Genomic DNA, 113898 nt, shown 5'->3' with positions numbered 1-113898 from the left:
TACTGTTCAGCCAGGTAGCGAGCGCGGGCGATAAAGTCGTTCAGCCCATATTGGTTGATGAACTGCAACGCGCCGCCGCTCCAGGCCGCAAAGCCAATGCCGAAAATAGATCCCACGTTCGCGTCCGCCGTAGACATCAACACCCCCTCTTCCAAACAGCGCACCGTCTCGATCGCCTGGATAAACAGCAGGCGGTCGCGTACATCCTGCGGCGAGATGCGCTGATCAGGTCGCTCAAAGCGGCTTTTCAACTCCGGCCACAGGTACTTTTGCCCGCCGCTGGGGTACTCATAGAAACCGCCTCCCGCCGCCTTGCCCGCGCGCTTGTATTCGTTGACCAACAGATCGATCACCGCTGTCGCCGGGTGCGTAGGCAGCGCCTTGCCTTCCGCCTGCAGATCCTTGGCCGTCTGCTGTCGGATATGGCTCATCAGGCTGAGGGACACTTCGTCAGACACCGCCAGCGGGCCCACCGGCATGCCGGCCTTGCGGGCTTCGGTCTCGATCATCGGCGCGGCCACGCCTTCGCCGAGCATGGCGATGCCTTCGTTGGTGAAGGTGCCGAACACGCGTGATGTGAAGAAGCCACGACTGTCGTTGACCACGATCGGGGTTTTCTTGATTTGCAGGACAAAATCGAAACCACGGGCCAGGGTCTCGTCACTGGTGCGCGCGCCCTTGATGATTTCCACCAGCGGCATCTTGTCCACCGGGCTGAAAAAGTGCAGGCCGATGAACTTGGCTTGATCCGGCACTGCCGTGGCCAGGCCGCTGATGGGCAAGGTGGAGGTATTGGAGGCGATCACAGCGTCGGCGCCGACCACCCTTTGCGCAGCGGCCGAGACCTTGGCCTTGAGTTCGCGGTCTTCGAACACCGCCTCGATGATCAGGTCGCAGCCTGCCAGATCAGCATCGGATGCCGTAGGACGAATCCGCGCCAAGACGGTTTCCTGCTGCTCGGCGGTCAATTGCCCACGGCTGACCTTCTTGTCCAGCAGCACCGCCGAATGCGCCTTGCCCTTCTCGGCGGCCGCCAGGTTGATGTCCTTGAGCACCACCTCGATACCGGCGCTGGCGCTGACATAGGCAATGCCCGCCCCCATCATCCCGGCGCCCAGCACACCGACTTTGCGCGTGACATACGGTGTAAACCCTTGCGGCCGCGAACTGCCGGCGTTGATCTCGTTGAGCTGGAACCAGAAGGTGCCGATCATGTTTTTTGCGACCTGCCCCGTCACCAGCTCGGTGAAGTAACGGGTTTCGATCAGGTGCGCGGTGTCGAAGTCCACCTGGGCGCCTTCGACGGCCGCACAGAGAATTTTCTCCGGCGCGGGGAAACAGCCGTTAGTTTTACTGCGCAAAATCGACGGCGCAATGGCCAGCATCTGCGCCACTTTTGGGTTCGATGGTGTACCGCCCGGAATCTGGTAGGCCTTGTTGTCCCACGGTTGCCTGGCGTCCGGATTGGCCAGGATCCAGGCTCGGGATTTGGCCAGCAACTCATCGCGATCCGCCGCCAGCTCGTTGATCAAGCCGGCTTGCAGCGCCTGTTGCGGCCGCACTTTCTTGCCTTCGAGCAAATACGGCAAGGCCTTTTCCAGCCCGAGCATGCGCACCATGCGCACCACCCCGCCGCCGCCCGGCAGCAGGCCCAGGGTGACTTCCGGCAAGCCCAACTGCACCGACTTGTCGTCCAGCGCAACGCGGTAATGGCACGCCAGGCAAATCTCCCAGCCGCCCCCCAGCGCCGCGCCATTGATCGCGGCCACCACGGGCTTGCCGAGGGTTTCCAGACGCCGCAGTTGCGCTTTCAACACCCGTACACCGTCGTAGAAATCCTTGGCGTGGGCCTTGTCGACCTTGATCAGTTCATTGAGGTCGCCACCCGCGAAAAACGTCTTCTTCGCCGAGGTAATGACGACGCCGGCGATGCTATCCCTTTCCGCCTCCAGGCGCTCCACCGTAGCCGCCATGGCCTCGCGGTACACTGCGTTCATGGTGTTGGCGCTCTGGCCGGGCATGTCGAGGGTCAGCACCACGATGCCGTCCTGGCCTTTTTCGTAACGAATGGCTTGGGTCATGACAAGTTCCTTGGGCTCAGAGGCGTTCGATAATGGTGGCGATGCCCATGCCACCGCCGACACACAGGGTGGCCAGGCCATAGCGCTGCTGGCGTACTTCGAGTTCGTCGAGCAGGGTGCCGAGGATCGCGCAGCCGGTCGCGCCCAACGGGTGCCCCATGGCAATCGAGCCGCCGTTGACGTTCACGCGTGCGGCGTCGATGCCCATGTCCTTGATGAACTTGAGCACCACCGAGGCAAACGCTTCGTTGACCTCGAACAGGTCGATGTCTTCAACGCGCAGTCCGGCCTTGGCCAGGGCCTTGCGCGTGGCGGGCGCGGGGCCGGTGAGCATGATGGTCGGGTCGGTGCTGGTGACCGCTGTGGCGACGATACGCGCCCGGGGTTGCAGGCCCAGCTCGCGCCCCTTGGCCTCGGAGCCGATCAACATCAGCGCGGCGCCATCGACGATGCCGGAACTGTTGCCGGGGGTGTGTACGTGATGGATGCGCTCTACGTGGCTGTAGACACGCAACGCGGTGGCATCGAAGCCCATCTGCCCGATCATTTCGAAACTCGGCTTGAGCTTGCCGAGGCCTTCAAGGGTGGAGTCGCCGCGAATGAATTCGTCATGGTCCAGCAGCACGATGCCATTCTGGTCCTGCACCGCGATCAGCGACTTGTTGAAGGAACCGTCTGCACACGCCCTCGCCGCTTTCTGCTGGGAATGCAGGGCAAAGGCGTCGACGTCCTCGCGGGTGAAACCTTCCAGGGTGGCGATCAGGTCCGCGCCAATACCCTGTGGAGTGAAGTGACTGTGCATATTGGTCTGCGGATCGAGCACCCAGGCGCCACCGTCACTGCCCATGGGCACGCGGGACATGGACTCGACGCCGCCGACCACCACCAGATCCTCGAAGCCGGAGCGGACTTTCATCGCCCCCAGGTTGACCGCTTCCAGGCCCGACGCGCAGAAGCGGTTGACCTGGACCCCGGCGACGCTGATGTCCCAGTCCGCCACCAGCGCGGCGGTCTTGGCGATGTCGGCGCCCTGGTCGCCTACCGGGGTCACGCAGCCGAGCACGATGTCGTCCACCTGGTGGGTGTCCAAGTCACTGCGCAGGGCCAGCGCCGTGAGCAGGCCGGCTACCAGGTTCACCGGCTTGACGCTGTGCAGGGCACCGTCCGCCTTGCCTTTGCCACGGGGGGTGCGTATCGCATCAAAGATCAACGCTTGGGTCATGACGTCCTCGAACCAGTGTGCATGTGTGCCTCTACCTTAGGCCCGATTGACACGGTTTCAATGACGGATGCGCTCATTGCTTTTGACCCCCTCGCTCGGACGAACGGTAGGCACCTAAGGTAATCACCTGATTAATCGTTTTAGCTGTCTAGCCAAGGCATTGGCGCCAAGATGGCGATATGCCTCATGCCTTTTTAAGCTGAAATTCTGATTAGCTGATATGAAATGAGTCTAAGCCGCGAAGAACGAGGGCTCTAAGGTTGAATCAGTAAGAAGTTGCTGCCGGGTTTTGCTGGAGCAACTGTAAGAAAAGCGACACGTCATCTCGCCATACTGAAATAAGACCGGCACGCATTTGACGCTCAGGAATAACAACAAAAGGCAGTCAGCCATGTTCAAACATTCGAAAGTACGTCAGGCGGGACTCATTCTTTTCGCCACCACACTGATTCTGATCTTGCCCAATTTGACCAAGGTTATTGGGTGACACCTCCACACCCACATTCCGTGCACTCACAGCACCGGGTTTGCAGCTTTTGGCAGCGCCTGCCAGGACATTGCGCATAGCGGTCCGGCAGGGGCTGTCTTTTTGCGTGCAGATTTGCGGTATCGTGAGCAGCATCGCCACTCGACACCGGGCCCTTTCTTGAAAGCCATCCTTGCCCTCCTCGCCTTGCTCATCAGCCTCCCCACTGCGGCGGCCCAATTGACCATCGAACTCAACCACTCCCGCAAGACCTGGCAGACCGCCGACTTGCTCAAGCACCCGCAAGCGCAGACGGTGCAGATCGACGATGACGTCTCCTACAAGCGCAGCATGAGTTATCGCGCAGTGCCGCTGGCCGTGCTCCTACCGGGTTTGAAACCCGAGAGCCATCTGCAAGCGGTTGCCCTGGATGGATTCGCCGCCGAACTCACCGCCGCGCCGTTGCTGGAACAACAGGGTGCACGTGCTTGGCTGGCGGTGGAGGATCCTGCTCAACCCTGGCCGGCACTGGCGCAGGGCAAACCCAGTGCCGGGCCGTTCTACCTGGTGTGGACCGACCCGCAAGCCGGGGCTATCAGCCCTGAGCAGTGGCCGTTCCAGATCTCCGGGATCAAGCAGTTGAACACGGTAGCGGAGCGCTTTCCGGCGTTGTTGCCGGATCCGAAGCTGGCGGCCAACGACCCGATCAACCAGGGTTTTGCCCTGTTCCAGAAAAACTGCCTGGCCTGCCACCGCATCAATGGCGCCGGAGACGCCCAGGTGGGACCGGACCTGAATATCCCCTACAACCCCACCGAGTATTTTGGCGGTGATTTCCTCAAGCGCTATATCCGCGACCCGCAGAGTTTGCGGCGTTGGCCACAGGCGAAGATGCCGGCGTTCGCGGCCAGCGTGTTGCCGGACGGTGAGCTGGATCTGTTGGTGGGGTATTTGAAGCATATGGCCGGGCGTAAACAGCAACCTTAAACATCCGGTGGTGAACGCGTTGTGGTGAGCGGGCTTGCTGTGGTGAGCGGGCTTGCCCCGCGTTGGGCTGCGCAGCAGCCCTGATCAAGCAGAATGCGGTGTGTCAGGAGTTTCTTCGGTTCCTGGTTTTGGGGCTGCTGCGCAGCCCAACGCGGGGCAAGCCCGCTCACCACAGCAAATCTGCTCACCACAACAAATCTGCTCACCACAACAAGTCCGCCAGCCACAACACCCCGCTCGCCGCAACCGAATCATTGCTGCTGGACGGAAATCACCGGCGTCGGCGCCACGAACACCTTCGCATGCATCTGCTCGTGCCCCCCGCCCCGGCGCATGCCGCGCACCGGGCAAGCGTCTAGGTAATCCAGCCCCACCGCCAGCTTCAAGTGCCGCTCCGGGCGGGCCAACTGGTTGGTCACGTCAAAGCTGTACCAGGCGTCATCCAGCCAGGCTTCGGCCCAGGCGTGGCTGGCCAGGTGCGTGCTGTCCTCGGTGTACAAATACCCCGACACATACCGCGCAGGAATGCCCAGGCTACGCGCACAGGCCAGGAACGCGTGGGTGTGGTCCTGGCACACGCCCGCACGGCCGGCGAAGGCCTGGGCGGCGCAGGTGTCGACCTCGGTCGCGCCGGGCGTGTAGACCATCGCCTGGTTAAGTGCCTGCATCAGGTCGATCAATGCCGTACGGTCGCGCCGTTGATGGCAGTGCTGTTCGGCAAAACCACGCAGGGCTTCATCGGGTTCGGTCAGGCGCGTGCAGCGCAGGAACGGGAACGCCGATTGGCTCTCATGCTCGGCCTCGCGCAACTCGTCGATGTCCACCTGGCCACGCGCGCCAATGATGATGGCGTCGTGGGGCTCGTCCAGGGTCAACACATGCAGGATGTTGCCGAACGGGTCCACCTGGGCACGCACCGGGCGTGGCAGGTCAAGTTGCCAACTGAGTACATGCTGGCGCTCGCTGTCATGGGGCGTGAGGCGCAAGTATTGGATGCTGGCGCGCACCTGGTCTTCATAGTGGTAGGTGGTTTCGTGGCTGATGGAGAGTCTCATGCCGCCTCCAGGTAGGAACTGTAGATGGCGTCGCCCAACTGGCGGACCAAAGGAATAAAGTCGGTCAGCCAGGCGTGCAGGCCTTCCTCAAGGATTTCATCGATGGCGGTAAAGCGCAGGCGCGCATCCATCTCGGCGGCCAGGCGCTGGGCCGGGCGGCCGTTGATGCCAGGCAGGCTGGCGAGTATCTGGTCGATCTCTTCACTGCAGGCCCGCAGTGAGCGTGGCACATCGGCGCGCAACAGCAGCAACTCGGCGACTTGCCGTGCGCCGGGCGCATCGCGATAGATCTCGGTGTAGGCCTCGAACGACGACAAGGCACGCAGCAAGGCGCTCCATTGATAGTAGGCGTGGGCCGTGCCATCGGTGACAGCCTCGGCGCGGTCACCGGCCATCTCATAGCGGGCGTCCAGCAGGCGCAGCGTGTTGTCGGCCCGTTCGATAAAAGTGCCCAGGCGGATAAATCGGAAAGCATCGTTGCGCATGATGGTGCCGTAAGTGGCACCCCGGAACAGATGGGAGCGCTCCTTGACCCACTCACAGAACCGGCTCATGCCATAACGGCTGAGGCCCTGCTGGGCGATATCGCGAATATCCAGCCAGGTGGCGTTGATGTTTTCCCACATATCCGCGGTAATTCGCCCACGCACCGCATGGGCGCTGGCCCGCGCGGCGCCGAGACAACTGTAGATGCTGGCCGGGTTGGCCGCGTCCAGCGCAAAAAAGTGCAACAGGCGTTCGGCGTGCAGTTCGCCGTGACGTTCGTGGTAATCGTCCAGGGTGCCGGTAATCAATAGCGGCATGGCCAGTTCATGCAGGCCGTCGCCGCGCCCATCCTGGGGCATCAGTGACAGCGAATAGCTGACGTCGAGCATGCGTGCGAGGTTTTCCGCACGCTCCAGGTAGCGCGACATCCAGTACAGATCCGAGGCAGTTCTACTCAACATGGCATCAGTCCTCGACCACCCAAGTGTCTTTGGTGCCGCCGCCCTGGGACGAGTTCACCACCAGCGAACCTTCGCGCAAGGCCACGCGGGTCAGGCCGCCGGGCACTACACGGGTCTCCTTGCCGGACAACACAAACGGGCGCAGGTCGATATGGCGCGGCGCAATGCCGTTTTCGACAAAGGTCGGGCAGGTGGATAAACACAGGGTCGGCTGGGCGATATAGGCGTGGGGCTTGGCCTTGATCCGCGCTCGGAAGGCTTCGATTTCCGCTGCCGTGGACGCCGGGCCTACCAACATGCCGTAGCCGCCGGAGCCCTGGGTTTCCTTCACCACCAGGTCGGGCAGGTTGGCGAGTACGTGGGATAGCTCGTCCGGTTTACGACACTGGAAGGTCGGAACATTCTTCAGGATCGGTTCTTCATCCAGGTAAAAACGGATCATCTCGGTGACGAAGGGGTACACCGACTTGTCATCCGCCACGCCGGTGCCGATGGCATTGGCCAGCACCACATTGCCGCAGCGATAAGCCGCGAGCAGGCCGGGCACGCCGAGCATGGAGTCCGGGTTGAAGGCCAGGGGATCGAGAAACGCATCGTCGAGACGACGGTAGATCACGTCCACGGCCTTGGGCCCATCGGTGGTGCGCATGAAAACGCGGTCATCGCGTACGAACAGGTCGGCGCCTTCCACCAGTTCCACGCCCATCTCGCGGGCGAGAAAGGCATGCTCGAAGAACGCGCTGTTAAAGCGGCCCGGCGTCAATACCACCACGCTGGGGTTATCCAGGGGGCTTGAGCTTTTCAGCGTGTCGAGCAGCAGGTTGGGATAGTGATCGATGGGCGCGATGCGCTGGGCAGCGAACAGTTCGGGGAACAGGCGCATCATCATCTTGCGGTCTTCGAGCATATAGCTGACGCCGCTGGGCGTACGCAGGTTGTCTTCGAGCACGTAGTACGTGCCGTCGCCATCGCGTACGAGGTCGACGCCGGAGATGTGGGAATACAGGTCACGGTGCAGGTCCAGGCCCTGCATCGCCAGTTGGTATTGCTCGTTGGCCAGCACCTGTTCGGCCGGAATGATCCCTGCCTTGATGATGCGCTGCTCGTGATACAGGTCGGCGAGAAACATGTTCAGCGCCTTGACCCGCTGGATACAGCCACGCTCGACAACCCGCCATTCGCTGGCGGGAATACTGCGCGGGATGGTATCGAAGGGAATCAGGCGCTCGGTGCCCTGCTCATCCCCGTAGAGGGTGAAGGTGATCCCGGCGCGGTGAAACAGCAAATCGGCTTCGCGCCGGCGTTGAGCCAGCAATTCAGGCGGGGTTTCGGCCAGCCAGCGGGCGAACTCGCGGTAATGCGGTCGGACCAGGCCTGCCCCATCGTACATTTCATCGTAATAAGTGCGGATCATGCCGAACTCCTTGTCACCCGGGCGCAAGAACCATCGCAAGGCCCGTGCCAGCGGCATAAACACTTAAAAATCAGTGAGTTGAATTAACCACGCAATCTGCTCGCACCGTCCTGGTGCGCAGAATGCCCAGTGCACTGCCCCACGCTTCATCGCAATGCGGGCTTTGACTATCAACAGCATAGTCAGAGTTGATTTCACTGCCCGGCGCAGGCTACGGATAATCGGCCCCATCTGCTGAACTGCCTTCAGCGCTCCGCTCTTCCCTTTAGGCCACCCGTATGGGTGGCCTTTTTTTTGGTGCGTAAAAATAGCGCGCAAGTTCCGAGTTATTTTCCCACCGCACAAACAAAATCGGCCGACCCAAAGGCCAGCCGATACGCTGTGTTGCTCATAAACTGCCGCTACATGGGTAACCCACGCACCTCCTGCTTCACGCCCCATCCTTCGATGATCCCGCCCAGCGGCTCGACCACCGCCCCGAAGTCTTGCTCGAAATCTCCTATGCCGTCGTAGGTCGCAAACATGACTTTGCTCAGTTCCAGGTACCAGGCGCCATCGTCGCGCGCACTCACCTGGGCATTCAGGGATTCCCCGCGAAACTCACCGGCAGCCCTGCGCGCCCGTTCCTCATCCGGGAAAATGGCGTAGAACTCGATGGGGTGAAAACGCGAGAAGTCGAAGCCGCCTTCTTTCATGCGGCGCAGAACATTGGTGCTGATGTCTTCTTGATAGGCTGTGCTCATGAAAAGTGCTCCTCAAATTGATGGATAGACTTTCCGTGCTTCCCGAAGCCCACGCCGCAATGGCGTGGGGACTACGGCAACAACATCACCGCTGGAAAACAAGCATGTAGCTGACAAGACCAGAACTAGCGATTCATTCGCTGATCTCGTTTGCAGAGTAGCGCGAAGCTATCACCTCCACCAGAGGCGCTTGGATGGACTACAGGAAATGTTCAGGCGGCGGGAGAGATGTCGAGGATCTGGATACTGTTCTGGTCTTTGAGGATCTTGACCGTCGGCTCGGGCTTGCGGCCCTCCAGGTCATTGAGGTCCAGTTCGGCGGCGACGGGCACCAGCTTGTTGCGAATCATGTGCGCAGCGTCTTCGAGGCTGGGCTTGTGTTCGCAGGTGAACTGCTCCACGGTCTGCACGCCGTGATCATCAACGAAGGTAATTTGCCACGTTTGCATCGGTGCCTCCTCGATAAAACCCATGTGTGGGCTTACACATATCTGGACCTTGAGCGCTGGACAAACGTTCCACTCAAGGCCGGAGGCACCGGATCAGCTGCAGTTATTTTTCCGCGTGTTGCTTCAAGGCTTTCAAGGTGTTGAACGGAGCGTCCACCACGAACTTGTTGGCCAGCCACGAGGGCACGCTGCCGCCTGGCTCGGTATGCACCTGGTAGGTGACTTCGGTCAGGTTGTCGCCTTTGGGGACCAGTTTCCAGAAGCCTTCAACCTGGGCTACGCGTACGAAGCCTTTTTCTTCCGGCTGATAAGTAGGAACCTCCAGCAAGGTCCGAGTGACACTGCCATCGGCACCCTTGGCAGTGGTGATTTTCAGGATCGAATCACGATTACTGACGGGGAACGGCGCATTGAACTGGGTGTAGGTATAGCTGACGTCACCCTCATGTTTCAGCAGCTTCTGCAATTTGCACTCATGAATCCACTTGCACGCACCGACTACGTCTTCCTGCAACGCGACGATCTTCGCCACCGGTGCCTTGATCGTGGTCACCCCGCGATACGCCTTGTACTTGGAGCCGGCAATTTCGCTCAGGGACACCTTGATACCGTCTTCGTCCTTGGCGACTTGCCAATCCTCAGCCTGGGCAGTGGCAGCAAACAACACCGTAAAACCGCACAACACAGCCATTCGTTTCAGCGAACCCATTGTTGTATTCCTTATTGTTGAAGTTCCGATAGTAAAGCCCATCAAGCCGCCGTCATCTGCTCCCACCAGCCGATCAAGCGGATCGCATCGGCCTGGTCGGTGCCGCAGACCTCGAGATCCGCCTTGAAATCACTGCACACCGCCGGTCGCTCCGGCTGGCCGAACAGCAGGCATAGCTGTTCGACCGATAGGTGCAGGCAGCGTTCGCCCGCCGGTTTGCCCTGTGGCATGCCCGGTAATGGCGAACTGATGGAGGGGGCGATGCAGCAAGCGCCACAGCCTTCACGGCAATTCATGACCAGCAGGTCCTCGACGACTCAATGTGGATGGCCGGGCTAGAGTACGCCCTAAAACAGCCGTTTTAAAATGGGTTAACAGGGGTTTTTCGCAGAAAACAAAAGTGACTGACCAGTCTGCGACAGATGGTCGAGGGCACGCGTCACGTTTGCGGGAAAAGTTTACTGCTTGAACTCGAACTCCACCGCGGCGCCTTCGACTTCGCGCCGTTCTTCGTTGCGCAATTGCAGCTTCATTTCATTGCTGAGCAGGCGGCCGTTGATCTGGAAGGCGCTGTTGTCGGTGGGTTTCTCACCGAACATCGGCGGCAGCAAGGGCACACTTTTGGGTTTGGGCATGGTACCGATAGGCTGCAAGTGCCTGACCATGTCCGACGGCAGGGACAGGTCCAACTGTGCCGGTGGCAATTGTGTCTGCGTCACTTCGCGGGATGCCTTGGACTTGCTGGCTGCACGTTTTTTGGCGGCAGCGGTGGGTTTCTTCACCGCTGGGGCTTTTTTAACGGGAGCCGTTTTTTTCGCGGAGGGCTTGGTTTCACTCACAGGAGCTGCCGCCAGCACTGTGCCGACGTTGCACAGGCTTAACAGGCCAATTACCAGAACAGCGCGAAAAATACAGGTCATATCGCCTACAGCATTAACGGCAGAGGGCCATATGCTCGCTTGTTGTGCGCGGCATGACAAGCACAGTGATTAGTGTGCTAGAGGATTTGTCCCCTTTCTGAGCGTCATAATCCTGCTGCTGTTTCCTGGCATAACTGGCTCGCCAGCATCCCCAACGTCATCAGCGCCCGCTCTGCCTCGCGGTTCCACGGGGTACCGCAGTTCAGGCGAATACAGTGGTTGAACTGCTCCGTATTACTGAAGATCAGCCCCGGCGCAATACTGATGCCCTGTTGCAGTGCGCGCACGTGCAGTTCCTGGGTATTGACCCTTCCAGGCAAACTGACCCACAGGATGAAGCCGCCCGTCGGACGGGTCATCTGGGTGCCTTCCGGGAAATACTGCTGCACCGCCAGTTGAAAGGCGCTGAGGTTCTTGCGGTATTCCTGGCGAATGTAGCGCAGGTGGCGGTCGTAGCCGCCATTCTCTAGGTAAGCGGCAACGCCCATCTGCGTGACACTGCACGCGGAGTGGGTGCTGAACATCTGCAGGCGCTGGATCTCCTGCTGGTATTTGCCGGCGATCATCCAGCCAATGCGCACACCGGGGGACAGCGTCTTGGAAAAGCTGGAGCAATAGATGACCCGATCCAGGCGGTCATAGGCTTTCAGCGCCTTGGTGCGGCCCAGTTCGAACATCAGCTCGCCGTAGATATCGTCCTCGACAATCTGGATGTCGAAGTCCGAGGCCAGGCGCAGTAACTGTTTCTGCCGTTCCTCAGGCATGGTGCCGCCCAGCGGGTTGCTCAGGCGCGTGGTCAGCACCAGGGCCTTGATCGACCATTGGTTGGCCGCCAGTTGCAGGGCTTCCAGGCTCATGCCGGTGGACGGGTCGCTGGGAATCTCGATGACCTTGAGGCCCAACAGATCGGCGAGTTGCAGCAACCCGTAATAGGTTGGCGACTCAGCGGCAATCAGGTCGCCAGGCCGCGTCAGCACCCGCAACGACATCTGCAACGCATCGACACAACCGTGGGTGATCACAACTTCGGACGGGTCCACCACCACGCCCGCATCGCGCATGCGGATCGCCACCTGGCGGCGCAGCGGTTCGAAACCGGGGCTGAACATGTAGCTGAACGCACGCGGGCTCTGGAAGCGTGTGACCTTGGCCAGTTGCTGGTGCAGGGCGCGTACCGGCAAGTAGTCCACGCTCGGCACTGCGGCGCCCAACGGGAACACACCTTCGCGGCGCGATTCGCCCAAGACTTGTTGAATGATACTGCTGCGGGTGACCAACCCGGGGCGCTCGACCCGTGCAATGTCCGGCGTCGGCGCCGTGAGTGCTGGCGTCTGGTGCACGTAATAGCCGGACTGTGGCCGCGCCCGGATCAGCCCCTGGTCTTCCAGGTTGGCGTAGGCCTGCAACACCGTGGCGTGGCTGACGTTCAGCTGTGAGCTCATCTTGCGCACCGAAGGCACGCGCTCGCCCGGTTGATAGACACCGCGACGGATATCCTCAGCCAGTTGCTGGGCGATACGTTGGTAAAGCAACAGATTGGTCATGACGCAGCACTCGATTTCACGGGTATTTTATTTTTGTGTGAAACATACCGGCACAGTTTAGAAGTGTACGGGGACAGTTGCCACAATAGTCGAGCGCGCGTTGGAGTGACAGTAAAACTGTGAGGGTGCACACCAAAAAATGTGGGAGGGGGCTTGCCCCCGATGACGGTGGGTCAGCGACAGATTTGCTGACTGATGCACCGCTATCGGGGGCAAGCCCCCTCCCGCATTCAGAGCTGCTCCAGGCTTCTACCGGGCAGCGCCCAGTTGACCTTTCTCGTCAGAGAAGACGATCTCCACCCGGCGGTTCTGCGCCCTGCCCCGCTCGGAGGCATTGGCCTCCACCGGATACTGGTCGCCATACCCTTCCACCTGGATGCGTTTTTCGTCGATTCCCAGGTCGACCAGCACATCAGCCACCGACTGCGCGCGGTCGCGGGACAGTTTGAGATTTTCCTGCTCGCCACCGGTGTTATCGGCGTAGCCCTCGATACGCACCACACGCTTGGGGTTCAGTTGCAAGAACTGCACAATCTTGAGCACTGTGCGGTTGGCCGAGTTCTTCAGCTCGGCGTCACCGGTGTCGAACAGCACATCGCCCAGGGTCATCACCAGGCCACGATCGGTCTGGGTGGTGGTCAGGCTGGCGATCTGTTCTTCAAGCCATTTACCCTGCTGCTGCACGCTGCTCAGCTTGCTTTCACGCAAGGCCAGTTGCAGGCGCTGGCGTTCCAGTTCGAGCTTGGCACCGCGCTCCTGGTTGAGCGCCTGTTCGGTGTGTTCACGGGCAATAGCGCTGTAGCGTTGGCTCAAGTAGGCGTAATGCACCACGTCGGCACCGCTGCCCCAGTAGCTGGACAGGCGATCGGCACGGGCCAGGGACTCACCGGCGCGGATCACGTCCTTGGGCGCAAAGCGCAACACATTGGCGTCTTCCTTGACCTTCTGGAAGTCATTCCCAGCCTGTTGCAGGGCCTGTTCGCTGTCGGGATGGCTGGCACAACCGCCCAATACAGCCGTGCCCAACAGCAGCGCACAACTCAAACCACGGATCATCGGACTCATTGGGCTTCCCCCAACTGCAGTTGCTTGCGCAGGCGAGTGATGCGGGTGTTGAGCACGTTCAACTGCTCCTGGCTCTTGCGGGTCAACACTTTGGCTTCTGCCAGACGCGCGTCCAACTCGGCTTGCTCAAAGCGCATGCGTGCATTTTTGTAGGACTGGTCAGCCATGCTCGACTTGGCCCGGGCGAATTTCTCTTCGGCCAGTTTCAGTTCGGGCGATTCATCGGGGTTGGCGCCAACGGCGCTGGCTTGCTCAAGGGCTTGCTGGGTGAGGCGAATTTGTTCATTCGGCGCAGGATCAGCTGCACATCCCGCCAGAGCGACAACGGCGAGGGCCGCGAAAAGAGGTCGAAGAGTCACTGAAAATCCCTACTTTGTTGGGGTGCCGACGGGTTGTTGCAATTGCGCTTTCCAACGTTCCAGATTGCGCTGCAACGCGGCTTCCGTCACACCAGACCCGGGCAATTCTGTCATCTTTTTGGCGAGCTGTCCGCGCAACCACGGATCGTTGCAGGCCGAGTTGTGGGAAATCGCCAGGTACAGGCCCGGCTGATCGACGGGCACCTCGCGGGCGATCAGGTCGTTGCTCATGCCCAAGGTCTGTGCCATTGCCATGCCGGAATAACGCCCGGCGAGGACATAGTCGACCTCTCCCAGCAGCAGTTTCTGGAACGCCGGCGTCAGGGACGGCAGGCGTTGCAGGCTCAATTGCTGGCCGGCGAACGTTTCGAAGGCGGCACTCAAGCGCGCACGTTCCGACACCGCGCCTTTGTGCCCGTGCAGGTCGGCCGCCGTGGTGTAGGCCAGCGCTGAATCCTTGCGCGTCCACACTAGGTAGTCGAGCTGCACCAGGGCCGGGTGGATGTAGTCGAGGGTTTCCAGCTCGCCCAGGTTCAGCGGCGCATCGGCAAGGATATCCATGCGCCCGCTGCGCACCTCATCCAGGGCCAGCGAACGTTTGCCGCCGTAGAGCAGGTCGATTTTCAACCCGAGGTCCTTGCCCACTTGTTGCAGCACGTCGGCGGTGGCGCCGATGAGGTGCGTGGGGTCTTGCGGGTCACGCCAGAGCAGGGGCGGCGCGTCCGGACTGCCGGTGATCACCAGGCGGTCGCATTTGCCGGCGGCCAGCGTCAGGCTCGGCAGCAGAGTGAGGCCCAGCAGTACGGCCCAGGGACGCAGTTCCATGGCAAGTGTCTCCAGCAAGTCAAAAAAAAGCCCGGTCACATGGACCGGGCTCTTTATAAGTGAAGCGACTGGATTAGACCAGCTTCTCCAACTCAGGGACAGCTTCGAACAAGTCCGCCACCAGGCCGTAATCAGCCACCTGGAAGATCGGTGCTTCTTCGTCCTTGTTGATCGCAACGATCACCTTGGAGTCTTTCATACCGGCCAAGTGCTGAATCGCGCCGGAGATACCGACGGCGATGTACAGCTGTGGCGCAACGATCTTGCCGGTCTGGCCGACCTGCATGTCGTTGGGTACGAAACCTGCGTCGACGGCCGCGCGGGAGGCGCCGACCGCAGCGCCCAGCTTGTCGGCCAGGGCATACAGGTGCTTGAAGTTGTCACCGTTCTGCATGCCACGGCCGCCGGAAACGACGATCTTGGCAGCGGTCAGCTCAGGACGGTCCGACTTGGCCAGCTCTTCGCCAACAAAGCTGGAAGTGCCAGCGTCGTGGGCAGCGGCGACGGCTTCAACGGCAGCCGCCCCCCCTTCAGCGGCAACCGGGTCGAAACCGGTGGCGCGTACGGTGATGACTTTGACCGAAGCGTTGGACTGTACGGTAGCGATAGCGTTGCCGGCATAGATCGGGCGCTTGAAGGTGTCGGCGCTTTCGACCGAGATGATCTCGGAGATCTGGTCAACGTCCAGCTGCGCGGCAACGCGTGGCAGGATGTTTTTGCCGTTGGAAGTAGCGGCAGCCAGGATGTGGCTGTAGCCAGCGCCAAGCTCTGCAACCAGCGGCGCAACGTTTTCCGGCAGTTGGTGAGCGTACGCGGCGTTGTCGGCCAGCAGTACTTTACTCACACCCACGATTTTCGCAGCGGCTTCAGCCACGGCGTCAGCGCCCTGGCCAGCAACCAATACGTGGATATCACCACCGATTTTCGCAGCGGCAGCCACGGTGTTCAGGGTGGCCGGGGCCAGCACCTTGTTGTCGTGTTCAGCGATTACCAAGATAGTCATGATTAGATTACCTTCGCTTCGTTTTTCAGTTTCTCTACCAGTTCAGCTACCGACTTGACCTTGATGCCCGCGCTGCGTGCAGCCGGTGCTTCAACTTTCACGGTCTTGTTGGTAGAGGCGGTGGAAACGCCCAAAGCTTCCGGAGTCAACGACTCAAGCGGCTTCTTCTTGGCTTTCATGATGTTTGGCAGGGACGCGTAGCGCGGCTCGTTCAAACGCAGGTCGGTGGTGACGATGGCCGGCAGTTTCAAAGAAACGGTCTGCGCGCCGCCGTCGATTTCACGGGTGACAGCAACGCTGTCGCCGCTCACTTCGACCTTGGAGGCGAAGGTGCCCTGGCCGTAACCGGTCAGCGCAGCCAGCATCTGGCCAGTCTGGTTGTTGTCGCTGTCGATGGCCTGTTTGCCGAGGATCACCAGCTGAGGCTGTTCCTTGTCGACAACGGCTTTGAGCAGCTTGGCAACGGCCAGGGAGGTCAGCTCTTCAGCGGACTCGACCAGGATGGCGCGGTCGGCGCCCAGTGCCAGCGCGGTACGCAGCTGCTCTTGAGCAGTGGTCGGGCCGATGGAAACCACGACGATTTCAGTCGCCACGCCTTTCTCTTTCAGGCGTACGGCTTCTTCCACGGCGATTTCGCAGAAAGGGTTCATCGACATCTTGACGTTAGCGAGGTCGACGCCGGAATTGTCCGCCTTGACGCGAACTTTCACGTTGTAATCGACAACGCGTTTGACAGCTACAAGAACCTTCATGGATTCCTCGTTACTCTCCGGTGAAAAGAAAGTCGCCTAGGCGAACCTGGCGGTTGATGCTCATCGGCACACAAGGGCACCTCCAAAAACGCAGGCGGCGACCTTGCTCACGGGAAATGATGACCGTTCGTCAGGGGTGACTGAGAGGTCATTCTTTATCGCAGCGTGTAAACTGCGCGCCAGTGTTTGGGCACGCGTCACCTGTCTTGCTTTTGGACGTGCTCTTGAAACCTGCTGTCTGCCTACGGTAAGCGCAAAACCGACCGTATATTGACCGGAACGCCTATTCTGGTCAATACGGCAAAATAGCCAGTCATAAGCCGCACCACTTTGATTTATCTAGCCTGCGAGCAATTCAAACAAACGTTTGTATTGGACGCTGCCAGTGGTGTAGATATAATGCGCCACCTAGAGAGAAAGGTGGGTCTTGCCGTTGCCGCAAGACAACACCGAACCTCCACCCATTAGAAAAAAAAGCCTGTTGAGCCTTGAGTAGGAGATAGCCTGTGGAACGCGAATACATGGAATTCGACGTGGTCATCGTCGGCGCTGGCCCGGCGGGACTGTCTGCCGCCTGCCGACTGAAGCAGAAGGCCGCCGAAGCCGGTAAGGAAATCAGCGTCTGCGTGGTCGAGAAAGGCTCCGAAGTCGGCGCGCATATCCTCTCCGGTGCCGTGTTCGAACCACGCGCCCTGAACGAACTGTTCCCGGACTGGAAAGAACTCGGTGCCCCGCTCAATACCCCAGTGGTGCGCGACGACATCTATGTACTGCGCAGCCCCGAAGCCTCCACCAAGGTGCCTGACTTTTTTGTGCCCAAGACCATGCACAATGAAGGCAACTACATCATCTCCCTGGGCAACCTGTGCCGCTGGCTGGCCCAGCAGGCCGAGAACCTCGGTGTGGAAGTCTACCCAGGCTTCGCCGCCCAGGAAGCGCTGTTCGACGAAAACGGCGTGGTGCGCGGGATCATCACCGGTGACCTCGGCGTCGACCGCGAAGGCAACCCTAAAGAAGGCGTCTACACCCCCGGCATGGAACTGCGTGGCAAATACACGCTGTTCGCCGAAGGTTGCCGTGGCCATATCGGCAAGCAGCTGATCCAGCGCTTCAACCTGGACAGCGACGCCGACGCCCAGCACTACGGCATCGGCCTGAAGGAAATCTGGGAAATCGACCCGGCCAAACATCAGCCTGGCCTGGTGGTGCACACCGCCGGTTGGCCGCTGGACATCATGAGCAACGAGAACACTGGTGGCTCGTTCCTCTATCACCTGGAAAACAACCAGGTCGTTGTGGGCCTGATCGTCGACCTGTCCTACAGCAACACTTTCCTGTCGCCGTTCGATGAGTTCCAGCGCCTCAAGCACCACCCGGTGCTGGCCCAGTACCTGGAAGGCGGCAAGCGCATCAGCTACGGCGCCCGTGCCATCTGCAAAGGCGGCCTGAACTCGCTGCCGAAGATGGTCTTCAAGGGTGGCGCGCTGATCGGGTGCGACCTCGGCACCCTGAACTTCGCCAAGATCAAGGGCAGCCACACCGCGATGAAGTCCGGCATGCTCGCCGCCGACGCCGTGGCCGACCGCCTGTTCGCTGACTCCGAAGGCGGTGACGAACTGACCGCTTACGTCGACAGCTTCAAGTCCAGCTGGCTCTACGAAGAACTGTTCGCCAGCCGTAACTTCGGCCCGGCGATGCACAAGTTCGGCCCGATCATCGGTGCCGGCTTCAACTGGTTCGACCAGAACATCCTGGGCGGCAAGATGCCGTTCACCCTGCACGACACCAAGCCGGACTACGCCTGCCTCAAGCTGGCCAAGGACAGCAAGAAGATCGACTACCCGAAACCCGACGGCAAGCTGAGCTTCGACAAGCTGAGCTCGGTATTCATCTCCGGCACCAACCATGAAGAAGAACAGCCGTGCCACTTGAAGCTGAAAGACGCGAGCATCCCGATCGGCACCAACCTGCCGCTCTACGATGAACCGGCGCAGCGCTACTGCCCGGCCGGCGTGTATGAAGTGATCACCCAGGAAGACGGCGAAAAGCGCTTCCAGATCAACGCCCAGAACTGCGTGCACTGCAAGACCTGTGACATCAAGGACCCTTCGCAGAACATCACCTGGGTTACGCCGGAAGGCGCGGGTGGGCCGACTTACCCGAATATGTAAGCTCGCGACTCGAACAAAAAGGCTCCCAAATGGGAGCCTTTTTTATGCTGCGCGCTCTTCGCCGGGATTGCGCAGGAAGTAGCGCTTGTACTCGCGACTGAACTGCGACGTACTCTGGTACCCCACGCTGTGCGCCGCCTGCGCCACACCCATACCGTCCACCAGCAGCAACTGTTGGGCCTTGAGCAGACGCAGACGCTTGAGGTACTGCACCGGCGACAACAACGTGCAGCGCTTGAAGTGCTCATGAAAGGTCGACGCACTCATGTGCGCATACCCGGCCAGCGTCTCGATATTCAGCGGCTCGGCGTAGTGGCCATGCAGGTGATTCAATGACGTGGCGATCCGCGAAAACTGCCCCTGCTGTTCCACCAGTGCTCGCAACACATCGGCCTGCGGGCCCCGCAGAGCGGTGAACAACACTTCCCGGACCCGCGCCGCGCCCATGATCCGGCTTTCCAGCGGATCGTGCAGGCATTGCAACAGCCGCTCGACAGCACCGCGCATTGCGTCATCGAGCATCACCGAACTCATCGACTCCAGCGTCTGCGCCGTGGGTGGCGGCCCGGCCTGAATGCCCATGGACATGACCAATTCGCCCAGGACCACGCGGTCAATGCCCACCGTGACACCGTACAACGGCGCATCAGCGCCCATGGCAAAGGTCTCGCACTCGAACGGCACCGGCATGGCCTGGATCAGGTAATGCCCGGCGCCATACTCCAACGTGCGCGGCCCCAGGTAGGCGACTTTGCTGCCTTGGGCCACGAACATCAGGCTTGGCTCATAGATCTGCGGCCCGCGTGCCACGTCACAACTGGCGCGCAGCACTTGCACACCGGGCAGGTGGGTCGGGGAAAAACCGTCGCAGGGCGTAAGCCCCTCAATCAAGGCAACCAAGGTGGCATTGGCATCGAGATGGCGGGTCAACAACATGGCAAAAAACTTCGCGAATAAGGGATGAGAACATCATCGCAGGTCTGGCGGCCAATGGATCCAAACCAGGGGCACTCCCGGACGAATAGGCATGAGACTCGGAGCAATCGCCATGGCCGCATCAGGACCCGGCGCGGAGAATGCGCCGCCTCACCTGTCATTGCTTTTGCGAGGTTTCCCCATGTACACCGCCATCGGTTATGCCGCCCAGTCGGCCACCACTCCCCTCGCCCCCATGTCTTTCCAGCGCCGCAGCCCGCGCGCCGATGACGTGGCCATCGAGATCCTCTACTGCGGCGTCTGCCACTCCGACATCCACCAGGCGCGCAACGAATGGGGCATCGCCGTGTACCCGCTGATGCCGGGCCACGAGATTGTCGGCAAGGTCACCGCCGTTGGCGCCAACGTCACCGCGCACAAAATTGGCGACCTGGTCGGCGTGGGCTGCATGGTCGATTCGTGCCGTCACTGCGACGCCTGCAAGTCAGACCTTGAGCAATACTGCCTCGAAGGCCCGACCATGACCTACGCCACCCCGGACCGTGTAGACGGCAGCAACACCATGGGCGGTTACTCCGACAGCATCGTGGTCAGCGAGCACTTCGTGGTGAAGATCCCGGCCAAGCTCGATCTGGCCAGCGCGGCGCCGATCCTGTGCGCCGGCATTACCACCTACTCGCCGCTCAAGCACTACGGCGTGAAGGCCGGCGATAAAGTCGGCGTGCTGGGCATGGGTGGCCTGGGCCATATGGGCATCAAGTTCGCCAAGGCCATGGGCGCGGAAGTGACGCTGTTCACCCGCTCGGCGAGCAAGGCCGAGGAAGGTCGTCGCCAGGGTGCCGACCATGTAATCGTGTCCACCGATGCCGAGCAGATGAAAGCCGCCGCCGGCCGTTTCGACTTCCTGCTGGACACCATCCCGGTGCAGCACGACCTGAACCCCTACCTCGACGTGCTGCGCTTTGACGGCGTGCATATCCTGGTCGGCCTGATCGAGCCGGTCGACCCGCCCGTCAACGCCGCCAAGCTGGTGCTGGGCCGCAAAGTGCTGGCCGGTTCCTTGATCGGCGGCATTGCCGAAACCCAGGAAGTCCTGGATTTCTGCGCCGAGCACAACATCACCTGCGACATCGAAATGCTCGACATCCGCCATATCAACGAAGCCTACAGCCGCATGATCGCCGGCGATGTGAAGTACCGTTTTGTCATCGACATGACGACCTTGAAGGCCTGATCAGGCCTTCGCGCCCAACTCCGCCGACAGCCGGGCTGCGACCTGTTTGACCACGGGAATCAGCTCGGCCATTTTCTCCAAGGGCATGTAGGGCACGGTACTGGCGATGCTGATGCCGGCGACGATGCGCCGGCTGGCATCGCGCACCGGGGCCGCCACGCAACGGATCGACGGTTCGTTGTCTTCCAGGTCGAACGCATACCCGCCCACCACGTATTCACGCATGCGCTGCTCGAACTGCGCCCAGGACTGTTCCGGGTGCTGCGGCCACTGCAGGCTTTTCCCGCCCACCGGCAGGCTGACGTCGTACAGACGCTGCCACTCTTCCACCGTGTCATCCAGCAGCAATGCCTTGCCAATTCCGGTGCGCGCCAGCGGTATGCGGTGGCCGACTCGCGAGCGCATTTCCGGGCCATTGCGGCCGGGGTTCTTGTGCAGGTAAAGCACGTCGTCGTATTCGCGAATGGCCAGGTGGATGGTGTCACCGGTCAGCGCCGACAGCTCATCCAGATACGGGATGGCCAGGGTCACCAGCGGCAGCTCTTCCCGCGCCTGAAACCCCAGCTCGATCAACTTCGGCCCCAGCAGGTAACCGACTTGCGGCACCACGCGCAGGTAACGCTCGTCCACCAGGCAACTGGCCAGGCGGTGGGTGGTGCTGCGGGTGGTGCCGATGCGCTTGGCGATCTCTTTCAGATCCCGCGCACCCGCCGCCACGGCCTGCACCACGCCCAGGCCACGCAGCAGGGTCTGGGTGCCGGTGGGGGCGGTGTCTTTGACGGGGGTGTGGGCGTTTTCCTGCATATCAGGCCTATGTGGTGGTACGAAAACGAGCGGCATTATGGCAAAAGCTGAACCTCAATACAGCGCAGATCCAAATGTGGGAGGGGGCTTGCCCCCGATAGCGGTGTGTCAGTGAATGCATGTTTTTCTGACGTGCCGCCATCGGGGGCAAGCCCCCTCCCACATTTGAATCTTCATAGGGCTCGGGATCAGCGCTGTTTCATGCGGTCAATGATGACCGCCAGCAACAGGATCGAGCCACGGATGACGTACTGGTAGAAGGTGTCGATGTTCTTCAGGTTCATCGCATTCTCGATGATCGCCAAAATCAACACCCCGGCAATCACATGCCGGATCATGCCAATGCCGCCACTCAACGACACTCCGCCCAGCACGCACGCCGAGATCACGGTCAGCTCGAAGCCCTGCCCAATCATCGGCTGGCCCGAGGTCATGCGCGAAGCGAGGATCACCCCGGCCAACGCACCAATCAGACCGTGTACGGCAAAGATGATGATCTTGGTGCGATCGACGTTCACCCCGGCCAGCAACGCCGCTTCCTGGTTGCCACCGATGGCCATGGTGTTGCGCCCGTAGGTGGTGTAGTTGAGCAGCCAGCCGAAAAATACAAAGCACAGCACGGTGATGATGATCGGTACCGGCACGCCCATCAGTTGGCCGTTGCCGAATACGAAGAACCCTTCGTCCATCACGCCGACGGCCTTGCCGTTGGAGAAAATGTAAGCCAGGCCGCGCACGATCTGCATGGTCGCCAACGTCGCGATCAAGGCGTTGATACGCAGCTTGGCGATGACAATACCGTTGATCAGCCCCACCACCAGGCCCATCGCCAACGCCGCCGACACACCGAGCACCACGCTCTCGGTATCACGGATCACGATACCTGCGACCACCCCGGCACACGCAATCACCGAGCCCACCGACAAGTCGAAATGCCCGGATGCCAGGCAGAACAACATGGTGCACGCGGCGATGCCCACGGTGGAGATCGCCAGGCCCAGCCCGCGCATGTTCAGCGGTGAAAGGAAGTTGTCGATAAACAACGCGCTGAGCACAAAGATGCTCAACGCGGCGAGCAGCATCACCCAGTCATCGAGGAATTTGCGCTGGTTGAAACCCGGCCAGAAGCCCTTTGCAGTTTTTACCTCAGACATCATTCACCTCGAATTCTTCAAGCCCGCGAACGCGGGAGAGCCAGTTGCAACAGCCGTGCTTCATCCGCCTGGTCACGGGCGAGTTCGCCGGTCAGGGCGCCTTCGCTCATCACCAGGATGCGGTCGGAAATCCCCATCACTTCCATCAGGTCGCTGGACACCACAATCACCGCAATACCGCTGGCCGCCAGGTTATGGATGATCTGGTAGATCTCCGACTTGGCACCAATATCGATGCCACGCGTTGGCTCATCCAGCAGCAGTACTTTCATCGGCATCGACAACCAGCGGCCGAGAATGGCCTTCTGCTGGTTGCCGCCGGACAGGTACATGATTTTCTGTTCGGCGTTCGGCGTCTTGACCTTCATGCTTTTGATTTGCCGGTCTGCGTTGGCCTTTTCCCAGCCATCACGCAGCAGCCAGCCAAATGCAGAGTGGGCGCCACGCGCGCTGATATTGATATTTTCGGCTACGCTGGACAGCGGAATGATGCCTTCCTTCTTGCGGTCTTCCGGGCACAGCAGTACGCCGGCGGCGATGGCATCGCGCGGTGAACGCAGTTGCAGGGCCTGACCGCACAGTTCCAGGCTGCCGGCAGTGCTGCGGGTCAAACCACTCAGCAGCCGAAACAGCTCCGTGCGCCCTGCCCCGACCAAGCCGAACAGGCCGAGAATCTCGCCCTTGTGTACCTGAAGGCTGACCGGCTCACGCAAGCCCGGGCCAAGCAAGCCCTCGACCTTCAGCGCTACATCGCCCTGTTCACGTGGGCGGTAGTCGTAGATGTCCTGGATATCGCGGCCGACCATGCACGTTACCAACTGGTCGTGGGTCAGGGTGCTCATGTCGTCGAAGGTGCGCACGTAACGGCCGTCCTTGAACACCGTTACCGCGTTGCAGATGCGGAACACTTCCTCCATGCGATGGGACACGTAGAGCACCACTTTGCCTTCATCGCGCAGCCGCGTGATGATCGCCATCAAGCGATCGATCTCCCGCGCCGACAGGCTGCTGGTGGGCTCGTCGAAGGCAATCACATGGGCGCCACGGGACAGCGCCTTGGCGATTTCCACCAGTTGGCGTTGACCAAGGGAAAGTCGACCGAGCTTCTCATCCGGATCGATTTCATCCGCCAGGCCCTTGAGGCAGGCCAACGCCTGCTTACGCAACTGACTGCGGTTGACCACCCCGAAGCGCGTCGGCAAGTGCCCAAGGAACAGGTTCTCGGCCACGGTCATTTCCGGCACCAAATGCAGCTCCTGGTGGATCACCGCCACGCCGTTGGCAATGCTGTCGGCGGCAGACTTGAAGTCCATGGTCTGCGCGCCGATCTGCAACGTGCCACTGCTGGGCAGGTAGGCGCCGCCAAGGATTTTCAGCAGCGTCGACTTGCCCGCGCCGTTCTCGCCCATCAACGCATGCACCTCACGCGGCCGCGCTTCAAAGCTGATCTGCGCCAGGGCTTTCACACCGGGAAACTCCTTGCCGATGCCGTTGAAGCGCAAGGCCGCGCCGGTCATTTCCACAACCCGATCTTGGTCAGCTCTGCCTGGAAGTTGGCGCGGGTGATCAGGGTCACTTCGTCCATCGCCGTGTATTTCGCAGGTTCCTTGCCGGTGGTGACCCACTCATACATCGCCAACGCGGTGTTGTAACCCTCGATATGCGGGCTGGGCAGCATCGAGCCGAAGAAACCGCTTTCAGCCTTTTTCAACTCGCCGATGGCGTCGGTGCCATTGATGCCGATGCCGATCACATTGGCAGCCTTGAAGCCGGCGCTTTCGGTGGCGCGTACGCCGCCGAGCACGGTGTTGTCATTCATGCCGCCGATGATCAGGTTTTTCGCGCCGCTGGGCAGCTTGACCAGCGCCGAGTTGGTGGCGTCCATGCTGCCGGGTACGTCAAGGGTCTTGAGCGCGGCGGTCAGGATATGGTCTTTGGGCAGGCCGGCGTCTTCCAGGGACTTGATCGAACCGTCGGTGCGCTTCTTGCCGGTGTCGAGTTCGTTATAGGTGTTGATCACGGCGTAGGTGTCCTTCCAGTCCCAGCCGCGTTTTTTCGCTTCGGTTGCCATTGCGGCGCCCTGCTTCTGGCCCACTTCAAAGGCAGCCATGCCCAGGTACGGCACGTCTTCCATGAAGTTGCCCTTCGCATCCACGAAGCGATCATCCACTGCCATGACTTTCAGGCCATTGACCTTGGCCTTGGCGACGATGGCCGGGCCGAGGGACACGTCCGGCGGGCAGATCACAAAGCCCTTGGCGCCGTTGGCAGCCAGGCTGTCGATGGCCGAGAGGGTTTTTTCACCGTCGGGCACGGCGATCTTGATCACGGTAAAGCCGTGTTCCTTGCCGGCTTTCTCGGCGAAGGCCCATTCGGTCTGGAACCAGGGTTCTTCGGCCTGTTTGACCAGAAAGCCGATCTTCACTTCTTCGGCGAGTGCCACGCTGCTGAACGCCATTGCAAGTGCCAGGGTGCCTAAAGTCTTCTTGAACATGAACCACCTCTTTCTTGTTATTGGAAAACGCTTCAGTCGTGGTACATCACAGACCGCCCGCCATCGATCATCAGGCAGGTTGCATTGATAAACGGCGCCTCGTCGGTCGCCAGGAACAACGCGGTCATCGCCACTTCGATCGGCTGGCCGATGCGCTTGGGCGGGTGCAGGTCGAACGCACGCTGGCGTTCGGCGTGGGGGTCGGGGAAACCGTTCCAGTAGTCGACGTTGAGCTGGGTTTCTATGTAGCCCGGCGCGATGGCATTCACGCGGATGCCCTTGGGCGCGTATTCGATGCCGAGGGCGCGGGTCAGGCCAAGCAGGCCATGCTTGGCCACGGGATAGGGGAAGCAGCCAGGAATGATGTGGCTGGAATGGGTGGAAGCAATGTTGATGATATTGCCGATGCCCTGCTCGATCATGTGCGGCAGCACCGTGCGGCAGCCGTACCAGGCACCGTCGAGGTCGATGGCGAAGCAGCGGCGCCAGTCTTCGTCGGTCATCTCCAGCGGGTCGCGAAACACATTGACCCCGGCGCAATTGACCAGTACATCCACACGACCGAAACGCTCGATGGCCACATTGACCAGTGCCTGCCATTGTTCCTTGGACGTGATATCGACGGGTTGCGCGTAGATCTCGGCGCCGCGTTCGCGCCAGCGGGCCGCGACCTGCTCGACCTTTTCACCCTGGATATCAGCGATGACCAGCTTCGCCTGCTGCGCCTGGAAACACGCGACGATCGCCTCGCCAATGCCCTGGGCGGCACCGGTGATGATCACCACTTTGCCTTTGAGCCGCTCGCCGTAGGTGGGTTCGGGCACGGCGGGGAGTGACAACGGTTGTGCCTGCATCGCTTCACCTGTTTTATTTTTGGTAGTGAGTGCTGATGCAGCCGACTATAAACCCATCTTTTGAAACATCTCAATATATAAATTTGCATCCCATATATTGAGAAAAGAGCAAAAAAATTGTGGGAGGGGGCAAGCCCCCTCCCACATTTTGATCTACGGTCTTTAGCCTAGGGCGAAGTCACGCAGCGCATCACCTTCCATGCGATAGCGCACCCACTCCTCCTGCGGCTGGGCACCGATGGATTTGTAGAACGCAATCGCCGGTTCGTTCCAGTCCAGCACGCTCCACTCGAAGCGCCCGCAGCCGTTGTCGAACGCGATCTTCGCCAGGTGGCGCAAGAGCTTCTTGCCCGCGCCGCCGCCGCGTTGCTCCGGGTTGATGTACAGGTCTTCCAGGTACAGGCAGTTGCTGCCCAGCCAAGTGGAATAACTGAAGAAGAACACCGCAAAACCAATCGGCAGGCCATCGCGCAAACAGATCAGGCCATGGGCGGTCGCCCCTTCGCTGAACAGGCTACGCTCGATGTCCACCACACTGGCGATCACTTCATGCCGGGCCTTCTCGTACTCGGCCAACTCAGTGATGAAAGTCAGGATCTGCGCAGCATCGCTGGGCACGGCGGGGCGAATCTCGATGGTCATGGGCGAGCCTTGGCAATTTCAAAGCACACATACTAAGGCGCTTTCGTGACGAGTTGCAGCGCAATTCGTGGTCACTGGCACACAAAATCTTACAGGTGACGCAAGACCGTTCGTCGCCACCCAGGCACGAACATCAAACGAGAGCTGACCAACAGTAGGTAAGGACATTCATCATATGGAGACACCCTCATGAAGCATTCCAAGTTTGCTGCCCTCGCCCTGGCTGGCCTGTTGTCTTCGGTTTCGCTGAGCGGTTTTGCGGCCACCTCCTCCACCGGCCCGACCAATCCGGACGCCACCACCGAGTCCCAGAAATCCATGGGCACCGGCCTGGACACCAATGGCGGCGCAGTCATTGACAATACCAATGCCGCTGACCCGCACACCCAGGGCCATGACACCCAACGCCAGGCACCAGCTGCCGTCGGCAACGGCAAAATGGGCCCATCGGTCAATGAACCCAAGATCAACAAGGGCGATGACTCGAACCTGCCCGGCGCGCCAAAACAGCCTGCGCCTTGATCCACCCAACGCAAGACGAACACCCGATCATTTCCCAGTGAAGAGGTACGCATGAACGTCGACAAAGACCTTGAGAAAGAAGTCTTGACCCGCCTGCTGCACGCTCATCCCCAGGGGCTGGGCAAGGAGGTGTTGGATAACTACCGCGGAGAAAAAGTCGTCGCCAGTGCGTTGGCGTTTCTGCAGGATCGCGGCCTGATCAAGGATGGGCATGTGACCACCGACGCCGCCGGTGAATATGCGTTGAACCTGCCGATCAAACTGACGGCGTCGGGTGTGGATGAGGCGCGTAAGTTGGAGTCTGAAACCAGCCAGTAGCCTCAAATGTGGGAGGGGGCTTTCCCGCTCCCACATTTTTTGACACGGCCTATTCCCGGAGAAAGGCGTCGACTTCTGCGCTGCCAGGCGATGTAGCCGGCCCCCAGCGAGTGACCGCCAGCGCCGCTGCCGCGTTCGCCCGGCGTGCAGCCTGGGCAGGTGCCAGGCCATCGGCCAACCCTGCGATAAACACCCCGGCATGGGCATCCCCAGCGCCATTGCTGTCCACCGCCGTCACCTTCAACCCCGGCACATGCTCGGCCTGGCCATTGCGGCTCACCCAGCATCCATTCGGCCCATCCCGCACCACCAGCAAGGCATCGCCGGGCAGATGACGATTCAAGTCGACCAGCGCCTCTGCAACCGTTTCCGCCCCGGTAAACGCCAGTGCTTCAGGGCCATTACTGGTCCAGATATCGATACGCGGCAACAGCGCCACCATCAGCGCCGAATCCGGTGCCTTCACCAACGGACCCGGGTCGAACACCACCTTGATAGCGCGAGGCAGCGCCAGCAACCAGTCGAGCAGAGCCTGCGCCTTGCCTTCCAGCAACAGGCTGTAGCCACTCACATACACGTAATCGTCCGGCTGCGGGACCACGCGCGCCAGGTCCTCGGCGCTCAACTCGCCTTCAGCACCGATATGGGAAATGAAGGTGCGTTCGGTGGTGGCCTCGGTCAGCGACACACACAAACCGGTATCTTTATCCGTGCTGGCCGCTTGGGCAATCTCGACACCTTCCGCCTGCATCGCCGCGCGTGCCAGGTCGCCGAAACGCCCGTTGCCGTGACGGCCCAGGTAGACCACCGCCAGCCCATTGCGCCGTGCGGCCGCCATCACATTGAAGCCACCGCCGGCTTCGAAACTGGCCGATTGCGCCAGCACGTCGCCACCGGTTGCGGGCAAGGTATCGAGGGCCATGACCAGGTCGACGATGACCTGGCCGCTGTGCAGCAATCTAGACATTAGGGCTCTCTACTAAAGCCGGGCGACGATCAGCCGCACCGCCCAGTACTGCATAAATCCCGCCGGCCACCAGAAAGGTGACGATCCAGCCCAGGCCGTTGTGGCCCAGCCAGGAGTCGGACAAAGGCCCGGCGAACCAGATGTTCTCGGCGGTGGTGCCGATGGTGGTGAAGCTGAAACCCAGCACGATCGCCACGGCCCAGGCACCGAAGGCACGCCACTCCACACCGCCGCGATACCAGTAGGCGCTGCTTGGGCTCACGTCCAGCAGGTCCTTGGCGCTGTAGTAGTGACGGTGGATCAGGTCGACCACGAAGATGCCGACCCATGCCGTGATCGGCACCGCCAGCAAAGAAATGAACGTGATGAACGGGCCGTAGAAACTGTCGGCGATCAGCATGAAGTAAATCGAACCGGCGAAGATCGCCACGATATCGACGATCACCGCATGCACGCGCTTGACCTTCAAACCGAGGGTCAGGGTGGTGAGGCCCGCCGAGTACACCGACAGGTTGTTGGACAGCAGTAACCCGCCGAACGCGGTGATCAGGTACGGCACGGCCATCCAGGTCGGCAACATATCGCGGATCGCGATGATCGGGTCGGTCGCCGACGCCAGGTCATTGTTGCCCACCGACAGCAGGCCGCCGAGGGTGATCAACAGCACCAGCGGAATGCCCGCACCGAACGCCGCCGACGCCACCAGGCGCACGGCCTTGACGCTGCGGTGCTGGTAGCGCGACATATCCGCGCCGGCGTTGGCCCAGCCGATACCGGTGCCGGCCGCCATGGTGCCGACGCCGATGATCATCGCGCTCAGCGGTGCCGGGGTGGCGTTGAACACCGCGCTCCAATCGATGGTGGCGCAGAGGAAACCGCCGACCAGGATGTTCAACGCGCCGAACACATAGGTGGCCCACTTCTGGATCACCAGCAAGGTGGCGTGGCCCAGGCCGGACACCGACAAGGTCAACAGCACGAAGATGGCGATGAAGACCAGGGTGAGCACCGGCGCGCTTTTGGCTTCGACCGGCGAACCGAACAGGATCGAGCACAACGACAGCAGCACAAAGGCGGCGGTAGTGGTGTTGACGGTTTCCCAGCCCAGGCGCGACATCAGCGACACCAGGGTCGGCCCGATATTGCCGCGCACGCCGAAGATGGCGCGGGACAGGGTCAGGCTGGGCGCACGGCCACGACGGCCGGCGATAGAAATGATGCCCACCACCGCAAAGGAGCCGGCGGCGCCGAGGATCGCAACGATGATGGCCTGCCAGATCGCCAGGCCGCGAAACGCGACCAGGGTGGCGCCGAGCGGCAAGCCGAGGATGCTGATATTGGCCGCGAACCACACCCAGAACAGTTGCAGCGGGTGGCCATTGCACTCGCCTTCAGGGACCGGTTCGATGCCGCGTGTTTCCAATTGCCCGGCGCTTTGGCCGGAAGATGTGCTGCTCATGAGAGGGTGCTCCAAGTGCCTGTATTGTTGTGGTTGTGGCAGGTATACAAAGCGAATCTTCCGGTCATCCTGACTCAGCGCATTTTCAACAATTCTTCAACCAGCGCCTGCAAATCCAGGCCATTGACCTGCTTGACCTGTTCGATCATCGCCTCGGGCCAGCACTGCATGCCCAGGCACGCGCCGAGCATGGCGCCGAGAATCGCCGCGATGGTGTCAGTGTCACCGCCAAGACTGGCCGCCAGGCACAGCGCCTCGAAAGCACTCATCTCGCCCACCGCCACTTGCTGGGCCAGGGCGAACGACACCACCACCGACTCCTGGGACGCGACGGAGGTGCCGATCAATTCGTACAGCAGGTCGGCGAACAGGGCCTTGTCGCCGCTGCCGACGCTCAAGGTCCGCGCCCAGCTGATGCGCGTGGACATCCGCCCACCCGCGATCCAGTGACCATGGCCTTCGGCCTGCTGGGCAACCTGGGTGCCGATGTTCAACGCTTCGCCCAGGTCCACACCGTTGATTCCGGCTGATACCACCGCCGCCACCGCCGCCGCGCTGGAAATACCCAGGGTGGTGTTATGGGTGACCTGGCAGGCCTGGATTACCGCCTGGATAAACTGCGCCGGGTCGCTGACATCGGCGGCAATCCCCACTGGCGTGATGCGCATCGCGGCGCCGTTGGTGGTGCCGTAACGTCCGGATTCTTCCGGGGTGTGGCCGGCGAGGATCATGTCGATCGCACGCTTGGTGGAGGGGCCGAGCAAATCCTGGGAACCCTTGGCGCGCATCACCGCTTCCCAGTCGATCAGGCGCTGGGCAAGCACAGTGGGTTCGATCTTGCCTCGGCCTTGCACGAGTAACTCACCCACCAGGATGGCCTGTTCGGTGTCATCGGTGATGGAGCCGGCGGGCATGTTAGGTGCGATGGGCTGGTCGGCGTCGGCGTGTTCCAGGCCGGTGATGGCACCGAAACGCGCGCGCACCTGTTCGCGGCTCAGGGACTGGGTCGGCATGCCCAGGGCATCGCCCAAGGCCAAGCCGTAGAAGGCGCCGAGGGCGCGATTGAGCGGGGTCATTTCGAGTTTCCAAATTGCAGGTGCAGGCGAAAGTGCAGAGGATCGAGCAAGCTTTCGACGTACTCCATGAAACGCTCGCGACGGTCGTAGGTGGTGCGCGAGGCCTTGAGGAACACCGTGCCGGCTGGGCGGCCAAGCAACTCGGCATCTTCATCGCTGAGGGGCTCTGCACCGATCCATTGGTCGCCTTCGGCGCCGACATAACCGTAGGCAGCCAGGGTAATGGTCAGGGAATCATCGATCAGGCCGACTCTCGGCAGGCCCTCCAGGCCTCCGGAAGCGGGCATCAGCGAGCGTTCCAGGGACACGGCAGTGCCGTCAGTGGTGCGACGGCGACGGTCGAGGGCAATGAATTGGTCGCTGCCAAAACGGCTGAACAGGTCCGGGCGGGTCACCGCTTCCAGGCGCAGGATATCGGTGTTGACCTTCGCACCGGTGTCCGCCAGGGCTTGGGCCCAGCCACTGCGCTGGTCGAGCACCATGCCGTCAAAAGTGACGATGGAGCCGACGCCGCTCTGGGTCGCAATGTAGTTACGCCGCTTGAGTTCAGCCAGGGCCTCACGCAGGGTGCCGCGGCTGACCGCGAACTCTTCGGCTAACTGATGCTCGCCCGGCAGCAGGAAACCGTCGGCCATCACCCCACCCTCGATACGGCGGATGAGCTCGTCGACGACGCGTTTTTTCTTATCAAATCGAACATGTCTAATCATGTACAAATTGATAACGCAAAGCGCCCATGTGCAGCAAGCGAATTATTTCAGGGAGATGATAAAACCGGCCTCAGGGCTCCAGGCCAATAGGGAAAAACTCCCCTGCGCTCCAGACGCCCAGCCAGTTCTGACCGTTGATCGGACGGCTCACTGCCAACTCCACCAATTGGTAGAACGCATTGCGGTGCACCAGGGCTTCGAGGTTGCTGCGCACTCGCAGATAGGGAGCAGGCTCCTGGGTCACAGGATCGATCACCACCCGCAGCGGGTGTTCGAGGCCGGCTTCAACCTGGTCATCGACGTTGGTGGTGAAGCGCAGCACCTGGCTTTCGCCCTGCCCTTCGACTTCCAGGGTAATGGCGACAAACGGAGCATCATCGACGGTGATGCCGACTTTTTCCACGGGGGTAATCAGAAAGTAATCATCGCCATCGCGACGGATGATGTTGGAGAAAAGCTTGACCATCGGCTTGCGTCCGATCGGCGTGCCTTGATAGAACCAGGTGCCATCACGGGCGATGCGCATGTCGATATGGCCGCAGAAGTCCGGGTTCCACAGGTGCACCGGGGCCGGACCCTTGCCCTTGGGCAACTGGGCCAACAGGTCGTTGGCCTTGGCGGAATCGGTCATGGGGTTCTCCTGGGTCTTATGGATTGCTCATCCCCAACAGGCCGCGGGCGTACTGCGCCAGGGGGCGGGCAATCAGGTCTTCTGGCTTGTTGTCGTGAAACGTCAGTAAACCGCCACGACTGCGTATACGTGCAGTATCAATCAAATACTGGGTGCTGGTCTCGATCAACATGATCTGGATGACGCCGCTGTCCAGGCCTACGCGGTCGAGGGCTTCCTGGTCGGCCCATTCATCCGCGTTGCCGATGCGGTCATCCGCCTTGGCGAAACGGCAGTACAGCAGGTAGTGAGCCCCCGCCGCGCGGGCTTCGGCCATGGCCTGCTCCAGGCCTTCAGGCTGACGGGCGCGGCGCACCATGGGGAAGTACTCGACAAAGCCATTGAAGGCTTCTTCGGCCACCACGTTCGGCCGCGGGTAGGCACTGCCCGGCGGCACAAAGGCGCCCTGGGCGATAAAGACAAAGGAGTCCGGCTGTATGCGTACCGAGGCGGTACGGCGGGTATCGCTGTGGTCGAGCAAACCGGCGTCGCTCATCTGATAGCGGGTGCCTTCGGCCATATCGCTGACGGTCATGCAGCCACTCAGCGTCAACGACGCCAGCAACAAAACCAGACTACGCATCCTAATCCTCCAGAAGCCGGTGACGGAAAACCGGCGAATGGGCGTGTGATGCAGGTTCTGCGCCAGCTTGGAACACTAGCCGCCGATGATCTTCATGATGGTTGCACCGCCCGAGAAGGCCACTTCCTGTTTGTCGCCCAGGGCTTTCATCAACAGGCCTTGCAACGCCGGCAGCGCTTGATGGCGCGGCTTGTCCAGCAGGTCGCCGACGTAGTGGCGGTTACTCGACGACAGGCAGCCATGCAGCCAGCCAGTGGACGACAAGCGCAACCGTGAACAGGTACGGCAGAACGGCACGCTCTCGTTGGCGATCACACCAAAGAAGCCCTTGCCCGGCACTTCGTAGCGCACGGCCGTGGCGTCCACGGGGGCGTTGGCTTGCAGGTATTCATACTGTTCGCCGATCAGGCCCAGCAGTTGTTGCAGGCTGACAAACTGCTGCAGGAACGCGTTGGAGTCCTTGGCTAAATGGCCCATGCGCATCAACTCGATAAAGCGCAATTCGTAGCCACGCTCCAGGCAGTAGTCGAGCAGCGGCATGACCTGGTCGAGGTTCTGGCCGCGTAACGGCACCATATTGACCTTGATCTTGATCCCGGCAGCGCGGGCCTGGTCCATGCCGTCGAGCACAGTGGCCAAGTCGCCACCACGGGCAATGCTGCGGAAGGCATCTGCGTCCAGGGTATCGAGGGACACGTTGATGCGCTTGATCCCGGCCTCCACCAGCAACGGCAGCTTGCGCGCCAGCAGTTGGCCGTTAGTGGTCAGGCTGATATCGCTGAGCCCCATTCCCCCCACGGCGCCCATGAAGGCTTCCAGCTTGGGGCTGACCAGCGGCTCACCGCCGGTGATGCGCAGGCGGTCGATGCCCGCCGCTTCGATCAGGTATTCCACACCACGGGCCATAGCCTCGGCCGAGAGTTCGTCCTGGGCAGCCACCAGCCGCTTGCCGTTGGGCACGCAGTAGGTACACGCGTAATTGCAGGCTGAGGTCAGGCTGATCCGCAAATTGCGAAAACGCCTGCCTTGACGATCAACGATCATGGATCACTCCGGCAGAGGATGAATCGGGCGCGCTAAAAGCTGACTGATAAATCAGCTTTTAGCAAGAGTCCTTGCCTGAGTATATTCCTGGGGTACTGCGCGTGGCAGCAAATCATTACGTGGCAGGCGTTTGGGCCGGCGCCGCTTCAATCGCCGGCGGCTCACTGCTGTGCTTGCGCTTGTTGCCCATGCGCACGCCGATATCCATCAAAAACTGGAAGAAACCTTCCTGATCTTCCAGCACATTGCTCCAGAACGGCGAGTGGTACAGCGCCACGGCACCGTGGACCAAGGCCCAGGCGGCACAGTAGTGGAAATACGGCGGCACATCTTCAAGCTTCCCTTCACTGATGCGGCCCTTGATCAGCAGGGTCAGGCGTTCGAAGTTCGAGGCGCGGATCTTGTGCAGCTCCTCGACCATCTCCGGCACCTGATGGCCCTTGACCACCTTCTCTTCCAGCCGGTCGAACAGGCGATAGCGCTGCGGGTCACGCATGCGGAACTCGAAGTAGGCGCGGGACAGGGCTTCCTTGTCCTTATCGACATCGGCCGAATGCAGCAGCTCGTTCAAGTCGCGCTCATAGTCGAGCATCAGGCGCAGGTAGATCTCGGCCTTGGACTTGAAGTGCTTGTAGATCGTGCCTTTGCCGATACCCACGGCATCCGCAATCATCTCGACGGTGACGCTGTCTTCACCTTGTTCGAGGAACAGCTTGAGTGCGGTGTCGAGAATTTCCTGCTCACGGCGGCGAAACTCACGGACCTTACGGGGTTCTTTGTGCATGAGGAAGAGGTCTGCAAAGGTCGGATTAGGGAGGGTTGCGCAGGGCCACGGATACGTGGCGATACGATTTACCCGCTGCGAGGGATTATCCCGACTGAACGGTCGTTGGGCAATGTCTATGTGAACCCGGAATGCACTTTACTTTCAGCACGCCAACGTTTTCATTGATATCAGTCAGAAATAATACGCAACAACTGCACCCGTGCACCGGCCTGATGAGAACTCAAGCGAAGCGCGCGTATTCCAAATCTGTTTAAAAAACGATCAGCCGCGACTGGACTGAATCGGATACTGATCAATACTTCAACTGTCGGCGTGACATCTCCCCCAAGTGAAGCGCCGACCTGGGTACCAACGGACCGCGTACCCTTGTTTTACTCCTAATGGTCTTAACCCGGATTCACCCCCCAGAACCCGGGTTTTTTTTGCCTGCGATTTGACCTCCGCGTTAAGAAGCCACGTGGGCCAGCGGGAACAGGCGCTTGAAGTTTTCGGTGGTCTGCTCGGCAAAACGCTCGTAGGACTCACCGCGCAGCATCGCCAGGTAATCCGCCACGTCGCGCACATACTCCGGCAGGTTCGGCTTGCCGCGATGGGGGATAGGCGCCAGGTACGGCGAATCGGTTTCCACCAGCAGGCGGTCGGCGGGCACCTGGCGTGCGACATCACGCAAGGCATCGGCGTTGCGGAAGGTGACGATACCCGACAGCGAAATATAGAACCCCAGGTCCAGCGCCGCCTTGGCCATGTCCCAGTCTTCGGTGAAGCAATGCAACACGCCGGCCTGGGGCAACGCCGCTTCGCGCAGCAGGACCAGGGTGTCGGCACGGGCGCCACGGGTGTGGACGATCACCGGTTTACCGGTCTGCCGGGCGGCTTGCAGGTGCAGGCGGAACGAAACCTGCTGCAACTCGGCGGCTTCGGGTTCGTAGTGGTAATCCAGGCCGGTTTCGCCGATGGCCACCACGCGCGGGTGATTGAGTTCACCCAGCAGCCAGTCGAGGGCCGGGGCTTCACCGGGCTTGAGGTCGAGCGGGTGGATACCCACCGAGCAATCCACATCGGCATAACGCTCGGCCAGGGCTTTGACGTCTGCCGCATTCTCCGCGCTGACGCCGATGCACAGGAAGTGCCCTACCCCACGCTGGCGTGCGGCGTCGAGGGCAGCGTCAAGGGAACCACCGTGCTGGGCCAGGTCGAGACGATCAAGGTGGCAGTGGGAATCTACAATCATAGGCATCTACAACTTCAGTCACGAAAAGTGTCTGGCCGACGATACACCCGCCGGCCACGGAAATTAACGACGGCCGAGCAAACCGACCCACTGCACCAGCAACGCTTCCAGCAGCAGCACGCGGTTGAGGTTGGCCTTGCCTAACACCTTCTGGCGCTGGGCAAGGATCCAGTCCTGGAGGGTCAGCACCTTGTCCTGGGCACTTTTCTGCGCCAGGTATTGCACCACCTTACGCATATCCGGCAGGCCCAGGCCGTTTTCATCCTGGGTCAGCTGGTAGCGCAGGATCAGGCTCGACCAATCGCAGAACCAGTCGAACAGCAACAGCAAAGGAATGTCCTTCCAGGCGCTTTCTGCCAGCTGGGTGGCGGACACTTCCTGCTTGATCAGTTTCTTGACCCCCTCCACCACCAGCGCGCGTTGTTCACGCACGCCCTGGGCCTGCAGCTTCACCGCGGCCAACGGCGAACCAGCGGCCAGGGTCAGCAGCTCGACCCGTTCCTCCTGGGAGCACTCCGGCAACGCCTGCGCCAGCCACGCAAGGCTCATGGCCTCGCTTGGCAGCGGACAGGCCTGCTGTACGCAGCGGCTGCGGATGGTCGGCAGTAAACGGCTGGACTGGTGACTCACCAGCAACAACACCGTATCGCCGGACGGTTCCTCCAGGCTTTTGAGCAAGGCGTTGGCAGCATTGATGTTCATCGCCTCCACCGGCTCGATCAGCACCACCTTGCGCCCGCCCATCTGTGCGGTCTGCACCACGAAGCTGACCAGGTCGCGCACCTGGTCGACCTTGATTGCCTTGTCGGCCTCTTCGGGTTCGAGCAGGTAGTTATCCGGATGGCTACCGGCCTTGAGCAGCAGGCAGGATTTACACTCGCCGCAGGCTTCCAGGTTGACCGGACGCTGGCACAGCAGGCTGGCCATCAGGCGCTCGGCCAACGCTCGCTTGCCGATCCCCACCGGCCCATGCAACAGGTAGGCGTGGGCGTGCTGGGCACGGCCGGCCAGTTGTTGCCACAGGCTGTCCTGCCACGGGTAGGCTTCAGCCACGGGCGCGCTCCAGCAGTTTCGGTAGCAGCGCGTCGATGGCCTGCTGCACCTGCGCCAGCGGCTGGGCTGCATCCAGCAGGGAGTACCGCGCGGGCTCCGCCTTGGCAAGTGTGAGGAATGCACTGCGTACCGCGTTGAAGAACCCATCGCCTTCCAGCTCGAAGCGGTCCAGGCGGCCACGGGCGCTGGCACGGGCCATGCCGACTTCCACCGGCAGATCGAACAGCAGGGTCAGGTCAGGGCGCAAGTCGCCTTGGACAAAGGTTTCCAGGGTGGCGATGCGCTCCACGGACAAGCCCCGACCGCCGCCCTGGTAGGCATAGGTGGAATCGGTGAACCGATCGCAGATCACCACGGCACCACGGGCCAGGGCTGGACGGATCACCTCGGCAATGTGCTGGGCACGGGCGGCGAACACCAGCAGCAGCTCGGTGTCCGGGTTCATCTGCTCGTCACCCGGCGCCAGCAGCACTTCGCGGATACGCTCGGCCAGCGGCGTGCCACCGGGCTCGCGGGTCAACACCACCTCGATGCCTTCGCTGCGCAAGCGCTCGGCCAGATAATCGCGGTTGGTGCTTTTGCCGGCGCCTTCGGGGCCTTCCAGGGTAATAAACAAGCCAGTCACAGGCAGTCCTTAGTCAGAATTATTGCGGGCTTTGCGGCGCGGGTTCAGCTGGCGTATCAGCAGGCACATCCGCCGGTGGTGTTGCGTCTTCGGCAGGCTTCACCACCGGCGCCGGGCTGGAGCGGTAATCGGCGCGCCGCTTGAGTTGGAACTCACGCACGGCGGCATTATGCGCATCCAGGTTATCGGAGAAAATGTGGCTGCCGTCGCCACGGGCGACGAAATACAGGCTGCTGCCCGGCACCGGGTTCAGCGCGGCATGGATCGCCTCGCGGCCGACCATGGCGATGGGCGTCGGCGGCAGGCCGGCTACCATGTAGGTGTTGTAGGGATTGGCTTCCTTGAGGTGCGCACGGGTCAACTTGCCGTTGTAGCGCTCGCCCAGGCCGTAGATCACCGTCGGGTCGGTCTGCAACAACATGCCGATCTTCAGGCGACGTACAAATACCCCGGCAATCTGCCCGCGCTCTTCAGGCACGCCCGTCTCTTTCTCCACCAGGGAGGCCATGATCAGCGCTTGGTAAGGGTCGGTGTACGGCGCATCGGCGGCGCGCTTGCTCCACTCCTGGGCGAGCACGTCGTCCAGGCGGTTGTAGGCTTTCTTCAGGAATTCGACGTCGGTCATACCGCGCACGAAACGGTAGGTATCGGGGAAGAACCGCCCTTCTGGAAACACGCCAGGGTGACCGAGCTTCTCCATGACTTCGCTGTCACTCAGGCCCGAGAGGGTCTGCACGATCTTTTCATGCTTGGCCAGCGCCGAGCGTACCTGGCGGAAGTTCCAGCCCTCAACCAGAGTCAGGCTGTATTGCACCACTTCGCCACGCTGCCACAGGCCGATCAGGCCCTGCGCCGTCATGCCGGGCGTCATGCGGTATTCGCCGCTGTGCAATGGCTGGCCGTCCAGGTTGAAGCGCCAGTACAGGCGCAACCAGAAGGCACCGTCCAGCACGCCGTCGGCTTCCAAGCGATTGAAGGTGCCAGTGGGGGTCGCCCCAGCCGGTACGTCGAGCAATTGCTCCTGGGTCAGGTTCAAGGGCTGCTTCAGGGCAGCGTCGTATTTCCAGGCGCCATAGCCCAACAGCAAAGCCGCCGAGAACAGACCGACCAGCAGCAGTACAACCAGTTTTCGTATCAACTCAGATTTCCAATAGCGCGCGAACAATGCCCTGCAGTTTACGGGTGAGCGGGCCAACCGACCAGCTCATCGCAGCGCACTCGCGCACCGGCCAAATGCCATAAACGCTGTTACACACGAAGACTTCGTCGGCTTGCTGCAACTGCTCAATACTGATGTCGGCCACGGCCACCGGGACGCCCAGGGTCTGTGCCTGGGCCAGAATCTCGGCACGCATCACCCCGGCCACGCCGCAACGCGTCAGATCAGCGGTTAGTAACAAGCCATTGCGCACCAGGAACAGGTTGCTGAATACGCCTTCGATCACGCGACCGGACACATCCAGCATCAACCCTTCAGCGTGCTCGGCGTCCTGCCATTCGGCACGGGCGATCACCTGTTCCAGGCGATTGAGGTGCTTGAGACCGGCCAGCAACGGCTGTTCGGCCAAGCGGGTGGCACAGGGAAACAGGCGGATGCCATCGGTTCCATGAGCGCTGGGATAAGTAGCAGGCGGGCTGCCCTGCAAGATACGGCGCACCGGTGCGCCAGGGTTGATGCCATAACCGCGCAGGCTGTCGCCACGGGTCAGGATCAATTTGAGGACACCCTCGCCAAGGGCGGTGGCGTAGGCCTGCACTTCGCTGCGGATCAACACCGGATCCGCAACCAAGGCGAGGCGCCTGCAACCCTCGTCGAGGCGTTGCAGGTGACGGTCGAGCAGCACCGGCTGCCCGGCCTTTACAGCGATGGTCTCGAACAACCCATCGCCATACGCCAGGCCGCGATCTTTCAGGGGCACGCTGTCCGCTGGCTGACCGTCGACCCAGCTGTGCATCACTCGGCGAACCGGCGGAACACCAGGGAACCGTTGGTGCCGCCAAAACCGAACGAATTGGAGATCACCACGTCGATCGGCATCGGCTGCGCTTCGTGTGGCACGAAGTTCAGGTCGCAGCCTTCGTCAGGCTCATCCAGGTTGATGGTCGGAGGTGCGACCTGATCCTTGATGGCCATCACACTGAAGATCGCCTCGACCGCGCCCGCCGCACCCAACAGGTGACCGGTCATGGACTTGGTAGAGCTGACCGCCAGCTTGTAGGCGTGCTCACCGAATACCGACTTGATGGCCTCGGCTTCCGCCAGATCGCCCGTCGGAGTCGAAGTACCATGGGCGTTGATGTACTGCACCTGGTCCGCATTGACCTTCGCATCGCGCAGGGCGTTGGTGATGCAACGCGCAGCACCGGCACCGTCGGACGGCGGTGAGGTCATGTGGTAGGCGTCACCGCTCATGCCAAAGCCAATCAGCTCGGCGTAGATAGTGGCACCACGCGCCTTGGCGTGTTCCAACTCTTCCAGCACCAGGGCGCCGGCACCGTCGGAGAGTACAAAGCCATCACGGCCTTTGTCCCACGGACGGCTGGCGCGGGTCGGCTCGTCGTTACGCGTCGACAGCGCACGGGACGCGCCGAAGCCGCCCATGCCGAGGCCGCACGCCGCCATCTCGGCGCCGCCGGCGATCATCACGTCGGCTTCGTCATAGGCGATATTGCGCGCCGCCATGCCAATGCAATGCGTGCCGGTGGTGCACGCCGTGGCGATGGCGTAGTTAGGTCCCTGTGCGCCCAGATGGATGGACAGGAAACCGGAAATCATATTGATGATCGAGCCGGGGACGAAGAACGGTGAAATTCGACGGGGGCCGGAATCGTGCAACGTGCGGCTGGTTTCTTCGATATTGGTCAAACCGCCAATACCCGAGCCCATGGCCACGCCGATACGATCACGGTTGGCGTCGGTGACTTCCAGGCCGGCATTGCGTACCGCCTGAAAACCGGCTGCCAGGCCGTATTGAATGAACAGGTCGAGTTTGCGGGATTCCTTGACCGAGAGATATTCCTCGACATTGAAACCCTTTACCGAGCCGCCAAAACGGGTGGAATAGGCAGAAAGGTCCGTGTGTTCGATCAGACCAATACCACTGCGGCCAGCCAGAATGCCCTGCCAACTGCTTGGCACATCCGTGCCCAGTGGCGACAACATACCCATACCGGTGACTACGACGCGTCTACGCGACACAGCACTCTCCTTTTTCTAATGACGACACTTTTGCTTCAGCGCGTACTTTTCATCAGGGCTAAAGAAAAAACCGCACGCCGTTACAGCAGTGCGGTTTTTCCCTGACAGCAAGCGACGACTACAAACTATTACGCCTGGTGGCTAGTAACGTAGTCGATAGCAGCTTGAACAGTAGTGATTTTTTCAGCTTCTTCGTCCGGGATTTCGGTCTCGAATTCCTCTTCCAGAGCCATCACCAGCTCAACGGTGTCAAGGGAATCGGCACCCAGGTCTTCTACGAAGGAAGCAGTGTTGACCACTTCTTCTTCTTTAACGCCCAGTTGCTCGGCGACGATTTTCTTGACGCGCTCTTCGATGGTGCTCATACCTTGTTTAACTCCTAATGGACAAATTCAGGCAGCTGGCCAGTGGGTAAGTGTATAGAAAGCCTTTTCAGCTTTTCAACTGAAAGCTTCACCCTGTACCCGGTCGGCCACCTGCCTATAAATTAAGTTGCAGCTTTATAACGGATTTTAGACAGCTCGTATGACATATTTTTGAAGCGATCCGTCACAATTTAACTCATGTACATCCCGCCGTTCACCGGGATTGTAGCCCCAGTCACGTATGCCGCACCGTCGGATGCCAGGAAAGTGACCACATTCGCGATCTCTTGAGCCTGACCCAGACGGCCCAGCGGAATCTGCGTCAGCAACGCTTCACGCTGTGCTTCCGGCAGTTCGCGGGTCATATCGGTGTCGATGAACCCAGGGGCCACCGAGTTGACCGTAATCGACCGCGAGCCGACTTCACGAGCCAATGCACGGCTGAAACCTTCCAGACCGGCCTTGGCGGCTGCGTAGTTTACTTGGCCTGCGTTGCCCATGGCACCCACTACGGAGCCAATATTGATAATTCGGCCCCAACGCGCCTTGGTCATGCCGCGCAAAACGCCCTTGGACAGGCGAAACAGACTGTTCAAGTTGGTGTCGACCACGTCGTACCACTCGTCGTCTTTCATGCGCATCATCAGGTTGTCACGGGTGATGCCGGCGTTATTCACCAGAATCGCCGGCGCGCCGAACTGTGCGGTGATCTCGGCCAGTACGGCAGCCACGGACTCATCGCTGGTCACGTTCAGCTCAAGGCCGGTGCCTTGCACGCCGTTTTCCTTCAGGGTCGCGGCGATACGCTCGGCGCCCGAGGCGGAAGTGGCGGTGCCGATCACAACGGCGCCCTGACGGCCCAGCTCCAGGGCGATCGCCTGGCCAATGCCACGGCTTGCGCCGGTGACCAGTGCAACTTTACCTTGCAGACTCATGCAGGCTTCTCCTACGTTCAGGGATTCAGGCCAGTGCCGCGCGAGCGGCAGCAAAGGCGTCAGGGGTATTGAGGTTGGCAGTCGACACGCCGTCGGCGCAGCGCTTGTTCAGGCCGGCCAGGACTTTGCCCGGACCACACTCAACCAGCTCAGTCGCACCATTGGCGGCCAGGGTCTGGACCGATTCAACCCAGCGTACCGGCTTGTAGAGCTGCTCCAGCAGGTCGCGCTTGAGGGTATCGAGGTCAGCAGCCACGGCGGCGCTGACGTTCTGCACCAGCGGGATCTGCGGCGCCTGCCAGTTGATGGCGGCGATGGACTCGGCAAAACGCTCGGCAGCCGGGCGCATCAGCTCGCAGTGCGACGGTACGCTCACCGGCAACGGCAACGCGCGCTTGGCACCACGGGCCTTGCAGCCTTCGATGGCACGCTCAACGGCAGCCTTGGCACCGGCAATCACCACCTGGCCAGGGGAGTTGAAGTTTACCGCGCTGACCACTTCGCCCTGGGCCGCTTCGGCACAGGCCTCGATCACCACAGCGTCGTCCAGGCCCAGGATTGCTGCCATGCCGCCCTGCCCGGCCGGAACGGCTTCTTGCATCAATTGGCCGCGACGCTCCACCAGCTTAACCGCCTCACCCAAGGTCAGGCTACCCGCTGCAACCAGGGCGCTGTATTCGCCCAGGCTGTGGCCGGCGACGAATGCAGGGCGTGCGCCGCCTTCCGCCAGCCACAAGCGCCACAGGGCGATCGAAGCGGTCAGGATGGCCGGCTGGGTTTTATCGGTTTGATTGAGTTGCTCTTCCGGCCCTTGTTGGGTCAGTGCCCACAGGTCGTAACCCAGGGCGTCGGAAGCTTCCTTGAAGGTGTCCAGGATCAGCGGGTATTGCGCGCCCAGCTCGGCCAACATGCCGAGGGACTGCGAACCCTGCCCTGGAAAGACGAATGCGAGGGATGTAGACATGTAACAAGCCCCTAATGATCTGGTCGTCAAAAAAGCGCACTCCTAAAGTGGGAGCGCACGAAACTGACAGATTGGATGGTCAATTGAACTGGCCGGTCACATTTAAGCACTCCCGGGCCGATTCGCCTAAGGCAACAGGTCCTCGAGACGGCCATGCAAGCGTTGCGGCAGGTTTTCCTGAATCTCGATCACAGCCCGCGCGATCGCACTTTGAAACCCCTCGACACCGGCCGAGCCGTGGCTTTTTACCACGATGCCCTGCAACCCCAGAAAACTCGCGCCATTATGCCGTGCCGGGGCCAGGTCCGCCTGCAGGCGGCGCATCAGCGGCAGCGCCAGGGCACCAACCAGGCGCGACGCCAAGCTCTGCTTGAACAGCGCTTCGATACGCGTGGCGATCATGGTCGCCAGGCCTTCGCTGGATTTGAGCAGGATATTGCCGACAAACCCGTCACACACCACCACGTCCGCTTCGCCACGGTACAAGCCGTCACCTTCGACAAACCCGACGTAATTCAACCCCCGCGCGCCTTGCAGCAACGTGGCGGCCAGCTTGACCTGCTGGTTGCCCTTGATGTCTTCGGTGCCGATATTCAGCAAGGCCACCCGTGGCCGGGCCACGCCCAGCGCTTCGGCGGCCACCGAGCCCATCACGGCAAACTGGAGCAGATGCTCGGCGCTGCAATCGACGTTTGCGCCCAGGTCCAGCAACTGGCAATAGCCTTTCTGCGTCGGAATCGCCGCCACCATCGCGGGCCGGTCAATGCCGGGCAGCGTCTTGAGCACAAACCGCGACAACGCCATCAGGGCCCCGGTATTGCCGGCGCTGACACAGGCTTGCACCTTGCCATCACGCAGCAGCTCCAGGGCCACCCGCATCGAAGAGTCAGGCTTGCCACGCAGGGCGGCCGCCGGCTTTTCATCCATGGTGATGGTTTCGCTGGCTGGCGTAATCGTCAGGCGCGCGCGATCCACCGCCGGATGGCTGGCAATCAGTTCTTCAAGTAAGGAGGGTTGACCGACAAGGGTCAGGTGCAGCGAGGGTGTTGCAGACAGGCTGGCAATGCAGGCCTGAACAATGCTGCGGGGACCGAAGTCCCCGCCCATTGCGTCTATCGCGATGACTAGAGCAGACAAGTGATTACTCGTCAGCGCCCTTGTCGATCACTTTACGGCCACGGTATACGCCTTCTGGCGATACGTGGTGACGCAGGTGAACTTCACCGGTGGTCTTTTCCACGGACAGGGTGCTAGCCTCGAGAGCGTCGTGCGAACGGCGCATGTCACGGGCGGAGCGGGATTTTTTGTTCTGCTGAACAGCCATAATTGATTAACTCCTAAACGTTTGGGTCACGCTTTAACTGCGCCAATACACTGAACGGGTTGGACCGCGTTACCTCGTCCTCGCTCGGTTCGGGCTCGTCATCGAGGCCCGCCGGCTGCTGGCATTCTTCCGGATGATGAGCAGGCACAATGGGCAAGGCGAGCAGAAGCTCCTCCTCGATCAGTGCATGCAGATCCAAAGGATCTTCGCCCAGTTCCAGCACGTCATAACCTTTCGGCAACGACTGGGTATTCGCACCCTCCTTCACCACAGCATAACTGCACTCGCTGTGGATCGGCAGGGTGACCAGCTCAAGACAACGCTGGCAAACCATTTTGACCTCGGTGTCGATAAAACTGTGGATTACCACAGATTTACGTTCATCTCGTTCAAAAACGAATTTGGCCTGCACCGTACCGACAGTGTCGGAAAGCGGGTCGCAGAGTCTCTCCAAATCGGCCAGCAGCAACTCACCTTGAAGGGAAGTGCCACGATCAGCCAATTTGCGCGGGTCAACGTGAGGTGGAATCGGGTCATTCAACATAGGCGCAGCATTATAGGGATGCACCCAGCCATGTCAAAGGAAATTCAGCCCTGTGCGTCAGCCGGTCGCCCCGCTAGAATCCGCTGCCGACCTGAGGAGACGCCCATGCTGCCCTTATTACTCGCATCCAGCTCGGTGTATCGCCGGGAATTGCTGAGCCGCCTGCACCTGCCGTTCATCTGCAGCTCGCCGGATATCGATGAAAGCCACCGCGCAAATGAGTCCGCCATCGAACTGGTCAAGCGCCTGGCCGAACAGAAAGCCCGCGCCCTTGCCGCCAGCCATCCGGGGTATTTGATTATCGGCTCCGACCAGGTTGCAGCGCTCGACGGACGGATCATCGGCAAGCCGCACACCTTCGAGAACGCCCGCGAGCAACTGCTGGCCGCCAGCGGCAAGCGCGTCAGTTTTCTCACTGGGCTGGCGCTGCTGAACAGCGAGACAGGCAGCTGCCAGGTCGACTGCGTGCCTTTTACCGTGCACATGCGTGAGTTGGATGCCGAGTGCATCGAGCGTTACCTGCGAATTGAGCAACCGTATGACTGCGCGGGCAGCTTCAAGGCCGAGGGGTTGGGCGTGAGCCTGTTCCAAAATACCGAAGGGCCGGACGCCACCAGCCTCATCGGCCTTCCCCTCATTCGCCTGGTGGATATGCTGCTGGCCGAAGGCGTGCAAATTCCCTGAGAACACCACAAGCAAATGTGGGAGGGGGCTTGCCCCCGATAGCAGAGGATCAGCCAACTAACCCGCAGCTGACCCACCGCAATCGGGGGCGAGCCCCCTCCCACATTTTGATCTATATGTAGCCTGGGGCTCAGCGCAGGCTTGGGCCTTGGAAGCCCATGTAAAAGGCCAGCTTCTCCGCCACGCTGGCACCGAGCCGCTTGGAGAAACGATCAAACGGCGATTCCTCAACCGTGAAATCCACCAGTTCCTTCTCGCCAATCACATCCCGCGCTACCGAACTGGCACTGCCCAGGCCGTCGATCAAGCCCAGCGGCAAGGCCTGCTCGCCTGACCAGACCAGGCCGGAGAACAGTTCCGGATGGTCCTTGTCCTTCAGACGATCCCCACGCCCCAGCTTCACGCTGGCGATGAACTGGCGATGAGTGGTGTCGAGCACGCCCTGCCAGAACTGGGTTTCATCGGCTTTTTGCGGCTGGAACGGATCAAGGAACGACTTGTGTTCACCTGAGGTATAAGTGCGACGCTCTACCCCCAGCTTCTCCATGGTGCCGACGAAACCATAACCGGCCGCCGTCACACCAATGGAGCCCACCAGGCTGGCCTTGTCGGCGTAGATCTGATCAGCAGCACTGGCAATGTAATACGCACCGGAAGCGCCCAGGTCGGAAATCACTGCATACAGCTTGGTATCCGGGTGCAGGCCACGCAGGCGGCGGATCTCGTCATACACATAACCCGACTGCACCGGGCTGCCACCCGGGCTGTTGATGCGCAGGATCACACCTTTGACCTTAGGGTCTTCGAACGCGGCACGCAGGCTGCTGACGATGTTGTCGGCGCTGGCTGACTCCTTGTCGGCGATCACCCCGCGCACTTCGATCAGTGCGGTGTAGTTGGCGCCACGGGTTGCGCTTTTCTCCATATCCATCAGCGGACTGAACAGCGCCAGCATGCCGATGAGCCAGACAAACGTCAGCAGTTTGAAGAAAATCCCCCAACGCCGCGCGCGACGCTGCTCTTGGACGCTGGCCAGGAGAGTCTTCTCCAGCAGCTTCCAGCTTTTGTCATCACTGCTTTCAGCCTTTTCGGGCGCTTTCCACTCGTCACTCATGCCATCAACCCCAGCAAAGACTTATTGGGCCTGGTTGAGCCAGGCCTGCAATTCGGAAAAATGATCGATCGTCAGTCGCGGTTCATATTGCTGCAACGCCTCGGCAGCCTGGGCGCCATAGCTGACCGCCACGCCGTCCATGCCCGCATTGCGCGCCATCATCAGGTCGAAGGAGGCATCGCCCACCATCAAGGCCTGGCGTGGCGACACGCCGCAATGAGCCAGGATCTGCTCCAGCATCAGAGGGTGAGGCTTGCTGGCAGTTTCATCGGCGGCGCGGGTGATATCGAAATAATCTTCCCAACCGTGGGCCTTGAGCACCCGATCCAGACCGCGACGGGCCTTGCCGGTGGCGACTGCCAGGTGATAACCCTGGGCACGGAATGCCGCCAGGGATTGCACCACACCGTCGAACAGCGGCGAGGGCGTAGCCTCCAGGGCGATGTAGTGATCGGCATAGTGTTCGCGAAACGCGACCAGTTCAGCGTCGCTGATCTCGGGATACAGGGTACGGATCGCTTCGGGAAGGCCCAGACCGATGATGCCCTTGACCGCCAGATCACTGCACAACGCGTAACCCGAACGGGTCGATGCAGCGTGCATCGACTCGACAATCCGGCCAATGGAGTCGGCCAGGGTGCCATCCCAATCGAATATCAGCAGTTTGTAGTCAAGGTGCGACACTCAAGCGCTCCACGGTCTTGGCCCACATCTCATCGACCGGCGCCTGCAGCTTCAATTCGCCACCATCGGGCAGCGGTACCGTAAGCATGTAGGCGTGCAGGAACAGGCGCTTGCCGCCCAGGTCGCGGATCTCCTTGGAGAAATCCTCGTCGCCGTACTTGGTGTCACCGGCAATGCAGTGGCCCGCATGCAGGGTGTGCACGCGAATCTGATGGGTGCGCCCGGTGACCGGCTTGGCCTCGACCATGGTGGCGAAGTCGCCGAAACGGCGCAGCACCTTGAACAGGGTCAGGGCTTCCTTGCCCTCCTCGTCCACTTCGACCATGCGCTCGCCGGAGCGCAGGTTGCTCTTCTGCAACGGCGCGCGGACGCTCTTGATCGAGCTGGCCCAGTTGCCGCGCACCAGCGCCATGTAGCGCTTGTCGACGCCATCGCCGCGCAGGGCGGTGTGCAGGTGGCGCAACATGCTGCGTTTCTTGGCGATCATCAGCAGGCCGGACGTGTCGCGGTCCAGGCGGTGGACCAGTTCCAGCTCCTTGGCATCCGGGCGCAACTGACGAAAGGCTTCGATCACACCGAAATTCAGGCCGCTGCCACCGTGAACCGCAATGCCGCAGGGCTTGTTGATCACGATCAGCTTGTTGTCTTCGAACACAATCGAGGCTTCCAGGCGCTGCAACAAGCCCTGGGCCAACGGCACAGGCTCGTCACGCTCAGGCACGCGCACCGGTGGCACGCGCACGATATCGCCCGCCTGCAACTTGTACTCGGGCTTGATCCGGCCCTTGTTCACCCGCACTTCACCTTTACGCAAGATGCGGTAAATCAAGGTCTTGGGCACGCCTTTGAGCCTGGCCAGGAGAAAATTGTCGATGCGTTGGCCGGCATATTCCGGCGAGACCTCGAGCAGCTGGACGCTGGGGGTCTGGGGGGCGGTAGTCGTCATGGCGGCGATGATAACAATTTTTTATGGAATTGAAGCACTTAATCATTGCTGCTATAGTCGCGAACGCCGCCAAAAGCGGCCTGGACAGAGGACATGCGGCAAACTGCCGGCCCTGACCATCGCAATTCATCAGGACGCGAGGCCGTCCTACGGGGCTTTCGCCACCCTGGAAGGCTCAAGATTGTAACAAGCGCAGGTGACATGAGGCCTGAAGCGAGTGCAGAAAGCAGAGTGAATACTCGCATTTTGCGCCGATATTTACGGCCAGTTCACAAAGTGCAGTCAGTCTTGAGCCAGACCACGGCGAATACTTCGGAAACAACGCCTGTTAAGAGCTGAGTGAGAGCGCAACCGCCCACACCTAGTCTTGTTTAGCCATGAGCGTGGACTCCCCATTGGAGAACACGGTAAATGCCAACCCGCTGCGGATTCTGCGCGCGGCAGCACCCGAATTATCAGGGATACGTGTAGGGTGGAGATGCACAACCGTCGGACCGTGTAGCACTAGGCTTATATTTAGACGCTTCATCTCGTCCACAGTCGCCGGTTGATTCCTCCTCCTGACCTTAGCTTTTGTTGAAGTGGTGCCTTTGTCACCACCGCTAACAAGCAGGACGCGTCCGTCGCGATACCGGCCCAATTGGCTCGTTATTGCTGGACACTGGAGTGGCCAACCACTCTTGACGCACCTGACACCGACCGTGAGAAGTCGTGTGTGCCGAACGCCGTTTCCGGCAGCCCGGAAACCGACGGTACAACATGAAAAGAATGCTGATTAACGCAACTCAACCCGAAGAGTTGCGTGTTGCACTGGTAGATGGCCAACGCCTCTACGACCTGGACATCGAATCCGGTGCACGCGAGCAAAAGAAGGCCAACATCTATAAAGGCCGTATTACTCGCATCGAACCAAGCCTTGAGGCTGCCTTTGTCGATTTCGGCTCCGAGCGCCACGGCTTCCTGCCCCTCAAAGAAATCTCCCGCGAATACTTCAAGAAAGCCCCCGAAGGCCGCGTGAACATCAAGGACGTCCTGAGCGAAGGCCAGGAAGTCATCGTCCAGGTCGAAAAAGAAGAACGTGGCAACAAGGGCGCCGCCCTGACCACCTTCATCAGCCTGGCTGGCCGTTACCTGGTCCTGATGCCGAACAACCCACGCGCCGGCGGTATTTCCCGTCGCATCGAAGGCGAAGAGCGCAACGAACTGCGTGAAGCGCTGAACGGCCTGATCGCACCGGCCGACATGGGCCTGATCGTGCGCACCGCCGGCCTGGGCCGCAGCAGCGAAGAAATGCAGTGGGACCTCGACTACCTGCTGCAACTGTGGACCGCCATCAAGGAAGCCTCCCTGGATCGTTCCGCGCCTTTCCTGATCTACCAGGAAAGCAACGTGATCATCCGCGCCATCCGCGATTACCTGCGCCAGGACATCGGCGAAGTGCTGATCGACAGCGTTGAAGCCCAGGACGAAGCCCTGACCTTCATCCGCCAGGTGATGCCGCAGTACGCCAGCAAGATCAAGCTGTACGAAGACAGCGTTCCGCTGTTCAACCGTTTCCAGATCGAAAGCCAGATCGAGACCGCCTTCCAGCGCGTGGTCGAACTGCCTTCCGGTGGCTCCATCGTGATCGACCCGACCGAAGCCCTGGTGTCCATCGACATCAACTCGGCGCGCGCGACCAAAGGCAGCGACATCGAAGAAACCGCCCTGCAGACCAACCTGGAAGCGGCTGAAGAAATCGCCCGCCAGCTGCGCCTGCGTGATATCGGCGGCCTGATCGTGATCGACTTCATCGACATGACCCCGGCCAAGAACCAGCGCGCCGTGGAAGAAAAAGTCCGTGAATGCCTGGAAGCTGACCGTGCCCGCGTACAGGTCGGCCGCATCTCGCGCTTCGGCCTGCTGGAAATGTCCCGTCAGCGCCTGCGTCCGTCCCTGGGCGAGAGCAGCGGCATCGTCTGCCCGCGTTGCAACGGCACCGGCATCATCCGTGACGTTGAATCGCTGTCCCTGGCGATCCTGCGCCTGATCGAAGAAGAAGCCCTGAAAGACCGCACCGCCGAAGTCCGCGCACAAGTGCCGATTCCGGTTGCAGCTTTCCTGCTCAACGAAAAACGCAACTCGATCACCAAGATCGAACTGCGCACCCGTGCCCGTATCGTCATCCTGCCGAACGACCACCTCGAAACGCCGCACTTCGAAGTGCAGCGCCTGCGTGATGACAGCCCGGAAGCCCACAGCGGCCAGTCCAGCTACGAAATCGCCGCAGCTGCCGCCGAAGTCGAAGAAGTGCAGCCAGCCGCCGCGACCCGTACCCTGGTCCGCCAGGAAGCCGCCGTGAAAACCGCTCCGGCCCGTGCCAACGCACCGGTTCCGGTTGAAGCCGCCGCTCCGGTTGCCGCCCCGGCCGTAATGCCTGAGCCAAGCCTGTTCAAAGGCCTGGTGAAGTCGCTGGTGAGCCTGTTCGCCACCAAGGAAGAACCTGCTGCACCGGTTGTGGTTGAGAAACCAGCGACCGAGCGCCCTGCACGCAACGAAGAGCGTCGTAACGGTCGCCAGCAGAGCCGTAACCGCAACGGCCGTCGTGACGAAGAGCGCAAGCCGCGCGAAGAACGTGCGCCGCGTGAAGAACGCGCCCCACGTGAAGAACGCTCCCCACGTGAAGAGCGTGCGCCCCGCGAAGCCCGCGAAGAAACCCCGACCGTAGAACGCGCACCGCGTGAAGAGCGCGCACCGCGTACTCCACGTGCCCCGCGTGAAGACCGCAAGCCACGTGGCGAGCGCGAAGAGCGTGTGCGCGAACTGCGCGAGCCGCTGGACGCTGCGCCAGCCGTTGCCGGTGCAGCTGTTGTTGCCGAAGAACGCCCGGCTCGCCAGCCGCGCGAAGAACGTGCGCCACGTGAAGAACGCCAGCCTCGCGCTCCGCGTGAAGAGCGTCAACCACGTGCCGAACAAACGGCTGCCGCCAGCGAAGAAGAAGTGTTGACCGGCGAAGAGCAACTGCAGGAAGACGGTCAGGAAGGCGCCGAAGGCGATCGTCCACGCCGCCGCTCCCGTGGCCAGCGTCGTCGCAGCAACCGTCGTGAGCGTCAACGCGATGCCAACGGCAACGTGATCGAAGGCTCGGAAGAGACCGGCGAAAACCCGGAAGCCGCTACCAGCGAACCGACTGGCGCCGAACTGGCTGCCGGCCTGGCCGTTACCGCTGCCGTTGCCAGCTCGGTCATCAGCGCTCCGGCTGAAGCCCAGGCTCACGAGCAGGCTGAGCGCGCTACCGCGACTGTTGAAGAAGCCGTCGTTGTAGAAGCACCTGCTGCCGAGACCCCGGTGGTTGAAGCGCCGGTCGTTGAAGCACCTGCTGCCGAAACCCCAGCCGTAGAAGCGCCTGTTGTTGAAGCGACTACCCCGATCGAAGCACCGGTTATTCCTGAAGTGGAAGTTGCTCCGGTTCAAGAAACCCTACCAGAAGTTGAAGCGGTGGCTGAGCAAGCACCGGTAGTCGAGCCTCAAGCAGTGGTTGATGCTGCTCCAGAAGTTCGTGAAGTTCGTGAAGAACAGACCGCCTTCCAATGGACTGCCGAGCCTGCCGCTCCGGTTGAAGCGCCAGCACCTGCCCCAGCGGTAGAAGAAGCGCCGGCACCGGTTGCCGAAGTTGTGGTTGCCGAGCCAGCCCCAGTGGTTGAGCCCGCTCCGGCCTTTGAACCTGCGCCGGTGGTAGAAGTGCCGGTGGTTGCCGAAGTGGCTGCACCCGTGGTTGAAGCCGCTCCGGTCAGCGCCCTGACCGAAAACGGCCGTGCGCCGAATGATCCACGTGAAGTGCGTCGTCGCCGCAAGGAAGCTGAAGCCGCTGCTGCTGCCGCAGCCGCAGCACAGGAAGCAGAGCACGAGAGCAAACCTCTCGTCTGATTCCCGCAGCAACTAAAAAGCCCCGCCTGAGTGATCAGGCGGGGCTTTTTTATGTTCGTTCGATTAGAGGTAATGCAACAACGCAGGCACGTCCACATCCCATAACGCGCCAGGGTCATCTACAGGCACCTCACGCACAGTCGCCTGGGCAAACAACGGCTTGGCTCCACGATCACCGGTCAAAGCCATCAACTCAGGCCCAAATGCCCGGCCAAACGCCACAGGATGCCCGTACTGCCCGTCCTGCACCGGCACACTGATGCCACCCTCCTCCAACCCCGCAATCACTCGCTCAATGCTCGATGACTGAATAAACGGCATATCTCCCAGCAGCACCAGCCAGCCATTCGCCGAAGCACTGGCTGCAACCGCAGCGGCAATACTGTCGCCCATGCCGGCCGAGCGCAGCAGCAACACCTTGCAACCGTAGATCTCTGCCAAGCGAATTACTTCGGGACGATCGGCTGAAGTCACCACCCAACGATCAGCCACGGCACTCGGCAGATTCTTCAGCACCTGCTCGATCACCGGCCGAACGACGCCATCCAGGCCCACACAATCAGCCAGCAACTTGTCCTGGTCAGCCCCTGCCTCGGCGCGGAAACGGCTGCCCTGCCCCGCCGCCAGCACAATCGCGGTGATGCTCACTCAACCACCACCGGCAACGGCTTCTTCTGCATCGGCGCCACACCATTCTTGATCGCAACAATTTCCGCCATCAACGACAACGCGATTTCCGCCGGTGTATGACTGCCGATATGCAAACCGATCGGCCCATGCAGACGCGCAATCGCTTCCGTCGACAAGCCCAGCGCCGCGAGGTTTTCCCGGCGTTTCTGGCTGTTGACCCGTGAACCGAGGGCACCAATGTAGAACGCCGAGGAATTCAGTGCCGTCAGCAGCGCCATGTCATCCAGGCGCGGATCATGGGTGAGGCAGACAATGGCCGTGCGCTCGTCGGTCTGGATATTCAACACTGCTTCATCAGGCATACCCGGCACAAAGCGCCCGTGCTGCTCTTCCCAGCCGTAGACGAACTCCTCACGCGGGTCGCAGATCAATACTTCGAAATCCAGCAGGCGCGCCATTTCCGCCACATACCGCGACAACTGCCCGGCGCCGATCAACAGCAGGCGCCAGCGTGGGCCATAGATGGCTCGCAGGCGTTCACCGTCGAAGGTGACGACATCGGTCTTGCTCGCGCCACTCAACGTCACCTTGCCAGTGGCCAGGTCCAACTCCCGGGCGACGATCTGATGAGCCTCGCACCGTGCCAGCAGCTCAGCCACCCATTCCCACTCGTCTACCCGCTCCTCGGTCAGGCGCAAGGTGCCGCCGCACGGCAGACCAAAACGCGCCGCTTCATCGCGGGTAACGCCGTAGGTCACCAACTGCACCGGCGGCCCGTCTTCAGGCAGCCGGCCATCGTGCAGGCGGGCAATCAAGTCATCTTCGATGCACCCGCCCGATACCGAGCCGATCACTACCCCATCGCCCCGCAATGCCAGCATGGCGCCCGGCGGGCGCGGCGCGCTGCCCCAGGTCTGGACCACGCTGTACAACACCACTCGCTGTCCGGCACGGCGCCATTCGAGCACGCTGCGCAGGACATTCAGATCCACACTGTCCACATAACCTCCTGCAAGCGTTAAAACCGAGTCATTCACTGTAAAACAAAAGTCGCCGAAGTGACGCGCCAGAAACGCAAACGCCCCGAACCAGTCGGGGCGTTTGTGCGTTGCTGTCGGCGTTAGTTCACGCCATCGGCGATTTACTTGACCACAGGTGCAGGGCCTTCGGCCACGCCCAGGTCATCCAGTTCACGGGTTTCCGAGATACCGGTGCCGCCGGACGCCAGCTCGCTTTGCAGCTTGTCGGTATCCAGCTCCTTGACCCATTTGGCCACGACGATGGTGGCAACGGCGTTACCTACGAGGTTGGTCAGCGCACGGGCTTCGGACATGAAGCGGTCGATACCCAGGATCAGCGCCAGGCCGGCAACCGGCAGGTGGCCTACGGCCGACAGGGTGGCCGCTAGTACGATGAAGCCCGAACCGGTCACGCCGGCAGCGCCTTTAGAGGACAGCAGCAGCACCAGCAGCAGGGTGATCTGGTGGGTGATGTCCATGTGGGTGTCGGTCGCCTGGGCGATGAACACGGCCGCCATGGTCAGGTAGATCGAAGTACCGTCGAGGTTGAACGAGTAGCCAGTTGGAATCACCAGGCCTACTACGGATTTCTTCGCGCCCAGACGCTCCATCTTGATCAGCATGCGTGGCAGTGCGGATTCGGAGGAGGAAGTACCCAGTACGATCAACAGCTCTTCACGGATGTAGCGGATCAGTTTGATCACGCTGAAACCGTGAGCGCGGCAGATACCGCCCAGCACTACCAGCACGAACAGGATGCAGGTGATGTAGAAGCAGATCATCAACTGGCCCAACTGCACCAGCGAACCCACACCGTAGGCACCGATGGTGAATGCCATGGCGCCCAGGGCACCGATTGGCGCGAGCTTCATGATCATGTTGATGATGTTGAACATCACGTGGGCGAAGCGATCGATGAAGTCCAGTACCGGCTTGCCGTAGGCACCCAGGCGGTGCAGGGCGAAACCGAAGATCACCGAGAACATCAGCACTTGCAGGATGTCGCCGTTGGCGAAGGCACCGACGATGGTGTTCGGAATAACGTTGAGGATAAAGCCGACGATGCTCTGGTCTTTACCGGCGGTCACGTAGGCCGCGACTTTGGAAGCATCCAGGGTCGCTACGTCGATGTGCATGCCGGCGCCCGGTTGCACGACGTTCACCACGATCAGGCCGATCAGCAGCGCGATGGTGGAAACGATCTCGAAGTACAGCAGCGCGTAGCCGCCGGTCTTGCCCACCGATTTCATGCTTTGCATGCCAGCGATGCCGCTGACAACGGTGCAGAAGATGATCGGGGCGATGACCATTTTGATCAGTTTGATGAACCCGTCACCCAGCGGCTTGAGGGCCACACCGGTCTGTGGGTAGAAGTGACCGAGCAAAATACCGATAACGATTGCAACGATCACCTGGAAGTACAGGGATTTGTAGATAGGCTGACGAGTCGTCATTGCAAAGTTCCTCAATCGTCCCGTGTGGCAAATATCCGCCATTGCCCACGACACTTGAATTGCGAACCCTCCTGCACTGGAGGGATTTGTTGTTTGCGAGGTCTGTAGGTCCAGCCTGCGCTGTAATCCTTATCGCAAGGGCCGTGCCACTTTGCTGAAAAACCCTGAAGGCCTTTAGACATCAGGGCTTGGGCTTATCCGCCCCCCTCCCAAGCCTCCCATCGAGTGGCGGATTTCCGCCCAGCGGCCCAATCCCGTCCTACAATTTGGCGGATATCCGCCTTGTGACCCTACCCGGGCATGACTACCATCCGCCTCTCCATGGACGAGGCCTTCGCATGCGTGAACGTACCATCGCCAGCCATTACGCTCGGGCAGCCCTCGGCGGCGCGCGCAGGGCGGGCTACGACTACTCGGGCCTGCTGTTGCAGGCAGGCATCACCCCGGAACTGTTGACCGAACCCCGCGCCCGCATCGCACCGGAACAATTTACCCGGCTGCTGCAAATGCTCTGGCTGGCGTTGGACGATGAATACCTGGGGTTTGCCGACGGCCCGAGCAAACGCGGCACCTTCGCCATGATGTGCCACGCACTCATCCACTGCCGCACCCTGGAAAAGGCTCTGGAACGCGGCTTATTGTTTTATAGCCTATTTGCGCAAGGCCCACGCTGGCAGCTGACACGTGAAGGCGACATGGCCCGCTTGAGCCTGGACGACTCGCAACTGTGGGACCCGGATCACTTCCTCAGCGAATGCCTGCTGGTGATCTGGCATCGACTCGGCAGTTGGCTGATCGGCCAACGCATCCGCCTGCACCAGGCCACCTTCAGCTACCCGATGCCGGCCCACGCCAGCGAATATGACCTATTGTTTCCCTGTGCCCAGGTATTCGGCGCACCGAACAGCAGCCTGGTGTTTCACAGCCGCTACCTGAGCCTGCCGCTGCTGCAGGACGAACGCACGCTCAAGCACTTCCTCGAGCGCTCCCCCGCCGACCTGTTGTCCCGCCCGGATGAAGGCGACAGCTTGAGCAGCCAGCTACGCCGCTTGCTCAGCCGCGACCAAACACCCTGGCCCGACCTGGAAGCCGTCGCCCAGCACCTGCACATCAGCCCGCAGACCCTGCGCAGGCATTTGCGCGAGGAAGGCACCAGCTTTCAGGCACTCAAGGATGAGCTGCGGCGGGACATCGCCATCTATCATTTGGGGCGCGCGGATTTGTCGTTGCAGGAGATTGCCGAGCAGTTGGGGTTTTCCGAACCGTCGGCGTTTCATCGGGCGTTCAAGAAGTGGACGGGGTTGACGCCGGGGGCTTACCGAGCAAAAGAGAGTTAGAGATGTAGCGCCTGGACTGACGCTATCGGGGGCAAGCCCCCTCCCACCTTTGAATGTGTTCAAACATCAAAATGTGGGAGGGGGCTTGCCCCCGATGAGGCCTGCACACCCCATAAAGATCACAAAGCCGGGAAGTGGATCCTGAAAGCGGCGCCACCCAATGGCGAATCGCCCAGGGTCAGCCGCGCACCGTAACTTTCGATGATGTCCTTGACCACCGCCAAGCCAATCCCCTGCCCCGGGTGCTGGCGATCCAGGCGCTCACCCCGTTGCAGAATTCGTGCACGCTGATCCGGCGGCACGCCAGGCCCGTCATCCTCAATACACAGCTCGGTGCCTTCCAGGCTTTCCACCAGGCTGATGCGCACCTCGCTCAAGCACAGGCGGTAGGCGTTTTCCAGCAGGTTGCCGAGCAACTCCAACAAGGCGCCCTTCTCGATTGGCACGTCACATTCTTCCGGCAGGTCAAAGGACACGCTGACGCGCTTGTCGCGGTAGACCTTGCCCAGCGTATCGCACAGGCTTTGCAGCACCGGCTCCAGGCGCACCTGGTGGCGCACCAGGCCGCTTTTGCGCAGGCTGGCGCGCTGCAACTGATAGCTGATCTGCTGACTCATGCGCTCGATCTGCGATTGCAGCACCCGGGCCTGCTCGCGATCTTCCGGACGCTGGGCCATTTCTTCGCTCACTCCCTGTAAAACGGCGAGCGGGGTTTTCAGGCTGTGGGCCAAATCGTCGAGGGAATCGCGGTAGCGCACGCGTTGCTCACGCTCGCTGTGCAGCAAGCGGTTGAGGGAGCCGGTCAGGCGCAGCAATTCGCGGGGGTGCTGTTCGGAGAGGCTCTCACGGGTGCCGCCTTCGATCTGGTCGAGTTCCTGGCTCAGCCGCCGCAGGGCTTGCAGGCCCCAGGTCAGGCCCAGCCACAGTAAGGTCAACAGCACCAGCAAGGCTGCGCCAAAGCCCAGGTAGAGATTTTCGCGCAGACCTTCCAGGGTCAACTGGTATTCGCGCACCGGTTGCAGGGCCACGATACTGAAGGCGGCGCTCTTGCCGCCCAGCAGCCTGACCTCGACGTCATACACGAAGAATTCCTGGCCGTTGGCCTCGCGAATCCGTGCAAACTCGTTACCGCGCCCGTCGTAGCGCGGTTTGTAGTTGATGTTTTCTTCCTTGGTCGCCCGCGAACGCCACACCAGGTGGCCTTCGCGGTCGTAGATGTAGCCGAGCAGGCGGCTGTCAGTGAGGTTGAAGCGTTCGTCGGGCAACTGCGCCGGCATCAGCAGACGGTTGTTTTCGACCCGCGCGGCAGAGATCAAGGTGGTGACGTCCGACGCCAGGCGCTGCTCGATGGAATCCTGCAACGCCAGGCTGAACGCCCCTTGCATGGCCGGCAACAGGCCGAGCATGAACAGCACGGCCAAGGTCGCGGCCGCCAGCATCAAGCGCACGCGTAGCGAGCGAATCAACGGCAGCGCTCATTGAACAGATAGCCCAGGCCACGCACGGTGTCGATCGGCTTGAACCCGGCCGGGCCTTCCAGCTTGCGACGCAGGCGGCCGACCAGCACCTCGATGACATTCGGATCACGCTCGTCGTCATCGGGGTAGAGCTGTTCCATCAAGCGGTCTTTGGCGACCACTTGTTGGTGATGGCGCATCAGGTATTCAAGGATCCGATATTCGTAGGCGGTCAACGCCAGCGGCTGCTCTTCGAGCGACGCCTGCTTGCGGTTGAGATCCAGCAGCAACGGCCCGGCAACGATGGTCGACTGGGTAAAGCCACTGGAGCGCCGCAGCAAGGCGTTCATCCGCGCCTCCAGCTCTTCGAACTGGAACGGTTTGACCACGTAGTCGTCGGCACCCGCAGCCAGGCCTTCGACCTTGTCCTGCCAGTTACCGCGGGCGGTGAGGATCAGGATGGGAAAGGTCTTGGCCTGAGTACGCAGTTGGCGGATCAGGTCCAGGCCGCCCATGCCGGGCAGGCCCAGGTCGATGATCGCCAGGTCATGGTTGAACTGGCCAGTCTGGTACAGCGCCTCTTCGGCATTGGCCACGGCCTCGACCACATGCCCGCTGTCGGTCAGGCGGGTAAACAGGTGATGGCGCAGCAGCGCCTCATCTTCCACCACCAGCAATTTCATAAGGCTCTCCAAGGCAATTCAACTGTCCGACAGAGGGATATCATAGCGGCCCTGCAGCTCTTGCGGGCGCAGTTTTATGCCATTGAACTGGCCGGTCAGGTGTTCATAACCGGCGCGATAGCCCGCCTGCGGGGTGACAAGCCCCAGGGACTGGCCCCAGGGCGTGGGTTGGCTGCCCACTTCTTCGAAGCTGACACGCTGGATCAAGGTGCTGGATTTCTTGGTTTTTTCACCGCCGAATGCGGCGAAGGCGCCGTCGGATGCCTGGACCCCAGCGGTGGCACTGAGCATGGTTAACGCCAACATCAGCTGTTTGATCGCAGTCATGGTGTTACCTCTATGCGTTTGGCTGTATGCCCCAGACTACGCAGGCGCCCCTGAACTCCCCCTGAACGGGCTCTGAACCCCGCCTGAACCACAGCGGGCTATCCTCGCGCCCCTCAACTCGGCAAAATACCGCCCATGAATCCGCTACCCGCTTGCTGCACCCCACTCGACGTCCATTGGCCGCTGCCCGAATCGTTGCCCGGCACGGTGTTTCTCAGCACGCGTTTTGACCCGGCCCTGCTCACGCCTGGCGACTTCCAGCGCTGTGCCGTGCCGCCACCGGCGAGCATCCAGCGCTCGGTGGCCAAGCGCCAGGCCGAGTTCCTCGCCGGTCGCTTGTGCGCCCGTGCCGCCCTGCAACAACTCGACCACCTCGACTGCATCCCCACGATCGGCGAAGACCGCGCACCGGTGTGGCCCTCGCACATCAGCGGCTCCATCACCCACAGCACCGGGCACGCCGCCGCGATTGTCGCGCACAAGGCGCAATGGCGCGGGCTGGGGATGGACCTGGAGAATGTGTTGAGCCTGGAGCGGGCGGAGCGGTTGGCCGGGGAAATCCTGACGGCTGATGAGCTGCAACGCATGGCCACCTTGCCAAGAGAGCAGATAGCGCAGTTGGTAACGCTGACGTTCTCCGCCAAGGAGAGCCTGTTCAAGGCGCTCTACCCCATTGTGCAGAAGCGTTTCTACTTTGAGCATGCCGAGTTGCTGGAATGGTCAGAGGCCGGGCATCTGCGGCTGCGACTGCTGACGGACCTGTCCGAAGAGTGGTGCCATGGCAAGGAATTGGTGGGGCAGTTTGCGGTGGGTGATGGGCAGCTGTTGAGTCTGGTCGCAGTCAGCGCCTGATCCATCAGGATTTATCCTGATCCCTGGGCCAACTCAAACTGAAACACGCGCCGCCCAAGTTATTGCTCTTGCTGATCAACGCCCGCCCACCGTGCCAATAGATAATCCGCCGCACAATCGACAACCCCAGGCCATGCCCGCCCGAGGCACGGGTGCGACTGTCGTCCAGGCGTAGAAAGGGCGTGAAGATGCGCTCCCAGGCGCTTTCCGGCACGCCGGGGCCGTCGTCTTCCACGTCGATGCGGCAGCGTACCTGGCCCACCTGATAACTGATCAACACCTGGCCCTGGGCGTGGCGCATGGCATTGCTCACCAGATTCTGCAACGCACGGTGCAGGTAGCGCGGCTCGGCATCGACCCAGGCGTCGTCCCAATGCGCCGAAGACAAGCAAATACCACGGGCTACATTTATTTGCGGACGCAGTGGCGATAATTCGCCGATCACCTGATCGAGCAACGCATCAAGGTCGACCCGTTGGAAATTCAGCTCTGGCGAGCCTTGTTCCAGGCGCGCATAAGTGAGCATTTCATCCACTAGGCCGTCGAGGTCCTGGATGTCACTGTCCATGCCCTCCAGGTATTTACGCCGCGCCTCGACGGTAGTCGCGTCGCCGACCATCTCCAGGCCAAAACGCAAGCGTGCCACCGGCGTGCGCAGCTCGTGGGACACCGCGCGCACCAGTTCGCGCTGGATCGCCAGCAGCTGTTGCAAATGCTCGGCCATGCCATTGAACGCCGCCGCCAGCCGCCCCACCGAATCGGCACCACGGGCCGGCACCCGGACTTCCAGGTTGCCCTTGGCGATCCGCGTGGCGGCGGCTTCCAGGCCGCGCAGCCGACGTTCAAGCTGGCGCACCAATAGATAGACGATCAGCCCGATCAGGGTCAGGCCGATCAAGGCGATCAGGATCAGCCATTGCGCCGGGTAAGGGTTCATCTGATACAACGGGCCGATCTCCAGCACCCACGGCGTACCGACCATGCCGGCAAACACGCGGATCGAATCGCCGCCCTTGCCCAGGGCCATCACCGTATCGCCTTCCGATACACGACGGCGCTGGTCTTCATCCATATCAGCCTGGTCGAGGGGCATCAGGTGCATGTCAAAGCCAAAGCCCTTGGCTTCCTTTATCTGCGCCAGGCGTTGCGGCTGTTCGGCCACCGGGAAGCGCACCAGCTCATCGGCCAGCAGGTAGATGGTCGCGCGTGCCAGTTGTTCGCTGATCTGCTGCACTTCACCGGTTAGAACAAGCGGCTCCTGCTCGCTGACCAAACGCAGTACCCGCGCGGCATGTGGCCCGGTCTGTTGCACCAGCACCTGGCCGCGTTGCAGGCGATTGCGCTGGCTCAAGTCCAGTTGTGCATCGGCCAGCGGGCGCAACTCCAGCGGGATCCCCAGCAACCGCTCCCACACCGCCAGGGCGCGCTGGCGCTCGATGGCACTCATGGGTTGCAGGTTGTCGCCCATCAAGGCGAAGGTGCCATGGGCCAGGCGCTCGCGGTACTGACCGCTGCGCACCTCGTTGAGCAGGTGCAGGGCGAGTACGCCGAGCAGCGCCACCAGGATCAGCGCCGCGCACATGCCGCCGTAGATGCGCAGGAAGATCGAGTTCACAGCGGCATGTCGGCGGCGGCTTCGGGGACGAACAGGTAGCCTTTGCTGCGGATAGTCTTGATCAGGCGCGGGTGGATCGGGTCGTCACCTATCTTGGGGCGGATGCGAGAAATACGCACGTCGATGGAGCGATCCTGGCCGTCGTAGCCGATGCCGCGCAGGGCAATGAAGATTTCTTCGCGGGACAGAATGCGCCCGGCATTCGCCACCAATAGCCACAGCAGGTCGAACTCGGCGCTGGTCAGTTCGATGCCGTCATTATTCAGCCAGGCTTCGCGCAGGGCATTGTCCACCACCAGGGGGCCGAATTGCAGGCGGCGCTGGTTCTCCGCGCTGGCGGTCTCGGCCGACTCACTGCGCCGCAGCAAGGCCTGGATGCGCGCCAGCAGCAGGCGCGGACGCACGGGCTTGCACACATAATCGTCGGCGCCCATGTCCAGGCCCAGCACCTGGTCCATGTCGTCGGTGCGCGCGGTGAGCATCAGGATCACGCCGTCATAGCGCTCGCGCACCTTGCGGCAGATGCTCAGGCCGTCTTCGCCGGGCAGCATCAGGTCGAGGATCACCAGGTCGGGCTGTTCGGCGATGATCCGCGCCGCTGCCAGGGCGCCATCGCCCTCCACCGAGACGCGCAGGCCGTTGCTCTCCAGGTACTCACGGGTCAACTCGGCCAATCGCTGGTCGTCTTCGACTATCAATACCTGCCAGGCTTCTTGCTCCACGGGTGACCTCAATGTCTGTCATAAAAGGCGGGCATGATGTGGGTCACTTCTTAGCCCGATGTGGGCGATTGTAGCCATGGGCCAGCCCTCAAACACAAGCCGGGAAATCCATTCGGTGATCGCGTTTTTTTGTGATAGGGTTCGCGCCCTTCGAAAATGGGCCGCTTGTTTTGAGCCCGTAACATTTAATGACAAACGGTGTAATCCAGCAGCAATGCGGCCTACACGGCTGTTCTACCTTTCTTACACATTTTACCCACAGCGTTATCCACAGGTTACTGCGTTGCTAACCCCTCAAAAACGCATTATCTTGTACCTCGGCACTACAGAAGACCCTACATGTGGGGTTTTCACAGAAATCGCCCAACCACACAAGTGGCTCGAAATTCAAGCGTTTTATTGCTAGCGCAGCATGGAACCAACCGATTTTCAGTAGACCAAACCGCTCACGCGGATGGCAGCTGTTTCCCATCCCCGATATGGAAAACGGTACGGGTGTTGCAGGAAGAGCCTGGCACTCGCAATCAAATATAGAACGTGGAGACAACCCCCCATGCAAACCGACACAACTCGCGAGAACCCGCAAGGCTCCGTGCCGCAGGCCGCCGATTCGAACCTGGATCTGTCCGCCACTGCACCCGGCCAATTGCGCGTGATCAAGCGTAACGGCACTGTCGTTCCTTACACCGATGACAAAATCACCGTCGCCATCACCAAAGCGTTTCTTGCAGTTGAAGGCGGCACCGCTGCTGCCTCGTCGCGCATCCACGACACCGTTGCCCGCCTGACCGAACAAGTCACCGCGACCTTCAAGCGTCGCATGCCATCGGGCGGCACCATCCACATCGAAGAAATCCAGGACCAGGTCGAACTGGCCCTGATGCGTGCCGGCGAGCAGAAAGTCGCCCGCGACTACGTGATCTACCGTGATTCGCGCGCCAAGGAACGTGCCGTACGCTCCCCGGCCGAAGAAGCCGCCGTGCAAGCGCATCCGTCGATTCGTATCACCCTGGCCGACGGCAGCTTTGCACCGCTGGACCTGGGCCGCCTGAACACCATCATCACCGAGGCCTGCGAAGGCCTGGAAGAAGTCGACGGTGACCTGATCCAGCGCGAAACCCTGAAGAACCTGTACGACGGCGTGGCCCTGACCGACGTCAACACCGCCCTGGTGATGACCGCCCGTACCCTGGTTGAACGCGAGCCGAACTACTCGTTCGTGACTGCGCGCCTGCTGATGGACACCCTGCGTGCCGAAGGCCTGGGCTTCCTGAAAGTCGCCGAGAGCGCCACTCATCATGAGATGGCCGACCTGTACGCCAAAGCCCTGCCGGCCTACATCGCCAAGGGTATCGAATTCGAATTGCTGAACCCGGTCCTGGCCACCTTCGACCTGGAAAAACTCGGCAAGGCGATCAACCACGAGCGTGACCAGCAGTTTACCTACCTGGGCCTGCAGACCCTGTACGACCGTTACTTCATCCACAAGGACGGCATCCGCTTCGAACTGCCGCAAGTATTCTTCATGCGCGTGGCCATGGGCCTGGCGATCGAAGAGAAGCACAAAGAAGACCGTGCCATCGAGTTCTACAACCTGCTGTCGTCCTTCGACTACATGTCGTCGACCCCGACCCTGTTCAACGCCGGCACCCTGCGTCCACAGCTGTCCAGCTGCTACCTGACCACCGTGCCGGATGACCTGTCGGGCATCTACCACGCGATCCACGACAACGCCATGCTGTCCAAATTCGCCGGTGGCCTGGGCAACGACTGGACCCCGGTGCGTGCGCTGGGTTCGTACATCAAGGGCACCAACGGCAAGTCCCAGGGCGTCGTGCCGTTCCTGAAAGTGGTGAACGACACCGCTGTAGCCGTAAACCAGGGTGGCAAGCGCAAAGGCGCGGTGTGCGCCTACCTGGAAACCTGGCACATGGACATTGAAGAGTTCATCGAGCTGCGCAAGAACACCGGTGATGACCGTCGTCGTACCCACGACATGAACACCGCCAACTGGATCCCTGACCTGTTCATGAAGCGTGTCTTCGATGACGGCAAGTGGACCCTGTTCTCGCCATCCGAAGTGCCGGACCTGCACGACCTGACCGGTAAAGCCTTCGAAGAGCGCTACGAGTACTACGAAGCCCTCACCGAGTACCCAGGCAAGGTCAAGCTGTTCAAGACCATCCAGGCCAAAGACCTGTGGCGCAAAATGCTGTCCATGCTGTTTGAAACCGGCCACCCATGGCTGACCTTCAAAGACCCGTGCAACCTGCGCAGCCCGCAGCAGCACGTGGGCGTGGTCCACAGCTCGAACCTGTGCACCGAGATCACCTTGAACACCAACAAGGACGAGATCGCCGTTTGCAACCTGGGCTCGATCAACCTGCCGAACCACATCGTCAACGGCAAGCTGGACACCGCCAAGCTGGAACGCACCGTCAACACCGCTGTTCGCATGCTCGATAACGTCATCGACATCAACTACTACTCGGTGCCACAGGCGCAGAACTCCAACTTCAAGCACCGTCCGGTTGGCCTGGGCATCATGGGCTTCCAGGATGCGCTGTACCTGCAGCACATTCCTTACGGTTCGGATGCAGCGGTCGAGTTCGCCGACAAGTCCATGGAAGCGGTCAGCTACTACGCGATCCAGGCTTCCTGCGACCTGGCCGACGAGCGCGGCGCCTACGAGACGTTCCAGGGTTCGCTGTGGTCCAAGGGCATCCTGCCGCTGGACTCGCAACAGATCCTGATCGAAGCCCGTGGCCAGAAGTACATCGACGTCGACCTGAACGAATCCCTGGACTGGGCGCCGGTACGTGCCCGTGTGCAGAAAGGCATTCGTAACTCCAACATCATGGCCATCGCACCGACCGCCACCATCGCCAACATCACCGGCGTATCGCAGTCGATCGAACCGACCTACCAGAACCTGTATGTGAAATCGAACCTGTCGGGCGAGTTCACCGTGATCAACCCGTACCTGGTTCGCGACCTCAAGGCTCGCGGCCTGTGGGACTCGGTCATGATCAACGACCTGAAGTACTACGACGGTTCCGTGCAACAGATCGAGCGCATCCCGCAGGAACTCAAAGAGCTCTACGCGACTGCCTTCGAAGTGGACACCAAGTGGATCGTTGACGCCGCCAGCCGTCGTCAGAAGTGGATCGACCAGGCGCAGTCCCTGAACCTGTACATCGCCGGCGCTTCGGGCAAGAAGCTGGACGTGACCTACCGCATGGCGTGGTACCGTGGCCTGAAAACCACTTACTACCTCCGTGCCCTGGCCGCGACCAGCACCGAGAAGTCAACCATCAACACCGGTAAGCTGAACGCGGTTTCCAGCGGCAACCATGGTGATGACTCGGTGCTTGCAGCCCCAGCCGGCCCGGCGCCAGTGCCAAAGGCCTGCGCGATTGACGAGCCGGATTGCGAAGCTTGCCAGTAAGCTGAGGCACTTTCAGGTTTAACTACCTGAAACAGCGAGCCCCCTGTAAGCCCAGGATTTCAACCGGGCTTACAGGGGGCTTTTGATTACAGGAGATCCCTCTTTTTACTTAGGCATACCCCCGCTTGAAGCTCCAGGCAATCAAATTGGGATCAGTGCGTGCATTGCCGAACTTCGTACCCCATCGATCCTCATTACCGCCCATTACCGCCACCGAATGTGTCGAATTATCCAAGGTGCCGGGCCGGCCCCTGGCCAACTCAGAAGGACTGACTCTCTCTACGAGATTTTTATACCCCAACCGATCGAAAGTCTCCTTAGCCCACTCCCCATTATTGATGCTATCAATGGCTTCGCTGAAGCTTCTCCCGGAAATACCGTCGTTACGCTGGTTCATTGCCTGAACGTTATTCACGGCCAACATGAGATTCATAAACCCAAGCAACTTGGGATCCTGTCCCTGTAGTTGAGCCTTTGCTGCTGTCTCACGGTACTGCGACTGCGTAACCCGGACATGATTGCCGTCTTTGAGCGTTACATCGTAATTACCTGCTGAGTCCCGCTTGACGTCCTTAAACACACCCGCTGGCCCATACTGCGCAATCATGGCCTTACAAGCCGAAATAGCGCCGCAATTACCTGCTTGTCCCTGATAAGCACCGGAAAAGAGATTTTTCGGCATTTCACCAGGTTTGTAGCTACCCGGCTCGAAATTGGTTTGATGGGTTCCCGCCGTGACCGGCAAGTTACCCACCGCCTCTCCTAACCCTAACCCCCCACGGTCAACGCCACCGCCTTCGTAGCGACCGCGTCCACCACCGCCACCACCCGAACCACCAACACCACCTCCTATCCCGCGGCTTGACTGCGATTCAACATCAGTCGACACGTCATCTGGAAACAGCTCAGGAAACAGTGCCTTCATAAACTCAAGCCAACTGTTAGGCGCGTCCTTTTTTAACTGCTCGATAATCTCCTTGAACTTGTCCTCCCCCAACTTCTTGCGCAAATCATTCAGCTTGTCACGCAAGTCTTGAACAGTCTGGTTCTTGGAGGTTTTCTGAGCGTCTTCCAGTTCCTTGAGTAGTTTTAAGACGGCATCCTTATCAGCAGCTGTGCTGTCTTTGGTTTCCTCAGTGCGCGGTACACCCGTCCCTCCTTGCCAATACACCAAGCCCCTATCGCCCGACGTCAATAAGTCCCACATAACCTTCGCCTCTAACAAAACTATTGGCTCAATGGGTGGAGCAAGAGGTGTAGGTAGTTCCAGCAAATCGTGTGATCTCTTGAGCGGGTAGCCCTGCCAAAAAATCAATGCAAAAAAAACCCCTCAGTCGAGGGGCTTCTTTCTTCAAGGGATCAGGCCAACAGCGTCACGTCATCTGAATGATGGTCTGCATGATGGTGCTCTGGGTGGAGATGGTCTTGGCGTTCGCCTGGTAGTTGCTCTGGGCCTTGATCAGGTCCACCAGCTCGTTGGTCAGGTTGACGTTGGAGTTCTCCAGGGAGTTGGCCACGATCGACCCCAGGGTACCGGCTTGCGGGGTGTCGTAACCCGGCTGGCCCGACGCGAAGGTTTCTTTCCAGGTTGTGCCACCGGCTGGCTGCAGGCCCTGCTCGTTGTTGAAGCTGGCCAGGGAGATCTGGCCGATGGCCTTGCTCTGCTGGTTGCTGAACGTGGCGAACAGTACGCCGCTACCGTCGATTTTCAGCCCGGTGATCTGGCCGGTGGCGTAGCCATCGGTGACCGGTGGGTTGCGGTAGGTGGCCGAGTTGTACTGGGTGATGTTGGCCATGTTGACGGCGATACCTGTTGGGTTCGCATCCGCACCGTTGGCCTTCCACACACCATTGGTCACGGTGCCAGGAACCCAACCGGTAATGGTCAGGGTCTTGTCGGAGACACCACCGGTGACCACACTGGTCAGCTTGCCGGCGCCGTCAAAGGTCAAGGTCGATGGCACAGGTGGGGTCGATGGGGTGCCGGTTGGCGCCGAACCATTAGGGTTGCGACCATCGATCAGGGTATAGGCATTCCACTTATTGCCGTCGGTTTTCACCAGGTACTGCACCATCGGGTGCGCGTTGCCCTGGGAGTCGTACAAGGTGGTGCTGTACTGGGTGGTAAAGGTGCTGGTGTCGTTCGGGTTGAACGGCTTGGCCACCTGGTCGATCACCGGCTCCGAGGAGTTCAGGTTACTGGTGGAATCCACTTTGGTGGAGGCCTTGGGCGGCAGGTTCGACAGGTTCAGTTGCAGGTCGGTCAGGCCGCCCTTGATGATCTTGCCATCGGCATCTGCCGCGTAGCCTTGCAGGCGCGAAGTGCCGGTGTTGTTGGTGATGTAGCCGTCTTTGTCGGCACGGAAGGCACCGCTGCGGGTGTACTCCAGCGAACCGTCACTGCCCTTCTGCACGAAGAAGCCGCCACCCTGGATCGCCATGTCCAGGATCCCGCCGCTGCCGTTGACGTCACCTTGGGTGAACTGCTGCGACACGGCCGCCAGGTTCACACCGTTGCCGATGCTGTTCTGGCCGGTGCCCAGCTTGGACGCGGCGTAGATGTCGGCGAATTCCGCACGGGACGACTTGAAGCCAGTGGTCGCGACGTTGGCGATGTTGTTGCCGGTCACGTCCAGTTGTTTGTTGGCCGCATAGAGGCCGCTAAGGCCGATGTTAAAAGACATGTTTCTCTCCCTCTGCCGTATTTAGCCGGCTCTATGTACCGATAGTCTGAATTTGCGACAGCTTGACGCTGCCCATGCCGCCCGCCAGGTTCAGCAGCATTTCGCCGCCGGTCTTGCTCAGGGTCACGCTCGTTACCGTCGCGGGCAGCGAAGTGGCCAGGGCAACGGAGTCGCCCTTGTCGTTCTTGGTGGTGGCGTTGAAGGTGTAGGTACCCGCCGGGGCAACCTCGCCCTTGTCGTTCTTGCCATCCCAGATGAAGTTCTGGGTGCCGGCGCTCTGGGCCCCCATGTCGATGGTGCGCACCACGTTGCCGTCTTTGTCGGTGATCTTGACGGAGACGTTGCCCACCGCCGAGGTCACCGCCACCGAACCGGTCATGCTCTTGCTCGTATCAACCATGGCCTTGTCGGTCTGGATGATGATCGAGCGCCCGACCAGCGACGAGGCCTGCAACGCCTGAGACGAACTGAAGTTGGTGGAGATCGCATTCACCGAGTCGTTCAGGGTGTTGATGCCTTCCAGGCTGCTGAACTGCGCCAGTTGCGCCACGAACGCGCCGTTGTCTTGCGGCGACAGCGGGTTCTGGTTTTTCAGCTGGGTCACCAGCAGTTGCAGGAACGCATCCTTGCCCAACGCCTGCTTGCCCGTCGCCTTATTGGCGGCGTCGCTGACGCTGCTGTTGTCCTGGGCGTTCTTGACCTTGGAGTTGAACAGGTCCTGGACCGGCGTGTTGTTTGACGTATCAACGATGGCCATTGTTTGGCGCCCCTTATCACTGACCCAGGGTCAGGACCTTCTGCATCATGGTTTTGGCGGTGTTCATCATTTCCGCGTTGGTCTGGAACGAGCGGCTGGCGGAAATCATGTCAGCCATTTCCTCGACCACATTGACGTTGGGGTAGTAGACATAACCCTTTTCGTTCGCAGCGGGATGGTTGGGTTCGTAGCGCGCTTCAAGGTTGCTCTGGTCTTCGACCACACCGAGTACCTGCACGCCGGAGCCGGCGGCCCCCTGGTCCTGGAACAGCGAATCGCTGCCGCCGTTCTGGCCTGCCTGGAACATGGTGGCGAACACCGGGTGACGGGCACGGTAGGTCTGGTCAATGCTCGAAGACACGGTCTCGGCGTTGGCGATGTTACTGGCGACGGTGTTCAAGCGCGTGGTCTGCGCGCTCATGCCACTGCCGGCAATATTGAAAACACTGGACAGGGACATGGCTTACTCTCCACGCAGGGCTGACATCAGCCCTTTGAATTTGCTGTTGAGCAGGGTAAAGCTGGCCTGGAAGTTCACCGAGTTCTCGGCGTAGGCCGATTGCTCCAGTTGGGCGTCGACGGTGTTCTGGTCGATCGACGGTTGCATCGGCGTGCGATACAGCAACGACTCGTCACCATTGCTCAGGCCTTGCGCTTCGATATGACGGCTGTTGGTCATGTTCAAGGCGAAGGTGCCGTTCTTGGTCTTGTCCTGCTGTGCGGCGAGCACGGCGGAGAAGTCCAGGTCCCGAGCCTTGTAGTTCGGGGTGTCGGCGTTGGCAATGTTGTTGGCCAGGACTTCGGCACGCTGGGCGCGGAAGCCCAGGGCTTGTTCGTGGATACCGAGCGCTTTATCGAAGCTGATGCTCATGGCGGAAACCTTCAAGGGCTGACCTGCTTTTCGTTAACAGGGTTATAGCAAGGTGCATGCCAATCTGGCGCAAGCCCGTATATCAAGGGTTTTGGTAAGGGGTTGCCGGCGGCAATGCCGGAAAAGCGGCAAGCGGTTTCCGCGTCGCGCCAGTAAAGCGGCAATGAGGGTTGCCGCTTTATTGCGGTTTGCCGCAAACCAAATGTGGGAGGGGGCTTGCTCCCGATGGCAGTGGTTCAGTTGATACATCGATCACTGACACACCGCCATCGGGAGCAAGCCCCCTCCCACATTTTTTACCGCACAGCCTTATTTAGCCTGGTAGATGATCCCCGGGCTGCACTGCACCATCTGGAAATGGTCCGGCAGACCGTTCAGCGCCTCAGAAGCGCCAAGGAACAGATAACCACCGCGCTTGAGCGTGCCGTGGATGCGCAACAGGATGTCTTTCTTCACTTCGGCCGAGAAGTAGATCAGCACGTTGCGGCAGAACACCATGTCGAACTTGCCCAGGCTGGCGTAGCTGTCGAGCAGGTTGAAGGAGCGGAATTCCACGCGGTTCTTGATCGGCGCCTTGACCGCCCAGCGTCCTGCCCCTTTCGGGTCGAAGTAACGCTGCAGGCGCTCCTGGGACAGACCACGCCCCAGGGCCAGGCTGTCGTACTCACCGGTCTTGCAGTTGGTGAGCATGGTGCCGGACAGATCGGTGGCCACAATTTGCGCCCCCGCCTTCAACTGGCCCATGTTGGTCCGCTCGAACTCATCGATGGACATCGAAATCGAGTACGGTTCCTGCCCCGAGGAGCAGGCCGCCGACCAGATGCGCAGGCGCTGGCCCGGGCTGGCCTTGATGGCCTCCGGCAGCACTTTGCTCTTGAGCACTTCAAACGGGTAGGTGTCGCGAAACCACAGGGTTTCGTTGGTGGTCATGGCATCGACCACCATTTCCTTGAGCCCGCTGCGCGGCTGGCCCTGGATGCGCTGCACCAACTCACCCAACGACTTGATGCCCTGCTGCTCCATCAGTTTGTTGAGACGGCTGGATACCAGGTACTGCTTGTTTTCACCGAGCAATATGCCACAGGCTTTTTCCAGGAAGACCCGGAACTGTTCAAAATCCAAATTACCTGTAGACACTGATACCGCCTCTAAAATCGTATGACCGCCAAGGGAAACACCTTAGCTGTGATCTGCCGCCTTGATCCGGTCGACAACCCGGGATGCCAGGTCATCAGGACGGAATTTGGCCAAAAAGTCATCGGCACCGACCTTCTTGACCATCGCCTGGTTGAATACACCCGACAACGAAGTATGCAGGATGATATGCAATTTTTGCATGCGTGGATCGTTGCGGATCTCGGCCGTGAGGGTATAGCCGTCCATTTCCGGCATCTCGATGTCGGAAATCATCATCAAGAATTCTTCTTCCGGCTTCTTGCCGTCATCCACCAGCTTGCGCAGGTAGTCCAGCGCCTGGCGCCCATCATTGAGGGCGACCACTTCAACGCCGACGGTTTGCAGGCAACGGGTCACCTGCTTGCGCGCCACGGACGAGTCGTCCACCGTGAGCACGCGCAGTGAGACTGCCTTGTGCGCGGTTTCGGCGTCCACCACACCCACCGAGATCGACTCGGAGGTAGGCGCCACTTCGGCGAGGATTTTCTCGACGTCGATGATTTCCACCAACTGGTTGTCGACCCGCGTCACCGCCGTGAGGTAATGATCGCGCCCCGTGCCCTTGGGCGGCGGATGGATCTCTTCCCAGTTCATGTTGACGATGCGCTCCACCGAACGCACCAGGAAACCCTGGGTCTTGGTGTTGTACTCGGTAATGATCACGAACGGGCTTTCGCGGTCCTGCAAACCGGCGGAACCGGTGGCCAGGGCCAGATCAAGAATCGGGATCGTCGCGCCACGGATGTTGGCAACGCCACACACTACCGGGCTGGACTTGGGCATGATCGTCAGCTTGGGGCATTGCAACACTTCCCGCACCTTGAACACGTTGATGCCATACAGCTGCTTGCCATCCAGGCGAAAAAGCAACAACTCCAGGCGATTCTGCCCCACCAGCTGTGTGCGCTGGTTTACTGAATCCATTACTCCTGCCATGCCTTGACTCCCACGCTAAAACCTTCGGCCATACCTATAAGGGCAGTGACGCGCACCCAACACTAAACGGCACGAGCTTTGCTATTTATTGGTCATGGATATTAAAACGACAGTTTCCCGACGCCTCCACCTGAAACGGTATTGCAGACTGCTGTGCGCACCGCTGGCACTGCTTGCCTTGGGCCTGGGCGCCACGGCCCGCGCAGATAACGTCACCTTGCCTGATCTACTTATCGGCGTCACCCAGGGCTTTCTTGAGTTCACTGTAGAAGATTATCTGGCGACCACCCAGACGCCGGGGCGTTATGAAATCCAGGTCAACCAGTTGGACCCGCGCCTGCGCATGCCCATGTGCGACAAGGAATTGACAGCCACCCTGGAAAGCCCCGCCCAACCCATCGGTCGCGTAACGGTGAGGGTGCGCTGCGACGGCGCCTCGCCCTGGACGGTGTTCGTGCCCGCCCAGGTCAAATTGTTCCGCGATGTAGTGGTGGTTGCCCGCCCACTTAAACGCACGGGCATTATCGGTTTTGAGGACGTGGTGCTGCGCGAACGCGACATCAGCATGATCAGCCAGGGCTACTTGACCTCCCTCGACCAGGCCGTCGGGCAGAAACTGACCCGACCAGTGGTCACCGATCAGGTCATCACCCTGGTGCACCTGGAGCAGGCCGAGGTGATTCGCAAAGGTGACCAGGTAGTGATTTCCGCCAGCAGTGGCGCGCTGCAGGTCAAAATGCCGGGGGAAGCCTTGTCCAACGGCGGCATGAGCGAACAGATCCGCGTGAAGAATCTCAACTCCAACCGTGTGATCAAGGCGCGAGTCACGGCCCCCGGCCAAGTGGAGGTGGCTTTATAGACCACTGGTATCAGACGCCAGCTTTTCCTACACTGTCGGTTGGATGCCGGCCGGTGCAGTTTATTGTCATTCGAGCCTAAAGTTTGTCCGGATATGGCCGAAAACATGGCAAGCGTCCAAATACCCAGAGGTTTTTTGATCATGGTCATCGATTTCAGCCGTTTAAATAGCACCCCGACAACGTCGGCTCCTACGCGCACTGTCGGCACCAAGGACAGCGTAGAAGCCAAGGCTCAGCCACTGCCCGCCAAGGCAGAACAGGCCAGCGCCAGCCAGAGCGGGGAATCCGTACACCTGAGCAATGAGGCTCAACAGTTGCAGAAGGTCACTGACTCGCTGCGCGATCAACCGGTGGTCAATAAAGCCCGTGTGGCCGAATTGAAACAGGCAATCGCCGATGGCAGCTATAAAGTCGACAGCAACCGTGTAGCCAGCAAGCTGCTTAATTTCGAAGCCGAGCGCTAGGCAAAGGCCTGCGCCGGGCTTTTGGACGCTTAAACCCCAAGGCCAGCCATGCATCACGACGAAACCCTGCTTCAACTGATCATTGATGATCTAGCACCGACGCAATTGCTGCTCGAGCTGCTCAGGGAAGAATCCCTGGCCCTTTACGGCCGGGACATGCCCCTGCTGGAAGAAATTCTGGCGCGCAAGCAATCGCTGATTGTCCTGCTGGAACAGCACGGCAAAAAACGCAGCGAGATCCTCGTCAGCCTGGGCCTGCCCGCCGACCATGATGGCCTCGCGCAGCTGGCCAGCCACTCCTCGGTCGGCGATCAACTACTGGCCCAGAGCAAAGAACTCAACCTATTGCTCACCCAGTGCCAGGAAGCCAACCAACTCAACGGTCAGTCGATCCAGCTTCAGCAAGCCACGACCGCCAACCAGTTGCGTATACTTCACGGCGGAGAGCCTCCAGCGCTTTACAACGCTCAGGGTTCCACCTCGCGCCTGGTCAAGCCAAGCACCCGCAGCCAAGCCTGACGCCGGTTTACAGCGCGGCCTATCCAAGGCGCGCCACATACTGGCAGAATGCCCGCTCTTGCGTGTAGTCGTATTTTGTCTGGAGATGGAAGAACCGTGTTCAACGCCCTTAATGCGGAAGATGCCCCGCAGCCACCCAAGGTCCTCACCACGCCTCTGGAAATCGCCAGTACCTTGCGCATGCTGCAAGATAGCCATGACCCGCTGATCATTACCTTCCACGAACGCAGCCAGCGCTTCCAGAGCTACCTGGTGGACGTCAGCCGGGACAACGGCACCCTGGCCCTGGATGAAATGATCCCCCGCGACGGTGAACGCTACCTCGAAAATGGCGAACCCTTCCGTATCGAAGGTTTCCACGACGGCGTACGCGTTGCCTGGGAAAGCAACGGCAACCTGAGCATCAGCGAGAAGGACGGCCACCGCATCTACACCGGCAGCCTGCCCGACGAAGTGGTCTACCACCAGCGTCGCAATGCCTTTCGCGCTGCCCTGAAGCTGGCGCAACTGGTGAACATCGAATTGGGTGGCGAGAAGCTCAAGGCCCCGATCAGCGGCAAGCTGCTGGATATTTCCGCCACAGGTTGCAAATTGCGCTTTGAGGGAGACATCTCCGAGCGTCTGCAGTTAGGCCAGGTCTACGACCGCTTTATCGCCGCCCTGCCCTTCGGCAGCATGACCACCTCGGTTGAACTGCGTTACCTGCACTTTGAAGAGAAGATCAACACCACGTTTGCCGGCGTGCGCTTCCACAACATGAGTGGTCTGGTGCAGCGTCAGGTCGAGCGCTTTGTCTACCAGTTACAACGCGAAGCACGACGTTTCGATAAAGACGACGATTTTTAAACTCAAAGATCGCGGCAAAAAAACGGGCAGACCCTGATGGGATCTGCCCGTTTTTGTATTCAGGGGCGCGCCCTGCTCAAGTCATGAGGATGCTCGTCCGGGCCCGGCGGCTCAGGCGGCCCCTCAAAGAGCGGCTCGTCGACCGATGTGACCGTTTCCGGATCGGGTTCCGGCGCGGCGGTTTGCATTTGCTCCTGCACCACCGCCTCGTCCACCCGTGGATCGAGGCAGGCTACCAACGGCGAGCTGGACATGCTGTCGGGCATTGCCACGTGGTGCAGCGGCGCGTCATCCACCTGATGCAGGTTGGTCACGGCTTTCGGCCGAATCCGCCACACCAGGATCAGCGCACACAGGCTGAAAAACGCATACAGCATGTGACTGCCAAACACCTTCATCACCACACCGGCCAGCAACGGCCCGATACTCGCACCGACACCGTAGGTCACCAGCAGCATGGCGGTGAGCGAGACACGGCGGTCGCCTTCCACATGATCATTGGAGAACGCCACCGCCAGCGGGTACAAACAGAACTGCACCAGAGAACACACGAAGCCCGCCACGAACAGTACTTCCAGCGGCACCTTGGTCAGTAATGCCAGCGGCAGCGCCGCCACTGCCAGGCACAGGGCAAAGCAACGAATCAGCAGCGCGCGATCATAGCGGTCCGACAACCAGCCCAACGGCCACTGCACCAGCAGGCCGGCAAAAATACAACTGCCCATGAACAGACCCACCTGTTCGGTAGACAGCCCTTGCTGGGAGGCATAGAGCGGCGCCAGGCCATAGAACGAGCCCACGATCACCCCTGCCCCCAGCACCGTACTCAACGACTGCGGGACGCGCTTGATAAAGAAGCGTGGCTCCATCGGCGCCGGATGCAAGGGCGCCGGGTGAATACGGCGAGTCATTGCCACCGGCACCAGGCACAGCGCAAAGCACAGTGCGACCAGCATCAGCAATTCGAGGCCGAGCTGAGGGTGCATGACCAGGATCAACTGGCCGAGCACCAGCCCCAGGTAGGACGCGATCATATAACCGCTGAACACCACGCCGCGCTGCTTGGCGTCGGCCTGTTCATTGAGCCAGCTCTCGATGACCATGTACTGGCACATCATCCCCAGGCCCACGATCATCCGCAGCACGATCCAGGCCGGCAGCCAGTCGATCAGACCATGCCCCAGCACCGCCGCGCCGACAATGCCAGCGCAGGTTGCATAAGCACGAATATGCCCGACCCGGGCGATCAGGCGGTGCCCGATCTTGCCGCCCAGCACCAGGCCAAAATAGTTGGCCGCCATCAGCGCACCGACCCACAGGCTGTCCACATGGTCGGCCGCCAGGCGCAAGGCCAGGTAGGTACTGAGCAGGCCGGAGCCAATCAGCATCATCAAGGAGGCGAAATAAAGGGCTCGAAAAGATTTCCAGATCTGGCGCATCGGCGTTCCGAGCGGCTCCTTGCAGTGAGAGACAGGCCTATCGGCATGATAGTCCGGGGTGACCGGGTCCGGACAGGCAACTTGCGCTGTTTCCGGGGATTATTTTGCTTAAAGGCTCAGACGCTGCCCGACCGCTTGTGAGGTACACCGATTGTGAAAAATGCACGCACACGTGCTGTGAACGCTGAACACCGGCAAGGTTCGACCCGTCTTTGAAAGGCGCCCACAAAAAAGCCCTGCCAGAACAGTCTGTGCAGGGCTTTGAATCTGGTGTCCCAGGGCCGGTTCGAACGGCCAACCTTCCCCTTAGGAGGGCTAATAACCACATCGCAGCCATAGGGTTTCTCCCTTGGTATCAGTTGGTTAGAGTCTGGTTGAGTCCCACAAAACGCTCCCGTATAGTGGTTTTTGCTGTCACGCTGCTGTCACGGATCAAATCAATGAAAAGTAAGATTACCCAAAGACTCATCAATAGCCTGGCAGCTCAGCCGAAGGCTTACCGCGTACATGACACGGTTCAGCCCGGTTTTTTTATCCGGGTGCTTACTAGCGGGCACAAGTCTTACATGGTCACCTGGGGACGCAATAAGAACGCCACCCTTGGTAGAGTTGGCGTTCTGACCCTAGACCAAGCACGAACTGAAGCTGCCCAATATCTTGCCGATGCTCACGCCCATGGTGAGCCCCTAGCTGTCACCCAAGGACGCAGGGGTGCTGGACTGCCATCCTTACGCGATTTTATAGACGACACCTACATGCCGTGGTTTAAAGCGCACTACAAGGGCCACGAAAAGACTCTACACACCCTGGACAACAACTTTGACGCGATCATGTCTCAACGCATCGACGCAATATCTGGCCGTGACCTGGAGCAAATCCGCACTGCCTGGATGCAAGCTGGTAACAAGCCATCGACGGTAAATCGAAAGATAGGCTCGATCAGCGGTGTCTTCAGTCGAGCTGTGGAGTGGGAGTATATCGGCACGCATCCACTGGCGAAGCTGAAGCAGCTCAAGGTCGACTCACTAGGCTCAGTCCGCTACCTAGACAGCGATGAGGCGAAACGCCTGCGCGAAGCATTGGACGCTCGACAGGAGGAGATGCGATCTGAACGTGAAAGCGCGAACCAGTGGCGGGCGGATCGTGGCAAGCAACCAATGCAAAGTCTGCTGCAGGTACCATTCACCGATCACCTCAAACCAATGGTACTGCTGTCACTGAACACAGGTATGAGGCGCGGAGAGCTATTTGATCTGAAATGGTCTGCAGTCAACTTCAGTACAAACACGATCACTGCCGCTGGCGATACAACCAAAACGAGCGACACACGGCACATCCCAATGAATAAGGAAACCGTGGGAGTTCTGGAGCATTGGAAAAAACAGGCTGGAAAATCTCGCTATGTATTTCCGAGCCAAGACGGCGGGCGTCTAGAGGACGTGAAAAGCTCCTGGCTCAGACTACTAGATCGGGCCAAGATCGAGAATTTTCGCTGGCACGATATGCGACATGATTTCGCCTCCCGCTTAGTTATGGCAGGCGTGCCCTTGAACACTGTAAGGGATCTACTAGGACACTCAGATATCAAGATGACGCTCAGATACGCGCATCTGGCACCAGGTACCAAGGCCGCAGCGGTTGAGCTTATCTAGTCACCATAGCCTTTCATTTTTTTATAATAGTCATAGGGCAAATCGACCAAGTCATTGACTCTCATGAATGCCGCGTAGTCCTCTATGTAACGCCATTCCTTTCTGACCAACGCCAGATCCACGAACCGCTTTTCAATCTCCCCACCCCATATGGTTGTGTAGCCGTTCAGGTCGCCGAAGAGATCGTATTCACCCTTGAAGTAATCTGAGCTGATCACTACCTGAGCCTGGCGAGCCAGTGTTTCGCCACAAAATTCAGCGCCGATGGTGCCCGCTCTCAGCTTGAAAAGTACCTCATCCTCATCCCATACCGCGTCAAAAACCTCCATAAAATTTATTTGGGAATTTGAGGGCATTAACCCTCCCCAGAATGGATTTTTTTCTACAAAAATCCCGTTCAACCCCTCCTCTACAAAATCCTCCAAAACCTTGACGATCTTCTCATCCAGCTTGCTGGCGGCGATGTCCAAAGCTGCCTTGAGCCTAGGCTCGATCCGCGCCGAAATCACAACCTTCTTAGACCTGTTTACCATTCGCCCCCCAAAAACTTACAAACAAAACAGCTTGCATAAAATGTTACTTACAAATAATCTGCTTACGTCCTAACCAGTATCGTACAGTCCCAACGGACACTCAAGGAGAAACAAATGACCCAAGCTGAAACCGTCAACTCACTGTCCGTAAGCGTTGAGGAAGCAGCACGCCTTACGAGCCATTCGAGGTCAGGTATTTACGAAGTGATTGCCTCGGGTGATCTCAAAGCTTTCAAGATTGGGCGCAGACGTCTGATCTTGATGACGGAGCTGAAAGCATGGATTGAGCGGGTAGCGAAGGCTGGCAGCAGATGATAGCGGCAACATCCTGGACGGATGTAAAGGAGAGGATTCAAGACACACTGCCAGCTGGCAAGAGCTGGACTGAAAGAAAAAGTGCCGAGTCAGTGTTTCGACCACTGACCCGACCCACCGCACAGAACTCTTAGGAAAAACCATGCGACCACTGAATTCTACTCTGCTGTTGAATGCCGATACCAGCCCTGTGCCGGTTGAGATGAAACAATCGTTTGCATATCGCCCCGTTGTGGCTCAGGGAGTATCGGCATGATCACCATTTGCCTTTTTGATCGTGCCGGCCAATCGTTGGGGCAGCTCACACTGTCGTCGACCACCTTCCTGATCGATCTCGAAGCTCTCCGCAGCATCGGTGCTTGGCGCGTGGGTGTGAACAAATGAATCGCCCGTACAGCCTGTCCGAAGATGAGTTTCACAAACTTGAGCGCGCGCAGGAGTCCATCACGTTGATGAGCATTTTGTTTGGTGAGGTGCAGCGATCCACTACCTACACACCCCAGATGATTGCCTCGTTTTTGGATGCACTTGGAGAAGATATTTCGGTGGTAATTCAGTCCATGATTTATGAGGTAAAGAATGACCGCTTCGAATCACGGGGAGCAAACCATGTCCAGTGATTTGGAAAGTGATCTGGTGAATCTCACCCGCTTGATCCGAGAGCTAGTTCAGCAGCTGCAACAGCCTGCAGTTACAACTGAAGATCAGCTGTGGACATCACAGGACATCGCCACTTACCTGAAGTTGTCCGCCTACACAGTTGAACGTCGTGTCGTAACTCAACCTAGCTTCCCCAAGAGTGTGCAGCCCTGCTCCACTGGAGTAAAAGCTGCCAAAAGGTGGTTTGCAGCGGAGGTAATCGCCTGGTTGCGACAACATCGCGCCAGACAGCCCGTAGCAAGGCGATCAAGAAAATAGAATGACGATTGGCTACTGCTGATCTGAGCCATTCAGTGCGGGCAGCAGGCGTGTAAGCCCTGTAACCCTCCCAGCTTTACCGGAACTAGCGATGAATAACTTTCAAAAACGCAGCGTTGCGTTGACGGGATCGGCTTGCCCGAAAAACGTCCGGAATGTACTCGAAGCACCGCCAACAAAAGTTTTGACGGTGATGGATGCCCCGTCATTGCCAGTGGACGCCACTCGATTCACGCACAAAGGCACGCATGGATTTGTGCGTGCAACGGTAGTTCGAGGGGATTGGTTTACTGCCAGAAAAGAAAATGAATGCCGACCACTCACGTCATTTTCCCGCATGTGCAATAGCTCAGCATCTCTCCTCCTGAAGGCATGAAATGACTCCCGTAGAGAACGTTTTGAATCGTCTGGACAAAGTTAAGAGCAATGGCAGTGATCGCTGGAAAGCCTGCTGCCCCGCACACGACGACAAGTCACCAAGTTTGAGTATCACCGAAACATCAGACGGTACCGTACTGCTTAAGTGCTGGGTTGGGTGCGATGCCTTGGAAATTACTCATGCCATCGGCTTGGAGCTACGAGACTTGTTCCCTGGAGAAAAGCGTGAACGAAGCGGGCCCAGCCCTGCCGCCGTGCGGCATGAACGGGCGATCTACCTGATTGGCAAAAATATGATTGACCAAGGAAACGATATGAATGCCGTTGACGTCGAGCGTTTTAATCTCGCCAAACAGCGCCTGGGGGTCGAATGACTACTCCAGATCGTTACGCCGATCAGTGGGCTACCACTGACAAAGTGGGAGACGCCGTCAAGAAACTCGGCGTCGACGCCGGGGCGCTGTATGAGCCAGGGATTCTGCCCCTCCTGCAAAAGATTCGTAAAAAGGAGCCATCGATCTTTGCCCGCCTCCGCGCCAAGGTGAAGGAAACCAAGCAGGTCAGCATGGCAGAGTTCGACCGCCTGACAGCGGTAGCCGAGGATGAAGAAGACGCGGCACAAAATGACATTTTCGGCGAAGTCGAACCCTGGCCAAACCCAGTCAGTGGCGAAGAGCTTCTCGATGACATTGCGAACACAATGAAAAGGTATGTCGCGGCAGACAAGGAAACTATCCGTGCGGCTGCTCTTTGGGTGACCTTCACTTGGCTGATCGACGTGGTGCAAGTAGCTCCGATTGCCAACATCACGGCACCAGAGAAACGCTGCGGGAAATCCATCCTGTTAACAGTCCTCGGGAGGCTCGCTTATCGTCCGTTGCAAGTCGCGAACATCGCTCCAGCGGCGTTGTATCGGGCAATTGAGTTGTGGGCTCCAACCTTGCTCATCGACGAAGTCGACGCCTTCTTGGCGGCGCACGATGACGCTAGGGGCATCCTCAACGCCGGGTTCACTCGAGACAGCGCGTCGGTCATTCGATGCGTAGGTGACGACCACATGCCGACCCGTTTTAACGTGTGGGGTGCTAAAGCGTTGTGCGGCATCGGCAAAATCGCTGACACCTTGGCCGACCGTAGCATTCCATTGCGCCTGCGCCGGCGGGTTGCTGGCGAGACAGTGGAGCGTCTACGCCATTCAGACCCAACCATCTGGATGAAACTCCAAGCGAAGCTGGCCCGTTTCACCGCCGATAGCGCCTCAGTTATCGACGAGGCCCGTCCAGATCCTATCCAAGGTCTTAACGACCGTGCGAACGACTGCTGGGAGCCATTGCTGGCTATTGCCGATGTCGCCGGTGGTCACTGGCCCAAGTTCGCACGACATGCAGCGACTGTTCTACATGGCCTGGAAGGTGATACCCCAAGCATTGGTATCGAATTGCTCCAGGACGTGAAAGCCATGTTCGATGACAAACGCGCCAGCAAAATTTTCAGTTCAGAACTACTAGAGACATTGATTTCTGATGAAGAAGCACCTTGGGCAACATGGAACCGTGGCAAGCCGATTTCGGCACGTCAGCTGTCGGCAAAACTGGCGGAGTTCGAAATCAAATCCAAGGACGTCCGGATGGGGGATGTCGTAAAAAAAGGATATGAGAAAGGGTTCTTCAAAGAGGCATGGACTCGCTACCTTCCCGCCGAACCTCCCTTTGTATCCGCTACAACGCTACAACCCACAGGCAACGGGGCATACAGCGATTTCTCATCCGCAACAAAAGAAGTGAATGTTGCGGATAGAAAAACGCTACAGCCCGGTGACGGCATGAGTTGTAGCGTTGTAGCGGATAACACGCTCCCCCTTGGCGGGGACAGAGGAGACAAGGGCAAAACAAAAACCTGTTTGCATGTGGCGAGGCCGTAATGAGTTCCAACCAGAGCTACCTGCAAGAACAATACTTTATCGCCTGGTTAGCCAATGACGCCAGGCCTCTGGAAGACACGCATTTTGGTTTAGATGCGTTAGTTTTATGCGCGGCGGTATGCCCGTCACTCTGATGAGAGATTCGGACAACATCGAATCACTTCAAACTCTCTAAATGTTCAAACATTTGAAGTTGCTGAGCATTAGAAAGCCCACGAAATCGTTCAAAAAGAGACTCATCAATTTTCTTTGCGGACGGCTTAAGAGTATGCGAAAAACTTAGTTCCATGACGAAAGAATGACCACACCTGGCATTCAAACACAAACAATAAAGCTTCTTGGTACCAGGGGACGTTTCGTCGACTTCTGATATCAATGCCTTCCCATGACAACAATTACAATTAACCCTCATCAAACTCACTCACTTAACCAGACGGAAAGTTGCACCATGTAATAAAAATGCGCACACACAAAATAACACATCACTCACTTCAATCCGAGCATAAGCGAAGCTACTAGCTCGACAATTCATTCACAACAATAGGAAATACTCATGAGCAACAAAAAAGGCAACATCAAGTACACAATTTTGAAACAGGCACTCACCAAAGTCTACAAAGTGCCTAACGGTGCTAGTTCTTTTGCTATCGAGCCCAGCACCGCGCAGTCGCTTAATGAAAAAATCACCGCAAAATCTGACTTTCTTGAACGTATCAACATTGTTCCCGTGAGTGAAATTAAAGGCGAAAAAATCATGCTCGGGGTAACTGGCCCTGTAACCGGTCGAACCAACATCAAAACTACAGATCGCGAGCCGAGAGATTTTTCCAGCCTAGACAACAACACTTACGAACTGTCACCTACCGAATCGGATGTGGACCTACCATTCACCAAGCTTGATACTTGGGCAAAGTTCCCGGACTTCCACAAGCGTTACTCCGACGCAGTGCAGAAGCAGATAGCCTTAGATCGCATGATGGTTGGGTTTCGTGGCACTCATAGCGCTGCACAGACTGACATTGAAGCGTTCCCCATGCTCGAAGATGTCAACAAAGGCTGGCTGCAACAGGCCCGTGAACAGGTGCCAGGCCAAGTGCTCAGCCAGGGCCTGGAGGCTGGCAAGATTCGCCTCGGTGAAGGCGGTGACTATGCCAACCTGGACGCGCTCGTGTATGGCGTAACGCGAACGATTGAAGACAACTTTCGCGATGGCGGCGACTTGATCGCGATCATCGGCTCTGACCTGCTGGCTCACGACAAAGCACTGTTGTACACCAAGCAGGCGGGCACGCCCACTGAGAAAGAACGCATTGAAAGCGTACAGGTCGTGAGCACCTACGGCGGAGTACCAAGCTTCAGCGTGCCGTTCTTCCCGGTTAACGCCGTACTGGTCACCAGCTGGGACAACTTGTCGATCTATTTCCAAGACTCTAGCTGGCGAGTGCTCATGCTGGAAAACCCGAAGCGTAACCGTGTCGAAGATTACAACAGCCGGAACGAAGGTTATGTAGTAGAGCAATTTGAAAAGCTCGCCATGGCTGAAAACGTAGAGCTGGTGTGATAAACCCAGCACCAAAGAGCAAGCAACACAACTTAACTAACAAAGGAACATTGAAATGCAACTTTCCACAATTGATCGAGACAACCTGAACCCTGCACTACAGGAACGTCTTGCTTGTTTCGAGATCAACCGAGACGCGTATATTACTCTGCAAAACCAGTACACAGAAGTTTTACAAGAAAACCAACGACTCACACAGAAAGCTGCCGAACTTGAAGGCCAGGCCAACCGCACCGACGCCTCCTGGAATGCTCAGGGCAAGTCAGGCACCATCGACCAGGTTAAAATCAACGAAGAAATTGAACGTAGTGCTCAACTCAGGAAGGACGCCCAGGCATTACGCCTAACCGCCGAAGCACGAACCGGAATCGAAAATAACTTGGTTATCCAAGTAGCAGAAGCACGCTTGAAGCTGGTGGGCGTCCCGGATTCGATCAACAAAGATCTTCAACAGATTCTTTTGGATAAAGCGTTAAAGCAGGAAGGCACATTCGATATTCTGTTGGAGTTGTTTGCCTTATCCAGGGCTGTATTCCTCAAAAGTCTTGATGAGCATGAGGTTATGCTCTCTCGCTGCAACACCACGCAAGAACGACAAGCGAAAATCCACGAACTCACCTGGATTACTCTCGGCAAAAAACTTGAAAAGCTATTTGATGGGGCCGAGAAAGAAACACTGGCACCAACATTGGCAACTATGCCTCCTGCCGTACAGAAAGAAGCAGTAGTAAATACTACCGCCGCCCTTCTGAAACTTAAGCGGACAAAGGTCGCGTCCTGAGATTCAACAGCCAGTCGGTCTAGGAGTCTCGCAAAGGCTCTGATCGTAGGGAGCAAAACGTGAGTAAGCTGGATCGTTTCATGCGGGAAAAGGACGTGCTCGATGCCACCTCCCTTTCCCGAACCACCCTCTGGCGAGTTATAAAAAGCGGACAGTTCTCAAGACCTGTCCGTATCTCACCAGGTCGCGTTGGATGGCGTGAGTCAGCAATCATTGCTTGGCAGGAAAATCCTGGCAAGTGGTGCTCCACAGATACCCTGTGACTCATCCTTTCAGATAACTTCGCCCCAGCCGCAGCGCCACGCTGCCTGGGGCGCTTCACATACGAGGTATACGCTATGAGTTCCCACGTGGACAATGTCTTGGTATTTGCAGACCTCCAACGTATTACCGGCTACCAGCGCCGCTATGATGTCGAGAAGACACTTGCCGAACAGGGCATCCGATTCTTCCGAGGTCGCTGTGGGCCATGGACAACGATTGATCTCATTAACTACGCTGGCGGCATCACAGCGACCGACAGCGAACGCTACAACGCCGATATTTTATGAGGCATCAAGGGAAACCATCCTATGCGAATTACGCAGCCCTCCCCCCGATCAGGGAAAAGCGTGCGGTCGGTCAGACCGTAACACGACCCTCAAAAGTTCTCCGGTACCGCCTCCCGATGTGCGTTTGGAAGGGACGAATGGCCTTCTCCGTATCACCGATAATATGCACCATCGATTGAGCTGCCACCTTGGCATTGAGCTCCACCACGGTGTCTTCATCAACCCAATTCTTGCCCGATGTGAACCGTTCGGAATCGCAAATTATGTAGGCGATTCGCGGAGAGATCGGATAGTAAAAATCAGCGTGTTCAGGTGCGACGAACTCTGTCTCTGAGACACACGGGTGCACGTTGACGACAGGATGGTCTGACGTAATGAAAGGCACATTGGTGTCGTTTACCAATAACGCGTGCCTATCATTCTGGCGGCTCGCATACAGGTTGAATCCGATACTCATCCCAAACATGTAGCTTAGAAACCACCAGGCGTGCGCCATCGCGTCGGCCACTTCAATCTCTAGAGCGTTGCGTCGGGGTTGAGCCTGGATCACGCCATCTCGGAAAGGCTTCGTGCGGGAGATCTGGTGTCCAAAGAACATCATGAACTCAATCATGTGCTGGTCATCTTGCAGTACATCAAGTTGCTCATCAGCAAGCGCGGACAACACAGTGAACGCCCCTTTTTCGTGGGATGCGTGAAGATTCTCCAGCAGGTTGCATTTCATGGCATGAAGATGCAGCTCGGCTTCTTGATTCTGCACACCAGACTCACGATAGATGGCCTCAGCGTGCTGCATCCTCAGAAAGTCATTGAGGTATGACAAATGCTGCTGATGAAGACGGTCAGGGCTTTTTCTGGAGAAGCCTTTAATCACTTCCACATGCATGTTGGTAAGCGCTGTGGTCTTGTAGAAATAGTCGTCAGCAGCTATGGCTCGCACGCTGTCGTGGGCAATCTTGCCAGTCTTCGTGGTGTAGAAAACTTTATTCGTGCCGCTTCCCCAGCGGGTCAAATATTTCGCCCAAACGTAATGGTGACGCTTCTTGGCTTCGAGGTCTTTGCGCGACATGGGCGTCCGTTCCATAGGGTGTTGGCTCGCAAGCTCCCAGCCTACGAAGCTCCCGTCAAGCCATTCGTTGTACCTACCTGGGGATGACAGCTCGCCTGCTGACTGGCCAACTTAGCGTCGGTGTCAGGCCGCTCTCTGCTAGTCATTACTACCGCGTGCTCTCGTTAAGGAGATGCAAAGGGTTGACGGCACGAATGCAATTGACTGGTCAGTGAAAACGCAAATATGCGTATGCGCTCCATAAACCCCACCTATCCCAAGGTGGGTCAACGGTTTACCGTGGCATCTCCGGTGAGCAGTTCCACGGCAGCAAGGCTTCGTAGTCTTCGACCGTCGAGGCATACGGCAACCGCTCCAGTACGTGGCGCAGCCACGTATAGGGCTCCTGGCCGTTGAGCTTGGCGGTCTCGACCAGGCTGTAGATCTGGGAGCTGGCCGTGGCACCCTTGGGCGTATCGCTGAACAGCCATGCCTTGCGTCCTATTACAAACGGCTTAATCGCTCTTTCAGCGGCGTTGTTGTCTATGGGTAAAAAACCGGCTTCGACGTAACGCTCCAGCCGGCTCCAGTTGTTCGCCAGATAATGCACGGCCTTACCCAGTGCACTTTGCGCCGTGACTTGCGGCTGGGTCTTAGCCAGCCAGCTTTTCAGTTGGGCCAGGATCGGCAAGCTCTTTTCCTGACGAGCGATAAACCGTTGTTCATCGCTGGCGTCTTTGGATTCGCGTTCGATGCCGTACAGTTTGTTGATCATCGTCAGCGCGATATCTGCCCTCCCGGTTTTACCCTTGGGCTGCACTTTTTGCGCATCCACGAACTTGCGGCGTGCATGGGCCATGCATGCCAGACGTTCCACGCCCGGCTGCAACGCCAAGGCGTTATAGCCCGCGTAATCATCGGTCATCACGTAGCCGCGATAACTGTCCAGCAAGCGCAACGGCACGTCCTGCGCTCGGCTGGAGGTGTAGTCGAACAGCACGACTTTCTTGTCCGGTGGGCCGCTGGCCTGCACCCACATCCAGGATTGACTGGTCGGGTCACGATCCGGCTCCTTCAACACCTGGACGCGCGTTTCATCGCAGTGGATCACCGGGCTTTCCAGCAAGCGGTCGCGCATCAAATTCAGCAGTGGCTGGAAGTGTTCGCTGCACTGGATCACCCAGCGCGCCAGCGTCTGGCGCGCAATCTCGACGCCATGTCGGCTGAGCACGGTTTCAAACCGGTGCAACGGCAAGCCATCGACATACTTGGTAGTCAGCAGCATCGCCAGCACGCTGGGGCTGGCCATGCTCTTTTCGATCAGTTGGGCAGGCTTGTCAGCCGTGACCGGTGCAGTTTCACAGCCCCGGCAACCGTAGACCTTGCGGATGTGCCTGATGACACGGATCTGCATCGGCACGATGTCCAGTTGCTCGCTGGTCTCTTCGCCGATGGCGTGTTTGCGGCAACCGCATGCACAGGTCAGTTCGTGTTCGGGCAGTTCGTGGATGACTTCGATACGCGGCAGATCGGCCGACAACGGCTTGCGTTTGCCACGGCGCTGCGTCGGCGCAACGGCTTCTTCGTTGGGGTCATCAACGAGCGGCATCGGCTCGCTTTCGGGCTCGTTGAACAGCGCCAGTTGCGGCGTGTTGGGCTCGACAGTCTGTTCGGACTTGCGCCCGAACAAGCGGTCGCGCAGCAACTTGATCTGTTCTCTCAGGTCGACGATGTGGGTTTGATAAGCCTGGGCCACTTCTTCCTGGCGACTGAGTGCCTCAAGCAGCAGTTGCTTGAGCAAAACAGGATCATCAGGAAGGTCGTCGGGCAGGGAAATCATGGCCCGGATTATACCGGGTCAGGCTACGTAGCGTGGGGTCAAAACCTGATGAGGGCGGTTGCGCCAAAGGTCAAAACCATCGAGTAACCAGTTGAGTTCCTGGACCGTCAGGACGATCGCCTCGTCGCTGGCATCGGGCGAAGTTTTAAAACGCTCGGATTCGAGGCGCTTGAGCCAGAGGCAGAAGCCGTTGCGCTCCCAATACAATATCTTCACTCGGTTGCGTGGCTTGTTGAGGAAGACGAAAAGCACAGGGTCGAACACCGCCACTTTGATGTCCAGCTCGACCAGAGCGGCGAGGCCATCAATGGATTTTCGAAAATCCACGGGCTTGGGGTAGAGGTAGACTTTTTCGACTTTGGCGTCGGGTCGCATCATGACGGAATGGCTCCAGAAAAGGATCGGGAGCACAGCATCAGATTTCAACTTGAGGCTTTGAATGTGTAGGTGATGGATCGCTTACAAATATGCGATCACGTCCATGCAATGACGCAAACGCCCCCGCAAGCACTTGCATGTCGAGAAGTGAAAATGAAATAACCAGCCAGACCAGGCTGGAAGCTTTGCACCATAAGGCCTGCACGCTTTCCCTTAGCTCCCACCTCATAAGCATGAACCCCCAAGAAAACAAGCCGTTCGCTTTGAGAAAACTCCGCCGCCCCCCTATTGCCATTGGGTTTGGTGACTTGAAACGCCGCCTTGAAGGGGACGCTGTCTGTGCAATGGTTTGTCATTTTCTTTCAAACCTTTGCACAAAATGAAATTGACGATTGCCTGGGAGGCCCCACGGCCCGCATGGGCTGGAGGATGGTTTGCACTACACCTGTGTTTGCAATAAAAACGCACACGAAGCGCGTCGGCGGGAGGGGGATAAGTGCTTTTTCATGGCGTTTTTTTTAAGTATTCGATTGCAGCTCTTGCAGTGAATGCTTTTTTTTATCCCTCTCCGGCGTGAACAAAACAGCTACAGGATGCTCATCAACATCATGAACATCCCGCGTCAAGCGATTACATGCCGCATGCTGCGGGGCCTACTACATTCAAGACATTATTATTCGATTTTTTATATCGTTCAATATATCTTCAAGAGGAGTTTTCTTTTCATTCTTGAGACCCTCAAGTGCAACAATCAAATCAGCGTCAGTTAACGGTATTATCAAGCCATGACCATTCTTGAATGAGTCCCTGCACCTTTCAATGAACAGGTCCTTTTTAGATATTTCCCTACAAGTTATGATCCCAAGCATGCCGCGATTAACAGTCAACCTTCCAATCATCTGATCGAGCTCAGGATTTTGTATATCCTTAGTATAATTCTTGCATTCGACGATCACATACGGACACGGGATTTTATTAATCATATGGAGATTGTAGAAAAAGCCTTCCTTAGCACAATTCTCAAAGTATATATCGATCCTCTTCCTACCTTGATTGATCTCGGCCTCAAGAACTGGAGAAGATGCACTCGGATAAAACAACATCTCCAGTACACCAACTATGGTCTTATGGTACTCCGAAGCAGTTGCAGCACCTTGCTTGATAGCGTTAAGTCTAGAAATCAAGTGATCAACTACAACATTTAAATTCAACTCAGTATCAATTGAGTCAGATGGTAGAGGTCTTACCTGTTCCGCTTGCTGCTCTCTGAATGACTGAAAAACCAATGGATGATTTTCTGTAAATTCAAACAACCACTCTTTGCTGAACTCCTTAACGACATTCTCTTTTAAGCTCTTTTTGGATATATAGGGAGTCCCATCTTTACGATGCTCCACCCATATACTGCCAGACCTTATATGCTCGTGCTGAAGATACTCCAACACGTGCATATTGTAGTAGTTCTCAGGCGCATAAGCCTTGCTATAAGAAACGATACCTTTCGGTGTTAGAAGGATCTTCTTCCCCTCAACCAGTAATGTATCCTCATGAGAAAAAGTCCATTTTTTCTTAGAGGCATCCCAGATCGGCCCCGCAGACACACCAGCGGTCAAAGCAATGCCGTGTAATTTGCACTGAGCTTGCGTGTAGGCAATGAGACTACCCCTAATAAGGTTGGTAGTCATGTCGGATACCTTATCTTTCCCAATGCCTGGGATGAATAATCTGAAGTCCTCTAAATCAGTAATTTTTCCAGACTTTATCGCCTTGCTGCCCATGATGCTTTCAAATAATTTTTTTGCATCTTCACTTCCAATGCCATTACCTCTAGGCTTACCCGAAGAAAGCCCCAAGCAAGTTTCATTTGGTTCATGAAGATGTGAAAACAACTCAAAAGCATCTTCATCCTTTCCTTCACGAACAAGATCTAAAAAATGTGAGAAAAAAGATCTCACAGAACTAGAGGCCTTCATTGACCAGCGATCCGGCCTAAGCCCTAACAAATAAGGATCAACAAATAGCCTAGTATCAAGATCAGTATCAATATCCACAAAATCGAGTTCAAACTGAGTTTTTGAAAGACTGAAGCGCTTCGATAATTTCATAAATCCCTTAATCCACCAGAAAACACTGACCGTTTTTTGAGAACTCATCGACTACTGAATAATCTTGAGAACTATATTTGATCCCAAAGCGCAGACACGTATGCCAGCTCCGCATTAACCATCTTCATTAGTTTCGCTTGCGAAATCGAGTCATTAGAACTGCAAAATAACTTTCCATTTCTGACATCAAGCACCGCCATTTTACAGTCTGCAACTGCCCCCCCAGATAGTGCGGTCGCCATCAACGCCAAGACGATATCTATGCGGAGCTTTTGCAGAGGCTCATCTTTGAGATACAGCTTTATTAGAAATGGCTCGCCTTCAATGACAAGACCTAGCTCCGGATTAATTCCAATATCAATACCTTGAAAGCTATAATTCGAACTGAACGGCGCACTCCAAACAATATTCTTTTTTCCCCACCACTTCTCATAACCCTGGATGGCTTTCGGATAATTTTTTATCTTTTTTTCATCAGTGAGAAATTTCAGAATTTCGTAAAGTTCTTTTTTCGAATGACTGTTCTGGTGAACTGAAACAATGCCTTCCCTGAGAGCCTTATAGAAGTCAGTCTGAGGAGAATAAGATTGGCGATATTTTATTTGACTGACTTTTGTTGCCTTGGGAGTTCCCGACTTGGAAATGATGTCTACAACGTCGGTGAGAGAAATTCTCGGCATCCTTGACCCCCTAGACAAAAAATCGCTTTTTTTGCTCGTTCTATGAACTCTAGACCAATAGAGGCTTTTTGCAATCACAAGAAGGAAGGATCAGGCGTTTTGCAGGGTAATGCTGTCAACCCGCAACAAGCTGCGAAGCGCGCGCTTTGTTTACGGCGCAGAAGGACTGATTCAATTTCAGCGTCGACAGGGTGTGAGAGCTGAAAATAGGGAAGAAATCTCAGCAGAAGTATAGAGAGGAGTAACCAGGAGCATCTAGTTTGCTGTCACGCTGCTGTCACCGCATGAGAAGAAAACGACCTTCCTGGTCCGGAAGCATTGAAAAATATGGTGTCCCAGGGCAGGTTCGAACTGCCAACCTTCCCCTTAGGAGGGGGATGCTCTATCCAATTGAGCTACTGGGACAAATGACAGCCGCTACACTGGGACGCGGCGACAGACGGCGTGCATGTTAACGGCCAGGGTAGGTTTTGTCATGTCGTCCGTAGGCTTTTTGAGTGTAGGCCGATACTTGCCTGGTTGATCGTGTTTCAACCCCGGCGACGCGGGCGCACGGGCTGTATCGTGCAAAATGCACTCCCTCAAAATGCCATCATTGCAAATTGCAACCTAAAAGCCATTAAAACCATCGGTAAGTATCTGATTTTATTGAATTAATAGATTGGCACGACACCTGCAATACTTCTCCTACAACCCCAATAAGCCTCGGCGTTAAACGGAGAACATAATCATGAACAGTGCCCTTCTGTTAGCCCTGAACACCGTCGCCCTGGCCGCGTTGGTCATGTTTCATTTTCAATCCACCGGTAGCAACGACCCTGCGCAGATCAGCCAGGCCATCCCCCACCATTTGCAACAACGCCCGCAACTGGCAGTGATGACTCCGAATGCGCAATCGCCGGTACGCCTGACCCAAGACACCCAAGCGGCACCTGCTACTGAACACTGGGTATTCTGAGGAAGCCGCTGATGAATAAATATGCCTGGCTGTTCCTGTGCCTGACCGTTGCCACAGCGGTTCTGGGTTTGGGTGCGGAATCTCAAGACGGCACAACCACCGCTTTCATTGCCAGCGGTGTATTCGCCAGCCTCTTATTGCTGACGCTCATCGTCGGTCGTCGCATCAAATTCGACCCTGTCCTGCGCTAATCCCCTCTGCGCCCGACCTTATGTCGCCTGACCCTCGCATATCGGCAAATTGCCACTAGTCTTAAAGCTAAGGGCAAAGGGCCACTTTGCTATAGGATGTGCGGCCTGAAACCCTGTAGTGGCCCGGGCTTGCGGGAAGTTCCCTCGCGGATTCACGCGGTGAAAAATTTTCCAACCAGTCCGCAAAAATGCAAATGAGTGCTGGCATAAAGCCTTTAGGCAGTTCAATATTTGTCACAGAATTGACGCCAAGGAACTGTCAAATCTGAGGCATGATGCGGCCTCTTTGCAATTCAGGTTGAACTTTGGTCGTGAGCCTTGTCTTAACACTCATCTTGCGGCCAATTCCAAAAACCGCTCCCCTGAACTAACCGGTTAAATATATGCGCCCATTGAAACAGGCAATTTATTCCAGCCGTACGGCTGACAAGTTCGTCGTACGTCTGCCAGACGGAATGCGGGAACGCATTGCCGAGGTGGCTCGCAATCATCACCGCAGCATGAACTCCGAAATCATCGCTCGCCTGGAACAAAGCCTCATTCAGGAAGGTGCGCTGGGCGACGAGTTGAGCATGCGCCTGGACAGCCCAGAGCTGTCGTTGCACGAACGCGAACTGCTGCAGCGTTTTCGTCAGCTCTCCCACCGCCAGCAAAATGCTCTCGTCTCGCTTATCGCGCACGACGTTGAGGCGGCCGCAGAAGCCAATTGATCTGCAACTGAAAGCCGAAGCCAGCCATGTGCTGGCTTTTTTTTGCCTGGGATTTGGGAAGAGAATGCAAGGCGGGAGCAGATACGCTCCCGCCGGATGGAATCAAAGTAGAAAGATCGTCGCCAGACCCAGGAAGATGAAGAAGCCACCACTGTCGGTCATGGCCGTGATCATCACACTGGCCCCCATGGCAGGGTCACGCCCAAGACGAGCCAGGGTCATCGGGATCAATACGCCCATCAGCGCCGCCAGCAGCAGGTTGAGGGTCATCGCAGCCGTCATCACCACCCCCAGCGACCAACTGCCATACAGCAAGTAAGCCACCACACCGATCACCCCACCCCACACAAGACCGTTGATGAGGCCAACCGCCAGCTCCTTACGCAGCAAACGCGATGAATTGGCGGTACTCACCTGATCCAGCGCCATGGCGCGCACGATCATGGTAATCGTCTGGTTACCCGAGTTTCCGCCGATCCCGGCCACAATCGGCATAAGTGCTGCAAGCGCCACCAACTTCTCGATCGACCCTTCGAACAAGCCAATAACCCGCGAAGCGATAAAGGCTGTGATCAGGTTGATGGCCAACCACGCCCAACGGTTATGCAGCGAGCGCCAAACCGAGGCAAAGATATCTTCCTCTTCACGCAGACCCGCCATGTTGAGGACTTCGGTCTCGCTTTCTTCACGAATCAAGTCGACGATTTCATCGATGGTCAGACGACCAATCAGTTTGCCGTTCTTGTCGACAACCGGCGCCGAGATCAGGTCGTAACGCTCGAATGCCTGGGCCGCGTCGTAAGCGTCCTCGTCCGGATGAAAGCTCACGGTGTCGCTGGCCATCAGGTCGGCAACTTTCTTCTCCGGATCATTGACCAGCAGGCGCTTGATCGGCAGCACGCCTTTGAGAATGCCTTCGTAATCCACCACGAACAATTTGTCGGTGTGACCTGGCAGCTCTTTGAGTCGGCGCAGGTAACGCAGCACCACTTCCAGGCTGACGTCTTCACGGATGGTGACCATCTCGAAGTCCATCAGGGCGCCGACCTGGTCCTCGTCATAGGACAGCGCGGAGCGCACACGCTCGCGCTGCTGAGTATCCAACGCTTCCATGAGCTCATGGACAACATCACGAGGCAGCTCAGGGGCCAGGTCGGCCAGTTCGTCGGCGTCCATCTCCTTGGCTGCAGCCAGGAGTTCGTGATCGTCCATGTCGGCGATCAGGGTTTCACGAACCGAGTCGGACACTTCGAGGAGGATGTCGCCGTCGCGGTCAGCCTTGACCAACTGCCATAGGGTCAGTCGATCATCCAGCGGCAAGGCTTCGAGAATATAGGCGACGTCGGCGGAGTGCAGGTCGTCAAGCTTGCGCTGCAGCTCGACGAGGTTTTGCCGGTGAACCAGGTTTTCAACCAGGTTGTTATTCGGGCCATCCTGGCGGTGCGTAAGGTCTTCGACCACACGCTGGCGCTGCAGCAGCTCAATGACTTGAGCCAGGCGATCCTGCAGGCTTTCTTGTGTTTTCTTTACTTCTACTTCGGTCATAGGCGAACTCCACTCCCAGCAGCGGGGCACGCCGGAAGGATCAATCAGTCAATTCATGATTGGTAAAACGGGGTACTGAGTAACTACTGGGTAAGTCCATGGAGGTATTCCACAAGCCCCGGCGGGGCTGACGGGCGCAATGATACACCGCCCGGCCACTTTAAACGTCAAAAAACTGGAAAGAACAAGCGCTTGCGAGCCAAAGCTGAGCAACGGCCGCATCTATGAACTGCGACGACGCAGCGGATGAGGAAAACACATGAAGGCGAGAGAAAAAGAACAAATCCCACACAAACCCCAGACGGCAAAAAGCCCGCACTAGGCGGGCTTTTTGTTTGTATGGTGCACTCGACAGGATTCGAACCTGTGACCGCTCGGTTCGTAGCCGAGTACTCTATCCAGCTGAGCTACGAGTGCAGATTGTGTTTTTAGACCAGATCACAACTGGTTGTAACCGAATCACCTGCATTGCTGCAACTGACTCTTAAATGGTGCACTCGACAGGATTCGAACCTGTGACCGCTCGGTTCGTAGCCGAGTACTCTATCCAGCTGAGCTACGAGTGCATTTGTTGCCGCGCATTATAGGCCGTTCAATCTCTATGTAAAGCTATTTTTTCGAGTAATTTCAACAACTTACCGAAAAAACCAGATTGCAACGTACTAAGCAAATAATGGCGGAGAACGGGGGATTCGAACCCCCGACACCCTTTTGAGGTGTACTCCCTTAGCAGGGGAGCGCCTTCGGCCACTCGGCCAGCTCTCCGCAACACGGGGCGTATATTAACCACGTTCATCCCCGTTTGCAAACATAAAAAACGATAAAAATTAAAGGCTTGGTTCTTCGTCCTTCTCTTTCTTGATCCGCAGGTAGATTTCCTCGCGGTGCACCGCTACCTCTTTCGGAGCGTTAACCCCGATACGCACTTGATTGCCTTTGACGCCGAGCACGGTCACGGTGATTTCGCCATCACCGATAATCAGGCTTTCTGCGCAACGACGAGTCAGAATCAGCATACCTTTCTCCTCACGCATTTCAGTTCAGGAACAACAGTCTGCAAAAAAAAGGCCTTCGACCTACAACCCAAAGGCCATAGCCCTACCGCCTAAGTATTGTCGAGCGCGCGCAAAAGAACATGCGCCCTACAAAAAAAGGAAAGGCGCGGTAAACCGCGCCTTCCAGGCACTGCGTCACTCGCCCTGTCGGGCCGGAGCGTCCAGCTCAAAAGCGGTATGCAGAGCGCGTACAGCCAACTCCAGGTACTTCTCTTCGATCACCACCGAGACTTTGATTTCCGAGGTGGAGATCATCTGGATGTTGATGCTTTCCTTGGCCAGGGCCTCGAACATGCGGCTGGCAACGCCGGCATGGGAGCGCATGCCCACGCCCACGATCGACACCTTGGCAATCTTGGTATCACCAACCACTTCACGGGCGCCGATTTCCTTGGCAGTGTTCTGCAGGATCCGCTCGGCCGCATCGTACTCGTTGCGGTGCACAGTGAAGGTGAAATCGGTGGTGTTATCGTGCGAAACGTTCTGCACGATCATGTCGACTTCGATGTTGGCACCGCTGATAGGACCCAGGATCTTGAACGCCACGCCCGGGGTATCCGGCACGCCACGGATAGTCAGCTTGGCTTCATCACGGTTGAAAGCGATACCGGAAATGATCGGCTGTTCCATGGATTCCTCTTCATCAATAGTAATGAGGGTGCCCGGACCCTCCTTGAAGCTGTGCAATACGCGCAGCGGAACGTTGTACTTGCCGGCGAACTCCACCGCACGGATCTGCAACACCTTGGAACCGAGGCTGGCCATTTCCAGCATCTCTTCAAAGGTGATCTTGTCCAGGCGCTGAGCCACGGACACCACACGCGGGTCGGTGGTGTAGACGCCATCCACATCGGTGTAGATCTGGCATTCATCAGCCTTGAGGGCCGCTGCCAGCGCCACGCCGGTGGTGTCCGAACCGCCACGCCCGAGGGTGGTGATGTTGCCCTGCTCGTCCACACCCTGGAAGCCTGCTACAACTACCACGCGCCCGGCTTTCAGGTCCGTACGGATTTTCTGATCGTCAATCTGCAGGATACGCGCCTTGGTATGCGCGCTATCGGTGAGGATGCGCACCTGGCTGCCAGTGTAGGACACCGCCGGCACACCGCGTTTATTCAACGCCATGGCCAGCAACGCGATAGTCACCTGCTCGCCGGTGGACACGATCACATCCAGCTCACGCGGCAGCGGCTGTTGATCACCACTGATTGCCTTGGCCAGATCGATCAGGCGATTGGTCTCGCCGCTCATGGCCGACAGCACCACCACCAGGTCGTCGCCGGCATCGCGGAACTTCTTAACCTTGTCGGCCACCTGCTCGATTCTTTCGACAGAGCCGACCGAGGTGCCTCCAAATTTCTGTACGATCAAAGCCATTTCTAAGCCGCCTCAGCCCGTAAAGGGGCGCCTAATATCCAATCAACCAGCACCACACCGGCCCGTGACTAGACCACGGGCCGGTTAACAGTGCCTTAAATACCTGCCTCGACAAACGGCACGGTCAGGGCCAGGGCCGCGTCCAGGCTGCCGGCGTCTACACCACCGCCTTGCGCCATGTCCGGACGACCACCACCCTTCCCGCCCACTGCCGCGGCGGCTTGCTTCATCAAATCACCGGCTTTGAGTTGGCCAGTCAGGTCCTTGGTCACACCTGCAACCAGCACGACCTTATCCTCATGGACACCGCCGAGCAGGATCACTGCGCGGCCGAGCTTGTTCTTCAACTGATCGACCAAGGCCAACAGCGCCTTGCCGTCCTGGCCGTCCAGGCGTGCAGCCAGGACTTTGACGTCCTTGACGTCCACCGCCGAAGCCGACAGGTCGTCGCCGGCCGCACTGGCCGCCTTGGCCTGCAACTGCTCCAGCTGTTTCTCCAGGGCGCGGTTGCGCTCCAGCACAGCGGACAGCTTGTCGATCAGATTGTCGCGGCTGCCCTTGACCAGGCTGGCCGCTTCCTTGAGTTGTTCTTCCGCCGCATTCAGGTAGGCCAGGGCCGCAGCGCCGGTCACCGCTTCGATACGACGCACACCGGAGGCCACGCCGCCTTCGCTGATGATTTTCAGCAGGGCGATGTCGCCGGTACGGTTGGCGTGGATACCGCCACACAGCTCCACCGAGAAGTCACCGCCCATGCTCAGTACACGCACGCTGTCGCCGTACTTCTCGCCGAACAGCGCCATGGCGCCCTTGGCCTTGGCGGTCTCGATATCGGTTTCTTCGGTTTCTACCGCGGTGTTCTTGCGAATCTCGGCGTTGACGATGTCTTCCAGGGCCTTGATCTGCTCAGGCTTGATCGCTTCAAAGTGGCTGAAGTCGAAACGCAGGCGCTGGCTGTCTACCAAAGAACCCTTCTGCTGCACGTGCTCACCCAGAACCTGGCGCAGCGCGGCGTGCAGCAAGTGCGTGGCCGAGTGGTTCAGCGAAGTGGCATGACGCACATCAGCGTCCACCTGGGCATCGACCGGCGCACCCACGGTCAGGCTGCCCGAAGCCAACACACCGTGGTGCAGGAACGCACCGCCGGTCTTGGTGGTGTCACGCACATCAAAACGACCGGAAGCCGCCTTGAGGAAACCGCAGTCGCCAATCTGGCCACCGGACTCGGCGTAGAACGGGGTCTGGTCCAGAACCACAACACCGTCATCGCCTTCATTCAGTACATCAACCGACTGGCCGTCCTTATACAGGGCGACCACTTTGGCCGAGCCGCTGGTGGCCTTGTAACCGGTGAATTCAGTGGCTACGTCAACCTTGACCAGGCTGTTGTAGTCCATGCCGAACGAGCTGGCCGAACGTGCACGCACGCGCTGGGCTTCCATCTCGCGCTCGAAACCTTCCTCGTCGAGGGTCAGGTTGCGCTCACGGGCGATGTCGCCAGTCAGGTCCATCGGGAAACCGTAGGTATCGTAGAGCTTGAACACCACGTCACCCGGCACCACGGAGCCTTGCAGGTTGGCGAGGTCTTGCTCGAGGATCTTCAGGCCCTGCTCAAGGGTCTTGGCGAACTGCTCTTCTTCAGCTTTGAGCACGCGCTCGATGTGCGCCTGGTTCTGCTTGAGTTCCGGGAAGGCTTCGCCCATCTCGGCCACCAGGGCCGCGACGATCTGATAGAAGAAACTGCCGTTGGCACCCAGCTTGTTACCGTGACGGCAAGCACGACGGATGATGCGACGCAGCACGTAGCCACGGCCTTCGTTGGACGGCAGCACACCGTCGGCAATCAGGAAGCCACAGGAACGGATGTGGTCGGCCACAACCTTGAGGGAAGCCTGGTCTTCATTGGTGCAACCAATGGCCTTGGCCGCAGCGGCCAGCAGGCTCTGGAACAGGTCGATCTCGTAGTTGGAGTGCACGTGCTGCATCACCGCACTGATCCGCTCCAGGCCCATGCCGGTATCCACCGACGGCGCTGGCAACGGATGCAACACGCCATCGGCGGTGCGGTTGAACTGCATGAACACGTTGTTCCAGATCTCGATGTAACGGTCGCCGTCTTCTTCTGGCGAGCCCGGTGGGCCGCCCCAGATGTCAGCGCCGTGGTCGTAGAAGATCTCGGTGCAAGGGCCGCACGGACCGGTATCGCCCATGGTCCAGAAGTTGTCGGAGGCGTACGGTGCGCCTTTGTTGTCGCCGATGCGCACCATGCGCTCAGCCGGCACGCCGACTTCCTTGGTCCAGATGTCATACGCTTCGTCATCGCTGGCGTAGACGGTGACCCAGAGTTTTTCCTTCGGCAGTTTCAGCACGCCAGTCAGGAAGGTCCAGGCGAAGTTGATCGCGTCTTGCTTGAAATAATCGCCAAAGCTGAAGTTGCCGAGCATTTCGAAAAAAGTGTGGTGACGGGCGGTATAGCCGACGTTTTCCAGGTCGTTGTGCTTGCCACCGGCGCGTACGCATTTCTGGCTGCTGACGGCGCGGGTGTACGCGCGCTTTTCCTGGCCCAGGAAGCAGTCCTTGAACTGGTTCATCCCCGCGTTAGTGAACAGCAGGGTAGGGTCATTGCCTGGGATCAAGGAGCTGGAGGAGACACGGGTGTGACCTTGCTCTTCGAAGAAGCGAAGGAAGGCTTCACGGATTTCTGCGCTTTTCATTAGGTTCTTCCACGGAGGCTGCGGCCAAAGGCCAGTGCGCAACATCATCAGACGGAGCGTCGGCAAAGGGCCGCATTATATCGGCCCTTTGCCGGTGGTACAGCGTGTTTATGCGATAGAGAGGCTCAATTAGACGGTCTGCACCGTCATTTGCGCGAAAATTCGACGAATGTCGCGAGCACTTGCTCGACCTGCGCCCGGCTCACATCCAAATGCGTGACCATGCGCAAGCGCGCTGTGGCACTCAGCTTGATCCCGCGTTCGGCGGCAAACGCCTTCAAGGCCTGGGCCTGGTCACCGATCTGCACATAGACCATGTTGGTCTGCACCGGCTCCACCTCGTAACCCGCCTTGCGCAACTCATCCCCCAGCCATTGGGCATTGGCGTGGTCGTCAGCCAGGCGCTGCACCTGGTGATCCAGGGCATACAACCCCGCAGCGGCCAGGGAACCGGCCTGGCGCATGCCGCCGCCGACCATCTTGCGCAGGCGCCGGGCCTTGGCGATCAGCGCCGTGGACCCGCACAACACCGAGCCGACAGGCGCACCGAGGCCCTTGGACAGGCACACCGACACTGAATCGAAGTGCTGCGCGATCTCCCGCGCATCCACCCCCAGCTTCACCGCTGCGTTGTAGAGCCGTGCGCCATCCAAATGCAGAGCCAGGCCATGCTCTCGGGTAAACGCCCGGGCTTTGGCCAGGTACTCCAGCGGCAGCACCTGGCCCTGCATGGTGTTTTCCAGCGCCAACAGACGGGTACGGGCAAAGTGGAAGTCGTCAGGCTTGATGGCTGCCAGCACCTGGTCCAGGTCCAGTGAGCCATCCGCCTGCACTTCCAGCGGCTGCGGCTGGATCGACCCGAGCACGGCCGCCCCGCCCCCTTCGTATTTGTAGGTGTGGGCCTGCTGGCCGACGATGTACTCCTCGCCGCGCTCACAGTGGGCCATCAACGCCAGCAGGTTGCTCATGGTGCCGGTGGGCACGAACAACGCCGCGGCAAAGCCCAGGCGCTTGGCCAGTTCGGCCTCCAGTCGGTTGACGCTGGGGTCTTCGCCATACACGTCATCGCCGCTGGGGGCAGTGGCCATCGCGTCGAGCATGCCGGGGGTGGGTTGGGTCACGGTGTCGCTGCGCAGGTCGATCACAGACATGAAACAAGCCTCTCGAGGGTTCAGTAAGTGCCTTTTGTGAGTGATTACTGCGGGCAACGCCACGGAATATCAAGCCCCAACTGCATTCAATCGAATACCAACCAAACAAACTGATATAGCTTATCGATACCGCGGTCGTGCAGTTTTCGAAAAACCGTGTTAAAAACTCTCCGCCGCCAGGGTTCTGGCGGCAACGTTCTCAGGGCGGGGTGCAATTCCCCACCGGCGGTAATTACACGCAATGTGTATAGCCCGCGAGCGCTTGGCGCCTCGAACTGCTCACGCAGGACGGCGACAAGGTCAGCAGACCCGGTGTGATCCCGGGGCCGACGGTCATAGTCCGGATGAAGAGAGAACGGGATTGGCACCTGAGGGCCGCGCACGATGTGTGCTCGCGTACCCTTAAATCCCATTCGATTCATAACGCCCTGTTTTTTTCTTAAACAGGAGTCAGAACATGCAACCCACCGCAATCGACAGCAAAGCCAAGCACCACCACGGCGAACGTATCGCGTTTATCCAGGCTTGCTGGCACAAGGAAATTGTCGACCAGAGCCGTAAAGGCTTCCTCGCCGAGATCATCGCCCAGGGCTACCAGGAATCGGACATCGATTTCTTCGAAGTCGGCGGCGCCTTTGAAATGCCCCTGCACGCCAAGCTGCTGGCCAAGACCGGCCGTTACGCCGGTATCGTCGCCGCCGCGCTGGTAGTGGACGGTGGCATCTACCGCCACGAATTCGTCGCCCAATCGGTGGTCAGCGGCCTGATGCAGGTGCAGCTGGAAACCGAAGTGCCGGTGTTCTCGGTGTCCCTGACCCCGCATCACTTCCACGCCGGCAGCGAACACCAGACCTTCTTCTACGAGCACTTCGTGCACAAAGGCCAGGAAGCAGCACGCACCTGCGCCGACACCTTGCACAAAGTCCGCGCGATTCGCCGTAGCGAGCCACGCGCGGTAGCAGTCTAAGCAACACGGCAAAGTACAAGGTGGGAGGGGGCTTGCTCCCGATGGCAGTGTGTCAGTCACTTAATTGTCAACTGACCCACCGCTATCGGGGGCAAGCCCCCTCCCACATTTGGATCGGATGAGGCTTTGAGCTTCAGGCCAAGCCGACGTCCGTCGTCGGCACAATCAATATCCCCGCCCGCAAACCATTCTTCACCTTCGGGTTGGGGAAGATAATGCGCGCGCCCTCCTCCTCGATCACCCAGCGGGTCTTGGCCACGTCTTCGGCCAGCAGATAGCCCTGGGCCAACGGCGAGAAGTTTTCCACATCCGCCGGCAGGTGCAGCAGGAAGGCGTCGCTGTGCTTGATGACTTCACGGGAGACGGCAAACAGTTGCAGGCCGTCGAGGCTGCTGGTCGGCGGCTCGGTGCCTTCGATGATCTGCTTCAGACGTGTTTCCAGGCGGGACACATCCACGCTCTGGTTTTGCCCGAAGGGCCGCGCCTTGCCCAATTCCAGGGTGAACGCCTCGGCATCGAGCTGTTCGTAGGTAAACGCGGTGAACGTGATCGAGGTCTTGTTCTGCAGCAGCACCGCTTGCATGCCGGCAGCGTTCAGGCGCGCCAGCTCATGGCGTGAATGCTGGCGACCTTCTTTCCACGGGTACAGGGCAAACTGCTCGATCTTCGAACCACGAATGGCCGTGTGCAGGTCGTAATGCAGGCGTGAGCGGCCCGGCACGCTGAAAAAGCTGCGGGCCAGTTGCTCCAGCTCGGCGGCGCGCATGGCCTCCGGGCCGATGTTTTTTTCATGCCGGCCGTTGAACAGCCGGTTGACGTCCAGCTCGAGGTAACGCTCGCCGCGGCGCATGGCCTCGGGGTTGCCGAACAGGAACAGAATACGGGTACGGGGCTTGATCTCCCCACGGGCAATACCATGCAACAGGCGGTCGAGCAGTTCGATCGGCGCGGTTTCGTTGCCATGGATGCCGGACGACAGCAGCAGGTCGCTGCCGTTGTCCTTCGCTTCAGGCGGGCGCACTTCGAGTGCGCCCTCGCTGAGCCAGCGCATCTGCACGCCGTCGACAGTCAGTTGAATTTTTTGCGCCGGTTCACGACCGGCGAGGGTCAGTTCAAGCAGTTTGCCAAGGGCGAGCATACGCAGCTTCCTTAGTGGTTGCAGCCTGGGCCATGGACGTGATCGTCGTCATCACCTTCAACATCGGCCGGTTCCATTTCAAGTTGCAGGCTCATCAGGTTGGTGGCCAATGGGCGCATCAGCAGGTTGGCGTATTCGGCGTCGCCCTCTTCCACGTCCACGCCGATCAGCAGTTGGCCACGGCCGTCGTGCTGGATCCAGATTTCCTTGCCCTGCCAGACCACGGCGACGCGGGTGCAGGAAGTTTCCAGCTGGGTGCCGTCGGTGTCTTCAAGAATCAGTTTCAGGGTGTCGGTGGTCATAATAGATAGTTCTCAGCCGTACGGCGTTAATTGATCTGGAAAGGATAAACCGCGCCCAGTTTAAGGATTTGCGTCAGTTCATCCAGTGCCGTCCGGCACTCAAGCAGCAATTGCGGGTCAGCCAAGTCGCTTTCGCGCAGGCTGTCGCGGTAGTGCTTGCCGACCCACTGGGTCAGGGTGTCGTACAACGGCGCGGTCATGATAACGCCTGGATTCACCGCCGCCAGCTCCGTTTCGTTCAACGCTACGCGCAAACGCAGGCACGCCGGGCCACCGCCGTTCTGCATGCTTTGCTTGAGGTCGAACACCTTCACCTCGCGGATCAGGCCACCGGCAGCGGTCAGGTTTTGCAGATACTGCCAGACGCGTTCATTGGCGCGGCATTCTTCCGGCACGATCAGCAGCATCGAACCATCGGCGCGGCTCAGCAGTTGGCTGTTGAACAGGTAGGAACGTACCGCGTCCTCCACGCTGACCTGGCCGCGGGGCACGCACACCGACTGGAAGTTACCCCCCAGCTTGGCCAACTTGCCTTGCAGCTCGCCGAGCATCTGTTCGGTATTGAGGAACGCGTCTTCGTGGTAGAACAGCACTTCGCCGTTACCCACCGCGATCACGTCGTTGTGGAACACCCCGGCATCGATCACCGCCGGGTTCTGCTGGGCATAGACCACACCGTCATCCTGCAAACCGTGCAAACGCGCGACGGCCTGGGAGGCTTCGAGAGTCTGGCGCGCCGGGTACTTCTGCGGCGCCGGGTAGCGGGGGTCGAACGCGCTGCGACCAAACACGAAAAACTCGACGCCCGCCTCTCCGTACTCACGGCAGAAACGCGTGTGGTTGGCCGCACCTTCATCGCCGAACTGCGCCACGGCGGGCAACGCAGCGTGGTGGGCGAAGTGCTTCTGATCAGCAAACATCGCCCCCAGCACACGACTGGTGGTCGGGTGCTCGATGCTGCGGTGGTACTTGCAATTGAGGTTGGCGGCAGTGAAATGCACGCGGCCATCCGCCGTATCGGCGCTCGGGCTGACGGTGGCGGCGTTGGCCACCCACATGCTCGACGCCGAGCAGCTCGCGACCAGCAACGGCATAGCGTCTTTGGCCGCCTGCTGGATCACTTGCGCGTCGGTGCCGCTGAAACCCAGATTGCGCAAGGCGGCCACGTCAGGACGTTCCTGGGGCGCCAACACACCTTGTACAAAGCCCATGTCCATCAGGGCTTTCATTTTCTGCAGGCCCTGCAACGCCGCTTCCTTGGGGTTGGAATGCTGCTGGCTGTTGCTCTGGGACGCGACGTTGCCGAAGGACAAACCGCCGTAGTTATGGGTCGGCCCCACTAGACCGTCAAAATTGACTTCATAGGATTTCATCGGCGAGGCTCCACGAACATCTGTTTTTATAAGCAATCTTCAGTACTACAGAGATCCAATGTGGGAGGGGGCAAGTCCCCTCCCACATTCAGTTCAGTGTGATGCCGGGGGTCAGCGTGGCAGGCACCACCAGGCTCGGGGTCTCAAGCGAGGCCACCGGGTACGCGCAGTAATCCGCCGCGTAATAGGCACTGGCGCGGTGGTTACCCGACGCCCCTACCCCACCAAACGGTGCGGTACTCGCGGCGCCGGTCAGTTGTTTGTTCCAGTTGACGATACCGGCACGGCTTTCCAGCCAGAACTGCTGGTAGCGCGCTTCAGAATCCGACAACAAACCTGCGGCCAGGCCGTACTGGGTGTTGTTGGCCTCGGCAATCGCCGCTGCAAAGTCAGCGTAGCGGATCACCTGCAACAACGGGCCGAACAACTCCTCGTCTTCGCGCTCGGTCACGCCGGTCACGTCGATGATGCCCGGCGTGAGCAACGCGGACTGGTCCTGTGGCTGGGTCATCTCCAACAGCGCCACCGCGCCATTGGCCAACATCAATTCCTGGGCGTCCATCAAGGCTTTCGCCGCGCCGAGGGAAATCACCGAGCCCATGAACGGCGCCGGCTGCTGGTCGAACGCGCCGACTTCGATGGTCGCGCTCACCGCCACCAGGCGCGCCAGCAACGCATCGCCCCAGGCACCTTCGGGCACCAACAGGCGACGGGCACAGGTGCAACGTTGGCCGGCGGAGATAAACGCCGACTGGATGATGGTGTAGACCGCCGCATCCACATCGGCCACTTCATCGACCACCAGCGGGTTATTGCCGCCCATCTCCAGCGCGAGAATCTTGTCCGGGCGCCCGGAGAATTGCTGGTGCAGATGATTGCCGGTGCGGCTGGAGCCAGTGAAGAACAACCCGTCGATGCCTGGGTTGGCCGCCAGGGCGATGCCGGTTTCCCGCGCACCTTGCAGCAGGTTCAGCACGCCCGCCGGCAGGCCGGCTTCGATCCAGCACTGCACGGTCAGCTCAGCGACTTTAGGGGTCAGCTCGCTCGGTTTGAACAGCACGGTGTTACCCGCCAGCAAGGCCGGAACGATATGCCCGTTCGGCAAGTGGCCGGGGAAGTTGTAAGGGCCGAACACCGCCACCACACCGTGGGGTTTGTGGCGCAATACGGCGGTGGCATCGCCCAGCGCGCCGCTCTTCTCGCCGGTGCGCTCGCGGTAGCTTTGTACCGAGATCGCGATCTTGTTGGCCATGCTGGTGACTTCGGTGGCCGACTCCCATAGTGGCTTGCCGGTTTCCTCACCAATGCAACGGGCGATTTCGTCAGCGCGTTTTTTCAGAGTGGCGGCGAAGGTCTCCAGTACGCCGATGCGCTCTTCCAGCGAACGTCTGGCCCAGGAGGGGAAAGCCTGACGCGCGGCCTGCACGGCGGACTCGACCTGTTCGGCGGTGGCGCCATTGCCGGCCCACAGCACCTGCTGGGTCACCGGGTTGCGCGATTCAAACAGCTCACCCTGGCCAGCCAGCCAGCTACCTGCGATGTACAGCGAATTCATTATTTCGACTCCCGAGCAGCGGACAACGGTACGGCACGCACTTGATCGCCCACCACCAAGCGCAGGCGCTTGGCGGTCTGCGGGTCGACCACCAGGGTTCCGGCTGCGAGGCGGGCCGGGGCGGCGGTGATCCGGCAATCTTCACGTTTGCGGTTATGGATCAGGAACGGCGTGGCGTCGTCGCCTGGGGTGCCGATCGCCAATACCAGTGTTTCGCTGTCGCGAACGGCACGGATCTTCTGGGTCTCACACTCCACCGCAGGTCCCGCGTCGAAAATATCGACGTAGCCCTGGTAGCTGAAGCCTTCACTCTTGAGCATGCTCAACGCCGGTTCGGTATCCGGGTGGACCTTGCCGATCACGTTGCGCGCATCTTCGGAAAGGAAGCAGCTATACAACGGAAACTTCGGCATCAACTCGGCGATAAACGCCTTGTTGCCCACACCGGTGAGGTAATCGGCCTGGCTGAATTCCATCTTGAAGAAGTGCCGGCCCAGGCTTTCCCAGAACGGCGAACGCCCGGCGTCGTTGGACACCCCGCGCATCTCAGCGATGATCTTGTTACCGAACAACTGCGGGAATTCGGCAATGAACAGCAGGCGCGCCTTGGCCAGCATGCGGCCGTTGAGGCCGCTGCGGTAATCGGCGTGCAGGAACAACGAGCACAGTTCGGAATTGCCGGTGAGGTCGTTGGCCAGGAACAGCGTCGGAATCTCACGGTAGATGTTCAGCTCCTGGGAGGCGCTGACGGTCAAGCCAACCCGGAAGTTGTACCAAGGCTCACGCAAGCCGACGGCGCCGGCGATGGCGGAAATGCCCACCACTCGACCCTCGTCGTTTTCCAGCACGAACAGGTAGTCGGCATCGCCGCGCCCGGCGTCGCCGCGAAAGGTTTTTTCGGCCCAGCCCACGCGGTGGGTCAGGCGCTCTTCGTTGGCCGGCAAGGTGGTGAGGCCGGTGCCGGTGCTGCGCGCCAGATCAATCAGGGCCGGTAAATCGCTGCTGCGTACGGGACGAACGATCATGCTATCTCCTCGAACGGGCCGCTGTTGTCAGCCACCCGCGAAACTCTCTTTTTAAACCGCTACCAGGCGCACGCTCGCACCTTCGCCAACACCCAGAGCCTCGGCCGCTGCCAGGTCCAACGTCACCGGTTTACCCGGCGCGTAGTCCAGCTCCAGCATCACCGCGCGGTAGTCCTGCAATTGCGCGTTGCTCACCAGGTACTGGCGGCCGACGCCCTTGACCATCTCGCCGATCTTCACCGGCACCACGCGGCTCTGGGCGATCGAGCGAATGCCCGAGACCCGTGCGTGCAGCGTCGGGCCGCCGTCGAAAATATCGATGTAATGGTCGGTCTCGAAGCCTTCGCGCATCAGGATGTCGAAGGTGATCTGCGCACGCGGGTGCACCTGGCCCATGGCTTCCTGGGCTTCGTCCGGCAGCAGCGGCACGTAGATCGGGTAATGCGGCATCAGCTCGGCGAGGAAGGTGCGGCTTTTCAGCCCGCACAAACGCTCGGCGGCGGCGTAGTTGAGGTCGAAGAAGTTGCGGCCGATGGCGTCCCAGAATGGCGAGTCACCGTTCTCGTCGCTGTAGCCGACGATCTCGGTCACCACCGAGTCGGCAAAGCGCTCGGGATGGCTGGCGACGAACAGCAGGCGGCCACGGGAATTGAGTTCCGACCACGGCGAACCGACCAGCTCGGGCACCACGTAGAAACTGGTGAGCAGGCTGTTGCCGGTGAGGTCGTGGCACTGGGAAAGCACGTGGATCTTGTTGTGGATCTTCAGCTCGCGGGAAGCGTGCACGAAGGTCTCGTTACGGAAGCTGTAGAACGGCTCGGAGTAACCGGCCGACGCGACAATGGCCGAGCAGCCGGCGAGCTTGCCGGTCTCGGTGTCTTCAAGCACGAAGAAATAGCTTTCTTCACCGTTGAAGCTCACCTCGGCGGCGAAGGACGCTTCGCTCGCGGCGATCTTGTCGCTCAGGCGTTCCACGTCGTCCGGCAAGGAGGTGACACCAATCGGGCTGTCCGCAGCCAGACGCTGTACCTCGCCCAGATCAGCCATTTGCGCGGGGCGCATCACCAGCATGGTGTCACTCCTTAACTCGAAAAACTCATAGGAAAAATACCGGACAGTTCCTGATTCAACGCAGGTCAAATGTGGGAGGGGGCTTGCCCCCGATAGCAGTCTGTCAGTTGATAAATCAGGTGGCTGACCCATCGCTATCGGGGGGCAAGCCCCCTCCCACATGACACGGTCCGGCAAATAAGGGTGTATCAGGCTTGCGTCAGCGTTTTTACTGCACGTTCAAAACGGTCCAGGCCTTCCTGGATGTCCGCGTCTTCCACCACCAGGCTCGGCGCAAAACGCACCACGTCGGGGCCGGCCTGCAGGATCATCAGGTTTTCTTTCTCGGCCGCGTTGAACACGTCCTTGGCCTTGCCTTTGAACGCATCGCTCAGTACGCAACCGAGCAACAGGCCCATGCCGCGCACTTCGGTGAAGATGCCGTATTGCTTGCCGATCTGCTCCAGGCGCGCCTTGAACAGCTCGTGCTTGGCATTCACGCCAGCCAGCACCTCAGGGGTGTTGATCACGTCGATCACCGCTTCGGCCACCGCGCACGCCAGCGGGTTGCCGCCGTAGGTGGTGCCGTGGGTGCCGACCACCAGGTGCTTGGCCAGGTCTTCGCGAGTGAGCATGGCTGCAATCGGGAAACCGCCGCCCAGGCTCTTGGCGCTGGTGAGGATGTCCGGCACCACGCCGTAGTGCTGGTAGGCGAACAGGTGGCCGCTGCGGCCCATGCCGGTCTGTACTTCGTCGAACACCAGCAAGGCGTTGTTGGCGTCGCACAGCTCACGAGCACCTTGCAAGTAGGCCAGCTCGGCCGGCAACACGCCGCCTTCACCCTGGATCGGTTCCAGCACCACGGCGCAGGTCTTGTCCGACACCGCAGCTTTCAGCGCGGCCAGGTCGTTATAAGGAACGTGGGTGATGCCGGTGATTTTAGGCCCGAAGCCATCGGAGTATTTGGACTGGCCACCGACGTTGACGGTAAACAGCGTGCGGCCATGGAAGCTGTTCAGCGCGGCGATGATCTCGTACTTCTCGGTACCGAAACGGTCGAACGCGACACGACGGGCCAGCTTGAACGCGGCCTCGTTGGCTTCGGCGCCGGAGTTGCAGAAGAACACACGCTCGGCAAAGGTGGCGTCGATCAGCTTATGCGCCAGGCGCAGGGCCGGCTCATTGGTGAACACGTTGGACACGTGCCACAGCTTGTTGGCCTGTTCGGTCAGTGCACCGACCAGCGCCGGGTGGGCGTGGCCCAATACGTTGACCGCGATGCCGCCGGCAAAGTCGATCAGCTCGCGACCAGCCTGGTCCCACACGCGCGAACCTGCGCCACGCACGGGGATGAAGGCGGCAGGTGCGTAGTTGGGAACCATGACCTGGTCGAAATCGGCACGTTGCACCGGGGCTTGCTCAACGGACATCGGAGTCTCCTGAAGAGGAACGCCTGCCTGGAACTGGCGGGCGATGCAGGGATTGTAAGGACAGTTTTCAGTAGGGCCTTGTCGCCAAGCGACAACTTCTTATAGCGCCAACCCGCGTTTTACGCGGGTTTACGCCAATGCGACAAATAGCATCGCAATGGCGCAGTTTAAACGCTGCGCGCCGTTTGCGTGAGGGCCAGACGTGCCGGCGGCATAACTATCTAAAGTCCGGCATGCCGGGGCGGCTGATTTACTCGTGGTTTCGAGCCCCCTCATGGATCCGAGCATGACAACCCCGACTTCTCCTGTACCGGCAGTCAGCGATAACAGCCGCCCCGACCAAGACTTTGAACCATTGACCGGCGCCCTGCCCGGCTGGCTGCTCAGCGCGTCCGTGCGCCAGCGCGAGGCGTTCAAAAAAGCTGCGCCCCTGCCTTTACCAACCGCCAACGCCGCGCAGCAAGCCGCCTTCAAACAGCTGAACGGTGCACATTGGCAAGCCCAGAGACGCGTCGACAACGCGCTCAAGGATCTCAAGGATCCCAAGGCGTTCGGCAAACCCTTGCTTGCAGACGCCTTGAAACAGCAGTTCAACCTTGAACTGGATGTGGAAGCGACCTTTATCCGCCTGTACATCCCGCTGACCATCCCTTGGTTTCCCGTGCGCTCTGGCGCCGCCCGCGCCTGGACCGTATCGCTGCTCGACGCCGCACTGCACAACTTCGAACACAAGGAAACCCAGGCGGACGCTTATGAACCGGCCTCCACCTACATCACCCGTCCCGACGCTTCCGGCCGGTTCGACACCTTGCCGGCGATCAAACACCAACTGCCGGTCGCTGCCTTCGCCCAACTGTGTCGCGACCTCGACCTGGGCGCCCGTTACATGCGCTACCTGCGTAGCGGGCTGGGCATGGACAGCCCGGTCGCCAGCGCGGTGCTGCAAACCAAGGTCGACGCCAGCCAGAAAGCCGCCCTGCGCGCAGCGCTGCAACTGGCACGGCTGCAGCAGGATATCCAGGACGATTACGCGCAGGTGATAGAGGGTTTCATCGAGGGCCGTACCGGCCTACGCCTCGGCACCGATGCGGTGCTGTGCCATGAATTCAGCATGATGGGTACACCGCTGACCGGTATCCTGCTGTTCGCACCGGATCTTGAAAACACCCGTAGCGTGCGGCGCCTGGTGGCCTATGTGCCAGATGACCCGGAACACCCGCTCAAGGAATATCGCTCTGCGCTGGCATTCAAGCAGGAACTGACCCGGCAACTGCGTACCCAGGACTATCAGGCGTTCTTCAGTCGCTTCGTGGCCCATGAACACCTCGGTGTGTTTTTCGCCGACCTCAGCCAGCGCCTGGAGAAAATCACCTGGCACCCCAGTGATCAAGGCAAAGGTCTGGCCCCTTGGCGCGCCGAACCCACCGACGATCCCACGCTGCAATTCTCCGCCATCCCGATCATGGGCGATCCGTGGGTATTCCTCTATCAATCCAGGCTGAACAAAATCCTCAACGACGCCCGCACCCTGGCGGTCGCCACCGCCACCGTGGACCGCAACGCCCGCTGGGCGCGGTGGGATGCGTTCGTCAATGTGGCCTCCTCCATTGTGAACACGCTGCTGATGGTGGTTGCACCCTTCATCCCGGGGCTTGGAGAGCTGATGCTGGGCTACATGGCCTATCAACTGCTCGACGACGTCTTCGAGGGCATCGTCGATTGGGCCGAAGGGCTCGACCGCGAAGCGTTTGCACACCTGATGAGCCTGCTGGAGGCTGCGGTTCAACTGGGGCTGTTTACGGCCGGCACGCAAATCGGCGTGCCTGAGTTACGCAAACTGTTGTCACCGCAAACCCTGGCCTTCATCGATCGTTTCAAACCGGTCACCCTCGCCAATGGCGCCCGCCGCTACTGGCAACCCGACCTCGAGCCTTACCAGCAGAAGCTGCAATTGCCGCCGCACCTGGGTATTGACGCACGCGGCCTGCATGACGTGCGCAAGGAATCGATCCTGCCGCTGGAAGGCAAACTCTATGCGGTGAAAAAGTCCCCTGAGGACGGCCAGTACCGTATCCAACACCCAACACGGGCCGACGCCTATCAACCCCAGTTGCACCACAACGAGCAGGGTACCTGGCGGACCGAACTCGACCAACCGCTGCAATGGACCAAACCCACCCTGCTCGGCCGCCTGGGCTACCGGGCGCAGGGCCTCAGTGACGCCGACCGCGAGTTGGCCCTGACCCTCAGCGGCACCCCTGAAGACGGCCTGCGCAAGATGCACCTTCACAGCGAGCCCCTGCCACCGTTGCTCGATGACGCCCTGGCACGGCTGCGCATCGAGCGCGACCTGGACACCCTGATCCAGCGCCTGAACAGCGATGACCCGGCAGCGTACGGCCGTATCGACCCGCAGGACCTGCTGCAACTGCTCACCGCCAACGGCTCATGGCCACACACCCGGGGCTTGCGCTTGCTGGATGATCAGGGCCGTGTGGCGTGGGTCTTCGGCGATCAGTCCAAGCCTCTGGTGCAAATTCATGAAGCACAATTGACCAACGGTGATTTGCTCAAGGCGGTGCTAAAGGCGCTGACCCCGGAAGAGATCCGCGCACAGTTCGGCGAGCGCGCCAGCGACCCGCAATTGAGCCTGGAAACCCGCGCGCGCAACCTGAGGAAGCGGATGGCCGAGATCGCACGCAAGCATCGAGGCGCCCTGTTCGAATCGCGCTATGGGTTCCGGCAGCATTCCGCACACCCCCAGGCCCAGCGGCTGATCGACAGCGCCCCCGGCTTGCCCGCATCGGTCGCCGAAAAGTTGCTGGGCCAGGCAACCGCGCAGGAACTGACGGCACTGCGCGAACAGCGCACGCCACCGCGCCTGGCGCAACTGGCCCAGGCGGCCCTTACCGAGGTACGCCTGAACCGCGCCTACGAGGGGCAACACCTGGACTCGCACATCAACCTCGACAGCGACCAACTGACGCTGAGCGCACTGCGATTGCTGCCAGGCTGGTCCACCGACGTCAACCTGCAAGCCCGGCACCGCACCATCGACGGGCCGCTGTGGCGCAGCATCGGCCCCGACACCGCCCCCATCCGCCGCAGCCTGGTACGCCTGGACAGCGGCCGCTACGTGCCCTATGACGAGCGCGGCCCGCTGTCCGGCGAGACCGACCTCTACACCGCCATCCTCCACGCCCTACCCGATGCCCAGCGCGATCAGCTGAACATCGGCATCCACCAAGGCCCTGAACTGCGCGAACGCCTGCGCCAACACCCGCCGCCACGCCACGAGCTGCGGGTACTGCTGGGCGCCGAGCCGGAACCCGCCGTCGAAACCCTGCAACTGCTCGGCAACGATGCGGGTTATGCCCAACAACCGCGCACCGCGGGCAGCCCGGTGAGCCTGCAGCAACGGGCACGTACCCTGTACCCCGGCCTGAGGGATACCCAACTGCACGCACTCATTGAACAGTTGCAGACTCGCCCGGGCGGCGCAGCAACACAGCTCGCTCAATTGGCCCGGGAATATGCACAACTGAACCGAGACCTGCTGGCCTGGCAAACGGATATTCCGACCCACCACCCGACCAGCGCCCAGGCGTTGAGCACCTGGGAGCGGCGCCAGGAAGAACAGAACCGCTTGACCATTGCCCATCAGCTCAAGCAAGCCTGGCGCCGCGAAACCAGGATCGACGATTACTACGAAGACCCGGCGCGCGACGGCCATGTGCTGAACCTGAACGCCAACTTTCTCGGTGAGCTGCCACGCCTGGACGCCCAGTTCGATCACATTTCCATGCTGCTGTTGGACGGCTCCGAGTATCTGCAGGGCGTGCTGCCCTTTCTCAGCCGCTTTCCCAGGCTGCGCCAGCTGGGGGTCATGAACACCCCGCTGGATGTTCTGCCCGCACACATCACCTCGCTGCCTCAGTTGAATTCACTGCAATTGAGCAATTGCCGGATCACCCTCACGCCGGAGAGCCTGGCGCGGCTGTCGGCGATGCATCAGCTGCGCTCGCTGGACCTGAACGGCAACCCGCTCGGCCTCGTCCCC

At 59.4% G+C, this 113898-nt stretch carries 111 protein-coding genes, 4 tRNA genes and 1 riboswitch (2 of these 116 only partly in view); of the genes, 30 read left to right on the top strand and 85 right to left on the bottom strand.

What is annotated here, in order from left to right:
* Together NL123_RS07650 and NL123_RS07645 are read right to left on the bottom strand one after the other, a co-directional pair.
* Positions 1 to 2081, bottom strand: the 5' portion of a protein-coding gene (locus NL123_RS07650) for a 3-hydroxyacyl-CoA dehydrogenase NAD-binding domain-containing protein (protein ID WP_494357522.1). The gene continues 67 nt to the left of window position 1, outside the view; the window shows 2081 of its 2148 coding nt (coding positions 1-2081); its start codon is at positions 2079 to 2081; its stop codon lies beyond the left edge, outside the window.
* A gap of 16 nt (positions 2082 to 2097) precedes the next feature.
* Positions 2098 to 3303 (bottom strand): acetyl-CoA C-acetyltransferase, encoded by a 1206-nt coding sequence (locus tag NL123_RS07645; RefSeq protein ID WP_494357521.1) that lies wholly within the window; start codon positions 3301 to 3303, stop codon positions 2098 to 2100.
* Between the two features lie 646 nt (positions 3304 to 3949).
* On the opposite strand from NL123_RS07645, the gene NL123_RS07640 reads away from it, so the two are divergent.
* Positions 3950 to 4756: a c-type cytochrome gene (locus NL123_RS07640; protein ID WP_248483728.1), complete on the top strand. Its 807-nt coding sequence runs from the start codon at positions 3950 to 3952 to the stop codon at positions 4754 to 4756.
* 251 nt (positions 4757 to 5007) lie between these two features.
* Here the strand turns inward: NL123_RS07640 and NL123_RS07635 are convergent, their stop codons facing one another.
* The 14 genes from NL123_RS07635 to NL123_RS07570 form a co-directional block, all read right to left on the bottom strand.
* Positions 5008 to 5811: a transglutaminase family protein gene (locus NL123_RS07635; RefSeq protein WP_248483731.1), complete on the bottom strand. Its 804-nt coding sequence runs from the start codon at positions 5809 to 5811 to the stop codon at positions 5008 to 5010.
* Positions 5808 to 6758, bottom strand: a complete 951-nt coding sequence (locus NL123_RS07630; RefSeq protein WP_058427414.1) for an alpha-E domain-containing protein — start codon at positions 6756 to 6758, stop codon at positions 5808 to 5810. Before NL123_RS07630 ends, NL123_RS07635 begins: the two co-directional genes overlap by 4 nt.
* Positions 6759 to 6762: 4 nt before the next feature.
* Positions 6763 to 8172 (bottom strand): circularly permuted type 2 ATP-grasp protein, encoded by a 1410-nt coding sequence (locus NL123_RS07625; RefSeq protein ID WP_494357520.1) that lies wholly within the window; start codon positions 8170 to 8172, stop codon positions 6763 to 6765.
* Positions 8173 to 8573: 401 nt separating this feature from the next.
* Complete coding sequence (locus NL123_RS07620; RefSeq protein ID WP_058427416.1) at positions 8574 to 8915, bottom strand: ribonuclease E inhibitor RraB; 342 nt, start codon at positions 8913 to 8915, stop codon at positions 8574 to 8576.
* Between the two features lie 212 nt (positions 8916 to 9127).
* On the bottom strand, positions 9128 to 9364 hold the full coding sequence (locus tag NL123_RS07615) for a hypothetical protein (RefSeq protein WP_494357519.1): 237 nt from the start codon (positions 9362 to 9364) through the stop codon (positions 9128 to 9130).
* Positions 9365 to 9467: 103 nt separating this feature from the next.
* The gene (locus tag NL123_RS07610; protein WP_248483735.1) at positions 9468 to 10073 is read right to left on the bottom strand and encodes an START domain-containing protein; all 606 of its coding nucleotides are present in this window, start codon (positions 10071 to 10073) and stop codon (positions 9468 to 9470) included.
* A gap of 41 nt (positions 10074 to 10114) precedes the next feature.
* Positions 10115 to 10369 (bottom strand): YkgJ family cysteine cluster protein, encoded by a 255-nt coding sequence (locus tag NL123_RS07605; protein ID WP_071491547.1) that lies wholly within the window; start codon positions 10367 to 10369, stop codon positions 10115 to 10117.
* Between the two features lie 162 nt (positions 10370 to 10531).
* Complete coding sequence (locus NL123_RS07600) at positions 10532 to 10993, bottom strand: translation initiation factor 2 (RefSeq protein ID WP_494357518.1); 462 nt, start codon at positions 10991 to 10993, stop codon at positions 10532 to 10534.
* A gap of 104 nt (positions 10994 to 11097) precedes the next feature.
* Positions 11098 to 12537, bottom strand: coding sequence for an aminotransferase-like domain-containing protein (locus tag NL123_RS07595; protein WP_015885400.1), 1440 nt, complete (start codon positions 12535 to 12537; stop codon positions 11098 to 11100).
* 249 nt (positions 12538 to 12786) lie between these two features.
* Complete coding sequence (locus NL123_RS07590; protein WP_071491446.1) at positions 12787 to 13602, bottom strand: OmpA family protein; 816 nt, start codon at positions 13600 to 13602, stop codon at positions 12787 to 12789.
* Positions 13599 to 13961: a DUF4398 domain-containing protein gene (locus NL123_RS07585; RefSeq protein ID WP_058427423.1), complete on the bottom strand. Its 363-nt coding sequence runs from the start codon at positions 13959 to 13961 to the stop codon at positions 13599 to 13601. The genes NL123_RS07590 and NL123_RS07585 overlap by 4 nt, the downstream gene beginning before the upstream one ends.
* A 9-nt stretch (positions 13962 to 13970) precedes the next feature.
* On the bottom strand, positions 13971 to 14786 hold the full coding sequence (locus NL123_RS07580; RefSeq protein WP_494357517.1) for a substrate-binding periplasmic protein: 816 nt from the start codon (positions 14784 to 14786) through the stop codon (positions 13971 to 13973).
* 73 nt (positions 14787 to 14859) lie between these two features.
* Positions 14860 to 15789: an electron transfer flavoprotein subunit alpha/FixB family protein gene (locus NL123_RS07575; protein ID WP_494357516.1), complete on the bottom strand. Its 930-nt coding sequence runs from the start codon at positions 15787 to 15789 to the stop codon at positions 14860 to 14862.
* Between the two features lie 2 nt (positions 15790 to 15791).
* Positions 15792 to 16541: an electron transfer flavoprotein subunit beta/FixA family protein gene (locus tag NL123_RS07570; RefSeq protein ID WP_057009251.1), complete on the bottom strand. Its 750-nt coding sequence runs from the start codon at positions 16539 to 16541 to the stop codon at positions 15792 to 15794.
* Between the two features lie 506 nt (positions 16542 to 17047).
* On the opposite strand from NL123_RS07570, the gene NL123_RS07565 reads away from it, so the two are divergent.
* The gene (locus NL123_RS07565; RefSeq protein ID WP_248483741.1) at positions 17048 to 18712 is read left to right on the top strand and encodes an electron transfer flavoprotein-ubiquinone oxidoreductase; all 1665 of its coding nucleotides are present in this window, start codon (positions 17048 to 17050) and stop codon (positions 18710 to 18712) included.
* Between the two features lie 42 nt (positions 18713 to 18754).
* On the opposite strand, the gene NL123_RS07560 is transcribed toward NL123_RS07565, so the two are convergent.
* Complete coding sequence (locus NL123_RS07560; RefSeq protein ID WP_248483743.1) at positions 18755 to 19648, bottom strand: AraC family transcriptional regulator; 894 nt, start codon at positions 19646 to 19648, stop codon at positions 18755 to 18757.
* A gap of 181 nt (positions 19649 to 19829) precedes the next feature.
* Between NL123_RS07560 and NL123_RS07555 the strand changes: the two genes are divergently transcribed.
* On the top strand, positions 19830 to 20882 hold the full coding sequence (locus NL123_RS07555) for an NAD(P)-dependent alcohol dehydrogenase (RefSeq protein WP_494357515.1): 1053 nt from the start codon (positions 19830 to 19832) through the stop codon (positions 20880 to 20882).
* Here the strand turns inward: NL123_RS07555 and NL123_RS07550 are convergent, their stop codons facing one another.
* The 6 genes from NL123_RS07550 to NL123_RS07525 all read right to left on the bottom strand — a co-directional run bounded on the left by NL123_RS07550 (position 20883) and on the right by NL123_RS07525 (position 26830).
* The gene (locus tag NL123_RS07550) at positions 20883 to 21686 is read right to left on the bottom strand and encodes an IclR family transcriptional regulator (protein WP_494357514.1); all 804 of its coding nucleotides are present in this window, start codon (positions 21684 to 21686) and stop codon (positions 20883 to 20885) included. It abuts the gene before it with no gap.
* A 188-nt stretch (positions 21687 to 21874) separates the two neighbouring features.
* Positions 21875 to 22840 (bottom strand): L-arabinose ABC transporter permease AraH, encoded by a 966-nt coding sequence (gene araH, locus NL123_RS07545; RefSeq protein WP_248483749.1) that lies wholly within the window; start codon positions 22838 to 22840, stop codon positions 21875 to 21877.
* Positions 22841 to 22857: 17 nt separating this feature from the next.
* A complete protein-coding gene (gene araG / locus NL123_RS07540) occupies positions 22858 to 24357 on the bottom strand; it encodes an L-arabinose ABC transporter ATP-binding protein AraG (RefSeq protein WP_494357513.1) in 1500 nt (499 codons plus the stop codon).
* Positions 24354 to 25334: a substrate-binding domain-containing protein gene (locus tag NL123_RS07535; protein ID WP_494357512.1), complete on the bottom strand. Its 981-nt coding sequence runs from the start codon at positions 25332 to 25334 to the stop codon at positions 24354 to 24356. The genes araG and NL123_RS07535 overlap by 4 nt, the downstream gene beginning before the upstream one ends.
* Positions 25335 to 25366: 32 nt before the next feature.
* Positions 25367 to 26188 carry an SDR family oxidoreductase gene (locus tag NL123_RS07530; RefSeq protein ID WP_494357511.1) on the bottom strand — a complete coding sequence of 274 codons (822 nt, stop codon included), beginning with the start codon at positions 26186 to 26188 and terminating at the stop codon, positions 25367 to 25369.
* A 162-nt stretch (positions 26189 to 26350) separates the two neighbouring features.
* Positions 26351 to 26830 (bottom strand): GNAT family N-acetyltransferase, encoded by a 480-nt coding sequence (locus NL123_RS07525; RefSeq protein WP_010208407.1) that lies wholly within the window; start codon positions 26828 to 26830, stop codon positions 26351 to 26353.
* 189 nt (positions 26831 to 27019) lie between these two features.
* On the opposite strand from NL123_RS07525, the gene NL123_RS07520 reads away from it, so the two are divergent.
* Together NL123_RS07520 and NL123_RS07515 are read left to right on the top strand one after the other, a co-directional pair.
* Entirely contained in the window at positions 27020 to 27352 is a 333-nt protein-coding gene (locus NL123_RS07520; RefSeq protein WP_058427434.1) for a hypothetical protein, read from the top strand.
* Positions 27353 to 27403: 51 nt separating this feature from the next.
* Complete coding sequence (locus NL123_RS07515) at positions 27404 to 27670, top strand: hypothetical protein (protein ID WP_058427435.1); 267 nt, start codon at positions 27404 to 27406, stop codon at positions 27668 to 27670.
* A 49-nt stretch (positions 27671 to 27719) separates the two neighbouring features.
* Here NL123_RS07515 and NL123_RS07510 read toward each other — a convergent pair whose 3' ends face one another.
* The 20 genes from NL123_RS07510 to NL123_RS07415 all read right to left on the bottom strand — a co-directional run bounded on the left by NL123_RS07510 (position 27720) and on the right by NL123_RS07415 (position 45206).
* Positions 27720 to 28637, bottom strand: coding sequence for a PfkB family carbohydrate kinase (locus tag NL123_RS07510; protein ID WP_494357510.1), 918 nt, complete (start codon positions 28635 to 28637; stop codon positions 27720 to 27722).
* Entirely contained in the window at positions 28630 to 30096 is a 1467-nt protein-coding gene (locus NL123_RS07505; RefSeq protein ID WP_058427437.1) for a purine-cytosine permease family protein, read from the bottom strand. The genes NL123_RS07510 and NL123_RS07505 overlap by 8 nt, the downstream gene beginning before the upstream one ends.
* 74 nt (positions 30097 to 30170) lie before the next feature.
* Positions 30171 to 31172, bottom strand: a complete 1002-nt coding sequence (locus tag NL123_RS07500) for an ADP-ribosylglycohydrolase family protein (protein WP_494357509.1) — start codon at positions 31170 to 31172, stop codon at positions 30171 to 30173.
* The gene (locus NL123_RS07495; RefSeq protein ID WP_248483761.1) at positions 31169 to 31882 is read right to left on the bottom strand and encodes a GntR family transcriptional regulator; all 714 of its coding nucleotides are present in this window, start codon (positions 31880 to 31882) and stop codon (positions 31169 to 31171) included. The genes NL123_RS07500 and NL123_RS07495 overlap by 4 nt, the downstream gene beginning before the upstream one ends.
* Before the next feature lie 70 nt (positions 31883 to 31952).
* Positions 31953 to 32513 carry a DUF1285 domain-containing protein gene (locus NL123_RS07490; RefSeq protein WP_071490493.1) on the bottom strand — a complete coding sequence of 187 codons (561 nt, stop codon included), beginning with the start codon at positions 32511 to 32513 and terminating at the stop codon, positions 31953 to 31955.
* 16 nt (positions 32514 to 32529) lie between these two features.
* On the bottom strand, positions 32530 to 33135 hold the full coding sequence (locus NL123_RS07485; protein WP_093529800.1) for a DUF4823 domain-containing protein: 606 nt from the start codon (positions 33133 to 33135) through the stop codon (positions 32530 to 32532).
* 75 nt (positions 33136 to 33210) lie between these two features.
* A complete protein-coding gene (locus tag NL123_RS07480; protein WP_058427442.1) occupies positions 33211 to 34179 on the bottom strand; it encodes a GTP 3',8-cyclase MoaA in 969 nt (322 codons plus the stop codon).
* Positions 34180 to 34294: 115 nt separating this feature from the next.
* Positions 34295 to 34963: a TetR/AcrR family transcriptional regulator gene (locus NL123_RS07475; RefSeq protein WP_058427443.1), complete on the bottom strand. Its 669-nt coding sequence runs from the start codon at positions 34961 to 34963 to the stop codon at positions 34295 to 34297.
* Positions 34964 to 35411: 448 nt separating this feature from the next.
* Entirely contained in the window at positions 35412 to 36197 is a 786-nt protein-coding gene (locus NL123_RS07470) for a TatD family hydrolase (RefSeq protein ID WP_494358285.1), read from the bottom strand.
* Positions 36198 to 36260: 63 nt separating this feature from the next.
* Complete coding sequence (locus NL123_RS07465; RefSeq protein WP_494357508.1) at positions 36261 to 37250, bottom strand: DNA polymerase III subunit delta'; 990 nt, start codon at positions 37248 to 37250, stop codon at positions 36261 to 36263.
* On the bottom strand, positions 37243 to 37875 hold the full coding sequence (tmk, locus tag NL123_RS07460; protein ID WP_494357507.1) for a dTMP kinase: 633 nt from the start codon (positions 37873 to 37875) through the stop codon (positions 37243 to 37245). Before tmk ends, NL123_RS07465 begins: the two co-directional genes overlap by 8 nt.
* 19 nt (positions 37876 to 37894) lie before the next feature.
* Positions 37895 to 39013 (bottom strand): endolytic transglycosylase MltG, encoded by a 1119-nt coding sequence (gene mltG, locus NL123_RS07455; RefSeq protein ID WP_248483772.1) that lies wholly within the window; start codon positions 39011 to 39013, stop codon positions 37895 to 37897.
* 1 nt (position 39014) lies between these two features.
* Positions 39015 to 39830: an aminodeoxychorismate lyase gene (gene pabC, locus NL123_RS07450; RefSeq protein ID WP_248483774.1), complete on the bottom strand. Its 816-nt coding sequence runs from the start codon at positions 39828 to 39830 to the stop codon at positions 39015 to 39017.
* On the bottom strand, positions 39830 to 41074 hold the full coding sequence (fabF, locus tag NL123_RS07445) for a beta-ketoacyl-ACP synthase II (RefSeq protein ID WP_058427473.1): 1245 nt from the start codon (positions 41072 to 41074) through the stop codon (positions 39830 to 39832). The genes pabC and fabF overlap by 1 nt, the downstream gene beginning before the upstream one ends.
* A 128-nt stretch (positions 41075 to 41202) precedes the next feature.
* Positions 41203 to 41439: an acyl carrier protein gene (gene acpP, locus NL123_RS07440; RefSeq protein ID WP_003175607.1), complete on the bottom strand. Its 237-nt coding sequence runs from the start codon at positions 41437 to 41439 to the stop codon at positions 41203 to 41205.
* Between the two features lie 191 nt (positions 41440 to 41630).
* Complete coding sequence (fabG, locus tag NL123_RS07435) at positions 41631 to 42374, bottom strand: 3-oxoacyl-ACP reductase FabG (protein ID WP_015885432.1); 744 nt, start codon at positions 42372 to 42374, stop codon at positions 41631 to 41633.
* A 25-nt stretch (positions 42375 to 42399) separates the two neighbouring features.
* Positions 42400 to 43338, bottom strand: a complete 939-nt coding sequence (gene fabD / locus NL123_RS07430) for an ACP S-malonyltransferase (RefSeq protein ID WP_021491483.1) — start codon at positions 43336 to 43338, stop codon at positions 42400 to 42402.
* A gap of 126 nt (positions 43339 to 43464) precedes the next feature.
* Positions 43465 to 44475, bottom strand: coding sequence for a phosphate acyltransferase PlsX (gene plsX, locus NL123_RS07425; RefSeq protein ID WP_076955198.1), 1011 nt, complete (start codon positions 44473 to 44475; stop codon positions 43465 to 43467).
* A 4-nt stretch (positions 44476 to 44479) separates the two neighbouring features.
* Positions 44480 to 44662 (bottom strand): 50S ribosomal protein L32, encoded by a 183-nt coding sequence (gene rpmF, locus NL123_RS07420; protein WP_003179396.1) that lies wholly within the window; start codon positions 44660 to 44662, stop codon positions 44480 to 44482.
* A 13-nt stretch (positions 44663 to 44675) separates the two neighbouring features.
* Positions 44676 to 45206 (bottom strand): YceD family protein, encoded by a 531-nt coding sequence (locus NL123_RS07415; protein ID WP_010566563.1) that lies wholly within the window; start codon positions 45204 to 45206, stop codon positions 44676 to 44678.
* A 105-nt stretch (positions 45207 to 45311) separates the two neighbouring features.
* Here NL123_RS07415 and NL123_RS07410 point away from each other — a divergent pair, with 105 nt between their 5' ends.
* Complete coding sequence (locus NL123_RS07410; RefSeq protein ID WP_248483778.1) at positions 45312 to 45890, top strand: Maf family protein; 579 nt, start codon at positions 45312 to 45314, stop codon at positions 45888 to 45890.
* A 130-nt stretch (positions 45891 to 46020) separates the two neighbouring features.
* On the opposite strand, the gene NL123_RS07405 is transcribed toward NL123_RS07410, so the two are convergent.
* Genes NL123_RS07405 through rluC form a run of 3 tightly spaced genes read right to left on the bottom strand, consistent with a single transcriptional unit; the run spans position 46021 to position 48634 of the window.
* Positions 46021 to 47004 (bottom strand): S49 family peptidase, encoded by a 984-nt coding sequence (locus NL123_RS07405; RefSeq protein ID WP_248483780.1) that lies wholly within the window; start codon positions 47002 to 47004, stop codon positions 46021 to 46023.
* A 21-nt stretch (positions 47005 to 47025) separates the two neighbouring features.
* The gene (locus NL123_RS07400) at positions 47026 to 47688 is read right to left on the bottom strand and encodes an HAD-IA family hydrolase (RefSeq protein WP_494357506.1); all 663 of its coding nucleotides are present in this window, start codon (positions 47686 to 47688) and stop codon (positions 47026 to 47028) included.
* Positions 47675 to 48634: a 23S rRNA pseudouridine(955/2504/2580) synthase RluC gene (rluC, locus tag NL123_RS07395; protein WP_033901273.1), complete on the bottom strand. Its 960-nt coding sequence runs from the start codon at positions 48632 to 48634 to the stop codon at positions 47675 to 47677. The genes NL123_RS07400 and rluC overlap by 14 nt, the downstream gene beginning before the upstream one ends.
* Positions 48635 to 49393: 759 nt before the next feature.
* Between rluC and rne the strand changes: the two genes are divergently transcribed.
* Positions 49394 to 52540 carry a ribonuclease E gene (gene rne, locus NL123_RS07390; RefSeq protein ID WP_494357505.1) on the top strand — a complete coding sequence of 1049 codons (3147 nt, stop codon included), beginning with the start codon at positions 49394 to 49396 and terminating at the stop codon, positions 52538 to 52540.
* A gap of 63 nt (positions 52541 to 52603) precedes the next feature.
* On the opposite strand, the gene NL123_RS07385 is transcribed toward rne, so the two are convergent.
* The 3 genes from NL123_RS07385 to NL123_RS07375 form a co-directional block, all read right to left on the bottom strand.
* Positions 52604 to 53188 (bottom strand): nucleotidyltransferase family protein, encoded by a 585-nt coding sequence (locus NL123_RS07385; protein ID WP_494357504.1) that lies wholly within the window; start codon positions 53186 to 53188, stop codon positions 52604 to 52606.
* A complete protein-coding gene (locus NL123_RS07380) occupies positions 53185 to 54171 on the bottom strand; it encodes an XdhC family protein (protein WP_494357503.1) in 987 nt (328 codons plus the stop codon). Before NL123_RS07380 ends, NL123_RS07385 begins: the two co-directional genes overlap by 4 nt.
* Positions 54172 to 54311: 140 nt before the next feature.
* Entirely contained in the window at positions 54312 to 55643 is a 1332-nt protein-coding gene (locus tag NL123_RS07375; RefSeq protein ID WP_028617588.1) for a dicarboxylate/amino acid:cation symporter, read from the bottom strand.
* Between the two features lie 338 nt (positions 55644 to 55981).
* On the opposite strand from NL123_RS07375, the gene NL123_RS07370 reads away from it, so the two are divergent.
* Positions 55982 to 56980, top strand: a complete 999-nt coding sequence (locus tag NL123_RS07370; RefSeq protein ID WP_494357502.1) for an AraC family transcriptional regulator — start codon at positions 55982 to 55984, stop codon at positions 56978 to 56980.
* A gap of 119 nt (positions 56981 to 57099) precedes the next feature.
* On the opposite strand, the gene NL123_RS07365 is transcribed toward NL123_RS07370, so the two are convergent.
* From NL123_RS07365 to NL123_RS07355, 3 genes are read right to left on the bottom strand one after another with little or no spacing between them, the layout of a single operon-like run.
* Positions 57100 to 58446 (bottom strand): ATP-binding protein, encoded by a 1347-nt coding sequence (locus NL123_RS07365; RefSeq protein ID WP_248483794.1) that lies wholly within the window; start codon positions 58444 to 58446, stop codon positions 57100 to 57102.
* Positions 58443 to 59120, bottom strand: a complete 678-nt coding sequence (locus NL123_RS07360) for a response regulator (RefSeq protein WP_058427484.1) — start codon at positions 59118 to 59120, stop codon at positions 58443 to 58445. The genes NL123_RS07365 and NL123_RS07360 overlap by 4 nt, the downstream gene beginning before the upstream one ends.
* An 18-nt stretch (positions 59121 to 59138) precedes the next feature.
* Positions 59139 to 59447 carry a hypothetical protein gene (locus NL123_RS07355; protein WP_248483796.1) on the bottom strand — a complete coding sequence of 103 codons (309 nt, stop codon included), beginning with the start codon at positions 59445 to 59447 and terminating at the stop codon, positions 59139 to 59141.
* Positions 59448 to 59582: 135 nt separating this feature from the next.
* Between NL123_RS07355 and NL123_RS07350 the strand changes: the two genes are divergently transcribed.
* The gene (locus NL123_RS07350) at positions 59583 to 60299 is read left to right on the top strand and encodes a 4'-phosphopantetheinyl transferase family protein (RefSeq protein WP_494357501.1); all 717 of its coding nucleotides are present in this window, start codon (positions 59583 to 59585) and stop codon (positions 60297 to 60299) included.
* A 4-nt stretch (positions 60300 to 60303) separates the two neighbouring features.
* On the opposite strand, the gene NL123_RS07345 is transcribed toward NL123_RS07350, so the two are convergent.
* Entirely contained in the window at positions 60304 to 61914 is a 1611-nt protein-coding gene (locus tag NL123_RS07345; RefSeq protein ID WP_248483800.1) for an ATP-binding protein, read from the bottom strand.
* The gene (locus NL123_RS07340; RefSeq protein ID WP_494357500.1) at positions 61911 to 62636 is read right to left on the bottom strand and encodes a response regulator; all 726 of its coding nucleotides are present in this window, start codon (positions 62634 to 62636) and stop codon (positions 61911 to 61913) included. Before NL123_RS07340 ends, NL123_RS07345 begins: the two co-directional genes overlap by 4 nt.
* A 553-nt stretch (positions 62637 to 63189) precedes the next feature.
* On the opposite strand from NL123_RS07340, the gene NL123_RS07335 reads away from it, so the two are divergent.
* Positions 63190 to 66084, top strand: a complete 2895-nt coding sequence (locus NL123_RS07335) for a ribonucleoside-diphosphate reductase subunit alpha (protein WP_248483804.1) — start codon at positions 63190 to 63192, stop codon at positions 66082 to 66084.
* Between the two features lie 109 nt (positions 66085 to 66193).
* Here the strand turns inward: NL123_RS07335 and NL123_RS07330 are convergent, their stop codons facing one another.
* The 7 genes from NL123_RS07330 to NL123_RS07300 all read right to left on the bottom strand — a co-directional run bounded on the left by NL123_RS07330 (position 66194) and on the right by NL123_RS07300 (position 72508).
* On the bottom strand, positions 66194 to 67291 hold the full coding sequence (locus NL123_RS07330; protein WP_248483806.1) for a hypothetical protein: 1098 nt from the start codon (positions 67289 to 67291) through the stop codon (positions 66194 to 66196).
* Positions 67292 to 67457: 166 nt separating this feature from the next.
* Positions 67458 to 68768 (bottom strand): flagellar hook protein FlgE, encoded by a 1311-nt coding sequence (flgE, locus tag NL123_RS07325; protein WP_058427491.1) that lies wholly within the window; start codon positions 68766 to 68768, stop codon positions 67458 to 67460.
* Positions 68769 to 68799: 31 nt separating this feature from the next.
* On the bottom strand, positions 68800 to 69525 hold the full coding sequence (gene flgD / locus NL123_RS07320) for a flagellar hook assembly protein FlgD (RefSeq protein ID WP_058427492.1): 726 nt from the start codon (positions 69523 to 69525) through the stop codon (positions 68800 to 68802).
* 16 nt (positions 69526 to 69541) lie between these two features.
* Positions 69542 to 69985, bottom strand: a complete 444-nt coding sequence (flgC, locus tag NL123_RS07315; protein WP_058427493.1) for a flagellar basal body rod protein FlgC — start codon at positions 69983 to 69985, stop codon at positions 69542 to 69544.
* A gap of 3 nt (positions 69986 to 69988) precedes the next feature.
* Positions 69989 to 70396 (bottom strand): flagellar basal body rod protein FlgB, encoded by a 408-nt coding sequence (gene flgB / locus NL123_RS07310; RefSeq protein ID WP_010208346.1) that lies wholly within the window; start codon positions 70394 to 70396, stop codon positions 69989 to 69991.
* 309 nt (positions 70397 to 70705) lie between these two features.
* Positions 70706 to 71533, bottom strand: coding sequence for a protein-glutamate O-methyltransferase CheR (cheR, locus tag NL123_RS07305; RefSeq protein WP_027607785.1), 828 nt, complete (start codon positions 71531 to 71533; stop codon positions 70706 to 70708).
* A gap of 42 nt (positions 71534 to 71575) precedes the next feature.
* Positions 71576 to 72508 carry a chemotaxis protein CheV gene (locus tag NL123_RS07300; protein WP_071493972.1) on the bottom strand — a complete coding sequence of 311 codons (933 nt, stop codon included), beginning with the start codon at positions 72506 to 72508 and terminating at the stop codon, positions 71576 to 71578.
* Positions 72509 to 72602: 94 nt separating this feature from the next.
* On the opposite strand from NL123_RS07300, the gene flgA reads away from it, so the two are divergent.
* From flgA to NL123_RS07280, 4 genes are all read left to right on the top strand, one after another.
* Positions 72603 to 73367 (top strand): flagellar basal body P-ring formation chaperone FlgA, encoded by a 765-nt coding sequence (gene flgA / locus NL123_RS07295; protein ID WP_494357499.1) that lies wholly within the window; start codon positions 72603 to 72605, stop codon positions 73365 to 73367.
* A 141-nt stretch (positions 73368 to 73508) separates the two neighbouring features.
* Entirely contained in the window at positions 73509 to 73832 is a 324-nt protein-coding gene (flgM, locus tag NL123_RS07290) for a flagellar biosynthesis anti-sigma factor FlgM (protein WP_058427496.1), read from the top strand.
* A gap of 48 nt (positions 73833 to 73880) precedes the next feature.
* Positions 73881 to 74351, top strand: coding sequence for a flagella synthesis protein FlgN (locus NL123_RS07285; RefSeq protein WP_058427497.1), 471 nt, complete (start codon positions 73881 to 73883; stop codon positions 74349 to 74351).
* A gap of 96 nt (positions 74352 to 74447) precedes the next feature.
* The gene (locus NL123_RS07280; protein ID WP_058427498.1) at positions 74448 to 75197 is read left to right on the top strand and encodes a flagellar brake protein; all 750 of its coding nucleotides are present in this window, start codon (positions 74448 to 74450) and stop codon (positions 75195 to 75197) included.
* Positions 75198 to 75256: 59 nt separating this feature from the next.
* Here NL123_RS07280 and NL123_RS07275 read toward each other — a convergent pair whose 3' ends face one another.
* Complete coding sequence (locus NL123_RS07275; protein ID WP_248483808.1) at positions 75257 to 76636, bottom strand: MFS transporter; 1380 nt, start codon at positions 76634 to 76636, stop codon at positions 75257 to 75259.
* Positions 76637 to 77076: 440 nt separating this feature from the next.
* Here NL123_RS07275 and NL123_RS07270 point away from each other — a divergent pair, with 440 nt between their 5' ends.
* A complete protein-coding gene (locus NL123_RS07270) occupies positions 77077 to 78288 on the top strand; it encodes a site-specific integrase (RefSeq protein ID WP_494357498.1) in 1212 nt (403 codons plus the stop codon).
* Here NL123_RS07270 and NL123_RS07265 read toward each other — a convergent pair.
* Entirely contained in the window at positions 78285 to 78821 is a 537-nt protein-coding gene (locus NL123_RS07265) for a hypothetical protein (protein ID WP_494357497.1), read from the bottom strand. The two genes, NL123_RS07270 and NL123_RS07265, sit on opposite strands and share 4 nt — an antisense overlap.
* Before the next feature lie 114 nt (positions 78822 to 78935).
* On the opposite strand from NL123_RS07265, the gene NL123_RS07260 reads away from it, so the two are divergent.
* The 6 genes from NL123_RS07260 (at position 78936) to NL123_RS07235 (ending at position 82353) form a co-directional block, all read left to right on the top strand.
* Positions 78936 to 79136 (top strand): helix-turn-helix domain-containing protein, encoded by a 201-nt coding sequence (locus tag NL123_RS07260; RefSeq protein WP_446432663.1) that lies wholly within the window; start codon positions 78936 to 78938, stop codon positions 79134 to 79136.
* Between the two features lie 252 nt (positions 79137 to 79388).
* Positions 79389 to 79520: a hypothetical protein gene (locus NL123_RS07255; RefSeq protein ID WP_494357496.1), complete on the top strand. Its 132-nt coding sequence runs from the start codon at positions 79389 to 79391 to the stop codon at positions 79518 to 79520.
* On the top strand, positions 79517 to 79756 hold the full coding sequence (locus tag NL123_RS07250; protein ID WP_446432662.1) for a hypothetical protein: 240 nt from the start codon (positions 79517 to 79519) through the stop codon (positions 79754 to 79756). Before NL123_RS07255 ends, NL123_RS07250 begins: the two co-directional genes overlap by 4 nt.
* Positions 79716 to 80054, top strand: a complete 339-nt coding sequence (locus NL123_RS07245; protein ID WP_494357495.1) for a helix-turn-helix transcriptional regulator — start codon at positions 79716 to 79718, stop codon at positions 80052 to 80054. The genes NL123_RS07250 and NL123_RS07245 overlap by 41 nt, the downstream gene beginning before the upstream one ends.
* 398 nt (positions 80055 to 80452) lie before the next feature.
* Positions 80453 to 80806 (top strand): virulence-associated protein E, encoded by a 354-nt coding sequence (locus tag NL123_RS07240; protein WP_446432660.1) that lies wholly within the window; start codon positions 80453 to 80455, stop codon positions 80804 to 80806.
* On the top strand, positions 80803 to 82353 hold the full coding sequence (locus NL123_RS07235; RefSeq protein ID WP_494357494.1) for a DUF3631 domain-containing protein: 1551 nt from the start codon (positions 80803 to 80805) through the stop codon (positions 82351 to 82353). The genes NL123_RS07240 and NL123_RS07235 overlap by 4 nt, the downstream gene beginning before the upstream one ends.
* A 157-nt stretch (positions 82354 to 82510) precedes the next feature.
* Here NL123_RS07235 and NL123_RS07230 read toward each other — a convergent pair whose 3' ends face one another.
* Complete coding sequence (locus NL123_RS07230) at positions 82511 to 82765, bottom strand: ogr/Delta-like zinc finger family protein (protein WP_446432658.1); 255 nt, start codon at positions 82763 to 82765, stop codon at positions 82511 to 82513.
* Positions 82766 to 82906: 141 nt separating this feature from the next.
* On the opposite strand from NL123_RS07230, the gene NL123_RS07225 reads away from it, so the two are divergent.
* From NL123_RS07225 to NL123_RS07210, 4 genes are all read left to right on the top strand, one after another.
* Positions 82907 to 83914 (top strand): phage major capsid protein, P2 family, encoded by a 1008-nt coding sequence (locus NL123_RS07225; RefSeq protein ID WP_494357493.1) that lies wholly within the window; start codon positions 82907 to 82909, stop codon positions 83912 to 83914.
* Positions 83915 to 83969: 55 nt separating this feature from the next.
* Positions 83970 to 84695: a hypothetical protein gene (locus NL123_RS07220; RefSeq protein ID WP_494357492.1), complete on the top strand. Its 726-nt coding sequence runs from the start codon at positions 83970 to 83972 to the stop codon at positions 84693 to 84695.
* Positions 84696 to 84775: 80 nt separating this feature from the next.
* Positions 84776 to 84958, top strand: coding sequence for a helix-turn-helix transcriptional regulator (locus NL123_RS07215; protein WP_494358284.1), 183 nt, complete (start codon positions 84776 to 84778; stop codon positions 84956 to 84958).
* Between the two features lie 75 nt (positions 84959 to 85033).
* Entirely contained in the window at positions 85034 to 85246 is a 213-nt protein-coding gene (locus NL123_RS07210) for a hypothetical protein (RefSeq protein ID WP_494357491.1), read from the top strand.
* A 70-nt stretch (positions 85247 to 85316) separates the two neighbouring features.
* Here the strand turns inward: NL123_RS07210 and NL123_RS07205 are convergent, their stop codons facing one another.
* The 6 genes from NL123_RS07205 to NL123_RS07180 all read right to left on the bottom strand — a co-directional run bounded on the left by NL123_RS07205 (position 85317) and on the right by NL123_RS07180 (position 91702).
* Positions 85317 to 86315, bottom strand: coding sequence for a DUF4238 domain-containing protein (locus tag NL123_RS07205; protein ID WP_494357490.1), 999 nt, complete (start codon positions 86313 to 86315; stop codon positions 85317 to 85319).
* A gap of 274 nt (positions 86316 to 86589) precedes the next feature.
* Complete coding sequence (gene tnpC / locus NL123_RS07200) at positions 86590 to 88134, bottom strand: IS66 family transposase (RefSeq protein ID WP_494357040.1); 1545 nt, start codon at positions 88132 to 88134, stop codon at positions 86590 to 86592.
* Positions 88135 to 88152: 18 nt separating this feature from the next.
* Positions 88153 to 88512 carry an IS66 family insertion sequence element accessory protein TnpB gene (gene tnpB, locus NL123_RS07195; protein WP_027912621.1) on the bottom strand — a complete coding sequence of 120 codons (360 nt, stop codon included), beginning with the start codon at positions 88510 to 88512 and terminating at the stop codon, positions 88153 to 88155.
* Positions 88513 to 89174: 662 nt separating this feature from the next.
* Complete coding sequence (locus NL123_RS07190; RefSeq protein WP_494357489.1) at positions 89175 to 90617, bottom strand: DUF8370 family protein; 1443 nt, start codon at positions 90615 to 90617, stop codon at positions 89175 to 89177.
* A 71-nt stretch (positions 90618 to 90688) separates the two neighbouring features.
* A complete protein-coding gene (locus NL123_RS07185; RefSeq protein ID WP_494357488.1) occupies positions 90689 to 91297 on the bottom strand; it encodes a hypothetical protein in 609 nt (202 codons plus the stop codon).
* A 328-nt stretch (positions 91298 to 91625) separates the two neighbouring features.
* Positions 91626 to 91702 (bottom strand) — tRNA-Arg (locus NL123_RS07180).
* A 325-nt stretch (positions 91703 to 92027) separates the two neighbouring features.
* Here NL123_RS07180 and NL123_RS07175 point away from each other — a divergent pair.
* The 3 genes from NL123_RS07175 (at position 92028) to NL123_RS07165 (ending at position 93156) form a co-directional block, all read left to right on the top strand.
* The gene (locus NL123_RS07175) at positions 92028 to 92255 is read left to right on the top strand and encodes a hypothetical protein (RefSeq protein WP_248483810.1); all 228 of its coding nucleotides are present in this window, start codon (positions 92028 to 92030) and stop codon (positions 92253 to 92255) included.
* Between the two features lie 11 nt (positions 92256 to 92266).
* On the top strand, positions 92267 to 92446 hold the full coding sequence (locus NL123_RS07170) for a PA3371 family protein (protein WP_248483812.1): 180 nt from the start codon (positions 92267 to 92269) through the stop codon (positions 92444 to 92446).
* Positions 92447 to 92829: 383 nt separating this feature from the next.
* Positions 92830 to 93156 (top strand): Arc family DNA-binding protein, encoded by a 327-nt coding sequence (locus NL123_RS07165; RefSeq protein WP_003175643.1) that lies wholly within the window; start codon positions 92830 to 92832, stop codon positions 93154 to 93156.
* 102 nt (positions 93157 to 93258) lie between these two features.
* Here the strand turns inward: NL123_RS07165 and mgtE are convergent, their stop codons facing one another.
* From mgtE to ltaE, 8 genes are all read right to left on the bottom strand, one after another.
* The gene (gene mgtE / locus NL123_RS07160; RefSeq protein ID WP_071490542.1) at positions 93259 to 94701 is read right to left on the bottom strand and encodes a magnesium transporter; all 1443 of its coding nucleotides are present in this window, start codon (positions 94699 to 94701) and stop codon (positions 93259 to 93261) included.
* A 340-nt stretch (positions 94702 to 95041) separates the two neighbouring features.
* Positions 95042 to 95118: transfer RNA gene (locus NL123_RS07155), tRNA-Arg, on the bottom strand.
* A gap of 72 nt (positions 95119 to 95190) precedes the next feature.
* Positions 95191 to 95267: transfer RNA gene (locus tag NL123_RS07150), tRNA-Arg, on the bottom strand.
* A 108-nt stretch (positions 95268 to 95375) separates the two neighbouring features.
* A tRNA-Ser gene (locus tag NL123_RS07145) sits at positions 95376 to 95466 on the bottom strand.
* Between the two features lie 62 nt (positions 95467 to 95528).
* Positions 95529 to 95717 carry a carbon storage regulator CsrA gene (csrA, locus tag NL123_RS07140; RefSeq protein WP_003175645.1) on the bottom strand — a complete coding sequence of 63 codons (189 nt, stop codon included), beginning with the start codon at positions 95715 to 95717 and terminating at the stop codon, positions 95529 to 95531.
* Positions 95718 to 95891: 174 nt separating this feature from the next.
* Complete coding sequence (locus NL123_RS07135) at positions 95892 to 97133, bottom strand: aspartate kinase (protein ID WP_010208327.1); 1242 nt, start codon at positions 97131 to 97133, stop codon at positions 95892 to 95894.
* Positions 97134 to 97228: 95 nt separating this feature from the next.
* Complete coding sequence (alaS, locus tag NL123_RS07130; RefSeq protein WP_494357487.1) at positions 97229 to 99847, bottom strand: alanine--tRNA ligase; 2619 nt, start codon at positions 99845 to 99847, stop codon at positions 97229 to 97231.
* Positions 99848 to 99993: 146 nt separating this feature from the next.
* The gene (gene ltaE / locus NL123_RS07125) at positions 99994 to 100998 is read right to left on the bottom strand and encodes a low-specificity L-threonine aldolase (RefSeq protein WP_494357486.1); all 1005 of its coding nucleotides are present in this window, start codon (positions 100996 to 100998) and stop codon (positions 99994 to 99996) included.
* Between the two features lie 191 nt (positions 100999 to 101189).
* A riboswitch (FMN riboswitch) is annotated at positions 101190 to 101359 on the top strand.
* Between the two features lie 96 nt (positions 101360 to 101455).
* On the opposite strand from ltaE, the gene NL123_RS07120 reads away from it, so the two are divergent.
* Positions 101456 to 101965 carry a 6,7-dimethyl-8-ribityllumazine synthase gene (locus tag NL123_RS07120; protein ID WP_071490545.1) on the top strand — a complete coding sequence of 170 codons (510 nt, stop codon included), beginning with the start codon at positions 101456 to 101458 and terminating at the stop codon, positions 101963 to 101965.
* Between the two features lie 133 nt (positions 101966 to 102098).
* Here the strand turns inward: NL123_RS07120 and astE are convergent, their stop codons facing one another.
* The 7 genes from astE to NL123_RS07085 form a co-directional block, all read right to left on the bottom strand.
* Positions 102099 to 103103, bottom strand: coding sequence for a succinylglutamate desuccinylase (astE, locus tag NL123_RS07115; RefSeq protein WP_494357485.1), 1005 nt, complete (start codon positions 103101 to 103103; stop codon positions 102099 to 102101).
* Between the two features lie 11 nt (positions 103104 to 103114).
* Complete coding sequence (locus NL123_RS07110; RefSeq protein WP_003214319.1) at positions 103115 to 103405, bottom strand: hypothetical protein; 291 nt, start codon at positions 103403 to 103405, stop codon at positions 103115 to 103117.
* A 26-nt stretch (positions 103406 to 103431) separates the two neighbouring features.
* A complete protein-coding gene (gene astB / locus NL123_RS07105; RefSeq protein ID WP_494357484.1) occupies positions 103432 to 104778 on the bottom strand; it encodes an N-succinylarginine dihydrolase in 1347 nt (448 codons plus the stop codon).
* An 88-nt stretch (positions 104779 to 104866) separates the two neighbouring features.
* Positions 104867 to 106336 carry a succinylglutamate-semialdehyde dehydrogenase gene (astD, locus tag NL123_RS07100; protein WP_494358283.1) on the bottom strand — a complete coding sequence of 490 codons (1470 nt, stop codon included), beginning with the start codon at positions 106334 to 106336 and terminating at the stop codon, positions 104867 to 104869.
* Complete coding sequence (gene astA, locus NL123_RS07095; RefSeq protein ID WP_092242443.1) at positions 106333 to 107358, bottom strand: arginine N-succinyltransferase; 1026 nt, start codon at positions 107356 to 107358, stop codon at positions 106333 to 106335. Before astA ends, astD begins: the two co-directional genes overlap by 4 nt.
* 51 nt (positions 107359 to 107409) lie before the next feature.
* Positions 107410 to 108429, bottom strand: a complete 1020-nt coding sequence (aruF, locus tag NL123_RS07090; protein WP_003175655.1) for an arginine/ornithine succinyltransferase subunit alpha — start codon at positions 108427 to 108429, stop codon at positions 107410 to 107412.
* Between the two features lie 188 nt (positions 108430 to 108617).
* Positions 108618 to 109838, bottom strand: coding sequence for an aspartate aminotransferase family protein (locus NL123_RS07085; RefSeq protein ID WP_071493988.1), 1221 nt, complete (start codon positions 109836 to 109838; stop codon positions 108618 to 108620).
* Between the two features lie 286 nt (positions 109839 to 110124).
* On the opposite strand from NL123_RS07085, the gene NL123_RS07080 reads away from it, so the two are divergent.
* A protein-coding gene (locus NL123_RS07080) for a dermonecrotic toxin domain-containing protein (RefSeq protein ID WP_494357483.1) crosses the window boundary here: on the top strand, positions 110125 to 113898 show its 5' portion. It continues 2124 nt past the right edge of the window; 3774 of the gene's 5898 nt are visible here — the first part of the coding sequence; the start codon lies at positions 110125 to 110127; its stop codon lies off the right edge, out of view.

The sequence above is a fragment of the Pseudomonas sp. FBCC-B1565 genome (assembly GCF_059133265.1).
The sequence above is the reverse complement of the archived record's forward strand: the minus strand, read 5'-3'. Positions and strand labels throughout refer to the sequence as shown.

What these genes read in the sequence shown, in the direction of transcription:
- NL123_RS07645 (WP_494357521.1), bottom strand. Translation starts at nt 3,303, where the DNA reads ATGACCCAAGCGTTGATCTTTGATGCGATACGCACCCCCCGTGGCAAA.
- NL123_RS07635 (WP_248483731.1), bottom strand. Translation starts at nt 5,811, where the DNA reads ATGAGACTCTCCATCAGCCACGAAACCACCTACCACTATGAAGACCAG.
- NL123_RS07630 (WP_058427414.1), bottom strand. Translation starts at nt 6,758, where the DNA reads ATGTTGAGTAGAACTGCCTCGGATCTGTACTGGATGTCGCGCTACCTG.
- NL123_RS07625 (WP_494357520.1), bottom strand. Translation starts at nt 8,172, where the DNA reads ATGATCCGCACTTATTACGATGAAATGTACGATGGGGCAGGCCTGGTC.
- NL123_RS07620 (WP_058427416.1), bottom strand. Translation starts at nt 8,915, where the DNA reads ATGAGCACAGCCTATCAAGAAGACATCAGCACCAATGTTCTGCGCCGC.
- NL123_RS07615 (WP_494357519.1), bottom strand. Translation starts at nt 9,364, where the DNA reads ATGCAAACGTGGCAAATTACCTTCGTTGATGATCACGGCGTGCAGACC.
- NL123_RS07610 (WP_248483735.1), bottom strand. Translation starts at nt 10,073, where the DNA reads ATGGGTTCGCTGAAACGAATGGCTGTGTTGTGCGGTTTTACGGTGTTG.
- NL123_RS07605 (WP_071491547.1), bottom strand. Translation starts at nt 10,369, where the DNA reads ATGAATTGCCGTGAAGGCTGTGGCGCTTGCTGCATCGCCCCCTCCATC.
- NL123_RS07600 (WP_494357518.1), bottom strand. Translation starts at nt 10,993, where the DNA reads ATGACCTGTATTTTTCGCGCTGTTCTGGTAATTGGCCTGTTAAGCCTG.
- NL123_RS07595 (WP_015885400.1), bottom strand. Translation starts at nt 12,537, where the DNA reads ATGACCAATCTGTTGCTTTACCAACGTATCGCCCAGCAACTGGCTGAG.
- NL123_RS07590 (WP_071491446.1), bottom strand. Translation starts at nt 13,602, where the DNA reads ATGAGTCCGATGATCCGTGGTTTGAGTTGTGCGCTGCTGTTGGGCACG.
- NL123_RS07580 (WP_494357517.1), bottom strand. Translation starts at nt 14,786, where the DNA reads ATGGAACTGCGTCCCTGGGCCGTACTGCTGGGCCTCACTCTGCTGCCG.
- NL123_RS07575 (WP_494357516.1), bottom strand. Translation starts at nt 15,789, where the DNA reads ATGACTATCTTGGTAATCGCTGAACACGACAACAAGGTGCTGGCCCCG.
- NL123_RS07570 (WP_057009251.1), bottom strand. Translation starts at nt 16,541, where the DNA reads ATGAAGGTTCTTGTAGCTGTCAAACGCGTTGTCGATTACAACGTGAAA.
- NL123_RS07560 (WP_248483743.1), bottom strand. Translation starts at nt 19,648, where the DNA reads ATGTTGTTGACCCGCCATCTCGATGCCAATGCCACCTTGGTTGCCTTG.
- NL123_RS07555 (WP_494357515.1), top strand. Translation starts at nt 19,830, where the DNA reads ATGTACACCGCCATCGGTTATGCCGCCCAGTCGGCCACCACTCCCCTC.
- NL123_RS07550 (WP_494357514.1), bottom strand. Translation starts at nt 21,686, where the DNA reads ATGCAGGAAAACGCCCACACCCCCGTCAAAGACACCGCCCCCACCGGC.
- araH (WP_248483749.1), bottom strand. Translation starts at nt 22,840, where the DNA reads ATGTCTGAGGTAAAAACTGCAAAGGGCTTCTGGCCGGGTTTCAACCAG.
- araG (WP_494357513.1), bottom strand. Translation starts at nt 24,357, where the DNA reads ATGACCGGCGCGGCCTTGCGCTTCAACGGCATCGGCAAGGAGTTTCCC.
- NL123_RS07535 (WP_494357512.1), bottom strand. Translation starts at nt 25,334, where the DNA reads ATGTTCAAGAAGACTTTAGGCACCCTGGCACTTGCAATGGCGTTCAGC.
- NL123_RS07530 (WP_494357511.1), bottom strand. Translation starts at nt 26,188, where the DNA reads ATGCAGGCACAACCGTTGTCACTCCCCGCCGTGCCCGAACCCACCTAC.
- NL123_RS07525 (WP_010208407.1), bottom strand. Translation starts at nt 26,830, where the DNA reads ATGACCATCGAGATTCGCCCCGCCGTGCCCAGCGATGCTGCGCAGATC.
- NL123_RS07520 (WP_058427434.1), top strand. Translation starts at nt 27,020, where the DNA reads ATGAAGCATTCCAAGTTTGCTGCCCTCGCCCTGGCTGGCCTGTTGTCT.
- NL123_RS07515 (WP_058427435.1), top strand. Translation starts at nt 27,404, where the DNA reads ATGAACGTCGACAAAGACCTTGAGAAAGAAGTCTTGACCCGCCTGCTG.
- NL123_RS07510 (WP_494357510.1), bottom strand. Translation starts at nt 28,637, where the DNA reads ATGTCTAGATTGCTGCACAGCGGCCAGGTCATCGTCGACCTGGTCATG.
- NL123_RS07505 (WP_058427437.1), bottom strand. Translation starts at nt 30,096, where the DNA reads ATGAGCAGCACATCTTCCGGCCAAAGCGCCGGGCAATTGGAAACACGC.
- NL123_RS07500 (WP_494357509.1), bottom strand. Translation starts at nt 31,172, where the DNA reads ATGACCCCGCTCAATCGCGCCCTCGGCGCCTTCTACGGCTTGGCCTTG.
- NL123_RS07495 (WP_248483761.1), bottom strand. Translation starts at nt 31,882, where the DNA reads ATGATTAGACATGTTCGATTTGATAAGAAAAAACGCGTCGTCGACGAG.
- NL123_RS07490 (WP_071490493.1), bottom strand. Translation starts at nt 32,513, where the DNA reads ATGACCGATTCCGCCAAGGCCAACGACCTGTTGGCCCAGTTGCCCAAG.
- NL123_RS07485 (WP_093529800.1), bottom strand. Translation starts at nt 33,135, where the DNA reads ATGCGTAGTCTGGTTTTGTTGCTGGCGTCGTTGACGCTGAGTGGCTGC.
- NL123_RS07480 (WP_058427442.1), bottom strand. Translation starts at nt 34,179, where the DNA reads ATGATCGTTGATCGTCAAGGCAGGCGTTTTCGCAATTTGCGGATCAGC.
- NL123_RS07475 (WP_058427443.1), bottom strand. Translation starts at nt 34,963, where the DNA reads ATGCACAAAGAACCCCGTAAGGTCCGTGAGTTTCGCCGCCGTGAGCAG.
- NL123_RS07470 (WP_494358285.1), bottom strand. Translation starts at nt 36,197, where the DNA reads ATGATTGTAGATTCCCACTGCCACCTTGATCGTCTCGACCTGGCCCAG.
- pabC (WP_248483774.1), bottom strand. Translation starts at nt 39,830, where the DNA reads ATGCACAGCTGGGTCGACGGTCAGCCAGCGGACAGCGTGCCCCTGAAA.
- acpP (WP_003175607.1), bottom strand. Translation starts at nt 41,439, where the DNA reads ATGAGCACCATCGAAGAGCGCGTCAAGAAAATCGTCGCCGAGCAACTG.
- fabG (WP_015885432.1), bottom strand. Translation starts at nt 42,374, where the DNA reads ATGAGTCTGCAAGGTAAAGTTGCACTGGTCACCGGCGCAAGCCGTGGC.
- fabD (WP_021491483.1), bottom strand. Translation starts at nt 43,338, where the DNA reads ATGTCTACATCCCTCGCATTCGTCTTTCCAGGGCAGGGTTCGCAGTCC.
- rpmF (WP_003179396.1), bottom strand. Translation starts at nt 44,662, where the DNA reads ATGGCTGTTCAGCAGAACAAAAAATCCCGCTCCGCCCGTGACATGCGC.
- NL123_RS07415 (WP_010566563.1), bottom strand. Translation starts at nt 45,206, where the DNA reads ATGTTGAATGACCCGATTCCACCTCACGTTGACCCGCGCAAATTGGCT.
- NL123_RS07410 (WP_248483778.1), top strand. Translation starts at nt 45,312, where the DNA reads ATGCTGCCCTTATTACTCGCATCCAGCTCGGTGTATCGCCGGGAATTG.
- NL123_RS07405 (WP_248483780.1), bottom strand. Translation starts at nt 47,004, where the DNA reads ATGAGTGACGAGTGGAAAGCGCCCGAAAAGGCTGAAAGCAGTGATGAC.
- rluC (WP_033901273.1), bottom strand. Translation starts at nt 48,634, where the DNA reads ATGACGACTACCGCCCCCCAGACCCCCAGCGTCCAGCTGCTCGAGGTC.
- rne (WP_494357505.1), top strand. Translation starts at nt 49,394, where the DNA reads ATGAAAAGAATGCTGATTAACGCAACTCAACCCGAAGAGTTGCGTGTT.
- NL123_RS07375 (WP_028617588.1), bottom strand. Translation starts at nt 55,643, where the DNA reads ATGACGACTCGTCAGCCTATCTACAAATCCCTGTACTTCCAGGTGATC.
- NL123_RS07370 (WP_494357502.1), top strand. Translation starts at nt 55,982, where the DNA reads ATGCGTGAACGTACCATCGCCAGCCATTACGCTCGGGCAGCCCTCGGC.
- NL123_RS07360 (WP_058427484.1), bottom strand. Translation starts at nt 59,120, where the DNA reads ATGAAATTGCTGGTGGTGGAAGATGAGGCGCTGCTGCGCCATCACCTG.
- NL123_RS07355 (WP_248483796.1), bottom strand. Translation starts at nt 59,447, where the DNA reads ATGACTGCGATCAAACAGCTGATGTTGGCGTTAACCATGCTCAGTGCC.
- NL123_RS07350 (WP_494357501.1), top strand. Translation starts at nt 59,583, where the DNA reads ATGAATCCGCTACCCGCTTGCTGCACCCCACTCGACGTCCATTGGCCG.
- NL123_RS07335 (WP_248483804.1), top strand. Translation starts at nt 63,190, where the DNA reads ATGCAAACCGACACAACTCGCGAGAACCCGCAAGGCTCCGTGCCGCAG.
- NL123_RS07330 (WP_248483806.1), bottom strand. Translation starts at nt 67,291, where the DNA reads ATGTGGGACTTATTGACGTCGGGCGATAGGGGCTTGGTGTATTGGCAA.
- flgE (WP_058427491.1), bottom strand. Translation starts at nt 68,768, where the DNA reads ATGTCTTTTAACATCGGCCTTAGCGGCCTCTATGCGGCCAACAAACAA.
- flgD (WP_058427492.1), bottom strand. Translation starts at nt 69,525, where the DNA reads ATGGCCATCGTTGATACGTCAAACAACACGCCGGTCCAGGACCTGTTC.
- flgC (WP_058427493.1), bottom strand. Translation starts at nt 69,985, where the DNA reads ATGTCCCTGTCCAGTGTTTTCAATATTGCCGGCAGTGGCATGAGCGCG.
- flgB (WP_010208346.1), bottom strand. Translation starts at nt 70,396, where the DNA reads ATGAGCATCAGCTTCGATAAAGCGCTCGGTATCCACGAACAAGCCCTG.
- NL123_RS07300 (WP_071493972.1), bottom strand. Translation starts at nt 72,508, where the DNA reads ATGGCAGGAGTAATGGATTCAGTAAACCAGCGCACACAGCTGGTGGGG.
- flgA (WP_494357499.1), top strand. Translation starts at nt 72,603, where the DNA reads ATGGATATTAAAACGACAGTTTCCCGACGCCTCCACCTGAAACGGTAT.
- flgM (WP_058427496.1), top strand. Translation starts at nt 73,509, where the DNA reads ATGGTCATCGATTTCAGCCGTTTAAATAGCACCCCGACAACGTCGGCT.
- NL123_RS07285 (WP_058427497.1), top strand. Translation starts at nt 73,881, where the DNA reads ATGCATCACGACGAAACCCTGCTTCAACTGATCATTGATGATCTAGCA.
- NL123_RS07275 (WP_248483808.1), bottom strand. Translation starts at nt 76,636, where the DNA reads ATGCGCCAGATCTGGAAATCTTTTCGAGCCCTTTATTTCGCCTCCTTG.
- NL123_RS07270 (WP_494357498.1), top strand. Translation starts at nt 77,077, where the DNA reads ATGAAAAGTAAGATTACCCAAAGACTCATCAATAGCCTGGCAGCTCAG.
- NL123_RS07265 (WP_494357497.1), bottom strand. Translation starts at nt 78,821, where the DNA reads ATGGTAAACAGGTCTAAGAAGGTTGTGATTTCGGCGCGGATCGAGCCT.
- NL123_RS07260 (WP_446432663.1), top strand. Translation starts at nt 78,936, where the DNA reads ATGACCCAAGCTGAAACCGTCAACTCACTGTCCGTAAGCGTTGAGGAA.
- NL123_RS07255 (WP_494357496.1), top strand. Translation starts at nt 79,389, where the DNA reads ATGATCACCATTTGCCTTTTTGATCGTGCCGGCCAATCGTTGGGGCAG.
- NL123_RS07250 (WP_446432662.1), top strand. Translation starts at nt 79,517, where the DNA reads ATGAATCGCCCGTACAGCCTGTCCGAAGATGAGTTTCACAAACTTGAG.
- NL123_RS07245 (WP_494357495.1), top strand. Translation starts at nt 79,716, where the DNA reads ATGACCGCTTCGAATCACGGGGAGCAAACCATGTCCAGTGATTTGGAA.
- NL123_RS07235 (WP_494357494.1), top strand. Translation starts at nt 80,803, where the DNA reads ATGACTACTCCAGATCGTTACGCCGATCAGTGGGCTACCACTGACAAA.
- NL123_RS07230 (WP_446432658.1), bottom strand. Translation starts at nt 82,765, where the DNA reads ATGAGGGTTAATTGTAATTGTTGTCATGGGAAGGCATTGATATCAGAA.
- NL123_RS07225 (WP_494357493.1), top strand. Translation starts at nt 82,907, where the DNA reads ATGAGCAACAAAAAAGGCAACATCAAGTACACAATTTTGAAACAGGCA.
- NL123_RS07220 (WP_494357492.1), top strand. Translation starts at nt 83,970, where the DNA reads ATGCAACTTTCCACAATTGATCGAGACAACCTGAACCCTGCACTACAG.
- NL123_RS07215 (WP_494358284.1), top strand. Translation starts at nt 84,776, where the DNA reads ATGCGGGAAAAGGACGTGCTCGATGCCACCTCCCTTTCCCGAACCACC.
- NL123_RS07210 (WP_494357491.1), top strand. Translation starts at nt 85,034, where the DNA reads ATGAGTTCCCACGTGGACAATGTCTTGGTATTTGCAGACCTCCAACGT.
- NL123_RS07205 (WP_494357490.1), bottom strand. Translation starts at nt 86,315, where the DNA reads ATGTCGCGCAAAGACCTCGAAGCCAAGAAGCGTCACCATTACGTTTGG.
- tnpC (WP_494357040.1), bottom strand. Translation starts at nt 88,134, where the DNA reads ATGATTTCCCTGCCCGACGACCTTCCTGATGATCCTGTTTTGCTCAAG.
- tnpB (WP_027912621.1), bottom strand. Translation starts at nt 88,512, where the DNA reads ATGATGCGACCCGACGCCAAAGTCGAAAAAGTCTACCTCTACCCCAAG.
- NL123_RS07190 (WP_494357489.1), bottom strand. Translation starts at nt 90,617, where the DNA reads ATGAAATTATCGAAGCGCTTCAGTCTTTCAAAAACTCAGTTTGAACTC.
- NL123_RS07185 (WP_494357488.1), bottom strand. Translation starts at nt 91,297, where the DNA reads ATGCCGAGAATTTCTCTCACCGACGTTGTAGACATCATTTCCAAGTCG.
- NL123_RS07175 (WP_248483810.1), top strand. Translation starts at nt 92,028, where the DNA reads ATGAACAGTGCCCTTCTGTTAGCCCTGAACACCGTCGCCCTGGCCGCG.
- NL123_RS07170 (WP_248483812.1), top strand. Translation starts at nt 92,267, where the DNA reads ATGAATAAATATGCCTGGCTGTTCCTGTGCCTGACCGTTGCCACAGCG.
- NL123_RS07165 (WP_003175643.1), top strand. Translation starts at nt 92,830, where the DNA reads ATGCGCCCATTGAAACAGGCAATTTATTCCAGCCGTACGGCTGACAAG.
- mgtE (WP_071490542.1), bottom strand. Translation starts at nt 94,701, where the DNA reads ATGACCGAAGTAGAAGTAAAGAAAACACAAGAAAGCCTGCAGGATCGC.
- csrA (WP_003175645.1), bottom strand. Translation starts at nt 95,717, where the DNA reads ATGCTGATTCTGACTCGTCGTTGCGCAGAAAGCCTGATTATCGGTGAT.
- NL123_RS07135 (WP_010208327.1), bottom strand. Translation starts at nt 97,133, where the DNA reads ATGGCTTTGATCGTACAGAAATTTGGAGGCACCTCGGTCGGCTCTGTC.
- alaS (WP_494357487.1), bottom strand. Translation starts at nt 99,847, where the DNA reads ATGAAAAGCGCAGAAATCCGTGAAGCCTTCCTTCGCTTCTTCGAAGAG.
- ltaE (WP_494357486.1), bottom strand. Translation starts at nt 100,998, where the DNA reads ATGTCTGTGATCGACCTGCGCAGCGACACCGTGACCCAACCCACCCCC.
- NL123_RS07120 (WP_071490545.1), top strand. Translation starts at nt 101,456, where the DNA reads ATGCAACCCACCGCAATCGACAGCAAAGCCAAGCACCACCACGGCGAA.
- astE (WP_494357485.1), bottom strand. Translation starts at nt 103,103, where the DNA reads ATGCTCGCCCTTGGCAAACTGCTTGAACTGACCCTCGCCGGTCGTGAA.
- NL123_RS07110 (WP_003214319.1), bottom strand. Translation starts at nt 103,405, where the DNA reads ATGACCACCGACACCCTGAAACTGATTCTTGAAGACACCGACGGCACC.
- astB (WP_494357484.1), bottom strand. Translation starts at nt 104,778, where the DNA reads ATGAAATCCTATGAAGTCAATTTTGACGGTCTAGTGGGGCCGACCCAT.
- astA (WP_092242443.1), bottom strand. Translation starts at nt 107,358, where the DNA reads ATGATCGTTCGTCCCGTACGCAGCAGCGATTTACCGGCCCTGATTGAT.
- aruF (WP_003175655.1), bottom strand. Translation starts at nt 108,429, where the DNA reads ATGCTGGTGATGCGCCCCGCGCAAATGGCTGATCTGGGCGAGGTACAG.
- NL123_RS07085 (WP_071493988.1), bottom strand. Translation starts at nt 109,838, where the DNA reads ATGTCCGTTGAGCAAGCCCCGGTGCAACGTGCCGATTTCGACCAGGTC.